The 115,343-nt window shown below is 65.5% G+C and carries 103 protein-coding genes, 1 tRNA gene and 4 pseudogenes (2 of these 108 running past the window's edge); 59 read left to right on the top strand and 49 right to left on the bottom strand.

Annotation, left to right across the window (positions count from 1 at the left end):
• From HN018_RS08990 to HN018_RS09005, 4 genes are all read right to left on the bottom strand, one after another.
• Positions 1-147 carry the beginning of an ABC transporter ATP-binding protein gene (locus HN018_RS08990; protein WP_171835884.1) on the bottom strand. 501 nt of this gene lie to the left of the window's left edge, so 147 of the gene's 648 nt are visible here — the first part of the coding sequence; it begins with the start codon at positions 145-147; its stop codon lies off the left edge, out of view.
• A complete protein-coding gene (locus HN018_RS08995; protein ID WP_171835883.1) occupies positions 144-932 on the bottom strand; it encodes an ABC transporter permease in 789 nt (262 codons plus the stop codon). The genes HN018_RS08990 and HN018_RS08995 overlap by 4 nt, the downstream gene beginning before the upstream one ends.
• A gap of 6 nt (positions 933-938) precedes the next feature.
• Complete coding sequence (locus HN018_RS09000) at positions 939-2,147, bottom strand: capsule biosynthesis protein (protein WP_239479160.1); 1,209 nt, start codon at positions 2,145-2,147, stop codon at positions 939-941.
• Between the two features lie 193 nt (positions 2,148-2,340).
• Positions 2,341-3,531, bottom strand: a complete 1,191-nt coding sequence (locus HN018_RS09005) for a hypothetical protein (RefSeq protein ID WP_171835882.1) — start codon at positions 3,529-3,531, stop codon at positions 2,341-2,343.
• Positions 3,532-3,714: 183 nt separating this feature from the next.
• Between HN018_RS09005 and HN018_RS09010 the strand changes: the two genes are divergently transcribed.
• Entirely contained in the window at positions 3,715-4,392 is a 678-nt protein-coding gene (locus HN018_RS09010) for a GDP-mannose 4,6-dehydratase (RefSeq protein WP_456307015.1), read from the top strand.
• 203 nt (positions 4,393-4,595) lie between these two features.
• Here HN018_RS09010 and HN018_RS09015 read toward each other — a convergent pair whose 3' ends face one another.
• The 4 genes from HN018_RS09015 to HN018_RS09030 form a co-directional block, all read right to left on the bottom strand.
• A complete protein-coding gene (locus HN018_RS09015; RefSeq protein ID WP_171835881.1) occupies positions 4,596-6,053 on the bottom strand; it encodes a DUF4214 domain-containing protein in 1,458 nt (485 codons plus the stop codon).
• A gap of 738 nt (positions 6,054-6,791) precedes the next feature.
• On the bottom strand, positions 6,792-8,087 hold the full coding sequence (locus tag HN018_RS09020; RefSeq protein WP_171835880.1) for a glycosyltransferase family 4 protein: 1,296 nt from the start codon (positions 8,085-8,087) through the stop codon (positions 6,792-6,794).
• Positions 8,084-9,448: a capsule biosynthesis protein gene (locus HN018_RS09025; RefSeq protein ID WP_171835879.1), complete on the bottom strand. Its 1,365-nt coding sequence runs from the start codon at positions 9,446-9,448 to the stop codon at positions 8,084-8,086. The genes HN018_RS09020 and HN018_RS09025 overlap by 4 nt, the downstream gene beginning before the upstream one ends.
• Positions 9,441-10,967, bottom strand: a complete 1,527-nt coding sequence (locus HN018_RS09030; protein WP_239479161.1) for a capsular polysaccharide export protein, LipB/KpsS family — start codon at positions 10,965-10,967, stop codon at positions 9,441-9,443. The genes HN018_RS09025 and HN018_RS09030 overlap by 8 nt, the downstream gene beginning before the upstream one ends.
• Positions 10,968-11,447: 480 nt before the next feature.
• On the opposite strand from HN018_RS09030, the gene HN018_RS09035 reads away from it, so the two are divergent.
• Positions 11,448-12,893, top strand: coding sequence for an LTA synthase family protein (locus HN018_RS09035; RefSeq protein ID WP_171835877.1), 1,446 nt, complete (start codon positions 11,448-11,450; stop codon positions 12,891-12,893).
• 29 nt (positions 12,894-12,922) lie between these two features.
• Here the strand turns inward: HN018_RS09035 and HN018_RS09040 are convergent, their stop codons facing one another.
• Both HN018_RS09040 and HN018_RS09045 read right to left on the bottom strand, forming a co-directional pair.
• Positions 12,923-13,174 carry a hypothetical protein gene (locus HN018_RS09040; RefSeq protein WP_171835876.1) on the bottom strand — a complete coding sequence of 84 codons (252 nt, stop codon included), beginning with the start codon at positions 13,172-13,174 and terminating at the stop codon, positions 12,923-12,925.
• Positions 13,175-13,180: 6 nt separating this feature from the next.
• Positions 13,181-14,749, bottom strand: coding sequence for an amino acid permease (locus HN018_RS09045; protein ID WP_171835875.1), 1,569 nt, complete (start codon positions 14,747-14,749; stop codon positions 13,181-13,183).
• A gap of 168 nt (positions 14,750-14,917) precedes the next feature.
• Between HN018_RS09045 and HN018_RS09050 the strand changes: the two genes are divergently transcribed.
• Both HN018_RS09050 and HN018_RS09055 read left to right on the top strand, forming a co-directional pair.
• Positions 14,918-15,790 carry a glycosyltransferase family 2 protein gene (locus HN018_RS09050; protein WP_171835874.1) on the top strand — a complete coding sequence of 291 codons (873 nt, stop codon included), beginning with the start codon at positions 14,918-14,920 and terminating at the stop codon, positions 15,788-15,790.
• Between the two features lie 71 nt (positions 15,791-15,861).
• Entirely contained in the window at positions 15,862-16,176 is a 315-nt protein-coding gene (locus HN018_RS09055) for a hypothetical protein (protein ID WP_171835873.1), read from the top strand.
• A gap of 7 nt (positions 16,177-16,183) precedes the next feature.
• Here the strand turns inward: HN018_RS09055 and HN018_RS09060 are convergent, their stop codons facing one another.
• From HN018_RS09060 to HN018_RS09085, 6 genes are all read right to left on the bottom strand, one after another.
• Positions 16,184-16,624 (bottom strand): DUF2934 domain-containing protein, encoded by a 441-nt coding sequence (locus HN018_RS09060; protein ID WP_171835872.1) that lies wholly within the window; start codon positions 16,622-16,624, stop codon positions 16,184-16,186.
• 262 nt (positions 16,625-16,886) lie between these two features.
• Positions 16,887-18,230, bottom strand: a complete 1,344-nt coding sequence (locus HN018_RS09065) for an ABC transporter ATP-binding protein (RefSeq protein WP_408886771.1) — start codon at positions 18,228-18,230, stop codon at positions 16,887-16,889.
• A 10-nt stretch (positions 18,231-18,240) separates the two neighbouring features.
• The gene (locus tag HN018_RS09070) at positions 18,241-19,971 is read right to left on the bottom strand and encodes an ABC transporter permease (RefSeq protein WP_408886791.1); all 1,731 of its coding nucleotides are present in this window, start codon (positions 19,969-19,971) and stop codon (positions 18,241-18,243) included.
• 91 nt (positions 19,972-20,062) lie between these two features.
• On the bottom strand, positions 20,063-20,542 hold the full coding sequence (gene dut / locus HN018_RS09075) for a dUTP diphosphatase (RefSeq protein ID WP_171835870.1): 480 nt from the start codon (positions 20,540-20,542) through the stop codon (positions 20,063-20,065).
• Complete coding sequence (coaBC, locus tag HN018_RS09080; protein ID WP_239479162.1) at positions 20,539-21,807, bottom strand: bifunctional phosphopantothenoylcysteine decarboxylase/phosphopantothenate--cysteine ligase CoaBC; 1,269 nt, start codon at positions 21,805-21,807, stop codon at positions 20,539-20,541. The genes dut and coaBC overlap by 4 nt, the downstream gene beginning before the upstream one ends.
• A complete protein-coding gene (locus HN018_RS09085; RefSeq protein WP_171835869.1) occupies positions 21,804-22,574 on the bottom strand; it encodes a class I SAM-dependent methyltransferase in 771 nt (256 codons plus the stop codon). The genes coaBC and HN018_RS09085 overlap by 4 nt, the downstream gene beginning before the upstream one ends.
• A 29-nt stretch (positions 22,575-22,603) precedes the next feature.
• Here HN018_RS09085 and mutM point away from each other — a divergent pair, with 29 nt between their 5' ends.
• The 20 genes from mutM (at position 22,604) to HN018_RS09185 (ending at position 43,366) form a co-directional block, all read left to right on the top strand.
• Complete coding sequence (gene mutM, locus HN018_RS09090; protein WP_171835868.1) at positions 22,604-23,452, top strand: bifunctional DNA-formamidopyrimidine glycosylase/DNA-(apurinic or apyrimidinic site) lyase; 849 nt, start codon at positions 22,604-22,606, stop codon at positions 23,450-23,452.
• Between the two features lie 162 nt (positions 23,453-23,614).
• Positions 23,615-23,887 (top strand): 30S ribosomal protein S20, encoded by a 273-nt coding sequence (rpsT, locus tag HN018_RS09095; RefSeq protein WP_171835867.1) that lies wholly within the window; start codon positions 23,615-23,617, stop codon positions 23,885-23,887.
• 462 nt (positions 23,888-24,349) lie between these two features.
• On the top strand, positions 24,350-25,828 hold the full coding sequence (gene dnaA / locus HN018_RS09100) for a chromosomal replication initiator protein DnaA (protein WP_171836024.1): 1,479 nt from the start codon (positions 24,350-24,352) through the stop codon (positions 25,826-25,828).
• A 114-nt stretch (positions 25,829-25,942) separates the two neighbouring features.
• Positions 25,943-27,067 (top strand): DNA polymerase III subunit beta, encoded by a 1,125-nt coding sequence (dnaN, locus tag HN018_RS09105; protein ID WP_171835866.1) that lies wholly within the window; start codon positions 25,943-25,945, stop codon positions 27,065-27,067.
• Between the two features lie 9 nt (positions 27,068-27,076).
• Positions 27,077-28,261, top strand: a complete 1,185-nt coding sequence (recF, locus tag HN018_RS09110; RefSeq protein WP_171836023.1) for a DNA replication/repair protein RecF — start codon at positions 27,077-27,079, stop codon at positions 28,259-28,261.
• Positions 28,262-28,304: 43 nt separating this feature from the next.
• Positions 28,305-30,788, top strand: coding sequence for a DNA topoisomerase (ATP-hydrolyzing) subunit B (gyrB, locus tag HN018_RS09115; protein ID WP_171835865.1), 2,484 nt, complete (start codon positions 28,305-28,307; stop codon positions 30,786-30,788).
• A 46-nt stretch (positions 30,789-30,834) separates the two neighbouring features.
• Complete coding sequence (locus HN018_RS09120; protein ID WP_204259710.1) at positions 30,835-31,773, top strand: DMT family transporter; 939 nt, start codon at positions 30,835-30,837, stop codon at positions 31,771-31,773.
• A gap of 13 nt (positions 31,774-31,786) precedes the next feature.
• The gene (locus tag HN018_RS09125; RefSeq protein ID WP_204259711.1) at positions 31,787-33,247 is read left to right on the top strand and encodes an LLM class flavin-dependent oxidoreductase; all 1,461 of its coding nucleotides are present in this window, start codon (positions 31,787-31,789) and stop codon (positions 33,245-33,247) included.
• 61 nt (positions 33,248-33,308) lie between these two features.
• Positions 33,309-33,548, top strand: a complete 240-nt coding sequence (locus HN018_RS09130) for a transcriptional regulator (protein ID WP_171835863.1) — start codon at positions 33,309-33,311, stop codon at positions 33,546-33,548.
• Positions 33,545-33,871, top strand: coding sequence for an NIPSNAP family protein (locus HN018_RS09135; RefSeq protein ID WP_171835862.1), 327 nt, complete (start codon positions 33,545-33,547; stop codon positions 33,869-33,871). Before HN018_RS09130 ends, HN018_RS09135 begins: the two co-directional genes overlap by 4 nt.
• A 4-nt stretch (positions 33,872-33,875) precedes the next feature.
• Positions 33,876-34,061, top strand: a complete 186-nt coding sequence (locus HN018_RS09140; RefSeq protein ID WP_171835861.1) for a hypothetical protein — start codon at positions 33,876-33,878, stop codon at positions 34,059-34,061.
• On the top strand, positions 34,042-36,192 hold the full coding sequence (locus HN018_RS09145) for an ATP-dependent helicase (protein ID WP_171835860.1): 2,151 nt from the start codon (positions 34,042-34,044) through the stop codon (positions 36,190-36,192). The genes HN018_RS09140 and HN018_RS09145 overlap by 20 nt, the downstream gene beginning before the upstream one ends.
• Positions 36,193-36,212: 20 nt before the next feature.
• Positions 36,213-36,713 (top strand): CinA family protein, encoded by a 501-nt coding sequence (locus HN018_RS09150; protein WP_171835859.1) that lies wholly within the window; start codon positions 36,213-36,215, stop codon positions 36,711-36,713.
• 2 nt (positions 36,714-36,715) lie between these two features.
• On the top strand, positions 36,716-37,375 hold the full coding sequence (locus tag HN018_RS09155) for a sulfite oxidase-like oxidoreductase (RefSeq protein WP_171835858.1): 660 nt from the start codon (positions 36,716-36,718) through the stop codon (positions 37,373-37,375).
• Between the two features lie 144 nt (positions 37,376-37,519).
• On the top strand, positions 37,520-38,584 hold the full coding sequence (locus HN018_RS09160) for an ABC transporter substrate-binding protein (protein WP_204259712.1): 1,065 nt from the start codon (positions 37,520-37,522) through the stop codon (positions 38,582-38,584).
• 10 nt (positions 38,585-38,594) lie between these two features.
• Complete coding sequence (locus HN018_RS09165) at positions 38,595-40,136, top strand: sugar ABC transporter ATP-binding protein (RefSeq protein ID WP_171837085.1); 1,542 nt, start codon at positions 38,595-38,597, stop codon at positions 40,134-40,136.
• Positions 40,133-41,092, top strand: coding sequence for an ABC transporter permease (locus HN018_RS09170; protein ID WP_171834127.1), 960 nt, complete (start codon positions 40,133-40,135; stop codon positions 41,090-41,092). The genes HN018_RS09165 and HN018_RS09170 overlap by 4 nt, the downstream gene beginning before the upstream one ends.
• Positions 41,089-42,072 (top strand): ABC transporter permease, encoded by a 984-nt coding sequence (locus tag HN018_RS09175; RefSeq protein WP_171834126.1) that lies wholly within the window; start codon positions 41,089-41,091, stop codon positions 42,070-42,072. Before HN018_RS09170 ends, HN018_RS09175 begins: the two co-directional genes overlap by 4 nt.
• Before the next feature lie 48 nt (positions 42,073-42,120).
• A complete protein-coding gene (locus tag HN018_RS09180) occupies positions 42,121-42,756 on the top strand; it encodes a class I SAM-dependent methyltransferase (protein WP_171834125.1) in 636 nt (211 codons plus the stop codon).
• Positions 42,757-42,808: 52 nt separating this feature from the next.
• A complete protein-coding gene (locus tag HN018_RS09185; RefSeq protein WP_204259713.1) occupies positions 42,809-43,366 on the top strand; it encodes an NADPH-dependent FMN reductase in 558 nt (185 codons plus the stop codon).
• 25 nt (positions 43,367-43,391) lie between these two features.
• Here the strand turns inward: HN018_RS09185 and HN018_RS09190 are convergent, their stop codons facing one another.
• The 3 genes from HN018_RS09190 to HN018_RS09200 form a co-directional block, all read right to left on the bottom strand.
• A complete protein-coding gene (locus HN018_RS09190; protein ID WP_171834123.1) occupies positions 43,392-44,156 on the bottom strand; it encodes an SDR family NAD(P)-dependent oxidoreductase in 765 nt (254 codons plus the stop codon).
• 103 nt (positions 44,157-44,259) lie between these two features.
• The gene (locus tag HN018_RS09195) at positions 44,260-45,159 is read right to left on the bottom strand and encodes a LysR family transcriptional regulator (protein WP_171834122.1); all 900 of its coding nucleotides are present in this window, start codon (positions 45,157-45,159) and stop codon (positions 44,260-44,262) included.
• Between the two features lie 298 nt (positions 45,160-45,457).
• Positions 45,458-46,009 carry a TetR/AcrR family transcriptional regulator gene (locus HN018_RS09200; protein ID WP_171834121.1) on the bottom strand — a complete coding sequence of 184 codons (552 nt, stop codon included), beginning with the start codon at positions 46,007-46,009 and terminating at the stop codon, positions 45,458-45,460.
• A gap of 86 nt (positions 46,010-46,095) precedes the next feature.
• On the opposite strand from HN018_RS09200, the gene HN018_RS09205 reads away from it, so the two are divergent.
• Entirely contained in the window at positions 46,096-46,560 is a 465-nt protein-coding gene (locus HN018_RS09205) for a monooxygenase family protein (protein WP_239479164.1), read from the top strand.
• A 382-nt stretch (positions 46,561-46,942) separates the two neighbouring features.
• Positions 46,943-48,082, top strand: a complete 1,140-nt coding sequence (locus HN018_RS09210; RefSeq protein ID WP_171834119.1) for an FAD-binding domain-containing protein — start codon at positions 46,943-46,945, stop codon at positions 48,080-48,082.
• Positions 48,083-48,108: 26 nt separating this feature from the next.
• Here the strand turns inward: HN018_RS09210 and HN018_RS09215 are convergent, their stop codons facing one another.
• The 6 genes from HN018_RS09215 to HN018_RS09240 all read right to left on the bottom strand — a co-directional run bounded on the left by HN018_RS09215 (position 48,109) and on the right by HN018_RS09240 (position 57,889).
• Positions 48,109-49,011, bottom strand: coding sequence for a class I SAM-dependent methyltransferase (locus tag HN018_RS09215; RefSeq protein WP_171834118.1), 903 nt, complete (start codon positions 49,009-49,011; stop codon positions 48,109-48,111).
• Positions 49,012-49,054: 43 nt separating this feature from the next.
• The gene (locus HN018_RS09220) at positions 49,055-51,364 is read right to left on the bottom strand and encodes a DNA topoisomerase (protein WP_171834117.1); all 2,310 of its coding nucleotides are present in this window, start codon (positions 51,362-51,364) and stop codon (positions 49,055-49,057) included.
• A 92-nt stretch (positions 51,365-51,456) separates the two neighbouring features.
• Entirely contained in the window at positions 51,457-52,653 is a 1,197-nt protein-coding gene (locus HN018_RS09225; RefSeq protein ID WP_171834116.1) for a potassium channel family protein, read from the bottom strand.
• Positions 52,654-52,673: 20 nt separating this feature from the next.
• Positions 52,674-53,228 (bottom strand): SIS domain-containing protein, encoded by a 555-nt coding sequence (locus tag HN018_RS09230; protein ID WP_171834115.1) that lies wholly within the window; start codon positions 53,226-53,228, stop codon positions 52,674-52,676.
• A gap of 49 nt (positions 53,229-53,277) precedes the next feature.
• Complete coding sequence (locus HN018_RS09235; RefSeq protein ID WP_171834114.1) at positions 53,278-54,615, bottom strand: nucleotide disphospho-sugar-binding domain-containing protein; 1,338 nt, start codon at positions 54,613-54,615, stop codon at positions 53,278-53,280.
• Positions 54,616-54,661: 46 nt separating this feature from the next.
• A complete protein-coding gene (locus HN018_RS09240) occupies positions 54,662-57,889 on the bottom strand; it encodes a DEAD/DEAH box helicase (protein ID WP_171834113.1) in 3,228 nt (1,075 codons plus the stop codon).
• 227 nt (positions 57,890-58,116) lie between these two features.
• Here HN018_RS09240 and HN018_RS09245 point away from each other — a divergent pair, with 227 nt between their 5' ends.
• Positions 58,117-59,148, top strand: coding sequence for an LLM class flavin-dependent oxidoreductase (locus tag HN018_RS09245; protein ID WP_171834112.1), 1,032 nt, complete (start codon positions 58,117-58,119; stop codon positions 59,146-59,148).
• A gap of 129 nt (positions 59,149-59,277) precedes the next feature.
• On the opposite strand, the gene HN018_RS09250 is transcribed toward HN018_RS09245, so the two are convergent.
• Positions 59,278-60,273 (bottom strand): zinc-dependent alcohol dehydrogenase family protein, encoded by a 996-nt coding sequence (locus tag HN018_RS09250; RefSeq protein ID WP_239479166.1) that lies wholly within the window; start codon positions 60,271-60,273, stop codon positions 59,278-59,280.
• Between the two features lie 141 nt (positions 60,274-60,414).
• Between HN018_RS09250 and HN018_RS09255 the strand changes: the two genes are divergently transcribed.
• Both HN018_RS09255 and HN018_RS28635 read left to right on the top strand, forming a co-directional pair.
• Complete coding sequence (locus HN018_RS09255; protein ID WP_171834110.1) at positions 60,415-61,329, top strand: LysR family transcriptional regulator; 915 nt, start codon at positions 60,415-60,417, stop codon at positions 61,327-61,329.
• A 570-nt stretch (positions 61,330-61,899) separates the two neighbouring features.
• Complete coding sequence (locus tag HN018_RS28635; RefSeq protein WP_239479167.1) at positions 61,900-62,265, top strand: hypothetical protein; 366 nt, start codon at positions 61,900-61,902, stop codon at positions 62,263-62,265.
• Positions 62,266-62,268: 3 nt separating this feature from the next.
• On the opposite strand, the pseudogene HN018_RS09265 reads toward HN018_RS28635, so the two are convergent.
• The 3 genes and pseudogenes from HN018_RS09265 to metE all read right to left on the bottom strand — a co-directional run.
• Positions 62,269-62,540 (bottom strand): annotated as a pseudogene (locus tag HN018_RS09265) (transposase domain-containing protein); the annotation flags it as partial.
• A 225-nt stretch (positions 62,541-62,765) separates the two neighbouring features.
• The gene (locus HN018_RS09270) at positions 62,766-64,346 is read right to left on the bottom strand and encodes a S10 family peptidase (protein ID WP_171834160.1); all 1,581 of its coding nucleotides are present in this window, start codon (positions 64,344-64,346) and stop codon (positions 62,766-62,768) included.
• A 412-nt stretch (positions 64,347-64,758) separates the two neighbouring features.
• Positions 64,759-66,017, bottom strand: a pseudogene (gene metE, locus HN018_RS09275) (5-methyltetrahydropteroyltriglutamate--homocysteine S-methyltransferase); the annotation flags it as partial.
• 74 nt (positions 66,018-66,091) lie between these two features.
• Between metE and HN018_RS09280 the strand changes: the two are divergent.
• From HN018_RS09280 to HN018_RS09300, 5 genes are all read left to right on the top strand, one after another.
• Positions 66,092-66,583, top strand: a complete 492-nt coding sequence (locus HN018_RS09280) for a cupin domain-containing protein (RefSeq protein WP_239479169.1) — start codon at positions 66,092-66,094, stop codon at positions 66,581-66,583.
• Between the two features lie 25 nt (positions 66,584-66,608).
• On the top strand, positions 66,609-67,592 hold the full coding sequence (locus HN018_RS09285; RefSeq protein ID WP_171834108.1) for an SMP-30/gluconolactonase/LRE family protein: 984 nt from the start codon (positions 66,609-66,611) through the stop codon (positions 67,590-67,592).
• 207 nt (positions 67,593-67,799) lie between these two features.
• A complete protein-coding gene (locus HN018_RS09290) occupies positions 67,800-68,915 on the top strand; it encodes a sugar ABC transporter substrate-binding protein (RefSeq protein ID WP_171834107.1) in 1,116 nt (371 codons plus the stop codon).
• 5 nt (positions 68,916-68,920) lie between these two features.
• Positions 68,921-69,931, top strand: a complete 1,011-nt coding sequence (locus HN018_RS09295) for an ABC transporter permease (protein ID WP_171834106.1) — start codon at positions 68,921-68,923, stop codon at positions 69,929-69,931.
• Positions 69,931-70,719: an ATP-binding cassette domain-containing protein gene (locus HN018_RS09300; RefSeq protein WP_171834105.1), complete on the top strand. Its 789-nt coding sequence runs from the start codon at positions 69,931-69,933 to the stop codon at positions 70,717-70,719. Before HN018_RS09295 ends, HN018_RS09300 begins: the two co-directional genes overlap by 1 nt.
• A 115-nt stretch (positions 70,720-70,834) precedes the next feature.
• On the opposite strand, the gene HN018_RS09305 is transcribed toward HN018_RS09300, so the two are convergent.
• Positions 70,835-72,121, bottom strand: coding sequence for a sugar MFS transporter (locus HN018_RS09305; RefSeq protein ID WP_171834104.1), 1,287 nt, complete (start codon positions 72,119-72,121; stop codon positions 70,835-70,837).
• Positions 72,122-72,573: 452 nt separating this feature from the next.
• On the opposite strand from HN018_RS09305, the gene nagB reads away from it, so the two are divergent.
• The 3 genes from nagB to HN018_RS09325 all read left to right on the top strand — a co-directional run bounded on the left by nagB (position 72,574) and on the right by HN018_RS09325 (position 76,184).
• Positions 72,574-73,365, top strand: a complete 792-nt coding sequence (gene nagB / locus HN018_RS09310; protein WP_171834103.1) for a glucosamine-6-phosphate deaminase — start codon at positions 72,574-72,576, stop codon at positions 73,363-73,365.
• Positions 73,366-74,492: 1,127 nt separating this feature from the next.
• Positions 74,493-75,281, top strand: a complete 789-nt coding sequence (locus tag HN018_RS09320; protein WP_171834102.1) for a hypothetical protein — start codon at positions 74,493-74,495, stop codon at positions 75,279-75,281.
• A gap of 72 nt (positions 75,282-75,353) precedes the next feature.
• Complete coding sequence (locus tag HN018_RS09325) at positions 75,354-76,184, top strand: hypothetical protein (RefSeq protein WP_171834101.1); 831 nt, start codon at positions 75,354-75,356, stop codon at positions 76,182-76,184.
• A 352-nt stretch (positions 76,185-76,536) separates the two neighbouring features.
• Here HN018_RS09325 and HN018_RS09330 read toward each other — a convergent pair whose 3' ends face one another.
• Entirely contained in the window at positions 76,537-76,944 is a 408-nt protein-coding gene (locus HN018_RS09330; protein WP_171834100.1) for a winged helix-turn-helix transcriptional regulator, read from the bottom strand.
• Positions 76,945-77,006: 62 nt separating this feature from the next.
• Between HN018_RS09330 and HN018_RS09335 the strand changes: the two genes are divergently transcribed.
• The gene (locus HN018_RS09335) at positions 77,007-77,738 is read left to right on the top strand and encodes an SDR family NAD(P)-dependent oxidoreductase (protein WP_171834099.1); all 732 of its coding nucleotides are present in this window, start codon (positions 77,007-77,009) and stop codon (positions 77,736-77,738) included.
• 17 nt (positions 77,739-77,755) lie between these two features.
• On the opposite strand, the gene HN018_RS09340 is transcribed toward HN018_RS09335, so the two are convergent.
• Positions 77,756-78,520, bottom strand: coding sequence for a copper homeostasis protein CutC (locus HN018_RS09340; protein WP_171834098.1), 765 nt, complete (start codon positions 78,518-78,520; stop codon positions 77,756-77,758).
• A gap of 78 nt (positions 78,521-78,598) precedes the next feature.
• Here HN018_RS09340 and msrA point away from each other — a divergent pair, with 78 nt between their 5' ends.
• Both msrA and HN018_RS09350 read left to right on the top strand, forming a co-directional pair.
• Complete coding sequence (gene msrA / locus HN018_RS09345) at positions 78,599-79,111, top strand: peptide-methionine (S)-S-oxide reductase MsrA (protein ID WP_171834097.1); 513 nt, start codon at positions 78,599-78,601, stop codon at positions 79,109-79,111.
• Positions 79,112-79,156: 45 nt separating this feature from the next.
• Positions 79,157-80,023 carry a hypothetical protein gene (locus HN018_RS09350; protein ID WP_171834096.1) on the top strand — a complete coding sequence of 289 codons (867 nt, stop codon included), beginning with the start codon at positions 79,157-79,159 and terminating at the stop codon, positions 80,021-80,023.
• A 43-nt stretch (positions 80,024-80,066) separates the two neighbouring features.
• Here the strand turns inward: HN018_RS09350 and HN018_RS09355 are convergent, their stop codons facing one another.
• The 9 genes from HN018_RS09355 to HN018_RS09395 all read right to left on the bottom strand — a co-directional run bounded on the left by HN018_RS09355 (position 80,067) and on the right by HN018_RS09395 (position 87,553).
• Positions 80,067-80,918 (bottom strand): acyltransferase family protein, encoded by an 852-nt coding sequence (locus HN018_RS09355; protein WP_171834095.1) that lies wholly within the window; start codon positions 80,916-80,918, stop codon positions 80,067-80,069.
• A 334-nt stretch (positions 80,919-81,252) separates the two neighbouring features.
• The gene (locus HN018_RS09360; protein WP_171834094.1) at positions 81,253-82,305 is read right to left on the bottom strand and encodes a sulfotransferase family protein; all 1,053 of its coding nucleotides are present in this window, start codon (positions 82,303-82,305) and stop codon (positions 81,253-81,255) included.
• A 215-nt stretch (positions 82,306-82,520) separates the two neighbouring features.
• Positions 82,521-83,690, bottom strand: coding sequence for a DUF1501 domain-containing protein (locus tag HN018_RS09365; protein WP_171834093.1), 1,170 nt, complete (start codon positions 83,688-83,690; stop codon positions 82,521-82,523).
• 7 nt (positions 83,691-83,697) lie between these two features.
• Complete coding sequence (locus HN018_RS09370; RefSeq protein WP_204259714.1) at positions 83,698-85,137, bottom strand: DUF1800 domain-containing protein; 1,440 nt, start codon at positions 85,135-85,137, stop codon at positions 83,698-83,700.
• Positions 85,138-85,325: 188 nt separating this feature from the next.
• Positions 85,326-85,577: a hypothetical protein gene (locus tag HN018_RS09375; protein WP_171834092.1), complete on the bottom strand. Its 252-nt coding sequence runs from the start codon at positions 85,575-85,577 to the stop codon at positions 85,326-85,328.
• A gap of 42 nt (positions 85,578-85,619) precedes the next feature.
• Positions 85,620-85,955 (bottom strand): hypothetical protein, encoded by a 336-nt coding sequence (locus tag HN018_RS09380; RefSeq protein ID WP_171834091.1) that lies wholly within the window; start codon positions 85,953-85,955, stop codon positions 85,620-85,622.
• A gap of 94 nt (positions 85,956-86,049) precedes the next feature.
• On the bottom strand, positions 86,050-86,529 hold the full coding sequence (locus HN018_RS09385) for a periplasmic heavy metal sensor (protein WP_171834090.1): 480 nt from the start codon (positions 86,527-86,529) through the stop codon (positions 86,050-86,052).
• A complete protein-coding gene (locus tag HN018_RS09390; RefSeq protein ID WP_171834089.1) occupies positions 86,526-86,960 on the bottom strand; it encodes a hypothetical protein in 435 nt (144 codons plus the stop codon). The genes HN018_RS09385 and HN018_RS09390 overlap by 4 nt, the downstream gene beginning before the upstream one ends.
• Positions 86,957-87,553 carry an RNA polymerase sigma factor gene (locus tag HN018_RS09395; protein WP_171834088.1) on the bottom strand — a complete coding sequence of 199 codons (597 nt, stop codon included), beginning with the start codon at positions 87,551-87,553 and terminating at the stop codon, positions 86,957-86,959. Before HN018_RS09395 ends, HN018_RS09390 begins: the two co-directional genes overlap by 4 nt.
• A 701-nt stretch (positions 87,554-88,254) precedes the next feature.
• Here HN018_RS09395 and HN018_RS09400 point away from each other — a divergent pair.
• Positions 88,255-89,298 carry a SphA family protein gene (locus HN018_RS09400; RefSeq protein ID WP_171834087.1) on the top strand — a complete coding sequence of 348 codons (1,044 nt, stop codon included), beginning with the start codon at positions 88,255-88,257 and terminating at the stop codon, positions 89,296-89,298.
• A 74-nt stretch (positions 89,299-89,372) separates the two neighbouring features.
• On the opposite strand, the gene HN018_RS09405 is transcribed toward HN018_RS09400, so the two are convergent.
• Positions 89,373-90,068: a TetR/AcrR family transcriptional regulator gene (locus tag HN018_RS09405; protein ID WP_171834086.1), complete on the bottom strand. Its 696-nt coding sequence runs from the start codon at positions 90,066-90,068 to the stop codon at positions 89,373-89,375.
• Between HN018_RS09405 and HN018_RS09410 the strand changes: the two genes are divergently transcribed.
• Genes HN018_RS09410 through HN018_RS09435 form a run of 7 tightly spaced genes read left to right on the top strand, consistent with a single transcriptional unit; the run spans position 90,067 to position 96,103 of the window.
• On the top strand, positions 90,067-90,864 hold the full coding sequence (locus tag HN018_RS09410) for an SDR family NAD(P)-dependent oxidoreductase (RefSeq protein WP_204259715.1): 798 nt from the start codon (positions 90,067-90,069) through the stop codon (positions 90,862-90,864). The genes HN018_RS09405 and HN018_RS09410 overlap by 2 nt on opposite strands.
• Before the next feature lie 16 nt (positions 90,865-90,880).
• Positions 90,881-91,243: an AMP-binding protein gene (locus tag HN018_RS28445; RefSeq protein WP_275434287.1), complete on the top strand. Its 363-nt coding sequence runs from the start codon at positions 90,881-90,883 to the stop codon at positions 91,241-91,243.
• A gap of 3 nt (positions 91,244-91,246) precedes the next feature.
• Positions 91,247-92,521, top strand: a complete 1,275-nt coding sequence (locus HN018_RS09415) for a (2,3-dihydroxybenzoyl)adenylate synthase (RefSeq protein ID WP_204259717.1) — start codon at positions 91,247-91,249, stop codon at positions 92,519-92,521.
• Positions 92,518-93,264: an enoyl-CoA hydratase gene (locus HN018_RS09420; RefSeq protein ID WP_171834085.1), complete on the top strand. Its 747-nt coding sequence runs from the start codon at positions 92,518-92,520 to the stop codon at positions 93,262-93,264. The genes HN018_RS09415 and HN018_RS09420 overlap by 4 nt, the downstream gene beginning before the upstream one ends.
• Positions 93,261-94,061 (top strand): enoyl-CoA hydratase-related protein, encoded by an 801-nt coding sequence (locus tag HN018_RS09425; protein ID WP_171834084.1) that lies wholly within the window; start codon positions 93,261-93,263, stop codon positions 94,059-94,061. Before HN018_RS09420 ends, HN018_RS09425 begins: the two co-directional genes overlap by 4 nt.
• Positions 94,062-94,079: 18 nt before the next feature.
• Positions 94,080-94,922: an amidohydrolase family protein gene (locus tag HN018_RS09430; RefSeq protein WP_171834083.1), complete on the top strand. Its 843-nt coding sequence runs from the start codon at positions 94,080-94,082 to the stop codon at positions 94,920-94,922.
• A 2-nt stretch (positions 94,923-94,924) separates the two neighbouring features.
• A complete protein-coding gene (locus HN018_RS09435) occupies positions 94,925-96,103 on the top strand; it encodes an acetyl-CoA C-acyltransferase (protein WP_171834082.1) in 1,179 nt (392 codons plus the stop codon).
• Between the two features lie 236 nt (positions 96,104-96,339).
• Here HN018_RS09435 and HN018_RS09440 read toward each other — a convergent pair whose 3' ends face one another.
• Positions 96,340-97,737, bottom strand: coding sequence for an MFS transporter (locus tag HN018_RS09440; protein ID WP_172443470.1), 1,398 nt, complete (start codon positions 97,735-97,737; stop codon positions 96,340-96,342).
• A gap of 117 nt (positions 97,738-97,854) precedes the next feature.
• Positions 97,855-98,808 carry a dihydrodipicolinate synthase family protein gene (locus HN018_RS09445; protein WP_204259718.1) on the bottom strand — a complete coding sequence of 318 codons (954 nt, stop codon included), beginning with the start codon at positions 98,806-98,808 and terminating at the stop codon, positions 97,855-97,857.
• Between the two features lie 334 nt (positions 98,809-99,142).
• On the opposite strand from HN018_RS09445, the pseudogene HN018_RS28640 reads away from it, so the two are divergent.
• Positions 99,143-99,710, top strand: a pseudogene (locus HN018_RS28640) (IS481 family transposase); the annotation flags it as partial.
• Between the two features lie 61 nt (positions 99,711-99,771).
• On the opposite strand, the pseudogene HN018_RS09455 reads toward HN018_RS28640, so the two are convergent.
• Positions 99,772-99,909 (bottom strand): annotated as a pseudogene (locus HN018_RS09455) (IS256 family transposase); the annotation flags it as partial.
• 408 nt (positions 99,910-100,317) lie between these two features.
• On the opposite strand from HN018_RS09455, the gene HN018_RS09460 reads away from it, so the two are divergent.
• Positions 100,318-101,469 carry a rhomboid family protein gene (locus HN018_RS09460; RefSeq protein WP_171834079.1) on the top strand — a complete coding sequence of 384 codons (1,152 nt, stop codon included), beginning with the start codon at positions 100,318-100,320 and terminating at the stop codon, positions 101,467-101,469.
• Between the two features lie 280 nt (positions 101,470-101,749).
• Here the strand turns inward: HN018_RS09460 and HN018_RS09465 are convergent, their stop codons facing one another.
• Together HN018_RS09465 and HN018_RS09470 are read right to left on the bottom strand one after the other, a co-directional pair.
• Positions 101,750-103,237: a M81 family metallopeptidase gene (locus tag HN018_RS09465; RefSeq protein ID WP_239479171.1), complete on the bottom strand. Its 1,488-nt coding sequence runs from the start codon at positions 103,235-103,237 to the stop codon at positions 101,750-101,752.
• Entirely contained in the window at positions 103,234-104,367 is a 1,134-nt protein-coding gene (locus HN018_RS09470; protein ID WP_171834078.1) for an ROK family transcriptional regulator, read from the bottom strand. Before HN018_RS09470 ends, HN018_RS09465 begins: the two co-directional genes overlap by 4 nt.
• A gap of 64 nt (positions 104,368-104,431) precedes the next feature.
• Between HN018_RS09470 and HN018_RS09475 the strand changes: the two genes are divergently transcribed.
• From HN018_RS09475 to HN018_RS09490, 4 genes are read left to right on the top strand one after another with little or no spacing between them, the layout of a single operon-like run.
• Positions 104,432-105,949, top strand: coding sequence for an ABC transporter substrate-binding protein (locus HN018_RS09475; protein WP_171834077.1), 1,518 nt, complete (start codon positions 104,432-104,434; stop codon positions 105,947-105,949).
• Positions 105,949-106,875, top strand: coding sequence for an ABC transporter permease (locus HN018_RS09480; RefSeq protein ID WP_171834076.1), 927 nt, complete (start codon positions 105,949-105,951; stop codon positions 106,873-106,875). The genes HN018_RS09475 and HN018_RS09480 overlap by 1 nt, the downstream gene beginning before the upstream one ends.
• Entirely contained in the window at positions 106,872-107,714 is an 843-nt protein-coding gene (locus HN018_RS09485) for an ABC transporter permease (protein ID WP_171834075.1), read from the top strand. The genes HN018_RS09480 and HN018_RS09485 overlap by 4 nt, the downstream gene beginning before the upstream one ends.
• Complete coding sequence (locus tag HN018_RS09490; RefSeq protein ID WP_204259720.1) at positions 107,711-108,628, top strand: ROK family protein; 918 nt, start codon at positions 107,711-107,713, stop codon at positions 108,626-108,628. Before HN018_RS09485 ends, HN018_RS09490 begins: the two co-directional genes overlap by 4 nt.
• Positions 108,629-108,646: 18 nt before the next feature.
• Here HN018_RS09490 and HN018_RS09495 read toward each other — a convergent pair whose 3' ends face one another.
• Complete coding sequence (locus HN018_RS09495) at positions 108,647-108,856, bottom strand: hypothetical protein (RefSeq protein ID WP_171834074.1); 210 nt, start codon at positions 108,854-108,856, stop codon at positions 108,647-108,649.
• Between the two features lie 294 nt (positions 108,857-109,150).
• Here HN018_RS09495 and HN018_RS09500 point away from each other — a divergent pair, with 294 nt between their 5' ends.
• Complete coding sequence (locus HN018_RS09500) at positions 109,151-109,579, top strand: DUF2231 domain-containing protein (protein WP_171834073.1); 429 nt, start codon at positions 109,151-109,153, stop codon at positions 109,577-109,579.
• Positions 109,576-110,937, top strand: a complete 1,362-nt coding sequence (locus HN018_RS09505; RefSeq protein ID WP_171834072.1) for a PQQ-dependent sugar dehydrogenase — start codon at positions 109,576-109,578, stop codon at positions 110,935-110,937. The genes HN018_RS09500 and HN018_RS09505 overlap by 4 nt, the downstream gene beginning before the upstream one ends.
• Positions 110,938-111,111: 174 nt before the next feature.
• Here the strand turns inward: HN018_RS09505 and HN018_RS09510 are convergent.
• Positions 111,112-111,185: transfer RNA gene (locus HN018_RS09510), tRNA-Gln, on the bottom strand.
• Between the two features lie 156 nt (positions 111,186-111,341).
• On the opposite strand from HN018_RS09510, the gene HN018_RS09515 reads away from it, so the two are divergent.
• The 3 genes from HN018_RS09515 to HN018_RS09525 all read left to right on the top strand — a co-directional run.
• A complete protein-coding gene (locus HN018_RS09515) occupies positions 111,342-112,601 on the top strand; it encodes a Ppx/GppA phosphatase family protein (protein WP_171834154.1) in 1,260 nt (419 codons plus the stop codon).
• Complete coding sequence (locus tag HN018_RS09520; RefSeq protein ID WP_171834071.1) at positions 112,601-113,440, top strand: RlmE family RNA methyltransferase; 840 nt, start codon at positions 112,601-112,603, stop codon at positions 113,438-113,440. Before HN018_RS09515 ends, HN018_RS09520 begins: the two co-directional genes overlap by 1 nt.
• 76 nt (positions 113,441-113,516) lie before the next feature.
• Positions 113,517-115,343, top strand: the 5' portion of a protein-coding gene (locus tag HN018_RS09525; RefSeq protein WP_204259721.1) for an MGH1-like glycoside hydrolase domain-containing protein. It continues 765 nt past the right edge of the window; only the first 1,827 of its 2,592 coding nucleotides appear in the window; its start codon is at positions 113,517-113,519; its stop codon lies off the right edge, out of view.

Consider the following 115,343-nt stretch of genomic DNA (forward strand, 5'->3'; position numbering starts at 1 on the left):
CTTGATAAGCGTCGACTTCCCAGCGCCGTTCTGCCCTAACACACCAAGTTTCTGACCTCGCTCTAATTGAAAATTGACCCGATCAAGGACCCGACGTCTGCCTTTGGCAACGTGGTAATCCTTTACGATATCGATACAACGTATCATTGGATCGCTATGTATTTGCGGACCCTCAGGGTCAAAGACAGGCCAATCAGGATCATCAAAAGTGTGATCCACGCGTCATACACAACGTCGAAGTGAGCATGGACGCCATAGCCGAACCAGCCACCGCGTATCATTTCGATGTTATTGACACTCGGCGACCATAGGAGGATCCAGCGAAAGTGCGGCGGAAGCCAATCGACCATGGTAAAGGCGCCTGTGAAAGGCAACGCCAGGTAAGACAACACCCCTACTGACTTCTCTACCAGTTCAGACAACTCACTCAGGGCAGCGATCAATAACGCGCTGCCAAGGGAGAAAAACATCTGAAATACCAGACCAAAATACAGCAGGCCATAATCTTCTGGCGGTGCCATGAAGCCAAGCACCATCGCGCCTGCCGCCACAAGTACTCCAGCAATCAGGGTCCCTGCCACCTCCAGTAATACACGCGCCAGAATTATATCCAACGGCGTGACCTGTCGATGAAATAGAAGGCTTCCATTGGACTCGAATGCTTTGACTGCACGCATAATACAATGTCGCCACATCGTGAGCGGTACATACCCGGTGACGACAATCGCCGTCATCGGTAAGCCATGCTCATGTGCCGGCCGTATCGCAGTCCATAGTATGGCTACCCCAGCGCAGAAAAGGATAGGCTCGCCAACTACCCAGAGAAATCCGATGTTTTCGCGGCCGTAGCGCGTATGCAACTCCCGAATGATGAGCGCGCCAATAACACGCAGCTGAACTCGTATTAGGGTGAGAAGAGATACGACTGGCATCGCCTGCTAAACCAACTGATGCTCACGTGCGCCATTTATCAGCAAGCGGCCCATGAGATACAAGCCCAGGAAGCTTGCGAACACAACGAGGACCGACACCGTGCTCCGTGGATAAGACGCGTAGTCTGGCCGGTTTGGCTGTGAAATCTCGTCGAGATACATGAGTTGGCGGTCAGCTTGCGTCTTGGCGGTCTGCATGGCCGTCGCAGCGACCAGCAGTTCTTTCTCAGCAAGTTCGCGCTGAACCGTCAGGTCCTCATACGCCGTGATCTTCGGAACCAGCGATGTATCAGAACCGGTAATCCCACCGCTGGCGTTCGCTATCTGCGCCAGAAGCGCCGACATCCGACGCTTGTAGACTGCAATCATCGGGCTGTTGGGCGTCGACACTTCCAACTGCGCTAACTGGACCTGCGTCGAGGTAACCATCGCCTGCAAGTCGGTGATCGCCTTTAACATCGGCTCCGACTGCTTTAAGGGATCCAGCAGCGCTTCGCGATTTCTATACTCTGCCATTTGCGCAGAAATTGACCTCAAGTGACTCTCGGCAAGGGAAACTTCGCGCACTGAGGCACTGATTGTGTTCTCACGTTGCCGGTCATTCATTCGATTGATCAACTGCTCGGCGGCTTTCAATTCCGCAACCGCCACACGCTGAGAGTCCTGCGCACGAAATGTCCGAACCGTTAAAGTCGAAATAGACGTGGTGCTATCGAGCTCCGCAATGATGTGCTTCTGATAGAAGCGGAAGAAGCTTTCGAAAGTTTGAGACCGGAAAACTCCAGGAAAGCGGCTGAGCGGATCAGCTTCGGGACGATCGAAAACTGCCCGAAGATCTTGTTGTTGCAGCATCTCTTGCGCCGCGTCGCGAGACATTATGAAATTCTGGACCGCGTACGTATCCTCGCTCGCAGAACTCCCACCGCCGACCGTCAGGAGACTAGACAGCATGCCAGGAGACTGGTTTCCCTGCCCCCGGACAACGAATTGCGCCTGCGACACATACTGTGGGGCTGCGAAAAGCCCGAAATAGACGGCAGCAACGAGAGTCGGAAGAACGACGAACACCAGAAACGATACTCTCCGCGCGCGGCTAGAGCCTGACGAAAAGCCGTGACGATCTTGCTGCCGCTGGAGTAAAGCACCAGCAGCAACGCCCGGAAGATCAAATCCATCCATGTTGACAGTATAACACGGAGCAACCGCGCCGTTCAAGATTTGTGGTTCCTCGCGTAATCGTGAGCGCACCGACCTTGAAAAAGGTGGAACTTAGAGCGAATAGCACAAATAAGCGATCGGTGGATCGAGGAATTGCCCTTCAACGGCAGTCGTTCGCAGCAGCTTTAAACAAGTCCCACCTCTCCCATCTATCGTGCGTACACCAGTCACGATTTGATGCACGAGAACGTCACCTCGGTGTCAGCGACGGCCAGGAAACGATCCCTCGGCTTTCGGGTGGCTGCGGCGCGCTTTTGACTGGAGATGGCGCATAGACCTGCGGAACTATTCCAATCGCAACCGTCGACGGATATCTCGGGGCATTCAAGTAATATACGCGAGCTTGCCCATGAGAAAAATTTACGAACGCTGCATCAAAAACGAAATTGGTTGCGGCGGTGCCGTCCGTGTCATCAATTAAATACTTGTCGATAAAGTCGGCTTTAAGCAGCCCTGCGCTGATTTGGGTCTGCCATCCATCTTCTTTGATTGCAGATGCGGCTGGGATCTGAGCCGGGGTTGTGACCGAAGGATCTTGTCCTTGGTATGAGAAAAAATCCAGTCGTATGGACCCTTCATCAAAATACGATGGGCTGGTGACTGACCATATTCCCCACTTGCATGCTTCGAACTTCGCAAGACCGATGTGGATCATCGTCGCGGACCCGCCGGGGACCTTACATGAGTTGTTGATACATGGTCCTTCGCCGGGAGTCGTGATCAGCTTGAGCCCGCTGCGGGCTGCATAGGTGAAAAGGTTAGCCGCCTGCAAATCATCTTCACGGCCAAGTATGAACGTGTCGAGATGAGAGATCTGATAAGATAGGATTTGGGGGGATTGGGACCACCAAGGCCAGTTTCTGGCATTGTCAATTACCGATCCATCAAAGTTCTTGTCTGCGTAGATTTCGTTGTCGAAGAACTGGCCGAAGAAATCGCGTACTATCGTCCGACCAGCAGTATGAATCCTAATGCCCAGTGTGCAGTTCATGCACATGATACGCTGGATAGTGATGCCGCCTCCAATGCGCTCCACGTCGAAGAGGTAGCCATATTCACGCGGCTTCCAGTCACTCGCGGTGACCGGTTGATCCTCGTAAGCCGCGATGTCACTCCAAATAGAACCACTCGAGGAATTACCGATGATCTGGATCACAGGTTTGTTCAGGAATGTCACATGTAACACGGTACCGGAGGCGATCTTCCCTCCAGCCGGCTCCTGCCACCCGGCTCCAGTGACATTGACATGGCAATCGGCCAGGAGGATCTGTGAATCAAGTCGATAGATACGCGAAGACAAATGGACTGCCTGCTGTGTGGCGCAAGCGGCAGCGATAGCCCGATTTACGCTGGGTGCATCATCTGTCCCATCTGACGTCATTCGGTAATCCTCCGGATAGATACCAAATCGCGACACCGGTACAATGTCGGCTACATGGGCTTCACTATGGTCAGACTTAGGTCCATCTGTACGTCCGGTCGCTATGCTAGGGATGAAGCACAAACATAAACCCATATACCGGAGCGTCCTCAGCATGAGCATGATCTCGATGTGCTTCCTTGATTGGCTCCGCGTGCCGACCTGTCCAGCCTGATACGCATCGTCAACTTGGTCGAGCCAGACGAAGTCTACAACCCGGCCGCTCGGAGGTTCGTCGCCGCCTCCTGGCAGCAGCCGCTGCTGACCGGCCTGGCGACCGGCATCGGCGCTGCCAACCTGCTCGAAGCCGTGCGGATCGCCCGGCCCCAGGCCCGCTTCTACCAGGCCTCCTCGTCGGAGATGTATGGCCTGATCCAGGAAAAGGTGCAGAGCGAGCGCACGCCGTTCTATCCGCGCTCGCCCTATGCCGTCGCCAAGCTCCACGCGCACGGGATGATTGTGAACTACCGCGAGAGCTCCGGCCTGCACGCCTCGTCGGGCATCCTGTTCAACCATGAGAGCCCGCTGCGCGGCATCGAGTTCGTGACCCGCAAGGTCACCGACGGCGTGGCACGCATCAAGCTCGGGCTGGCCACGCAGTTGCCGCTCGGCAACCTCGATGCCATCCGCGACTGGCGCCATGCGCGCGACACCTTGGAAGCCATGTGGCTGATGCTGCAGCAGGACGTCGCCGACGACTACGTGGTCGCCACCGGCCGCACCACCTCGATCCGGCCGGCGGAAGTGGACGTGCTGCTGGGCGATGCCTCTAAGGCCAAGGAAAAGTTCGGCTGGCAGGCACCACCACCCTGCGAGAAATGATCGCCGTGATGGTCGAGGTGGGTCTTGCCGTCACCGGGAGCGCAGGGGTGCGCCCACGCTGCCCAGGCTAGCAGAAAGCGCATCGGCGCTCTGAACGAATGGCCGTTGCCGCGGTGGTGTCTACCTCGCCTAGGTTTAGACAAGATAAAAAAGGACCTGTTCGTGCACCGTTGATCGCGAACAGGTCCCCGTCGATCTTTCAGCTACTTCGCAATGAACACCGATGCATCGTGGGTCGCAACCGATGTGCGTAGCTTGCTTTCCATGCTATCCGAGATGCCGAGTGCCACAACAGAACGGTCGGTTCCGGCGTTCAGCGTGTTGACCCAGCTCTGCAGCCCGGCACTATCCGGAGTCCTGCCAAGTCCATGCTGGTAGAGACCCGTTACAAAAGCCGCATTACTCAACTGTCCAAAATCACTCTTGAACTCGGCTGAGTTGATGAACTCGCTTGCCATAGTCTGCAACGAAGTCCCCGACTGCGCTTCGGTGATGAATTGCGACGCTCCGCCCACATCTGGCGCGCGACCAAGCGTAGTCTCATACAGACGATAGACCTCCCCGTAGGTGGCATCTCCGCTGTAGCCGAGCGTGCTGATGACGTTGTTGGCACTTTCAGCGAACTGCATCGCGATGGTGCCCCGGCTTGCCCCCGAATCCAGGGCCGAAATCGCGCCATTGTCCAGTGCGGTCGCTGCGGTGTTGCCGGTGTTCTGTGCCAGAATGCCGACGAACTGCGTGTTGGTCAGCGTTCCGTGTGCCGCGGTGAACTCGGCCGAATTGATGAACATGTTCCCGGCGGAGGCAAGCGGTACCGTTCCAGTGTTGACCAGATTGCTCATCTGCTTAAGTCCCCCGAGGTCGGGCGCGCGGCCGAGGACAGCCTGGTAGAGATGCGCCAGCGTCTCAGAATTCCCGGACGGATCGACAATGGAAACGCCGTCTGTGAAGCCGATCGCCTGGCCATTCTGAACAGTATTCGTTCCGTCGCGCCCGGAAATGGTATCCTTCACGACGTTCGTCGTGGTTCCGCTCGCTGCAATACGGTAATTGCTGCTTGATCCGCTTAACCGCCGGCTCACCGCGCCAAGATTGTCGCCAACTGCAAACCCGCCGAAACCGTCGGCCGCCACTTTCAGCGTGCCGGCGCCAAATGAGCCCGATACTGCCTGCGATGCCACCATCGTCGCGCCATTCATGACCCGAAGGACGCCATCGATATAGGTCACCGACGTAGCTGCACCAACACTACGGAAGTCGATCGTGTCGCTACCGCTGAAGCCAGTGACGGCACCGGTAACGATTGACCCGAGTTGGCTGAATCCTAATGTGCCGTTTGGGCCACTGAACGTGACCGGCGCTGTTATGTTGATCGGTAGATCGGAGGAAAGGTTGAACGTCCCCGAAGGACCGATCGTTAGCGATGACAAAGCCTCGGCAGAGATCGGGCTCACCAGGTTTAGGGTCGCACCGTTCTGCACGGTAAACGCCGATTGAACACTGACCAGAAGCCCACCGAGGGTAACGACCACCGGGTCACCCGCAGGGGTTCCCGAATCCCGGGTCACCAGCACCATCGATGCCAAACTGGCTGAGGCAAGGTCCACTGTTTGTGAGCTGTCCATTGTCTGCGACTGCAAAACGGCTAACGTCTTTACCATTTGTTCTACTCCCAGCGGAGCTTTCCTTCTGACAGGTTAAACTCGCACTCTGATGTGTATGACGACTCTTTCTGTAAACCTAACTGATTCTTCATAGTCCACGTTTTAAACTGTTCCCGAAATTTGAAGCACTATTCCGGATTTCGATGACTCTCTTGTTTTGTTCGAGACTGTCAGGTTAGGTCATGATAGTCCCGACTTGAAAGATAAAGCCCGGTAAGACATCGATGCTACTAAACTCCGAGCCACAGGCTGCCAAATACTTCCAATTCCAGGCAGACTTAATCCGCTGGGAGCCGGCTTTCCGCGGCCGCGATCCATCACATACAATCTCCATGCGTGATCGAAGAGCCGTCCAAAGCCTGTCCAGAAGTAAATTCTTGGCATCGCCCGCCGCTCTGGGCAATATAGGCTTCAGCTAAATGCAGTAACACGCCTTGTATGCCTATCAAAAGCTGCGTTTTAGAATGGTTTGACCGAGCTGATGGGCCGGAGCCGTAACGAATCCACGGAGCCATTCCCGGTTCAAAAGCAACCGATGAATCCTGTCACCTGGCAGAAAACGTTATAACAAAGTCGAAACTTCTATGCCTTGGCGCGGCTAAAGACAAACACACCTTGTCTCGCCCAGTCTCGCCCGTTGGCCTCGAGCGAAAGGCCAGGTCCCGGATGGCAGAGCCGATCCAGGCGAAGAACCGCCTTGGAGAGCTGTCAATCGTCCCATCTCAGGATCGATCGTCAATCACCTGATCCCGCCGACACGGCGACCGTCGCATTGCTCGCGTAACCATCGATCAATTGCATGGCCGACCGGACACTGTCATCCCAGCCGGGAACCGGCAGATCTCGCAGCGACGCGCGTTGCGCCTCACGATCCGTATCGTTACCGGTAAAAGCCTCGACCTTGCGTTTCCAGGCCATCGTGTCGAGCGGGTCGAGCATGTAAGGCCGTCCGCCGCCTACTTCTCGAAACACCGGGATGTCGGAGCATATCGCCGGCACCCCCAGCGAAAGCGCCTCCGCCAGCGGTAATCCATAGCCCTCGGCAAAAGACGGGAACAGCAGGGCCCGGGCGCCTTTCAGAAGACGCACCACCTCCTCGTCTGGGAGGGCGTTGTGTTCCTTCACCACGCCCTTGAGTGCCGGGCAGCGCTCGATCATGTCGAGCACCTGCTCGTTTTCCCAGCCCCGCTTGCCGATCAGGACCAGATGCGGCGCCTGCTCGCCATGCTCCTCCACCAGCCGACGCCACAGATTGAGCAGGAGCAGGTGGTTCTTGCGGGCCTCGATCGTTCCGAGGCAGATGAAATACGGATGCGGCACCGGTCCGGTCGCGGCGTCCGGTCCGATGCGAGCGTTCGGCAGCGCACGCAGATGCACGCCATGCGGGATAACCCACACCGGCACGTGCGGACGACCGGCTCGCTCGAGATACGGCAGCAACGAGCCACGCACCGCTTCCGACGGCACCAGAACCGCATCCGCCTGCCGGACCACCGTGTCGATCCGGGACGCATGCCGGGCCGGCTCGCGCTCCCGGGAATACTCGGGAAACTCCAGCGGGATCAGGTCGTGCACCATCGGCACGAAGGCGGCACCGCGCTTCGCGATCGCCTGCGCCACCACCGCCGGACGGGTCAGGTGATGATGCGACAACAGCAGATACACACGCCGCCGCAGATCGCCGGACGCCGGGCGGTGCGGGTTGCGGTCGCTCCGCGGCAGCATCAGCCCGTGCAGCAGACGACGGCCGAGCCGCACTGCGGTGGTGTCATCGACGACTCCCGCATCCCATCGCGCCGCGAGCGCCTCGACGAAGCGAGCCGTCGCATCGAACGGCAGGCTGCCGAAGCGGCCCAGCGGATGCAGCGCCACGAACTCGACGCGCTCCGGCGCATGCGACAGCAGATACACGGCATAGGCCAACTCGACCCGGTCGATACCGGTCGGCACATCCGCGCCGGCGCGTGACAGCAGCCGGGACAAGTCGAGTGTCACGAATGGCGCGATCTGCGCACGGCCCAACACATTCATGCCGTCGGGCCGTGGGACCTGACAAGCCCGGGTGAGGGACGGCGGTCCCGGCTACGCTCGACCAGCAGGGCCTGCCTGTTGGCCTGCGCCGCGCGCGAGCCCTCCGCGAAATGGATCGGGCTATGCGCCTTCAGCCGTGCAATCGCACCGGCCACCAGCTTGTCGATTGCGGGCTCCGAGAAAAACCCGCCGGCAATCAGGCAGCGCTCGATCAGGACGCGTCGATATGCGTCGAACGTCGGTTCGTCCGGCCGCCCGGGATTGCTCCAGAACGCATCGAGCGTGCCCTGGAAGGTGATGTCGCGAATATCATACACCGCCTGTCCCAGGGTGATCACCGGAACGCCGCAGGCAAGTGCGAGCGTACCGGTGGTGCTGTTGATGGTGACGAGCCCTTCGGCCGCCTCGACCAGCAGCGCGATATCGCCACGCTCCAGGTAATGCACCCGCTCGCCGACCCCGTGCGCCGCCGCCTGCATGGCAACCTCGCTGCGCCAGTCACGCACGCCGTTATCGAGCGGGTGTTCCTTGATGATCAGGCTCACCTCGCCCGGCGCATTGCCGGCGAACGAGGCGATCACGTGGCGGATCGCATCCGCCATGCTGCTGAACGAGGAGTGCAGCCGAACCTGCGCATCGGCGTCGAGCTGAAGCGGAAACAGCATGTAGGGAGTGCCGCTGTTCATCAGCAGCGACAGCGTCTGTTCCGTACGCACCGATGCCGCAGTCCGACGGGACAGCTTGCGCAACCAGCCAACGCCCTCCGTCAGCGGATGCCATGGACGGTAATTGTCCCAATGCGGAAAACGCCAGCGGGTGAGGAGATCCGCGGTGTTGTAGGCGACACCTTGCAACGCCCGCGTTCGGAACGATGACGGCACCACATGATGGGGCGGGGCGGGGGAAAGCCGGGCGGCCTGGTCGCGGTAATAGTCCGGGTCGCGCGGCAGGCTCGAATGACCGTTGACGCCGCCGAGTTCGAGCGTGACCCAGTCCGGCCGCAGATAGCCCTCTTCGAACACGTGCACGGGAATGTGCAGGCGGGCACAGACGGCGATCGCGGCCCGGTGCAGCGGCCGGCAGTCGCCGAACAGCAGCACGTCCGTGACGCCGCGCTCGACCAGGATGGTCTGCAGCGTGGCCGGCCAGTCGGCCATCTTTCCGGTGAAGTCGATGCCACCCGGGAGGCGCCAGTACAGCCGGTCACCCCCATTGAAGTTGACCTTGAACACGCGGTAGCCCTCGTGGCGCAGTGCCTGTCCGATGCGCTGGAAGAACGGGCCCATCAGCCCTTGCAGCAGCAGGATGGTCCTGGCCGGCCCTGCCGGTGGCGCGATATCGAGGGTAGGGATCTCAGGCATCGGCCGCACCGTCGATCGCGCTGCCTGAAGGCCGGACATGAACGGTTCGCAGGTGGCGGCGCATCCGGCCCTGCAACCGGCGCAGGCGCATCAGGGCGGTCGGTCGCCAAAGTGCGGAATTGGCGAGGCTGTCGATCAGCACTTCCGGTCCGCAGGGAAGCCTTGTCCGCAGGTCGATGTAGCGCGGATAGAGGATCAGCGTCGCCGCGACCAGCTCCTCGATCGCCAGCAGGCGGCCCCTGCGCGGGATCGGCGCGCGATCCTCGGTCAGGCCCCAGCCCGCATAGAAGGGCTGTCCGTAGGTCACCACCAGCCGTCCGCGCAGCAGCGCCTCGAAGCCGGCCAGGGAGGTCAGCGTGTGCACTTCGTCGACCGACCCGATGAGCGGCGCGATCGCGCCGCCGCGGCTGATGTGGTCGGCAAAATGCAGGACCGTGGCGTCGGCCAGGGCGCCGGGACGGTGTCCGGCCACGACATCCGGGTGAGGGCGATACACGATGAACGCGTCGGGTACCGTTGCACGGACCTGTTGCAACAGCGCCAGATTGTCCCGGATCGCGCCGCCTCCGAGCCTGACCGAGAGGTCGTCCGCAACCTGGCCCGGCACCAGCACGATCGGCCGGCCGGGGGGCGCGCCCAGGGCGGGAGCGCTCCCGCCGGCCGCGTATTTCGAGATGTTCGCAGCGACAAGCTGCTCGATGAGCCTGCGGGCGCGGTCCCGGATCGCATCGTCGAAGCTGTGGGTTGCAAGAATCGTCTCCAGGTCGCTGGGACCTGACGGATCGAAATAGACGCCGGTGCGGTCGACGATGACCGAGGCCGGCGGCAGCAGATCGCTTCCGAGCCCAAGAGACCGAATGAAGCCATCCTCTACGCGTGCCACTGGAACGCCAGCCGATGCGGCCTCCGCCACGAGGCCGTCCGGAACGCGGGTGGACCACACGGCGATACTACCGGTTGCCTGGCCATCCCGACTCTGCGCCGCTCGCACCGCGGACTTTGCCCGCCTGTGGAACGGGGGACTGCCGGTTGCGTCGGCGCGTGCAAACAGCTGGGCGATGCGCCGGCGTTTCCAGAGCGACATGCCGACGCACGCCGCGATATCGCGGTTCGCCATCATGATGCGGCGCCACTCGGCAAGCAGCGCGATCGCAGCCTCGGCCGTCATCGGGGCGCCGGAGAATGGGTCGGTATAGCGTGTCGCCGACAGGAGCAGCGCCAACGCGCGCGCCGGATCCTCCCGTATCCGATGTCCCGACGCATGAAGCCGCGACACCGGCAACTCGCGGAGCAGGGCAAGCGCCGAGAGCGTATCGACGGCGCCGACCTGAACCGCCGCCGCCCGATCCAGCAACGCATGCGGATCGACATCGGCAGCCACGAGCTGGGCACCGCTATGCCTCGCCTCGTCCAGGAGCGGACGAAGTCGGGCATCTGCATGGCGTCGGCGCGGCAGCACCAACACCAGGCGAGCCGCCTCCTGCGTCTGGACGGCATCTCGCCAGAGCCTGGTGGCCACGTGTAGATCGCTTGGAATACAGACCAGGGTGACCTCGAATCCCGCTCGTAATGCAGGCGGTCTCGAATTCCAGAATTGGCCGCCAACTCCTGCGCGATGCATCGCAGTGACGACCGGATGACCAGCAATTCCGTCCGAACCGACCGGCTTGGCTACGATATCAACCCACGGACAGGATACCTGTCCAATTAAAGGAACGCGTCGTTGAAACGGAGGGGTCAGCAACAGAAAAGGAGCACGGTCAGGAAGCGTCAGCAGCGTTCAATCTCCGATAGACACTTCTCGAAGCCAGAGCACCACACGCATGTAAGAGTTCCTGCCGACCCAGGGCTTTTCTGATCACCTGCATCATCACAGCCAGACCGAGTACCGAAACTTGCAAAACGTCGCGTTTTTAAATCAAGACGGTTTCCGTCTGTCTCCCTGCTCGGTACGCAGAACTTGAGCAGGGACGCGACCATTTGGGCTATCGAGATCGCCATGCTGGTATTGGCCGTCGAGCTGCTCGATCCGATCGCGCTCCCCCGCCGCATCAACCGTATGGCCTGGTCGCCGCGCAGCCTGATCGCGCTGCCGTTCCGCCTGTGCCCGGTGGTATCGTTCGCCGGTTTGATGCTGTGTCTTACCGGCCGGCCGCTGACGGCCGTTGCCGTTACGATCATCCTGGTGACTGGTTTCGCCGTCGGGTCGAACGTCAAGCGCCGCGTCCTCGGCGAGCCCCTGATCTTCACCGATTTCGCCATCGTCGGAGAGATGGTGCGTCATCCGGGCTTTTATCTCGGAGCCATCCCCACGCTTGCCCGGGTGGCACTCATTGTCGTCCTTGCCGTGATGGCCTGGCTGTTGATCGCCAACTGGACGGGCGACCTGGTGTCGCGCGGCATCGGTCTCGGGCTCGCCCTGTCATGCTGGGCGCTGCTGTTCCGGCTGAAAGACCTCCGGCCCTGGCGCGATCTCATGGTGCACCCGGCGATGGATGCGGACGTTGCCCGGCATGGCCTGATCGCCACGCTTTCGCTCTACTGGCTCCGATGGCGGAAGGAACCGGACCCGGCTCCCTTGCCAGGTCTCGCCGCAGACGGTGGCGTCCGCCCGGTCGAGCTCCTCGTCGTGGTGCAATGCGAGTCCTTCGCCGATCCCGCAACGCTGGGGGAGGCGATCGCCACCCGGATCCCGGAGCTGCCGGGCCTTGCCCGCGCCCGCGCCCGCGCCAGCCGCTGGGGCAAGCTCGCGGTCAGCGGCTTCGGTGCCTACACGATGCGCACCGAATACGGCGTGCTGTTCGGCCGAGAGGAAGACAGAATCGGTTTCCGCCGCTTCGACCCGTTCCTGACCGCGGCTCGGGATCGTTCGGCTGCCCTGCCGATGCGGCTCCGCAACCGGATCGGGGACGCCCTGTTCGTGCATCCGCATGATCTGAGCTTCTACGGCCGCGACGCCCTCATGCCCGCCATCGGCTTCACCGGCCTGTTCGGCCATGCCGCCTTCCAGGGCGTGCTCGATCGGGGGCCGCATGTGAGCGACGCCGCGCTCGGTGATCGCGTGGAGGCGCTGATCGCAACCAGTGTGACGCCGACCCTGATCTACGCGGTCACCATCGAGAATCACGGACCGTGGAAGCCCGGCCGGCTTGCTGCGGGCGGCACCGCGCTCGATGCCTACCTGGACCATCTGGCCTCCGGCGATGCGCTGCTGGACAGGCTGATCGACGTGCTCGATGCGGATGGACGACGCGCGACCCTGGTGTTTTTCGGCGACCACCGTCCGTCCATCCCCGGCGTTGTCGAGCCGGATACCGAGCGGGATACGCCGTTCGTCCTGATCGACTTCAACCCCGACGGGCCGATCGCTCAGCCGGTCGAACCGGAACGCCTGACACCCGCCGGACTTCACCACGCCATACTGGACGCGATGTCAGCGCCCTAGGGACATGGCCTTGGCCGGGACCCCCCGGGTCAGATCGTGCGATCCTCGTCGTCGATATCGTCCATCGGCCGGGCGACGCGCGTATGGGACAGGAGGCGGAAGCCACCGACGATCATCAGCACGCCGATCAGGATCGGCAGGCGCGCCATGATCCAGGGCGAAGTCCAGGCCGAAACGTTCGCGGAGTTCATGTTGAACGCCAGCGACCACACGCTGACCGACGCGACGATGAAGCCGCCCAGCATCAGGGCGGCAATCAGATACACGCGCTTGAGCAACATGGATGACTAACTTTCGAGGCTGCGGGCCGCCGCGGTCTCCTTGGCTAGCCGGGAGTGACGGTAGCCATAGCCGGCGTAGCAGATCGCGCCCAGCGCGATGTAGGACAACAGCAGTAACGCCGGCACCGGATTGTGGTTCAGGAGCGCCCGCGTCATGTCGATCAGCAGCGGTCCCGCCATGACGAAGCTGAACAGGATGCCGAGCGACGGCACGATGCCGATCCACAGGCCGCGTATGCGGATGGCACCGAGCGGCACCGGGAAGGGCGGCTTCAGGTCTGGGATCGCGTTGCGCTGCCAGATCACCGTGAAGCAGACGATGCCGAACGCGACCGTGGTGCCGAGGCTGACCAGGTCGCTGATGATGTCGATCGGCAGCGTCGCGGTCGCGGTCGCGACGCCGATGCCGAGCAGGATGGTTCCGAGCCAGGGGGTCCGGAAACGCGGGTGCAGCACGCAGAAGATCCGCGGCAGCAGGCCGTCGCGGGCGATGGTGAAGAAGATCCGGCTCTGGCCGTACTGGAGCACCAGCATCACCGAGCAGAGTCCGGTCACCGCACCGATCTTGACGAACAAGGCGAGCCAGGGCTGGCCCATCGCATCCACCGCGATCGCCAGCGGATCGGCGACGCCGAGCTGCTTGTACGGAACGACCCCGGTCATCACCGCGGCGACGCAGATATAGACGACCGTGCAGACCGCCAGCGAGCTGATGATCCCGATCGGCACGTCGCGCCTGGGGTTCTTCGCCTCGGCGCTGGCGCAGGACACCGCCTCGAAGCCGACATAGGCAAAGAAGATGACCGAAGCGGCCCGGAAAATGCCGGGGACGCCGTAGCGGAAGCCGCCCTCGTTGGCTGGAATGAACGGCATCCAGTTGGCAGGGTGGATCGCCTTGATGCCGAGGGCCACGAACACCAGCAGCACACTGACCTTCAGCACCACGATGACGCTGTTGACGGTGGCCGATTCGGAAACGCCGATCACCAGCAGCACGGTGACGATGACCGAGGCGAACGCGCCGACCAGGTTGAGCCCGTGGCCGATGTCGAGCGTCATGGTGCCGTTCGCAGCCGGGATCGTCTGGATGAAGGAGGTCGAGCACCATGCAGGCAGGTTGACGCCGAAATCGTGCAGCAGGCTGGTCGCGTAGCCCGAGAAACCCGCAGCCACACCCGCGCAGGATATCCCGTATTCCAGCAGCAGCAGCCAGCCGACTACCCAGGCGGCCAACTCGCCCATGGAAGCATAGGCATAGGTGTAGGCGGAGCCGCTCACCGGCATGGTCGAGGCCAGCTCGCCATAGGAGAGGGCGGTAAAGACGCAGGCGAGGCCGGCGACCAGGAACGAGAGCAGGATGGCAGGGCCGGCATAGTTGGCCGCCGCAGTCCCGGTCATGACGTAGATACCCGCACCGATCGTCGAGCCGATGCCCAGCATGGTGAGGTTGAGGGGGCCGAGGCTCCGCTTCAGCCCGTGCGAGTCGGTTTCGGCCTCGATCTGTGCCAGCGACTTGCGGAGCCGGAAGCGTCCGGCCCGAGGCCCGGTGGCGCGGGAACCGGTCGTAATGCTCATGCCGGGTGTGCTCCAGGCACGCCTGTCTGCGGATACGGTGCGTGCCCATGCATGGTTGCCATGCAGCGATCGTATGGAGGACAGGGGCGAACGGTTCAAGTGTCTGCCGGACCGCCTGGACCGGCAGGCGATTACCTGCCGCGTTCGTTTCACTATACCATCGTTTCGATGAAAGCGCCGCTCGCCGCCGTAACCATGGTCTTCAATGAGGAGACCTTCCTGCCGGTCTGGCTGCGCCATTATGGCGACCAGATCGGGCCGGAAAACTGCTTCGTGCTGGATCACGGATCGACCGACGGCAGCACCCGGCCGCCGTCGGTGCAGGGCGCCAGCGTCGTGCGCATCCCGCGCTCACCGCAGGACGACACGCTCAGATGCGGCTTCGTCTCGGACTTCTGCGCGTCGTTGCTGAGCTGGTACGACGCGGTGATCTATACCGACGTCGACGAACTGCTTGTACCCGATCCGGCCGTGCACGGGTCGTTGCTGGCCTACGCCGCCGGCGTCGGCGAAGGCGACGTCGTGACGGCGCTCGGCTTCGACGTGGTGCAGGTGCCGGACCTGGAGCCGGCTCTCGACTGGACCGGCAGACTGGCGCTGCAACGCGACTGGATCCGGTTCAGCAGCGCCATGTGCAAGCCGGTTCTGATCCGCAGGCGCGTCGCATGGGCTCCGGGCTTCCACTGCATCGATGCAGGCCCCGCATTCAGCGACCTGTTCCTGTTCCACCTGCGCTATGCCGACCTGGCATCCGGGCTGGCGCGGCTGCATCGCACCCGTAACCAGGCCTGGGTGACGCCCGAAGCCGGGTCCCACCAGCGAATGCCGGACGGACAGTGGGAAGGCATGCTGCGCGGCATGGCCGGGCTGCCGGGACGGACGGACATCACCCTGCTGCCCGACGACCCGGTGCTGGCATACTGGCGGGACCAGGTGCTGGACAGCGCCTCCATCCGCCTCGATGCGCTCTACCGGATCGATCTGCACCTCAGCGGCGACGCGTTATGGCGCTTGCCAGACCGGTTCCGCGACCGGTTCTAAAGCTCGTGCCGGTCGCGGAACCGGTCCGCGGACCGGCCGTTCGCCAGGGTTAGCAGGACAGGAGCAGAACCTTGGTTTTCGATCGCAACCCCCCGCGGGCCCATCGTCGCCTGGCGAGCCTCGCACTGCTGGTGGCGGCGATGGCACCGGCGGCGAACGGGCACGCGCTTGCCCAGATCGCCGCGTCGCCGTCTGTCCGGGCCGCTCCGGCCCAGACCGAGCAGCCCGGGCACCGGGTGATTCCATCGACCGGCGTCATCGTCCCCCGGGCGACGGTCGATCCCGGGATGAAGGTGAAGGCGCCGAGGATGCCGGCACAGAGCACGCCGGTCATCCACCCCGACCAGACGCCGCCGCGCGACGGAAGCGTGGTCGTCCCGCGCTAGGACCGGGTCAGCTCTTGGCCGTCGGCTTGCGCGCCCGGCTGGCCCGCGCCGGCTTGGCCGCAGGAGCATTGGCCGGCGCATCGGCCGCGAGGCCAGCCGCGCCGGTCTCGTGATCCTCGGCAAGCTTCGCACGCGCTTCCGGCCGGGACATCGGCGTGGGCTGGGCTTCGCCCTGATCGGCGAAACGCCCGGGAAACTCGCCGAGATTTTCCTGCAGGAACGCCTCCTCGACCGGCTCGGTACGGTTCGGATCGGCACCCGGCAGCGTGGCGGGATTGGGCAACTGCCCGAACCCGGCACTGCCTTCCATGCCGATCAATTCGCTAGCGCGTTCCCAGTATTCGGCATGGCGTCCGTGCGGGCTGCCGTCGGCTTCCCAGAGGTGGTACGCGCGCTCCTTGATCCGTGCGTCCCGTGCGGGGTCGTTCTCGAGCGGGTTGTCGGACATTCGATCTTTCCTCCGAAAAAGCGGCTCACGCCGGGGCCTTAGCGTCTTATAACCGAGACGGTTTCGCCTGCATCGCTTGTTGAGGATAGCGGGCCCCACGGCAATAGGGTCATTGGACTTTACAATGACCCCGGCGCGTTCCGCCTCCGACCGATCCAGGCAGGCCTGGACCGGGGAGCGCGCCCAGGATCGGACGTCCTGCAGTCAATCGACCGGCCGGCTGGACAAGCCGCCAACCCGGTCGCGCTCGCCGATGCAGACCTCAGTCGTCGTCCTCATCCAGGAAGAACTGGTCCGCTTCCTCGTCGAAATCGAACAGCTCGGCATAGCGGCCCCAGCTGATCACCGTCTGCAGTGTCTGCCGGGCATAATCCGGCGACATGTGGTCCTCGAGTTCATCGCGGAACCGCTCTGCGCGGGCCCGGTGGTTCCAGCGCTCGTCCAGCACCTGGCGGATCGCCGTCACCACCGGCAGGTTCTTCATCAGGCTGGTGCCGAGGATCTGCTTGCGCTCGTCGAGGTCGCCCTGGACGAAGCGCAACCCGTCCGGGGTCATGCGGATGTCGCCCTCCTCGAGCTCGGCGAATTTCAGCATCTGCAGGCTCTCGCCGAGCGGCAGAAGCTCGTCCAGTTCGAGTTGCAGCGCGCCGGCCAGCAGCGGCAGGTCGGCGCGCCCGCGATAGGGCTGCTCGGCCAGCGTCTCCATCAGTCCCGCCATCAGGTTCATCGGCAGGTCGGGCAGGGACTGGCTGAACGGCGCCGCGGTCGCCTTCGCATCGGCGGCAAGGTTCACCGGTGGCGGCGTCTCGCGCCGGGTCATCAACCCATAGATGCGATCGACGAACTGCCGGAACGCCGGGTCGTGGCGGTTGCGCGGATGCGGGAACGGCACCATCAGCTCGTGCGCGACACGGCCCGGGTTGGACGAGAACACCAGGATGCGGTCGCACATGAGGACGCTCTCCTCGATATTGTGCGTGACGATCAGCATCGCCTTCACCGGCAGCTTCTTCTCGGACCAGAGCTCGATCAGGTCGGTCCGCAGGTTCTCGGCGGTCAGTACGTCGAGTGCCGAGAACGGCTCGTCCATCAGCAGCAGGTCGGGGTGCACCACGAGTGCGCGGGCCAGGCCGACGCGCTGGCGCATGCCGCCGGACAGCTCCTTGGGATAGGCGTTCTCGTAGCCGCCGAGCCCGATCAGGTCGATCGCCTCCTCGGCCAGCCGTTCCCGCTCGGCACGGTGCACGCCCTTGGCCTCGAGACCGAGCTCGACGTTCGCCTGCACGGTCAGCCACGGGAACAAGGCAAAGCTCTGGAACACCATGGCGACGCCGGGTGCCGGTCCGCGCAAGGGCCGGCCGCGCCAGAGCACCTCGCCGGAGGTGGGGGTCAGCAGGCCCGACACGATCCGCAGCAGCGTCGACTTGCCCGACCCGGATCGGCCGAGCAGTCCGACGATCTCGCCCGAGGTGAGGGTGAGGTCGACATCCTCCAGCACCACCAGGTCGGCGCTGCTTTCCTTGTGGTACGCCTGCCGGCAGTGACGCACGCTGATCAGTTGTTCGTTCATCGCCGCAACCGGCGTGACAGGCGCGATCGTATCCATCGGCGGATCCTCAGGAGAAGGTGAGGCGTCGGTTGGCGAACGAATACATCGGGCGCCACACCAGCCGGTTGAACAGGATCACGAAGAACGCCATCGCCACCATGCCGAGCCCGACCTTGGCAGTGGCACCGGCCGCTGTCGCCTGAAAGATGTAGCTGCCGAGACCCGATGCGGTCAGCGTCGTGTTGCCCCAGGTGGCGACCTCCGAGGCGATCGCCGCGTTCCAGGCGCCGCCCGAGGCAGTCAATGCGCCGGTGACGTAATAGGGGAAGATGCCGGGCAGCATCACCCGCACCCACCAGCGCCAGCCGCCGATCTGGAAGTTGCGGGCCGCTTCGAGCAGGTCGCCGGGGAAGGCGGCGGTGCCGGCGATCACGTTGAACAGGATGTACCACTGGGTGCCCAGGATCATCAGCGGGGTCAGCCAGATGTTGCTGCTGAGATGGTAGTGGACGATCGCCACGACGAAGATCGGGTAGAACAGGTTCGCCGGGAACGCCGCCATGAACTGCGCCACCGGCTGCGCACGCGCCGCCCAGACCGGGCGCAGCCCGAGCCAGACGCCGATCGGAACCCAAACGATGGTCGCTAGCAGGATCATCGTGACGACCCGGATCATGGTGTAGATGCCGAGCAGCATGACATGGCCGATCTCCGGCCAGCTCAGGTTGGCGTAGGCATAGATCCCGACCTGCCAGGCGGCGACCACGGCGACGAAGCCGAGCAGGCTGAACCACAGGCTGTCCCCGATCCGCCGCGAGACCAGGCGGCGCTTGATCGCCGACGGGCGCCGGCCGAGCGGCAGCCCGCCGACCGAGGTCAGCATGTCGCTGAACAGCCGGCTGGTCTGGTTCAGCAGGCGGGTCCGGCGCAGCAGGCGCAGCACCCACGGATCGCCGGCCACGGCGCCGGGGGTGGTTTCGAGGCGGAAGCGCGCGGACCACGCGACCAGTGGCCGGAACAGCAACTGGTCGTAGAGCAGGATCACCACGAGCATGGTCAAGATCGCCTCGAACACCGCGACGATGTTGCGATGCGCGACCGCGCTGGCGATGAACGAGCCGATGCCGGGGAGGGCGACGCTGGTGTTGCCGACCGAGAACGCCTCGGAGGCCACGATAAAGAACCACCCGCCGGACATCGACATCATGGTGTTCCAGACCAGCCCTGGCATCGCATAGGGCACTTCGAGCCGCCAGAAGCGCTGCCATGCCGACAATCCGAAGCCGCGCGACACTTCCTCGAGGTCGGCGGGAACGGTCTTCAGCGACTGGTACATGCTGAACGCCATGTTCCAGGCCTGGCTGGTGAAGATCGTGAAGATGACGGCGAGCTCCGCGCCGAGCACCCGGCCCGGAAACAGGCTCATGAAGAACACGTAGGTAAAGGTCAGGAAGCCGAGGATCGGCACCGACTGCAGGATGTCCAGGATCGGCACCAGCAGCGCGCCGGCGCGCCGGCTCTTGGCGGCCCAGACCGGGTAGGTGAAGGTGAACAGCAGCGATGCGACCAGGGCGGCGAACATCCGCAGCGTGGTGCGAACCGCGTAGCCCGGCAGGTACGCCGCATTCAGGTGGATGGTGCTGGCGTCCGGCGCGGGCAGCGGCCCGAGCGTATGGCGGGCCACGCTGCCGATCGCCGTCGCCAGGCCGAGCATCACCAGGATGGCGACGAAATCGAACAGGTTGGGCTTGGTTTCGATGGAGGCGTTGGCGGGAACCCGCATCGCGGCGAAGCGCATCGGCAACATCGGGGGGCTCCGCCTCAGTCCATCATGCCCGGGCCTTTAGCGCACCTCGAAAGCCGCCGCCAGACGGCTGGCCCGTGACACTTCACGATGCCGACGCAGGGGCCGCCTTGTGCCCGGTGCTGCCGAAGCCGCCGGCGCCGCGATCGGTATCGTCCAGCGTCGCGACCTCGTTCCATTCGGCCCGCAGCACCGGCGCCAGCACCGCCTGGGCGATCCGCATGCCGCGCTCGATCAGGAACGGCTCGGTGCCGCCGTTCATGACGATGACCTGCAGCTCGCCGCGATAATCCTCGTCGATCGTGCCGGGGGCATTCGGCAGCAGGATGCCATGCTTCAGCGCAAGCCCCGACCTCGGCCGGATCTGCAGCTCGTGGCCGGGTGGCAGCGCGATGGCGAGACCGGTGGGCACCAGCACCCGTGCCCCGGGCGCAAGCGTGATCGCCTCCGCCACCGCGGCAAGCAGGTCCATGCCTGCGGCACCCGCGGTCGCGTAGGCCGGCAGTGGCAGGCCTTCCGAATGAGGCAGGCGCCGGACCTGGACGGAGCGGACGGGTGCGGTCATGGACTGTTCCGGATCAGACTGTGGGGGGCGAGATGGGCTGCAATGCGGGCTGCCAACCGGTCGGCGACCTCCCGCTTGTCCAGGCTGGGCCAGGCTTCCGTGCCGTCCGCGGTGACCAGATGCACCTGGTTGCGATCGCCGCCCATCACCCCGGGCGACCCGTCGCCCGGAAGCGACACGTCGTTGGCGACGATCCAGTCGCAGCCCTTGCGCCGGCGCTTGTCGGCGGCATTGGCGAGCAGGTCCTCGGTCTCGGCGGCGAACCCGATGACCAGGGCGGGCCGCCTCGGGCCCGGCGCGGACAGGCTGGCCAGGATGTCGGGATTGACGGTGAGGGAGAGAGGCGCGGCCGGCTGGCCGGGCCGCTTCTTGAGCTTGGCCGTACCCGGGTGGGTGACGCGCCAGTCACCGACGGCGGCGGCCAGCACCGCGATATCGGCGGGCAGGGCGGCCTCGCAGGCGGCCAGCATGTCGGAAGCGGTCTCGACCGGCACGAGCGCCACGCCCGGCGGCGCCGGCAGCGAGACCGGACCGCTCACCAGCGTCACCCCGGCACCCCGCGCGGAGAGGGCGGCCGCGATCGCGTAGCCCTGGCGGCCCGAACTGCGGTTGGCGATGTAGCGCACCGGGTCGATCGGTTCGTGCGTGGGGCCGGCCGTGACCAGCGCGTGCCGGCCTGCAAGATCCTGGGGAACCGGTTCGCGCGCCAGCAGGGAAGCGATCGTCGCGAGGATCACCGGAGGCTCGGCGAGCCGGCCGGGGCCGAACTCGTTGCAGGCCATGATCCCGTCATCCGGCCCGACCACGTGGATGCCGCGATCGCGCAGCGTCGCCATGTTGGCGCGCGTCGCCGCATGCTGCCACATCCGCACGTTCATCGCGGGCGCCACCAGCACCGGCGTGTCGGTGGCCAGCAGCAGCGTGGTGGCGATGTCGGAGGCCAGCCCCTGTGCCATCCGCGCGAGAATATCGGCCGATGCCGGACAGACCACGACGAGGTCGGCGGACCGCGACAAGGCGATATGGCCCATCTCGCTCTCGTCGGTGAGCGACCACAGGGTGGTATGGACCGGCTCGCCGCTGAGCGCCTGCAGGCTGAGCGGCGTCACGAACTGCGCGCCGCCTTCGGTCAGGACGCAGCGGACGCCGCAACCGGCCTGGGTCAGCAGCCGGATCAGCTCCAGCGACTTGTAGGCAGCGATGCCGCCACTGACGATCAGCAGGACCCGCTTGCCGTGCAGCGTGGCGAGGTCCGTTCGCGTCAAAGCCGCCAGCCGGAGTGGATGGCGGCAATGCCTCCCGACAGGTTCCGCACGGCCACGCGGCGCAAACCGGCATCGCGCATCATCTGGGCCAGGGTTTCCTGGTCCGGGAACTGCCGGATGCTCTCGGCCAGGTACTGGTAGCTGGCGGAGTCGCCGGCGATCGCCTGGCCCAGGCGCGGCAGCACCCCGAACGACCAGGCATCGTAGATCGGCGCCAGCGCGGCGACCTGCACGCGCGAGAACTCCAGGCACAGGAAGCGGCCGCCCGGCTTCAGCACCCGCCTTGCCTCCGACAGTACCGCCGCCTTGTCGGTGCAGTTGCGCAGCCCGAAGGCGATCGAAACGCGTTCGACGCTGCGGTCGGGCAGGGGCAGGTGCTCGGCGTCGGCGACCAGGAACCGCAGCCGGTTGACCAGCGCACGGTCGATCGCGCGGGTGTGTCCGACGGCGAGCATGCTGGCGTTGATGTCCGACAGGATCGCCGGACCGCCGCCGGCGCGCAGCCAGCCGAAGCTGATGTCGCCGGTGCCGCCGGCGAGGTCGAGCAGCGACAGATGCGGGCGCGGGCCCAGCGCCTGGATGAAATTTCGCTTCCAGACGCGATGGATGCCGAGCGACATCACGTCGTTCATGATGTCGTATCTCGGCGCCACGCTATCGAACACGGCGCGGACCATCGGCTTCTTCTCGGCGAGGCCGACGCTGCGGAACCCGAAATCGGTGGTTCGCGGAGAGGATGCGGGGTCGCTGCTCATATTGTCGCTCATGGGGTGTGGCTATAGCCTGTTCGGCACCCATGCCGGAACTCCCAGAAGTCGAAACCGTGATGCGCGGGATGCGTGCGCATCTCGAAGGTCACACCATCATCCGGGCAGAGATGCACCGGCCGGATCTGCGCTGGCCGATGCCCGCCGGGCTGGCCGCACGGCTGCGCGGTGCGCGGGTCGAGAGCTTCAGGCGCCGCGCGAAATACATCCTGATGCGGCTGGATGGCGGCGACAGCATGCTGCTGCATCTCGGCATGTCCGGACGGGTCAACCTCACCAGGCTCGATCCGGCATTGCCGGTGACGGTCGGCCGGCATGAGCATGTCGTGATCGAAACCGACGAGGGTTGCCGGTTCGGACTGGTCGATCCACGCCGGTTCGGGGCGATCGACCTGGTGCGGACCACGGCCGAGGATGCGCACCGGCTGCTGGCCGGGCTGGGACCGGAACCGCTCGACCGGACCTTCACGTCGAAGGTGCTGCAGCAGGCGCTGGCTGGGCGGCGCACGCCCCTCAAGACCGCCCTGCTCGACCAGCGGCTCGTCGCCGGACTCGGCAACATCTATGTGTGCGAGGCCCTGTACCGGTCCCGGCTGTCGCCGGTGCGGGAGGCCGGGACGGTCACGCCGGCCGAGGCGGGCCGGCTGGTGAAGGCGATCAAGGCCGTCCTGTCGGAAGCGATCGCGGCAGGCGGTTCCAGCCTGCGCGACTACGTCCAGCCGGATGGCGAGCTCGGCTATTTCCAGCATGCCTGGCGGGTCTATGGCCGGGAGGGGGAGCCTTGCCCTGACTGTCCGGGCGAGCCGGACTGCAACGGGATCCAGCGCATCGTCCAGGCCGGCCGGAGCAGCTTCTTCTGTCCCATACTTCAAAATTGAGACGTACTCTCGTTTCGTGCTCCCCCTGGTGCGGCCACGGTTACTTGACTTCTTTGGAGATCGTGGCCTAGAAAGCCGACCCTTCGCCGGGTTGTTCTTCCGGGGCCCCTGCCTCGAATGCGCATTCCCGGCTCACAGACGCGACGAACTGAACAGAGATCCATGGCGAACACCGCATCGGCGCGTAAGCGCATCCGTCAGAACGTAGTCCGCAGCGCGCGCAACGCGGCCCGCAAGTCGCGGATGCGCACCTTCGTCAAGAAGGTCGAGACTGCGATCTCGTCCGGCGACAAGGAGCAGGCAGTCGCTGCCCTTCGCGCAGCGCAGCCCGAAATGCAGCGCGCGGTCGGCAAGGGTGTGGCCCACGCCAACACCATCAGCCGCAAGATCTCGCGCCTGTCCGCTCGCATCAAGTCGATCGCGACAGCAGCCTGAGTTTTATTGTCGGAACCGTTCGGTAGCGCGCTTCCACACGAGTTCCCGACAATATTCGATTTTTACGGGCCGGCCGCGAAAGCGTCCGGCCCGTATTCGTTGCAGCACCTTTCAGCGACGCACCGGATAGTGATGGATTTGGCAAGCCTGTTTTCTTGACCAAGCAGAGTTTTTTTGACCGGCATTTTTAAATCAGATTCCCGTTGCCACCCTCCGCGGTGCGAGCCTAATGTAAATTACGGTCAGCGATCCTGATCACCCGCTGCAGCAGACGGCAATCCCTCGTAGCTTTGCGTTCGAAATCACCGCGCCCGCGGCTGGGATCGTATTGTCTGCAGTTTCGAGGCTGGTTGTTGCAGACAGGGGTGTTCGCGATTGTCGACGGAGACGGGGTGGGTGAGCGTGACGTCCAGTAGCTATGATCGAAGTGCTCCGGAAGCGCAGGCGTTGACCGAAACGATGATGGAGACGGCCGTTAACGTTCCCTACCTGACAGCCTCGTCGGAAGCCTCCTCGGACGGTGATCAGCGGCACCCGCTATCCGACAATTGGGCGCGTATTTGCGGGCGCCTGCAGACCGAGGTGGGCGAGGTCGAATATCGCACCTGGCTACGCCAGATGACCCTCGGCCCGGTCGATCACGACGAGATCACCCTCTATCTGCCGACCCGGTTCCTGCGTGACTGGGTGCGCAGCCAGTACGGCGATCGCCTCGGCACCATGTGGAACGGCGAGATCGCCGAGATCCGGCGGGTCGAGCTGATGCTGGCGCCGGACGCCCGTGCCAACCCGCCGATGCCGGTCGCCCCCGCGATGTCTCCTGTCCTCGGCGCCCCGGTGGCGCCCGTGGCCGCCATGCGTGCCGTGGCCGCTGCAGCCCCGGCGGTGGCCGAGCCGCGCGGCGACCTGGCGGCCCCGCTCGACCCGCGTTTCTCGTTCGAGGCGTTCGTGGTCGGCAAGCCGAACGAGTTCGCCTACGCCTGCGCACGCCGCGTGGCCGAGCGTCCATCCAGCCCCGGGTTCAACCCGCTGTTCCTGTATGGCGGCGTCGGCCTCGGCAAGACGCACCTGATGCATGCGATCGGCCTCGAACTGACCCGTCCGGCACGGCCGCAAGGCGCGGTCTCGGTCGCCTACATGTCGGCCGAGAAGTTCATGTATCGCTTCATCGCCGCGATCCGCTCGCAATCCACGATGGAGTTCAAGGAGCAGCTCCGCTCGGTCGACGTGCTGATGATCGACGACCTGCAGTTCCTGATCGGCAAGGACAACACCCAGGAAGAGTTCTTCCACACCTTCAATGCGCTGGTGGATGCCGGCAAGCAGATCGTGGTGTCGGCCGACAAGTCGCCGTCGGACCTGTCGGGCCTCGAGGACAGGCTGCGCACGCGGCTCGGCTGCGGCATGGTGGCCGACCTGCACGCGACCACGTTCGAGCTGCGCATCTCGATCCTGGAGGCCAAGGCCCTGGCATCCGGCGTCGCCGTGCCGCCGAAGGTGCTGGAATTCCTGGCGCACAAGATCACCACCAACGTTCGCGAACTCGAGGGCGCGCTGAACCGGATGATCGCCCACGCCAACCTGTTCGGCCGCTCGGTAACGCTCGATGCGACCCAGGAAGTGCTGCACGACATCCTGAAGGCGCATGACCGGCGCGTCACCATCGAGGAAATCCAGCGCAAGGTTTCCGAGCATTGGAACATCCGGCTGACCGACATGTCCTCGGCCCGGCGGGCGCGGGCAGTGGCGCGGCCGAGGCAGGTGGCCATGTACCTGGCCAAGCAGCTGACCAGCCGGTCGCTGCCGGAAATCGGCCGGAAATTCGGCAATCGCGATCATACCACCGTCATGCATGCGGTCAGCCGGGTGACCGAGCTGATGGAACGCGACACCGCCTTCGCCGAGGATGTCGAGCTGCTGCGTCGCATGCTGGAGAGCTGAGAAGCCGAACCGCCTCGCGGTGGCTGCCCAGGCTGGCACTCCGCGGATTGGACTGCTAGACCCGTTGTCCGTTTGCGATCCCGCTTTGACGCTTTATCCGGCGAGACCAGTCCCATGAAGTTCAAGGCCGATCGTGCGACGCTGCTGAAGGCACTCGCCCACATCCAGAGTGTGGCGGAGAAGCGAAACACCATCCCGATCCTGGCGAACGTGCTGATCGCGGTGCAGGGCGGGAAGCTCACCCTGACCGCGACCGACATGGAGATCGCCATCGTCGAGGAGGTGGCCGCCACCTCCAGCCGGGACGGATCCACCACCGCACCGGCGTCGGTTCTGTTCGAGATCGTACGCAAGCTGCCGGACGGTGCCGAGGTCGAGCTCGACCAGGCAGGCGGCGATGCGCCGTTGGCACTCCGGGCCGGGCGCTACGCCACCAGCCTGAACGTGCTGGGGGTGGATGATTTCCCCTCGATGACCGCCGGCACCCTGCCGCACCGCTTCATGATCGGTTCCGGCGTGCTGCGCGGCCTGATCGACCGCAGCCGTTTCGCGATCAGCACCGAGGAAACGCGCTACTACCTGAACGGCATCTACCTGCATCCGGCCAAGGGCGACACCGGCGACATGCTGCGCGCGGTAGCGACGGACGGCCATCGCCTGGCACGGGTCGAAACCGAGCTGCCGGCAGGGGCTGCCGGGATGCCCGGCGTGATCGTGCCGCGCAAGACCGTCGGCGAAGTGCGCAAGCTGCTCGACGAAGCCGGCGAGCAGGTCGAGATCGCGCTGTCCGACACCCGCATCCAGTTCACCATCGGCACCGTCATGCTGACCAGCAAGCTGATCGACGGCACCTTCCCGGAATACGAGCGGGTGATCCCGCGCGACAACGACAAGATCCTGCGCGTCGGCAAGAAGGATTTCTCCGATGCGGTCGCACGCGTCTCGGCGATCAGCCAGGAGCGCTCGCGCCCGGTGAAGCTCACCCTCGAGCGGCACCTGCTGACGCTCTCCGCTGCCAGTGCCGACCAGGGCACCGCCAAGGAGGAGCTCGACGAGGGCCGCGTCAGCTACGATTCCGGCCCGATCGAAATCGGCTTCCAGGCGCGCTACCTGAACGACATCACCGACCAGATCGAGAAGGACGTCGAGTTCGCCTTCTCGGACAGTGCGGCGCCGACCGTGGTGCGTGACGTGGATAGCCCGTCGGCGCTCTACGTGCTGATGCCGATGCGGGTCTAGGACCGAACCATCGAGGCAGATACGGACGCCGGGCCGCAGGACGCGTCGCGCCTGGTCCGGCTGGTCCTGACCGATTTCAGGAACTACGAGAGCCTGGCCTGGACCGTCGAGGGCCGGATCAGCCTGATCACCGGCCCGAACGGCAGCGGCAAGACCAACCTGCTGGAAGCGATCTCCCTGCTGGTGCCCGGGCGCGGCTTGCGCGGCGCCAGGATGGCCGATCTGCCCCGGCATGGGGCGGTGCATTGGGCAGTGGCCGCCAAACTCCATTCCGCCGGCGAAGCGCTCGAGATCGGCACCGGAACCGTGCCCGACAGCCAGGCCGGCCGGCGCGTATTCCGCCTGGACGGACAGCCCGTCCGGAACCGCAACGAGATCGCCCAGCGGCTTTCGGCGGTCTGGCTCACCCCGCAGATGGACCGGTTGTTCATCGAGGGCGCCTCGGGGCGCCGCCGCTTCCTCGACCGGCTGGTGCTGGCCCTGGAGCCGGGGCACGCCCGCGAGGTGGCGGCCCATGACGAGGCGATGCAGGGACGCAACCGGCTGCTGTCGTCCGGTCGCGCCGATGCGAGCTGGATCGGCGGGCTCGAACTGTCGATGGCGCGCCATGCCGTGGCCGCCGCGGCGGCCCGGCGCGCGCTGGTCGGGCGGCTGAACGCCCGGGCCGCGGGCCGGGAGGGCGATCCTGGCGGCAACGGATTTCCGGCGGCGCGGCTGATGCTGGCCTGCCCGATCGCCGAGCGGCTGGCACATGAGCCCGCGCTGGCCGTGGAGGATTGGCTGCGCATGACGCTTGCGGCCGCGAGGAGCGCCGACGCGCGCACCGGCGGCGCGTCGCTGGGCGCCCACAAGGCGGATCTGCTGCTGTCGGACATCGAGACCGGGCAGCAGGCCAGCACGGCCAGCACCGGGCAGCAGAAGGCGCTGCTGCTGGGCGTGGTGCTGGCACATGCGGCACTGATCGGCAGCCTGCGCGGCGACGCCCCGCTGCTGCTGCTCGACGAGCCGCTGGTGCATTTGGACGCGACCCGCCGGAACGCGCTGTTCGAGGCCCTCGCCGGCCTCTCGTCGCACGTGCTGATGACCGGGACCGATCTGGAACCGTTCCGTCCGCTGGAGGGCCTCGCCAGCCCTGTCGGCGCGCTGCAGGGACGCCTGCTGAACGCTGGTTCCGAGGCCTGGAAAAGCCTATAGTCGGTACACAAGATTCCCGACCGTTCTGGAGAACCCAACCGGCATGTCCGAAAACGCCGTTCCCGCCAATGTGCCTGATTCCGACACGCCGATTGCCGATCAGGCTACCCATGAGCTTCCTCCGGGCGGTGATTACGATGCAGCCTCGATCTCGGTTCTGAAAGGCCTGGACGCGGTCCGTAAACGTCCGGGAATGTATATCGGCGATACCGACGACGGATCCGGCCTGCATCACATGGCATTCGAGATCATCGACAACGCCGTCGACGAGGCCCAGGCCGGTCACGCCACGATCTGCAGCGTCGTGCTGAACGGCGACGGCAGCGTCACCGTGCGGGACAATGGGCGCGGCATCCCGACCGACATGCACATCGAGGAAGGCATCAGCGCCGCGGAAGTGGTGCTGACCCGGCTGCATGCCGGCGGCAAGTTCAACCAGAACAGCTACAAGGTCTCCGGCGGCCTGCACGGCGTCGGCGCGGCGGTGGTGAACGCCCTGTCCGAGACCATGGAAGTGCGGATCTGGCGCCAGGGGCTGGAGCACGTGATCCGGTTCCGGCACGGCGATGCGGTCGAGCCGCTGTCGATCGTCGGGCCGAGCGACGAGCCGCGTGGCACCCAGGTCACCTTCAAGCCGAGCGCCAAGACCTTCGCCCGCACCGACTTCGAGTTCCCGATCCTCGAGCGGCGCCTGCGCGAGCTCGCGTTCCTGAACTCCGGCCTCGAGATCAACCTGCGCGACGAGCGCCATGCGCCGGTGCAGGAACAGCATTTCCGCTACGAGGGCGGCCTGATCGCGTTCGTCCAGTGGCTGGACCGCGGCAAGATCGCCGTCGTTCCGGACCCGATCACCGCCGACGGCGCCGATGACGCGAACGGCGTGAAGGTCGAGTTCGCGCTGACATGGAACGACAGTTTCCATGAAACCATGCTGTGCTTCACCAACAATATCCCGCAGCGCGACGGCGGCTCGCACCTGGCCGGTTTCCGGCAGGCGCTGACGCGCGTGGTCGGCAAATATGCCGAGAGCATCGGCAAGAAGGACGCGCTGGCCTTGTCCGGCGAGGACATGCGCGAGGGCCTGACGGCGGTGCTGTCGGTCAAGGTGCCGGATCCGAAATTCTCCAGCCAGACCAAGGACAAGCTGGTCAGCTCGGAAGTCCAGCCGGTCGTGCACGCGGCGGTGGCCGATGCGATCTCGCATTGGTTCGAGACCCACCCGAAGGAAGCCCGCAGCATCGTCGCCAAGGTGATGGATGCGGCGGCGGCCCGCGAGGCGGCCCGACGGGCCCGCGAACTGACCCGTCGCAAGGGCGTGCTGGATATCTCGTCGCTGCCGGGGAAGCTCGCCGACTGCCAGGAGCGCGATGCAGCCAAGGCGGAAATATTCCTGGTCGAGGGAGATTCCGCCGGCGGCACCGCCAAGCAGGGTCGCGACCGGAAGTTCCAGGCGATCCTGCCCCTGAAAGGCAAGATCCTGAACGTCGAGCGGGCCCGCTTCGATCGCATGCTGGGTTCTGCCGAAATCGGCACGCTGATCACCGCACTCGGGACCGGTATCGGGCGCGGCGAGCCGGAGCAGGGCGGCTTCGCGATCAACAAGCTGCGCTACCATCGCATCGTCATCATGACGGACGCCGATGTGGATGGATCGCACATTCGCACGCTGCTGCTGACGTTCTTTTTCCGGCAGATGCCGGAGCTGATCGATCGCGGGCATCTGTATATCGCGCAGCCGCCGCTCTATCGCGCCAAGCGCGGCAACGACGAGCGGTATCTCAAAGACGACGCCGCACTCGAGCAGTATCTGCTCGACAAGGCGCTCAACAATGCGCAGCTGACCTATGCCGACGGCCGCAAGCTGGCCGGCAGCGATCTCGCGGCGGAAACGGTCTGGCTGCGCGAGGCGACGCGGGCGCTGCGCCGGCTGAGCGTGAAGGCGCCGGTCTGGATCCTCGAGCAGGCGGCGATCTCCGGCGCGCTGACCGGCGACGTGGCACGTTCGCAGTCGCGGGCCCAGGCCCTGGCCGCACGCCTCGACGCGGCATCGCCGGTGTCCGAGCGCGGCTGGAAAGTCTCGGCCGACCAGGACGGGCTGCAGTTCGGCCGCACCGTGCGCGGCGTGGGCGAGCTCTACCGGCTCGACCCGGTGACGCTGCGCAGTGCCGACGTGCTGTGGGCGGCCGAGCATGCCGAACTGCTGGAGAAGGATTTCGGCACCGAGGCGACGCTGACGCTCGACGGGAACATGCATGCGATGCCGGGTCCGGCGTCCGCCTACGAGCGCATCCTGACCCAGGGCCGCAAGGGCCTGGCGATCAACCGGTTCAAGGGCCTCGGCGAGATGAACGCCGATCAGCTCTGGACCACGACGCTCGACCCCGCCGTACGCACGCTGCTGCAGGTGCGGGTGGGCGACATCGAGAATGCGGCCCAAGTGTTCTCGACGCTGATGGGCGACGTGGTCGAGCCACGCCGCGACTTCATCGTCGGCAACGCGCTGAAAGTGGCCAACCTCGACGTCTGATCGCTGCCGACACGGTTTCCTCTGGTTCCATCGCAAGGCAGTCGGCATGGATGTTTCGGGCAGTACGGCAGGCGCTTCCCTCGATCCATCAAGCCGGGTGGCGCGTGGAGTGCTGCTGGCGTTCATCGCATTCGTTGCCTACTCGCTCAGCGACGCCTCGGTGAAGCTGCTCGCCGGATCGATCCCGGCGTTCGAACTGGTGTTCCTCGGCGCGGCGCTCGGGCTGCTGGCCGTGCCGATGGTCAAGGGCGCCGACGAACGCTGGAGCGACCTGCTCCGCTGCAGGAGCCGCCTGATGTGGTGCCTGCGCGCGGTGGCGGCCGTTGCCGGTTCGGTATTCTCCGTCATCGCCTTCACCATGCTCTCGATGGCCGAGGCGATGGCGCTGCTGTTCCTGATGCCGGCGTTCGTGACGATCCTGTCGGTGATCTTCCTCAAGGAGCCGGTCGGCTGGCGGCGCTGGTCTGCCGTTCTGGTCGGCTTCCTCGGCGTGCTGATCGTGCTTCGCCCGGGCCTGCAGCCGTTCACCATGGGTCATCTCGCCGCTATCCTCGGCGCACTGGCGGGGGCGGTCACCATCGTCATCCTGCGGGCACTCGGACCGACCGAGAAGCGCATCTCGCTGTATGGCGCCGGACTGATCGGGCCGATCGTCGCGAGCTTCCTGTTCGCGGCGCCGCATCTGGTCATGCCGACACCGCGCCAATGGATCTTCGTGCTCGGCTACGGGCTGCTCGCGGCGGCGGGAAACATTCTGCTGCAGCTCGCATCCGAGCATGCTCCGGCGAGCCAGGTGGCGCCCGCGCAATACAGCCAGATGCTATGGGCGGTGGCGCTCGATGCCCTGCTGTTCGGCATCGGCATCGACCTGCCGATGATCCTCGGTTCCATCGTGATCATCGGCGCCGGGCTGTTCACCTTCGAGCGCGAGCGGATCCGCAAACCTCGCTGGTGGAACCGCCACCCACTCATCCGCGCGCGCTAGATCCGGCCCGGGCATGCACATCATGCGCAAGCTGCTGCACGTCAACCTGTTCGAGATGAACTGCGTCAGCCACATCATGCACGGGATGTGGGTGCATCCCGACAATAACCGGCACCGGTTCAACGACCTCGATTTCTGGACCGAGACCGCGCAGATCGCCGAACACGGCACGCTGGATGCGGTTTTCCTCGCCGACGTCATCGGCACCTACGACCGCTTCCGCGACGGTCCGGAAACCGCCCTGCGCGAAGCGATGCAGATCCCGTCGAACGATCCGCTGCTGGTGATCCCGGCGATGGCGGCGGTGACGTGCCATCTCGGTTTCGGCGCCACCTTTTCCACCACCTACGAACCGCCGTTCGCGTTCGCGCGGCGCATGTCGACGCTCGACCACCTCACCAAGGGGCGGGTGGGGTGGAACATCGTCACGTCCTATCTGCCCAACGCGGCCCGCAATTTCGGGCATCCGGACGAGGTGCCGCACGATCATCGCTACGAGATCGCCGACGAATATCTCGACGTGCTCTACAAGCTCTGGGAAGGCTCCTGGGACGACGATGCGGTCGTCCAGGATCGCGAGCGTCGCATCTACACCGACCCGTCCAAGGTTCGCTACATCGACCATGTCGGGGAGCATTACCAGGTCGCCGGCCCGCATCTGTGCCAGCCGTCGCCGCAGCGGACGCCGTTGCTGTTCCAGGCCTCCGGGTCCCCGGCCGGGCTCGAGTTCGCGGCGCGCCATGCCGAGGTGCTGTTCATCGGCGGCCATACCCAGGACGATGTCCGCCGCAACATCGCCCGCGTTCGCGAGCGGGTGGTGGCGCACGGGCGCAAGCCGGACGCGGTCAGGTTCCTGGTCATGGCCGGGATCATCGTCGGCCGTACCGACGTGGAGGTAGCGACCAAACTGGAGAGCTATCGCCGCCTGGTCAGCGCCGAGGGCGCACTGGCGCACTCGCTGGCCGCGGTCGACCTGCCCTCGTTTCCGCATCACCTGCTGATCGGCACGCTGATCGACCAGGGCGTGCCATTGGCGGACACGTTGCTGCGCCGGTTCCGTCGCGAACAGACGGTGGGCGAGGCCCTGGCGCAGATGGCCAGCCTGCACGAGGACCGGTTCTTCGTCGCGGGCACGCCGGATGTGATCGCCGACCGGATCGAGATCTGGCTCGACCAGGACGGCATCGACGGCATCAACCTGCGCCAGTACCTGTCGTTCGAGACGATGCGGGATTTCGTCGAGCTGGTGGTTCCGGAACTGCGCCGTCGCGGCCGGTACCGCACCTCGTACACCGACGGCGAGACGCTGCGCGAGCGCATGTTCGGGACCGGGCAGCCGCGCCTGCCGGCGGAGCATTTTGGTGCCCGCTACCGGGACCCCGGCCTGCTCCAGGCTCCCGCCGACCGGTTGCGTTTTGCAGGCCCGGCGACGGCTGATCGGGCAAAACAGCTTGGCACATCCAGTCCCCCATGATAGGGGCGATATCATCTGATTGGATTATCGATCTGCTTTGTTGGATGACGGGACGAGCATCATGACGGCGGGCCAACTCAGGGCGGCCCGCGCGCTCATAAGGTGGACGGCACAGGAATTGGCCGACGCGTCGAGCGTCGGCGTCGCCACAATTCGGCGTGCGGAGCTGAAGGACGGACCAATCGGAATGACAGCTCCGAATATCGCGGCTATTAAACGTGCGTTCGGCGAGATGAATGTCGAATTCACCGCCGAGAATGGCCGTGGTGCCGGTGTTCGCCTCGGAAAGACCAATTCATGATCTACGAACAGCGCATCTACCACGCCATGCCGGGCCGCCTGCCGGATATTCTGGCACGCTTCAAGGACGTGACGCTGCCGATCTGGGAGCGCTATGAAATCCGCCAGGCCGGGTTCTGGACCGTGCTGGTGGGCGAAGACAACCATGACCTCATCTACCTGTTGGCCTGGGAATCGATGGCGGAGCGGGAACAGAAATGGACCGTTTTCTCGACCGATCCGGAATGGCTGCAAAAGCGTGCGGACTTCGACCGGAACGGCCCTATCATCAGTTCGGTCAGCAATACATTCCTGCAACCTACCTCGTTTTCTTCGGTGATCTAGACACATGAACTACCGGCAAGCGGCTCGCCTCATGATCAACAAGCACGGCCGCAAAGCGAGAAGCTGGGCCCTCAAGCGTGCAGCCGAACTTCGCGCCATAGACGATGCGGCCACCGCCGCCGTCTGGGTGAAGGTCAGCGACGAAGTCGGGGCCCAGCAGGCCGCCCTGGATGCCGGCCACACCGACTAGCGCGGAGCTCCATCCGGGGCAGGGTGATGATGCCGCGATCCGCCGCGGCGTCCCGGTGACGCGCGACCATCTGGCCTCGCTGAACGACGACCAGCGCCGCGCCGCCACCGCACCCGCGCCGCAACTGCTGCTGGCCGGAGCCGGCACCGGCAAGACCGAGACGCTGGCCCGCCGGGTGGCGGACCTGATCCTGAACGGCGGTGAGCAGCCCGACCGGTTGCTGTGCATCACCTTCACCGCGAAGGCGGCCGGCGAGATGCGCCTGCGTCTGGCGAGCGTCCTGGCACCGGACCAGATGCCGCGCTGGGTCGGCACCTTCCATGCGGCCATGGCGCGATTGCTGATGGAGGATGGCGCCGGCCTGCCCTGCCTGGCCCGCGGCTTCTCGATCCTGTCGCCGGGCGATGCGCGCAGCCTGCTGATGCAGGTGGCCGGCGTGACTGACATCAAGGATGGCAGCCAGCTGCAGGAAGCGGTCTCCCTGCTCCGCAACGCCCTCGCCACGACGGAGGGCAAGCGCCCGCGGTCCGCTGCACTGCTCGGATGCGATCCCGAAATACTCGAGCGGGCGACCGCGCTGGTCCCGGCCTACCGTGCGGCCCTTGCGGATCGCGAGGTCGTCGATTTCGACGACCTGATCGTGCTGCCGGTGCTGGGCATGCGGGCCGATCCGGCGCTTGCCGATCGTTGGTCCGGGCGCTGGTCGGAGATCCTGGTGGACGAATACCAGGATACCAACCTGGCCCAGCATGCCCTGGTCAGGCTGCTGGCCGGCGACCGCCGCCGGGTGTTCGCGGTCGGCGACGACCTGCAGGCGATCTATGGATGGCGCGGCGCCGACGTCGCGCACATCCGCAACTTCGCCAGTGACTACCGTATGCCGGGAGACCCGCTGCGGCTGGAAATCAACTACCGCTCCTCGCCCACCATCCTTCGCGCCGCCAATGCGGTGGGAGCGAACGATCGCGAGGCGATGCGCAAGACGCTGCGGCCGGCAGACCCGGCTCGCCCGGCTGGCGTCTCGATCGCAATCCGTGAGGTGGCAACCGCGGAGCAGGAGGGGCGCGGCGCCGTCGGCTGGGTGCAGGCGCTGCGCAAGGCGCAGGCGGATCTGGCCTGGCGGGACTGCGCGATCCTGGTGCGGGCGGGGTTCGTGTCCGAGCCGATCGTCAAGGCCCTGCAGGAAGCCGGTATCCCGGTCCGGCTGGTCAGCGAGCGTCAGCCGGACGCGCCGAAGGAAGTGCTGGCGGTGATCGCCTGGCTGCGGCTCGCGATGAGCCGGAGCATTGGCGAGGGCGAAACCCAGGAGCAATGGCAGGCGGTCGCCGACGACGCGTTCCGCCGATGCTGCGCCTTTCCCGCCCGCGGCATCGGCGGCAGCCTGTTTCGCCGGCTGCGCGACCATGCGACCGATCGCGGTATCGCCCTGGCCGCGTCGGTCGGTAGCGTCGAGGCGAGCGACGCCGAACGGGACCGGCTGCTCGCCGTGCTGGCGATCGCCCGCCGCATCGGCGACGCCATCGCCGGGAAGCGGCTCGGTGTCCCGGCGTCGCTGCGACTGGCCGCAGAGTACAGCGGAATACAGGATCGGCTGCGGGATGACGGCCAGGGCCGGCTGACCCAGGCCTGGACGGCGTGCCTGCAGGCGGCTGCCGGCGCCGGCAGCGTCCGCTCCTATTGCGACAGCGCCGGGCTGGACGATGTGCCGGGCGAAACCGAGGTGCCGGATGCGGTGCAGGTGATGACGCTGCATCGCGCCAAGGGGCTCGAATTCGACCATGTGCTGCTGGCCGGGCTCGAGGAGGGTGTGTGGCCGAACTGGCAGGCGGAGAAGCGGGACGCGGTGCCGGAAGAGCGCCGGCTGTTCTATGTCGGCATCACCCGCGCCCGCCATTCGCTGCGGCTGAGCTGGGTGCGCCAGCGCCGGAGCTGGGATGCCAAGCCGTCACGCTTCCTGGACGAAATTCCGCGTAGTCTGCTCGAAAGTGCGGCGCCGGCCTTCGCGTCGTCGAAACGTGCGGATCATGGCGCGCCGGCCCGGATGGCGGCGCCACCGACCCAGGCGGAAACGGACCGCCTGGTCGCCGCTTTCATGGCACGCCGCACGGCCGCATCCGCCGGGCCGCAATAACCGAACAGGAACCAGAGGCAATGAGCGACCGGGTGCAGATCGACCATGCGTGCGTCAGCCGGATCGCCGAACGCCTGGTCGAACGACGGCAGACGCTCGCCGTCGCGGAGTCGTCGGCAGGCGGGCTGATCTCCGCGTCCCTGCTGTCGGTGCCGGGCGCATCGGCATACTTCCTGGGCGGCGGCATCATCTACACCCGCCAGGCCCGCGAGACCCTGCTCGGCATCACCCCGGGCGCGCTGGGTACCGTGCAGTCGGCAACCGAGGCGATGGCGGTGCTGCAGGCACGAACCATCCGGGACCGGCTCGGCGCGGACTGGGGCCTGGCGGAAACCGGGGCGAGCGGTCCGGGCGGCAACCGCTACGGCGATGCGGCCGGCCATTGCTGCGTCGGTGTGGTCGGCCCGCGCGAGGCCAGCCGCATCCTGGAAACCGGCTCGCCCGACCGGGCCGCGAACATGACGCGGTTCGCCAACGCCGCGCTGGCGCTGCTTGACGAGATGCTCGGCGGGACGCCATGACGATGGACGACGACGAGCCCCTTCCCGAGACCAGCAAGCTGACCCGCTCCAAGCAGCGCTGGGCCGGCGAGGGCAAGTTCCTGACCGGGCAGCCGGCACGCGCGGCCGGCGAGCGCCTGCCGCCGGGGCAACATCTGGTCCGGGACTGGCCGGTGCTCGATCTCGGCCGCCAGCCCGACATCTCGGCGTCACGATGGCGGCTGACGATCGGCGGCATGGTGGAACGACCGGTCGAGCTCGACCTGCCGGGTTTGATGGCGCTCCGGCAGGTCGACATCCGGTTCGACATCCACTGCGTCACCACATGGTCGCGATACGACAACGCATGGCAGGGCGTCGATACCGCGGCACTGCTCGATCTGGTGCAGCCGCGCGACGAAGCGCGTTTCCTGATGCTGCACGGTTACGACGGTTATACGACGAACGTTCCGCTTGCGGATTTTGCAGTTCCGCAAGCGCTGTTCGCACATAGTTGGAACGGCAAGCCGCTCACGCGCGAGCATGGTGGTCCGGTACGGCTGGTGATCCCACATTTGTATTTCTGGAAAAGTGCAAAGTGGATCAACAGGATCGACTTCATGGGTGCCGACAAGCCCGGCTACTGGGAAGAGAATGGTTATCATCGGCGCGGCGATCCCTGGGCGGAGGAACGCTATTCCTGATCCGGTTCACGCCGGTTCCCACTCCTGCCGTCAGGGTCTCGATCGCCGCCTATTGTCAGACAAGATGCATGTTCCTAGGCTGACCGCCGTCACGTGACGATGCGTGCACGAACGGGCCACGAGAGTCCGTCCAGGGAGGTCATCATGTCTCGACAGGACAACCAACTTTCGAACCGTCGCGCACGTCGTGCCGGAAGCGTAGCGCTTGCCGTGACGGCTGCCATTTTTGCCGCGCCGATGGCCATGGCCGACGACGCGCCGGGAAGTGCCGTCGTGCAGAACCAGTCGAGTGCGAGCTGCACCAACGCCAGCCCCAGCCGTGCGACGCTGAAGGGCATGGTCGTCGGGTTCTCGCAGTCGGAGAACGAACAGAACCCGTTCCGTGCAGCGGAAACCGCTTCGGTGAAAGCCGCCGCAAAGCAGGCGGGTGTCGCGCGGCTGCTCTACACCAACGCCAACGACAGCCAGGCCAAGCAGGTCGCGGACGTCCAGAGCATGATCTCCCAGGGTGCCAAGGCGATCATCGTGGCGCCGCTGAATGCCACCGGGCTGCAGCCCGCCCTCGAGCAGGCGGCCGAAAAGAACATCCCGGTGGTGACGATCGATCGCGCCACCGCGGGTACGCCGTGCCGCGACTTCATCACCTTCCTCGGATCCGATTTCACCGTGCAGGGCCAGCGCTCCGCCGATGCGATGAACGTGGCGACCGGCGGCAAGGCCAAGATCGTCGAGATCCAGGGTGCCTATGGCAACTCCGTCGAGACCCAGCGCACCCAGGGCTTCGCCGACCAGCTCAAGAAATACCCGGGCATGGTCCTGGTCGCGGCGCAGACCGGCAACTGGTCGGCGACCGACGCGCAGAAGGTCATGGAGCAGCTCCTGCTCGCTCATCCCGACATCGACGCGCTCTATTCGCACGCCGACGTCATGACGCTGGGCGCCATGCGGGCGATCCAGCAGGCCGGCAAGAAGCCGGGAACGGACGTCCGGATCGTGTCGATCGACGGCACCAGGTCGCTGGTGCAGGCGATCGCCGGCGGCAGCGCGCAGGCGGATGTCGAGACCAATCCGCGGTTCGGACCGCAGGCGTTCGGTACGCTGAAGGCCTGGTTCAACGGCGACAAGGTGGCCCAGGCGATCACCATGAAGGACACGCTCTACACCAAGGACAACGCATCCGCGGCCCTGTCGAGCGGCTCGACCTACTGAGAGCGGCGGCATGCTGCTCGAGACGCGAGGCCTGACCAAGTCATTCGGAGCGGTCCGGGCCTTGCGCGATGTCTCGTTCAGCCTGCGCACAGGCGAAATCCATGGGCTGATGGGTGAGAACGGCGCCGGCAAGTCGACGCTGATCAAGCTGCTGACCGGCCTGAACCGGCCGGACAGCGGCAGCATCCTGCTCGATGACCAGCCGGTGACGTTCGACAGCCCGCGCGCGGCCCAGCTTGCCGGGGTCGCGGCGGTCTACCAGGAGATCAACCTGATCCCCGAGCGGAGCGTCGCCGACAATCTGTTCCTCGGCCGCGAACCGCGACGGTTCGGCGTTCTCGTAGACCGCGCCCGCATGATCGACGAGGCCCGTGCGCTGCTGCTGCGCTACCACCTGGATATCGATCCGCGCCGGACGCTGCGCACGCTCGGCCTCGGCCTGCAGCAACTGGTGTCGATCGCCCGCGTGGTATCGCTCGGCGCCCGCGCCATCATCCTCGACGAGCCGACCTCGGCCCTGTCGGCCGCCGAAGTCGACCTGCTCTACAGCGTCGTCGAGCAGCTTCGCCGCGACGGCATCGGCCTGATATACGTCAGTCACCGGCTGTCCGAATGCTACCGGCTGTGCGACCGGCTGACCGTGCTCCGCGATGGTGCGGTGGTGGCGAGTGCGGCGACCGCCGACCTTCCGCGTGGCCAACTGGTCGCCGCCATGCTGGGCCGCGAACAATCGGCCGGACCGGGCCGGACCGGCGGATCGGAAGCCGGAAGGAAGGCGGGCCAGGCCGAGGCACCGGCACTCGATGTCGGCGCGCTGTCCTGGCGAAACCGGGTGCGCGACGTCTCGCTGACCGTCGGGCGCGGCGAGATCGTCGGGCTGGCCGGCCTGCTCGGCTCGGGACGGACCGAGACCTTCAAGGCGATCTACGGCGCCGAGAAACCGGACGCCGGCTCGGTCGCGGTCGATGGCAGGCGCGTGGCACGCTCGCGCCCGTCGGAGAGCATCCGGCGGGGATTGGCGTTCCTGTCCGAGGATCGCCGCTCGGAGGGCGTGTTCGCGCAATTGTCGGTGGCCGAGAACCTGACCGCCGCGGTGCTGCCGCGCATATCCCGCTGGGGCATCATTTCCCGGCGGCGGCGCGACGCGCTGGTGGCGCGCTACGTCCGCGAGCTCGGCATCAAGACCGACGGCTTCGACGTCCCGATCACGTCGCTGTCCGGCGGCAACCAGCAGAAGGTCCTGATCGCGCGGGCTTTGTGCACCGATCCGCGGATGGTGATGCTCGACGACCCGACCCGCGGCATCGATGTCGGCGCCAAGGCGGAAGTGCACCGTGTCGTGCGCGGCCTGGCGGCCGAAGGGCTCGGCGTACTGATGACGTCGTCGGAGCTCGAGGAAGTGGTCGAACTGTCGGACCGGCTCGTGGTGCTGGACGAGGGCAGGGTGACCGGCGAGCTCGAGACCGCCGGCCGGGACAGCGACGATGTGCTGGCGCTGCTCGCCGGTGGCGCGGCTCCAGCCGAAACACCGGCTTCCGGGCACGCTCCATGACGGTGCCGGCGACACTGGCCGAGCCCCGGCGCTCGTTCGCATTCGGCGACCTGCGCGCGCTGAGCGTCTACATCGCCTTCGCGGCACTCGTGGGCTTCGACCTGCTCGTCACCCCCGGCTTCCGCAATCCGACCGTGGTGCGCTCGCTGCTGTTCGAGGCCGCGCCGCTGATCCTGATCGCGCTCGGCCAGTCGCTGGCGATCGGCACGCGCGGCATCGACCTGTCCGTTGGCTCGGTGATGGCGCTGTCGTCCGCGGTGATCGGCCTCACCATCGGCCTCGGCCAGGGCGTGGCGATCGCCGCCGGGATCGCGGCCGGCCTGCTGTGCGGCATCTTCAACGGATCGCTGGTGGCGCTGCTCCGGATCGCGCCGCTCATCTCCTCGCTGGCGCTGCTGGTGGCGGCGCGTGGACTGGCGCAGGCGCTGCTCGGCGGTGCGCGCCTCGACCTGCCGTTCGACGGGCCGCTCGCGTCGATCGGCCAGGTGGCGGTGCTCGGGATCCCGGGTGTGGCGATCGTGTCGCTGGCGATCGCCGGCCTGTTCGCGTTCGTAGTCCGCAGCACCATGCCGGGGCGCTACGCACTGTTCGTCGGCTCCAGCAGGACCGCGTCGCTGCTCGCCGGCCATCCGGTGCGGGCGACGCTGGCGTTCGTCTATGGGCTGTCCGGATTGCTCGCCGGCCTCGCCGGGGTATTCGCGACGGCGCGGCTGGGTGCGGCGGACGCCAACTATATCGGCGTGCAGTTCGAGCTCGACGCGATCGCGGCGGCGGTGATCGGCGGCACGCCCCTGTCGGGCGGCCGCATCTCGACGCTGGGCACCGTGTTCGGGGTGCTGCTGCTGGTGGTGCTGGATGCGTCCTTCATCATGAACAACGTCAATGCGAACTACGCACAGATCCTGAAGGCGGCGTTCATCGTCGCGGCACTCTATTTGCGTCGGGGGACGGCATGAGCGGCGTGGTGGTGGCACCGGCCCGTAACCCGGGCGAGACGCGGCAGCGCATGGTGGCGCTGGTCCAGTCGCGCGGCGCGATCGTGGTGCTGGTCGTGGCGGCCCTGGCGGCCGGGCTGGCGTTTCCCAGCTTCCTGCGCCCCGGCAACGTCAACGACATCATCATCGCCGCGAGCTTCCTGGGGCTGGTGGCGATCGGCCAGACCCTGGTGGTGATCATGGGCGGCTTCGACCTTTCGGTCGGCTCGATGGTCGGCCTCGGAACCGTGCTCGCCGCCTATGCGGCACCCTATGGGGTGGTGGCCGCGTTCGCGGCGCCGATGGCGGCCGGCCTCCTGGTCGGGCTGATCGACGGCCTGCTGATCGTGAAGGCCCGCATGGCGCCGTTCATCGTGACGCTGGCCGCCCTGCTGGCGCTCAAGGGCCTGGCGGTCATGCTGGCCGGCGAGAGCCTGGTCATCGCCGATCCCGGCTGGTTCGGGCGCATCGCCAACGGCCAGTGGCTGGGCGTCGGCAACCTGATGGCGATCCTGTTCGTGGCCTACGGCATCGCGGCCCTGGTGCTGAACCGCACGCGGTTCGGCGCGGCGGTGTTCGCCATCGGCGGCAACGAGGAAGCCGCGCGGATGCTCGGGGTGCGGGTCGAGCGGGTCAAGATCGCCACCTATTGCGTGTCGGGCACGCTGGCCGGGCTGGCCGGCGCCTTGCTGGCGGCGCGGCTATCCTCGGGCCTGTCCTCGGCCGGAACCGGCTACGAGCTGCAATCCATCGCGGCCGCGGTGATCGGCGGCGTGCTGCTGACCGGCGGGGTCGGCACGATGCTGGGCGCGCTGTCGGGCGTGCTGCTGCTCGGCGTGATCGAGAACGTGATCAACCAGATCGGCTCGCTCAGCGCCGCCTACCAGGGACTGGCCAGCGGCGCCTTCCTGCTGCTGGCGGTGATCGTGCAGTCCGGCCTGACCCGGCAGCGTGCGGGCTGAACCCGGCGCCCGGTTGGAATGAGGCGGGACCGGCACATCTTCTAGACCATGAACGATCTCGCCGGCTTCCCGCCCCGTGCCTTCGACAAGGCCGACCCTTCGCCCGATCCGCTCTTCTACAGGCAGCCCCGGCTGGTGACGCATATCGACGACGAGGCGATCGCCGCCGTCACCGAGCTGTATCGCCGGTTCCTGCCGGCCGGCGGAACCGTGCTGGACCTGATGAGCAGCTGGGTCAGCCACCTGCCGCACGACATCGCCTACGCACGGATCGTCGGGCACGGCATGAACGCGGACGAGCTGGCCGCCAATCCACGCCTGGACGAACGCTTCGTCAGCGACCTGAACGCCGATCCGGTCCTGTCCCTGCCGGACGCGCATTTCGATGCCGCTTGCATGTGCGTATCGGTCCAGTACCTGCAGCGGCCGATCGAGGTGTTTCGGGAGGTGGCGCGGGTGCTGCGTCCCGGGGCCCCGTTCGTGGTGACGTTCTCCAATCGCTGCTTCCCGACCAAGGCGGTGGCGATCTGGCAGGCGCTGACCGGACCGGACCAGCAGCAGCTGGTGGCACTGTACATGCAGCGGGCCGGGTTCGGCTCGATCGACGCCAGCGAGGTGGTGCCCGATCATGGCGACCCGATCTGGGCGGTGATCGGTTACGCGGACGGTGCCGAAACAGGCTAGACTGCCGTCTGGAACGTCAGGGGTCAGGGCGATGGGCTTGCGGATACCGGTCTTGCTGGGAAGCGTGCGAAGCGATCGCGTCGGCATACGGGCCGCTCGCTACATCATCGACGCGCTGACCAGGAAGGGCCACGAGCCGGTCCTGGTCGACCCGATGGAGTTGCAACTGCCGCTTCTCGACCGGATGTACAAGGAACATCCGAAAGGCGAGGCGCCGGCCAACCTCGAACGTCTAGCAACACTCTATCGCGAGGCGGACGGCTTCATGATCGTCAGCGGCGAATACAACAACGGCATCCCGCCGGCGCTCAAGAACCTGCTCGACTATTTCCTCGAGGAATATTTCTGGCGGCCGTCCGCAATCCTTTGCTACTCGGCCGGCCAGTTCGGCGGCGTCCGGGCTGCCATGCAGCTCCGGATGACACTCGCCGAACTCGGCATGCCGAGCATCCCGAGCCTGCTGCCGATACCGCGCATCCAGCAGGTTCTCGACGAGGACGGACACGCCACCGCCGAGTGGATCGACAAGAGCGCGGGGCGGTTCATCTCGGAGTTCGAGTGGTACGCAGGCGCGTTGCAGACCCAACGCGCCGGCGGCACTCCGTACTAGAGGATCGATCCCGACAAAGCTTCGATCAGGACGGCAACACGATGCTCTTGCCGCCATCGGCCATCGTGATCGACCCCACCATGAAGCTGGCCTCCTCGGACGCGAGGAACGCAATCACCCGGGCGATCTCTTCCGGCTGAGCCGCCCGCCCGATCGGCGCGTTCTTGCCATACGCGGCAAGCGCCGAGGGACCATCCTCGTGGATATGGTTGAGGATGTTCGTGACAGTATCCCCGGACCCGACGGCGTTCACCCGGATCCCGTGCCCGATCGCCTCGACTGCGAGCGTCCTGGTGAATTGCGCGAGCGCGCCTTTCGACGCCGCATAGGCGGCGATCGACGGAAAGGTCTGGAAACAGGCGTAGGAACCGACATTGACGATCGCCCCCCGGCCGTTGGGGATCATCGCGCGCAGCGCCTCGCGCGAATGCAGAAACACGCCCCTGATATTGACCGCAAAAATGCGGTCCCACTCCTCGACCGTCATGTCCACGACCAGCTTGTTGATGATGATGCCTGCGTTGTTCACGAGAACATCCAGCCGGCCGAACTGTTCGATGGCGGCTGCCACGGCCTGCCGCGCCGCCCCGTCTTCCGCCACATCCGCGACCAGCGGAAATACGCCGGGACGAGCCATCGCGCGGACCTCCGGATCACGATCCTCGGCAACGACCGACGCGCCGCGTGCATGAAGCAGCTCCACGGTTGCCCGGCCGATCCCACTCGCCGCCCCGGTCACGATGGCAACTTTTCCGTCGAATTCCCCGGCTGGGATAGATGCGATGTTCATGGTGAGGCTCCTCGTGATGATGCTTCATCAGGTAGGGCCACAAACGGCCTGCTTTAATACCGGCACTTCCGCATGCCTTGTTCGGAAATGAGGGCACAATACCCTACCGCCTGGCGGCGTCGCGGATCGCCCCGATCAGCGTCGTCACGGCTGCCGATCGATGGCGATGCCGGGGATAGTAGAGCGCGAAGCCGGGAAAAACCTCGGAGTAGGCCGTTAGCAGGGGGACGAGACGACCGGAATCGATATGGGGTTTCACCTCGCTCTCGACCCAGAACGCGATGCCCGCCCCTGCAATCGCCGCATCGAGTGCCGCCCGCTGGTCATTGAAGGTCAGGGGGCCGGAAACCGGGACGGAAAACCATGCTCCGTTCTCGTAGAACTCCCAGTTGTAGAGCGCGGCATGGCCCGGCCACCTGAACACGAGACAAAGATGGTGGCACAGCTCGCGAGGATGATCGGGAACGCCATGCCGATCCAGATAGGCCGGGGCGGCCACGGCGATCTGGCATATGGGAGGCTGAAGCGCGAACGCGATGACATCCTGCTCCAGCAACTCCCCGAGCCTTATCCCGAGATCGAAGCGCTCCGACACGATATCCACGCCGGCATCGTCGATCTGAACTTCCACGCTGATCCTGGGAAAGTCGCGAACAAAGCCGGGCAACAGGGACTGCAGGAACAGCTGGTAGCCCAGGCGTTGCGCATGAACCCGAATTGGTCCCGCGACATCGCCGCTGGTTGCATTCGCCTCCCTCAGCGCCGCGTCGATTTCCTCGAATGCTGAACTTGATCGCATTGCCAGCCGCTCGCCGGCAGGCGTGGGGCTGACGCTGCGCGTCGTCCGGTTCAGGAGCTGAATACCGACACGATCCTCAAGCCTGCGGATCGTCTCGCTGAGTGCGGAGCGCGATACCCGAAGCTCTCTCGCGGCGGCAACGAAACTTCCCCGGTCGATGATGCAGCGCAGGGCGCGAAGGTCCTGATAGTCTTTCTCTGCCATGGCCTTCACTAGCATAGACCGGACCCGGTCCGGACGGTCGACGCCGCTATGCCGGTCATCAAGACGGCAACGGTCGCTTCGGGAGTCGCGGAGCGCGCTGCGGGTCGATAACCTGCACGCCATCATGTCGTGTATGAAGGCTGCGGACAGCTCGAACGAGTGCTACCTGACCCGCCCCGCTACAGGGGTTCCGGTCTCCTTCTCGATGACGATAGAGACGGGGCCTCCGATGATCCCGATCTCGGGCGGCCCTCCGAATTTCCCGCGGGACCGTCCACCGACAGAAGAACCATCGTGATCAGGGTGCGTGGGAATTCCCGACAAGCCCCATGATGACCAGCGTGAGGGCATCGCGTTCACGGGGCGAGCCATTGGGGGGGAGGCTGCCATCGAGCGCTAGGGTGGCCATGCCGTGGACAGCCGCCCAGCAGGCAAGCGTCGCCGTCTCGAGATCTGCCGGAGCAAGTTGCCGCACCCTCCGGACCATCACGCCATAGGCATTGTCTTCGACCGGTGGAGGGCCGCCGTCGTGATCGGAGAACATCAGCCTGAACAGCGCGGGGTGGCTCCGGGCGAAGGCCAGGTAGGCTTCCCCCTGCGCCACGAGCGCGAGACACGCGTCCGCCTGATCATCTGCCGCCAGCAGCACCGTCCGTAGGTCGTCGAAGCCGTGCATGGCCACCGCTGCGAGCAACGCGGCCTTGTCGCGGAAATGGCGGTAGGGCGCCATCGCCGAAACCCCCGCATCACGCGCGATCGCACGCAACCCGATCTCGTCGCCCCGCTCGAGCCTGGTCAGGGCAGCAGCGATCAGGCGTCCGTGAAGATCCGATAAGATTTCATCGACCATGTTTACAGTGTATACCCAGCTCTGATACGTTTACACTGTAAACAATGGGAAGCCGGGTTATGCAAGCAACAACGATCCGGAGGTCGGTGGACCTCTCGCAGTATCCCGATCTGGTGATGATCATGCTCGGTTTCCGGTTGCGAGGGTGGCGCGGCCTGCGTGCAATGCGCCGGATCGGTCCGGGGATGGCGAAGATCATGCGCGACCGACCGGACGGCCTGCTCGCCCATGAAGGCATGAAGTTCAGCCTGCTTCACTTCGGCTTCCGCCAGTATTGGCGTGATCTCGACACGCTAGAGCGGTTTACACGCAGCGAACCGCATGCCGGTTGGTGGCGAAGCGTCCGCGAACTGTCGGCAGACGCAGGATTCTGGCATGAGACCTACCACGCGCGAGGTGGCATCGAGGCGCTTTACGTCGCGATGCCGGAACCTGTGGGCCTGCAACTTTTCGCCCCCGAGCGGCAGCCTGTCGGCCCGTTCATGTCGGCGCGAGCGCGGATACAGGGTGGGGCAGTAGAGCCACGAGCGGCACCCCAGGCGGTCGATTGAGTGGGTGGCGGACAAGTCCGTCCCAGGGTTGGCCCGGATGCGCAGAGGCTGGCGGCGGGTGGTCCCCGGATCATCCACGTCTCGGACGGCCACGTTCACGCGGCTCGTCGAGGGCAATGGAGTCTCTGCGGCTGCCGAGCCGGCGTGTCCGGTTGTTGTGAACTGGACTCCGGTGTTGGCCAGGACGGGCGGATCTTGCAGGACGCGGCCCTGTTGAACGCGTGGAAGACGTCACCGGCGATCTGTCTGGTTGATGGCTCGCGCGGCGGCTCGCAGGACGCTTCGGCTGAACCATCGGATCCAGTCGTGGCCGACGTTGTCGTGAACATCGGTGATCAGCCGGCTGCATGGTAGCTCGCGGGCAGGGCTCCATATAGGAGTGATGAACCGTCCTATCGTCCTGACCCGCGGCGCTGCACTCGACCGTCTGACCGAAGCCGTCCCGCGCTTCGGCCCCGTCTACGCCGCCAACCGGAATACCGACGCAGGGCCCCTGGGAAGAGCGACCACAAGCGAACTCTCGCCCTACCTGCGCCGCCGGCTGCTGCTGGAGCAGGAGGTCGTCGGGGCCGCGCTGGCCGAGCATGGTCCCAAGGCTGCGCAGAAGTTCATCGACGAGGTGTTCTGGCGCTCCTACTTCAAGGGAAACCTCGAGGCCCATCCTGCAGCCTGGACAAGCTACCTCGACGACGTTGCGGCGGAGCGGGAGCGCCTGGCAGCGAACTCCGGTCTGCGACGCGCCTACCAGGACGCCGTGTCCGGGCGTACCGGCATCGACGGCTTCGACGACTGGGCGCGCGAACTGGTCGAGCATGGCTGGCTGCACAACCACGCACGGATGTGGTTCGCCTCGATCTGGGTGTTCACCCTCCGCCTGCCCTGGGTGCTCGGCGCGGATTTCTTCCTGCAGAACCTGCTTGATGGAGATCCGGCCAGCAACACCCTGTCGTGGCGCTGGGTCGCCGGGCTGCATACACAGGGGAAGGCCTATGCCGCGCGGGCGGAAAACATCCGCCGCTTCACCGACGGCCGTTTTTCCCCGACCGGCCTGAACGAGAGCCCGGAGCCGTTGCAGGAGATCGACCCTCCCAGCCTGGTTCCGCTGCCGTCCGCGGACCCGGTGCCGACGGGTGACGTCGCACTGCTCCTGCATCTCGATGACCTGAACCCGGAGACCCTGAAGCTGGGCTGCCGGGTCACCCGTGTCGGCGGACTGGTCGCGCATGCGCCCAATGCTTCGGAACAGGTCCGGCAGGCCGACCGGGAAGCGATGGCCGACGCGTTGGATCGCGCCGGGCAGTGGTTCGGATGCGCCGCCGCCATCGCTGTGCCCGGTTGGGAGGATGGCCTGCCGGTCGTCGCGGCGTGGGCGCCGGTGGGTCCATCGGCCGATGCCTTGCCACCCGGTTGCCTGCGGGTGCGTCGACAGTGGGACGAGCTGACCTGGCCACATGCCACGCGCGGCTACTTCCAGGTGAAGAGCGCCACCCCGGCAATCCTTCGCGCGATGTCTCCCGGCTAGGGCATCATCCGATCGAGCGCCAGCCGTCAGGTTCCACGCCGTCGTATGATCGTCGCCTCGGCAATGCGGGCATAACCGGGAACATGCCCGTGCGGCACGCCATCGCTATCCATCAGATATCGCGTCTCCAGCTCATGGTTCGTCACGAGTGCCGTGAGCTCGAAGTTCCGTTGCGCAAGAAAGCGTCGCAGATTCCGGTCCTCGATTCCGAACGATAACGGCCGCCCAGACTGGTCCATGAACGCGCGGAACTCCTCGCCGCCGTAATAGGCGACCGAGCCGTCGATCATCGATCGCGGCACGTAGTCGAAGACGATGCCACTGTCCGGCACGCTATGCTGGCTGACGAAGTCCAGCACGGCGTCCACATCGTCTTCGGTCATATCGACCGAGCGACCTTCCCAGATGAAGAACGTCGGTTCCGAAGAATCGTAGCCGGGCGCATCGGCGATGTCCGCAAGCGCGTCCGCCTCGAAATCGCTCGCAACATAATGGATGTTTCTCGCGCCGGAACCCGGCAGGTGCTCAAGCGCCGCCTTCTTCTCACGCTGGATCTCCCCGAAATCGACCTCGAAGAACCGGACATCGTGTTCCGCACCGGCAAGACGGTGTGCTCTCGTATCGAAGCCTGCTCCGAGCAAGACCACCAGCCTGAAGCCACCATCTATCGCCCGGCGCAAGCAGGCGTCGAGATGGAATGTCCGGGCATTCTGCAAATAATACGCTCCGGGCAGCACGGCTTCCAGGTTCGTCCGGAACTTCCCGACCTGCTCGGGCTCATCCGGATCGGGCCGTTCACCCGGATCAAGAAACTCCCGAGCCAGGGTATCGGGGTTGCGTATTTTCCGATCGGGCTCGAGTGCGGCAAAGGCTCGTGCCCTGGCATCGCCCAGGGCGGCTGCCCGGAGCGTTTCCACGTGATCCGTCATAGTGCAAAGCCTCTGTGTCGTAACCGCTGCCCGCACTGCGCGGTCACAGCCAACCCTTGTCGCGAAAGCCGGAAAGATCGAGGCCGGCCAATACATACCAGGCGCCGTCGCGGTATCGCGCGCCCAGCTTCTGGGCGGCATCCTTGTTCCCGTATGGAATGTTGAGCCGGATCTCGGTTCCCCCCGCAGCCGGTCCGGATGCAACCGGCGCCTTGGCGGCTCGCGCCTTCCCACCGGTCCGTTTCTTCGCACCCGGGGTGGCGGCTGCCCGCGCTTTCGCCGGAGCCGCGCGCCTGCGTGGCGTCACTGGCTTGGAACTCTCCGGCGCCTGGGCCGACACCTGTTTCGATGCCGCATGCTTGTCCAGGAAGGCGCGGCAGACGGCGCCGGAACTTGCATATCCGCGCGGCGGCTTGATGGTCTTCTGCTTCGCCAGACTCTCGACATAGGCTTTCATCGCCGGCGTGGGCGGCCCGGATCGTCCCGCCGCTCCCGGCTTCCCGGGCGGTCCTGCCGCCGCGATCACCAGCGGCGCCGCACCGCTGGAAGCGTGCTCGGTCAGGCGGCCGATGATGCGGGAGGCCTGCGCGCACACGGCGTCGATCGCGCTCATCATCTCGGTGCGGCCGACCAGCACGTCATCCAGCAGCCGTTCGAGCTGGGCGGTCACACCCGGATCGACCAGCGCCGGATCGGCCTTCTGCAGCACGTCGAACAGGGCCAGCCCACGATCGGTCGGCACGATGTTCTTGCCGTCGATGACCAGGAACTCCTGCGTCTTGAGGCCGCGAATGATCTCGGCGCGGGTCGCCGGCGTGCCGATGCCCTTCGCCTCCTTCAGCCGCTCGCGCAACGCCTCGTCCGGCACGAAGCGCCAGGCATTCTGCATCGCGTCGATCAGCGTGCCCTCGTTGTAGCGCGGTGGCGGGCGGGTTTCCTTGTCCTCGACCTTCGGTTCGGACAGCAACGCGGTTTCGCCCGACCGGAGCGCCGGCAACAGCTGCGCCTCGTCGCCTTTTTCCTCCGCCGGCTGCCACTCGGGAAACGCCGCCCGCCAACCCATCTCGATCGGCTGGCGACCCGCGGCCCGAAACACGTAGCCCTGCACATCCAGCAGCGCCGTCGTCTGCCGGTAGCGGAAATCCGGCATCATCGCCGCGAGGTAGGACCGCGCGATCACGTCGAACAACCGCCGCTCGTCCGCGCTGAGCCGGGGCCAGACCGCGCGCAAATTATCGACGGTATTGTGGTTGGGGATGACCGCATGATGGCTCGCGCCCGCCAGCCCCTTGTCGCTGAAGGTGCCGCTCATGCCGCGCCGGACCAGCGGTGGATCGAGCACCGGGATCGCCGCGAAGCTTTGGCCGACCCTGAGCGCCTCGACGATGCGCGGCACCTGCGGGATCAGGCTTTCGGGCAAATAGCGGGTTTCGGCACGAGGGTAGGTGATGATCTTCTTGCCCGAGCCGTCGTAGAGCTCCTGCGCCACCTCCAGCGTGCGCGCCGCCGACCAGCCGAACCGCGAGGCGCAGAGTTTCTGCAGCGACGGCAGGTCGTGCAGCCGGGGTGGTGCCTGCCGCTTGTCCTCGACCTTGACCGAGAGCGGGCCGTCGGCGCCGTCCGCCAGCACCGCGATCGCCTCGGCCGTGGCGCGATCCGGTATCCGCTCCTTGGGCGCGAACCGCATCCGGAACTGCCCCGTCGCCACCGTGGCCGTCGCCACGATCTCGAAATACGGCTGGACCACGAACTCGCGGATTTCCAGCTCCCGCCGGCAGACGATAGCGAGCGTCGGCGTCTTGACCCGGCCCACGCCGATCACCGTGCGGGCGCCACGGGCGAGGGTGACGGTCGCAGTGCGGGTCAGCGAGAGATTGTAGATCTGGTCCGCCTGCCGCCGTGCGACGGCCGCCTGGTAGAGCGCCGCGTGCTCGCCGTTCGGCCGCGCATTGGTGAAGGCGTCGCGGATGGTGACGGCATCCTGGGCGGTGAACATCACCCGCCGGACCTCGCCGCGATATTTGTAGTGCTCGAGGATTTCCTGGCCGATCAGCTGGCCCTCGCGGTCGCAGTCGGTCGCGAGCCACACCCGCTTCGCCGAAACCAGCGCCTCGCGGATCGCCTTGAGCTTTGACGCCTTGTTGCCGCCGGTGGCCGGACGGGTGCCATACAGACCCTCGGGACGCAGCAGCACCGGCGTCCAGCGCTTCCAGCTTGGTTCGACTTCCTCCGGCTCGAGCAGATCGAACAGATGGCCCTCGGCCGGCAGGATGGTCCCGTAGCGACTGCCGACCGCATCGCGGATGTCCTTGGCCTGGCTGGACTTCTCGGTGATGACGATCTGCTCGACCATGCGTTCATGATAGGTTCTTCAACCCGCGCCGACCAGACCCGGCGCGTCGCGTCGGCATCCGCTTTCGCGTCCTGCCGATCGACGGGCGCGGTCTACTTCCGCTGCAGCCGCCGGCGAAGGCGCGAAGCGAACCGCCCGGACGACGGTTCGGGCGTGACGCCCTGGCGACCGGGGCCCGAGAGTTGTTCGACCAGCCGCTTGGCGATCAGGCCACGGTGCCCGCCATGCCAGTGGCCCGCCGCACCATCGGGCGGGAGCCATGGCGGCAGTTGCAGCGACAGGCGCCTGCTCAACCCGTCGAGCAGCGGCTCGTAGGTGGACCGAAGCGCATGGAGCACGTCCTCCGCATCAGCGCTTCCGGTCCAGTTCACTCCGGCATTCCCGAAAGCCTCTTCCATCGCCAGGTAGGTCTCGTGCGACAGCCGGTCGTTTCCCTCGAAAGGCGACGGGCCGATCCCGAGGGCCCGGGACATCTCGACGATCACCTGGCGCGTCATGGTGAAGGTCATCCGCGCCTGGAGCGGCTGCATGTCCTCCATCCCGACCAGGACCAGGGCGCTGGTATCCATCACCGCCGCCATCGCCGCGAGCCAGGACTGGTTGTCATGTTGCGAGCGGTAATAGACCAGCATCGGATAGGAGAGATGGCTCTCGAGCAGTTCCGCGCCCCAGGTTTCCCATTCCCGCAGCATCTCGTCGAGTTTCGCGAGACCGCCGGGCTCCGCATGAAGAACGATCATGGTGGTCGCGGTGGGCGGCGAGCCGGCGCGGGCATCGAGCTGGATGACATGCGCCTCGCGCCGCGCGAACAACTGGTAGAGTACCGGCAGGTAGCCGATCACGACGGCGATGAAGCCGAGCCCGAGGCCTGCTTCGACAACGGCCAGTATGCGGTTCAGCGCGGTGTGGGGTGCGATATCCCCATAGCCCACCGTGAAGAACGTCACCCCGCTCATATAGACCTGTTCGCTCAGCGCCGATGGGGGCCGGGAATGACCCTGCAGCGCCCATTGCAGCAGGCCGAAGCCGATGATGAACAACGCCGCCCAGAGCGAGAACAGGATCACCAGCGAGAGCGGGCCGAACACGCCGAGGAAGCGTATCTTGCGGTCGCCCGCGAACCATCGGTCCGCCACCCAGATCCACGCCGACCAGGCCGACCGGAAATACAGCCGCGCCAGCCTGACGCGCCGGTACACCCGCCGCGGCAGCAACATGACCTCGAACGCGTCCTGTGCCGTCACCGCGAGCAGGACCAGCGCCAGGACGATCGCCAGGACAACCAGCATCGGTCGGCCGGCCGCGCAGGCTATTCGAGGTTCGTGTGGCGGTGCCGCATGTCGTCGGGACCGATCTTCAGCCGCTCGCAGAGCTTCAGCACCATCACCTCGAACAGGATGAACAGGCCGCCTTCGTAGAGCGAGCCCATCGGCAATGTGGACGACTTCGCCTCGCCCTGGTCGTCCGCCATCGTCTGTGCCGGCAGGACCAGGACCTGATCGGCGTACGCCGCACTCCGGCCTTCCGGTTGCGCGGTGATGAACAGGATCCTGGCGCCGGCGCGCCTGGCGATCTCGAGCAGTGCCGATGCCGTGGACAGCTCGCCCGGTCCGGCGGTGACCACGAACAGGTCGCCACCCCCGACCGGCGGCGTCGTCATGTCGCCGACCACCGAGACCGCAAGCCCCATATGGAACAGGCGCATCGCAAGCCCGCGTATCTGCAGCCCCTCGCGCCCACATCCGAACACCACGATCTTGCGTGCCTCGGCGATCATGGTCACCGCGCGATCGACCGCGCCGTCGTCGATCCTCGAGAACACGTCCTGCAGTTCGTCGATCGCTTCTCGGTAGAGGCTGCTCATCGTGTACTCCCGTTTCCGCCCCGTGCTGCGGCATTCAGCCACCCCATCGTCAGCTCATCTCCAGCACGATCGGTCGAGGATCGGGGTGGGGGGAGACATGGTTCGCGATCGCCGCCTCGAACAGCCGGAGCACCGTGTTCTCGCTGTCGACATCCAGGAAGCGCTGCGCCATGAGTTCGGCCGCCTCGCGATACCGGTCCTCGCCCAACACCCGCTCGATCGCCTTCCGCAGCGCGACCGGCCGGGGCGTGTCTGTCTGCAGGCCGATCCCGACTCCGCTCCACGACACCCGCGCGCCGACCTCCGCCTTGTCCTCGTTGGTGCCGGCCACCACCAGGGGCACGCCCTGGCTCAACGCGAAATTGACCGTGCCATAGCCGCCATTGGTGACCACGAGATCGACCTGCGGCATCAGCCAGTCGTAAGGCAGGAATTCCGCCACCCGCGCATTATCCGGAATTTCCCCCGGAATTGTCTCGATCGACCGGCCGCCGGTCGCGACCACCACCAGGATGTCCGGCCGGTCCTTCAGCGCCGCCAGGGTCGGCGCCACCACCTCGCCGAGATCGTGATTCGCCAAAGTCCCTTGCGTGACCAGAACGACCGTCGTGGCGCGCGAGACATCGCCGGCCCAGTCGGGCAGCGGGGTCTCGATGGCGGGCAGCGGCAGCGCGCCGATGAAGTGCAGCGATGCAGGCGGCGATCGCCTGGGATATTCGAAGGCATCGACGGTCGGCTGGAAGAACAGGTCCGGGAGGATGACGCTGGCATCGTTCAGCTTGGTCGCCAGCGGGCCGATACCGATCGATGCCAGGACCCGATCGATCTCCTGCTGCATCGGTCCGAAGAACACCGGATCGATCATGTCCCGCATCATCCGGTAGTCGGCGATCGTGGCATCGTCGCTCGCCGGTGGCAGCCCTGGACCGTGCGGTGCACCGTCGTCGCGGGTGGTGAACAGCGGCGTCACGCCGAAATGCGCGATCGCCGGGCGCTGGTCGCGCGGACCCAGGAGAAGCGGGAACGTCCCCAGGAACAGATTGTCGGTCAGGACCAGGTCGGCCGGGAAGCGACCCAGGAGTGCCCTGAGCGACGCATCCTGGGCAACCAGCCGCCCGATGAACACGCGCTTGAACAGGAACATCAGCTTTTCCGGCCCGGAGGCCAGGGATTTCAGCTCGGGATAGACCTGGTCGAGATCGCTGAGATCCTGGTCGATGACGTCGTCGAACGGCTGGAACGACGCACCGGCCGCCTGGAAACGATGCCGGTGCGCGCTTGCGGTATGCCCGACGACCTCATGGCCGCCGGCCACCAGGATCCTGCCGATGGAAAGCAGCGGGTTGAGATGCCCGATCATCGGGGTTCCGGCCAGGATGATCTTCACGGGGCGCCGCCTTCGATGAGCAGGGATAGATTCGGCACTGCAATAATCACGCCGTCTCCGACATCTCGGCTGCAACCGGCTCCGGTTGCATGGAACTGCCGAACAGGAACTCCACATCGTCGACATCGACGCCGCTGAACTCCTCGTCCTCGCTCAGCGCGATGTTGGCGAGGTTGGCTTTCCGGCGCTGCAGTTCGACGATCCGGTCCTCGACCGTGTCCGCCGCGATGAGCTTGTACACGAAAACCGGCTTGGTCTGGCCGATCCGATGCGCCCGGTCCGAAGCCTGATCCTCCGCCGCGGGATTCCACCACGGATCATAATGGATGACCGTATCCGCCGAGGTCAGGTTCAGCCCGCGGCCGCCTGCCTTGAGGCTGATCAGGAACAGCGAGACCGCGCCGCTCTCGAACGTGCGTACCGGCTCCGCACGATCGCGCGTATCGCCACGCAGCTCTGCGAATTCGATACCGGCTTCGACCAGGCGCGGCTTGATGAGATCGAGCATGGTGGTGAACTGCGAGAATAGCAGGATGCGGCGTCCCTCGGGGATCATCTCGGTGATCATTTCCAGCAGTTCGTCGAGCTTGCTGGAACTCTCGATCAGCCGCGCCGACGGAAGCTTCACCAGCCTCGGATCGCAACAGACCTGGCGCAGCTTCAGCAACGCATCGAGCATGACGATCCGGCTCTGCGACGTGGTGAGTTCGGCCACCTGCTTGCGCACCTTGTCGTACAGCGTGCCGCGGATGGTGTCGTACAGCTCGCGCTGGTCGGCTGCGAGATCGATGCGACGCAGGATGGTGTGCTTCGGCGGCAGGTCGGTCGCCACCTCGGCCTTGGTGCGGCGCATCAGGAACGGCTTGATGCGGCGGATAAGCTGCGCGCGCCGCTGCGGGTCGTTGTCCTTTTCGATTGGGCGGCGGAAGCGCTTGGCAAACCCCTTCCGATCGCCCAGCAGCCCCGGCATCAGGAACGCGAACTCCGACCACAATTCCTGCAGGTTGTTCTCGATCGGCGTGCCCGACAGGCACAGCCGATGCCGTGTGGTCAGCTGGCAGACCGCCTTGGTGGACATCGCATCCGGGCTCTTGATGACCTGCGCCTCGTCGAGCACGGCCAGGTGCCAGGGCAGCTGCTTCATCGCCTCGATGTCGCGGGTCAGCACCGTATAGGTGGTGACGACCACATGGATGCCGGTCAGGTCGGCGCGCCGCTCGTGACGGTTCACCCCATGCAGCACCACGACGCCGAGATGCGGCGCGAACTTCGCCAGCTCGGCGGTCCAGTTGGCCACCAGGCTGGTCGGCACCACGATCAGCACCGGCTGGTCGAGCCTGCCCTCGGCCTCCTCGATGACGATATGGGCGATGGTCTGCGCGGTCTTGCCGAGACCCATGTCGTCGGCGAGGAAGCCGTTCAGCCCGACCGAGCGCAGGTGCTGCAGCCAGTTGACGCCCTGCTGCTGGTACGGACGCAGCGTGGCGGTGAAGCTGGCCGGGACCGCCACCGTCGGCAGCGTCATGTCGTGCCGGAAATGCTCGGCATACGCCTCGATCGCGGTGGCATTTTCCCAGCGCGTGGTGAGCAGATCCTCGAGACCGAGCACCGTCTCGGCCTCGCCGTCGGACAGCAGCAGCCGGTCCTCGCCCAGGCGCGACGCAGACTCGATCAGGTCCGACATCACCGCCAGCAAACGACGGATGCGTTCGGCCGGCAGCTTCAGGATGCGCCCGTCATCGAGACTGGTGATCACTTCGTCATCGACGATCTTCGCCGCCTCGATGCCGCCGCGCTCGAGCAGGCGGGACAGGATCGGCAGCAACGGGATACGGGTGCCGTCCACTTCGACGCCGAAATCCAGCGAGAACTTGCCGGCCTCGGCATCGGTCACCCGCACATCGTAATCGCCCAGCGCCGCGACCGCCCTCGGCAGGAACACCCGCTCGATCTTGTTCTGCCAGCCTTCCGCCTCGAGTGCCGGCACCTGGTCGAGCACGAAGGTCTGCCACCGGTCGGTGGCATCGCCGGTGCGATAGACGAACACCATCTGGCCCTTGACGTTGGTCGGGTCGGCGACGCGCATCTGGGTGAGGCCGTGCTGCCGCAGCACGTCGAGCGCCCCGGCCTCGGCGGCCGTGTTGCGGCGAACGAAGCTCGGATGCCCCGGCAGGTCTCCCGGGCGATGCACCCGCAGGAACTGCCGGTCGTCGTGGCTGGCGACCAGGATGCCGTCATAATCGAATTCGACGGTCAGGGCGTCGACCATCTTCAGGTGACCGGACTCGTCCGGGCACTCGGTCCGGCGCAGCCGCAGGACCGGCGCCGGCGGATGTTCTCGGATGACCGGGTCGATGGTGGTGGTGACCTTCCGTCCGGACTGGCCGCCACGCGAGGTGGCGGGCCGGCTCGGCGTGAAGCGGGACCGGTCCGGCGGACGCGGGCCGGTGCCGTATGGCCTGACGATCGGACGCGCCGGCGACGGTAGCACCGGGGCCGCCCGGGGTACGACCGGGGCCTGGCGCAGCCGCACCCGGCCAAGCGCGCCGGTTTCCGCATCGACGTACCACGGGCCGGCGTCACCCAGGATGATCGCCGAGTGCTCGGGCATCTCCGGGGCGACGTCGGCCTGGAACGCGCGCTCCTCGCCGCGGACCAGCGTCTTCTGCGTCGCCTGCCAGCGTGCGCGGCCGAGGCGCGACAACAGGCCGAGCACCGGGGTCACCGATGCCGGCGCCACCGGGTTGCGGCTGGTCTCGCCGCTGCCCAGCAGCCGCGCCATGATCCGGCTGCTCTCGGTGCTGGACCGGTCGGCCAGGATGCGGGCCGGGGTGGTCGCGACGGCCACGCCGGTCCGCTCCCCCACCATCAGGGTCTCGACATAGCAGGCGTGCGGCGGCTCGCTCGGCGAGAGCTCGAACAGCAGGCGATGGCGCTCCTCGCCGACCGGATCGGCATCTGCGCCCGGCGGTAGCTTGCGCTCCGGCTTGCGCAGCGCCGGATAGCGATCGAGTGCCGCAAGGGCACCAGCCGCGATGTGCAGGCAGGCCGACTGGCCGCAGCTGCACCGGCTGGGGAACACCACCTTGTCGCCGCGCGGCGACGGCGCGACCGTGGCGGTATGGCGCGCCTCGAGGTGATCCACGGCGACGGAGATGGAGCCGTCCTCGAGCGTGGCGGTCACCGATCCGAGCAGGATCAGGGAGCGTCCGCGCCGCAATACGCTCGCGTCAAAGAACCGGCTGAGATCGTCCGGGGAGAAAGGTGTCGGCATCCAGGAAGAAGAACCTTCGGGTCAAGAGGCACTGCTTCCCGTTACGGCAAGCTGGCAGTTTGAGGGCAGCGGCGGGGTGAATCGCTGCCGACTTCGGACCGGGCACTCTACGGGACAATGGCCGCCACGTCGAACCATTCGAGCGCATCCCTCGTGCCGGTCTGGTTTGCGTCGGCAATCGGCGCCCTCTATGCGTCGAACCGCGCAACAGCGGGAACGGGTACCGGATGCCACAGCACCTTGAGATGGGGCTCGACACCTTCGGCGACGTCACCGCCGGCCCGGACGGGCGGCTTCTGCCGCATGCGCAGGTCATCAGGAACGTCATCGCCGAGGGGGTGCTGGCCGATCGGGTCGGGATCGACTTCATCGGCATCGGCGAGCATCACCGCGCCGATTTCGCGGTCTCGGCCCCGGAGATCGTGCTGGCCGCCATCGCCGCCCTGACCGGGCGCATCCGGCTGGGCTCGGCGGTGACGGTGCTGAGCTCGGACGACCCGATCCGGGTGTTCCAGCGCTTCACCACCCTGGACGCGGCATCGAACGGCCGGGCCGAGGTCATCCTCGGGCGCGGCTCGTTCACCGAATCCTTCCCGCTGTTCGGCCATGCGCTGTCCGATTACGAGGCCCTGTTCGAGGAAAAGCTCGACCTGTTCGCAGCCCTGGTCCGGCAGAACCCGGTGAACTGGAAGGGTGCCAGCCGACCGCCCCTGGTCGCCCAGAGCGTGTTCCCACAGACCGAGACCAGGCCCCTCACCACCTGGATCGGGGTCGGCGGCAGCCCCGAATCGGTGGTCCGGGCAGCCCGCTACGACATGCCGCTGATGCTGGCGATCATCGGCGGCGAGCCGCGTCGGTTCGGCCGCCATGTGGACCTGTATCGGCGAGCGTTCGCGCAACTGGGCAGGCCGGTGCAGCCGATCGGGGTCCATTCGCCAGGCCATGTCGCTGATACCGACGAGCAGGCGCGCGCCCAGCTCTGGCCCGACTACAAGACCATGCGCGACCTGATCGGCGCCGAGCGCGGCTGGCCGCCGATGGGACGCGCCGAGTTCGACCAGGAGGCCGACCACGGCTCGCTGTATGTCGGTTCGCCCGAGACCGTGGCCCGCAAGATCGCCGCCACCGCCAAGGTCCTCGGCCTCTCGCGCTTCGACCTCAAATACAGCGCCGGCCCGATGCCGCACGAGACGATCATGCGCAGCATCGAGCTCTACGGCACCCGCGTCATCCCGATGGTGCGCGAACTGCTCGCCTGATCCGGCCGGCGCTCAAGTGCATCTGTCCCGCGCATGATGGCCTCTACCTGTTGGCGCCTGTCTCTGATCGATACCGGAATGTTGCATCCAGGGCGGAAGCATTCATCAACACGCCCCACGCCGTCACCATCACGACACGCCGATGACTATCTTGCCGAAAGGGCCGCGGCTCAAATGGTCGAGCGCTTCGGGCAGGTCGTCTATCGAGTAGCGTGTGTCGATCACAGGTTTCAGGCCGGTCCGGTCCACCATTCGGACGAGGTCTTCCAGGGCGCGGCGATGACCCGTACCGATGCCTTGGATGACCACATCCTTGAACAGCAAAGGAGCCACGGGAGCGCTCACCTCGAAGCCTCCGAGCGCACCGATCAAGGAGATGCGCCCACCCACAGCCACGACCTCCGCCGCCTGGCCGAGGTGGGTGCCGCCAACGATCTCAAGCACGTGGTCGACACCTCGGCCATCCGTGATGTCGAGCACAATATTCCCCCACTTCTCCAGGCGTCGATCAATGGCGTGGTGCGCGCCCAGCGCCCTGACGCGGTCGAGCTTGTCCGAACCTGCCGACACGATCACCGTGGCTCCGTGCGCCATCGCAATCTGCAACCCAAACAGGCCGACGCCCCCCGTACCCTCGATCAGCACCGTTTGCCCAGGCTGTAACCTGCCGCGCTCGATCAGGGCGAACCATGCCGTCAGGGCAGCACAGGGCAAGGTGCTGGCGTCCGCCGACTGCAACGTCGTGGGGGCGTAGACGAACCAATCCTGGGGAAACACAACGTACTCCGCCAACACTCCGGGATAGTGTCCGCCGAGCGTCCGGTAAGATGGGGTGCGAGCGGTGCCGGGTCGTGCCCCTTCGATCCAATCGGGTGTGATTGTGGAGATCACATTGTCACCCACCGCGAAGCGTGACGCCTCCCTGCCAAGCCCCACCACCCGGCCCGCAAGGTCCGAGCCGGGCGTGAACGGGAACGCGATCGGCAGGCCCCGACCGGTCTCGACCACCATCTTGTCCCGATGGTTCAGCGCAACGGCCTTCACCTTCACCAACAACTCGTGCTGCCCCGGTTGCGGGATCGGGACACGCCGCAGTGTTAGCTGATCCCTGCCGATCGCACCCATCTCCCACCGCCTCATCGTGTCTTCCATAAGCGCACGCTCCTAGCCGCGCGGCTGCCCGGCTTACCGGCCAAGTATCTGCTGCCTGCCGCTGTGCCGGGAATACGGTATGATCGGCATAGGTTATTGCGCTGGAGAGCAACAATGCGGGGAGGCGAGTTCGCGGAGCTGGCGGCATTCGTGCAGGTCGCGAGGGAGCGCAGCTTCCGGCGCGCTTCACAGCAGCTTGGATTGTCGCCATCGACGCTGAGCCGCACGATCCGGAGCCTGGAGGAGCGGCTCGGCACGCGGCTTCTCAACCGTACTACGCGCAGCGTCGCACCGACTGAAGCGGGCGATGTCCTGCTTAAGCGCATGCACGGGGCCATGGCGGAGATGGACGGTGCCGTCCGTGAAGCTGCGGCGCATCAGGTACGGCCGAGGGGGTTGGTCCGCTTGAACCTGCCACACGTCGCGGCGCGAGTGGTGATCGCCCCCATCCTGGCCGGGTTCTCTCAGGCATATCCCGACATCCGGCTCGACCTCGTGCTCGACGACGGCATGACTGACGTCGTGGGGGCGGGGTTCGATGCCGGAATCCGGTCTGGAGCACTCGTTCAGCGCGATATGGTCGCAGTCCCACTGACACCCGACCTGCGGATGGCCGTCGTCGGCTCACCGGCCTACTTTGCAAGCCGGCAGCTGCCTTCCTTGCCGGAGCACATCCGAAACCATGCTTGCATCACCTACCGCTGGCATGGGACGGGCGCCCTGTTCCGCTGGTCCTTCGATGGTCCGGACGGGCATGTGGACGTTGCCGTGGACAGCGTCGTCACCGCCAACGACACCGACCTCCTTCTCACGGCCGCGTTGGCTGGCGTCGGGCTCGCTTTTCTGCCGGAATGCATGGTGACGGAGCACATCAGGCGCGGCGTGTTGGTGCGCGTGCTGGAGGATTGGTGTCAGCCGTTCTCCGGGTTCCACCTTTATTACCCCAGCCGTCCTTACATGCCTCCGGCACTGCAGGCCTTTGTCGACTTCGTCAGGCGGCCGGAGGCGCAGATCCCGGCTGGAGCTTGAACCATTACAGATCCAGGCAGCCTTCGCAGTCGACGGGCCAAGTGCGTCTCTGTTCGCTTCGAGGTCGTCGAGGGCGGTCGTTCCGACATCGATCAGAGACAGGCGCTTACAGCGTTAGCCTTTCAGGCCGCGGTCCAACTGCTGCCAGTCCTCGCCCTCAACCTGCGGCTGACCCCCACCTTTCGCCCGCGCCGTCGCCAGGCAGTAAGCCTCCGGTCATGTCGAGGCATGACCATCCGGGCTTTAACGATAGACCTTGGTCGCGCATGATGGGTTATGGCAAACGCGTCTGATGATCGAGTTCTTCTGCTGCACGGTATCGCATCCGGAGCACGGTCAATGCGACGACTTGAACGAGCGATAATCGCGGCAGGTTATGATACGCTGAACCTTGCCTATCCATCGTGCACGATGTGCCTTGTCGATTTGGTCGAAAAGGTGCGTCTACAATCCGCTTGGATAGAGCGAAAGGGTACAGGTGTTACGCATTTTGTTACATATTCTATGGGCGGCCTTCTGGCACGAGCTTACATTGAACGATACCGCCCAATCCGCTTAGGACGTGTCGTCATGCTGGCACCTCCGAATGGTGGCAGTGAGATTGCCGATCTACTCGTAAACAATCAATTCTATCGAAAAATCTTTGGACCTATGGGCGCCGAGTTGACGACATCGCCATCGTCGTCGCTCGAGCAACTGCTAGGAAAGGTTGATTATCCTCTTGGAATTGTAGCTGGCAACAGATTTGTCGATCCTTTGGGATGGCTCCTCATTCCAGGTCCTAATGACGGGCGTGTATCGGTTGAGCATACAATGGTTCCGGGAATGGCAGATCATATAACGATTCCGGCAACCCATTTTGCCATGATGCGGAACCAAAACGCTATCCGACACGTAGTCGCGTTTTTAGTAAATGGACACTTTGTCCGCGACTGAATATCAAGCAGGGCCACCTGCGCCACGGCCGCTAATAGTCCATGGCAGAAGTTCGTCGATGCGGTTGACGGGGTGGTCTGCGATGCGGCTGATGACGTGTGGCAGGTAGGCTCATGGATCGAGACCGTTCAACCTGGCTATACCGATCAGGCTATAGATCGCCGCCGCCCGCTCTCCGCCCCCATCCGATCCAGCGAACAACCAGTTCTTTCTGCCAGTGCCACGGGACGCATAGCGCGTTCTACCGGATTGTTGTCCATGGCGGCTGCACCATCGGGAACCGGCGCGTCCGGATCAAGGCCGATCAGGTAGGCGACCGACGTCTCCAGCACGTCCGCCAGTCTGGACAGGCGCCGGCCGCGTGGCAGTGGCAGTTCGTCTTCGAGAAGTCCCCGCACCAGGCCGGCGGGAAGCCCGGCCGCATGAGCCGCCTGTTCCGGTGACAGCTCGAGCCTGCCCTGGAGCCGCGCCGCGATGCTCATGAACCGGGCTCCCTGACCCTACTTCCGCGCCACCGGCTGTGCCGGCTGGTTGTCGGTGCGGCGGATGAAGTCGGCAGCATTGTCGTGCAGCTGCTTCAGTGCGTCCTCGTGCGCGTACACCATGTGTCCAGACTGGTACTGGTTGATCTCGACGTTCCCCGCCAGGCTCTTCGGGATCGGCAGATGGCGCATCTCGTACACGCCCTCGAAATACGGCGTGCCCAGATCGAAATAGCCCTGGTTGAGCTGCACCTTCAGCTTCGGATTGTATTTCATCGCCGCCGCCAGGTCGGGCAGCACGTTCGGCACGCCGCGCACCGGGCGCATCGCACCCGGCGGTTGATGGGTGAAGGACCAGTCGCGGATATTGTTGGCGCTCTGCTTGTAGTCCATCCAGCCGTCATCGCCCGGGCCGCCGTCGCCGTAATGCAGCACCTTGCGGGAGTAGTCGTTGAACGCGGCGATATAGGCCGCCGACATCGCCGCACCTTGCGGGTCGTAGTCGGGCCGCTGGGCGAGCGGGTCCATCGCCGGTCCCGAGAAGCGGCTGTCGAGGCGGCCGGTATCCATCTCGTCCTTGCCCAGCAGCGTCTGCTCGAACTCGCCGCCATTCACCCGCAGGTTGGCCTTCTTGATATAATCGACCGGCAACCCGGTATAGTCATGCAGCTTCTGCGCGATCCGGTCGCGTTCAGCGTCGGGCAGGGCCGTGCCTTGCTGCAGGGCGCTGTTGTAGTCGGTCAGGGCGAAATGCTCGACCTCGTCGAGGAACTTGCGCAGATCCGGCGGCTGGGTATCCAGCTTGTGGTGATAGAATGCGGTCGCGGCGAAACTTGGCAGCGCGAGCATGTAGGGTTGGTCGAAACTCGGGTTGAATTGCGGCGAGTCGATGCTGTTGTCATAGTTGAGGATCTGCGACAGGAGCATGACCCCGTTCAGGTCGATGCTTTTCTCTTCCTGCAGCTCATGCGCCAGGATCGCCGAGCGGGTGGTGCCATAGCTCTCGCCGAACAGGTATTTGGGCGAGTTGAAGCGACCGAAGCGGCCGAGGAACTGCGCGATGAAGCTGGTGAAGGCGTAGGCGTCCGGGTCGGTGCCGTAGAACGCCTTCTCCTTGTCCTTGCCGGCAATGCGGCCAAAGCCGGTGCCGGGCGCATCGATGAACACGAGGTCGGATGCATCGAGCAGGCTATCGTCGTTGTTGACCACCTGGTAGGGCGCCGCATCGGTATGGGTATCGTCCGCGGTCACGACCCGCTTTGGCCCGAACGCGCCCATGTGCAGCCAGACCGTCGCCGAGCCGGGGCCGCCATTATAGACGAAGGTGATCGGCCGGTTCTCCGGACGCACGCCTTTCTTGAAATACGCGACATAGAACATCGACGCTTCGGCGGTCGGGTTCTTGTCGTCCTTCTTCTCGTCCTTGCCGCGATCGAAAGCGTCGGCATCGTCCCAGCCCTTGGGATGCACGACCAGGGTGCCAGCCACTGCCTGGTAGTCGATCTTCTGGCCGCGCACGGTCACCGAGCCGTCGGAAATCTTCTGCTGCGGCATGAAGCGCGGGCCGGTGTCCGACGTGCCCTGGCCGTCCGCGTGCATCGTGATGGTCGACCCGTCGCCGGCGGCGAGCGCCGGTCGGATCGGAGTCGAACCCAGGATGAGGACCGGCAGGACGGCGAGGGTGGCGGCATGACAAAGCAGTTGACGACGCAACACGGCGTTACTCCAGGGCAGGGGCCTGCATGGCCCGTCCTGAACTCCTGGACTGCCCGCGTCTCCGTTACAACACCTTCCGACGCGTCTGACCTTCCTGTGATGCGGCGAGCAATTCTGCAATCCAAACCCTGAAACCCGTCGATCTCGACAGATTTCGATCCAGTTGCTTGGCCCGATTGAAATCCCGGAGACCGGCGCGTCTTCGGTCTATCGGGCCGATCCAATATCCGCCACGCCCGCTCCCATCCGAAGACCCACGCCGACGGACGAGCCGCCGGCGTGGACCACCCTCGGCTCAGGCTTCGAGGCGAAGTCGTGCCACTGCCTCAACAAGGTTTCGCAACGCAGGTTCGACCTCCGCCCATGACCGCGTCTTCAGCCCGCAGTCCGGATTGACCCAGATCTGCCAATCATCCAGGCGCTGCCGGGCCAGTCGCAACAATCCCAGCATCTCGTCGGCATTGGGAACACGGGGCGAGTGAATGTCCCAGATGCCCGGCCCGATTTCCGCCGGATACCCCGCGCCATCGACCGCGAACGCATCCAGCAGTCCCATCCGGCTGCGGGTCGTCTCGATGCTGATCGCGTCGGCATCCATCGCGGCGATCGACGGCATGATGTCGTTGAACTCGCTGTAGCACATGTGGGTATGGATGCGCGTCGCGTCGGCCACCGCCGAAGTCGCCAGCCGGAAACAGCCGACCGCCCATTCGAGATACCGTTGCTGGGCATGGCGTCGCAGCGGAAGACCCTCGCGAAACGCCGGTTCGTCCACCTGGATGATGGCGATCCCGCTCTGCTCCAGATCGGCCACCTCGTCGCGCAGTGCCAGCGCGATCTGGCGGCACACGGTCTCCCGCGGCAGATCGTCGCGCACGAACGACCATTGCATCATCGTGACCGGCCCGGTCAGCATCCCCTTCATCGGGCGTGATGTCCGCGACTGCGCGTGCGTGGTCCAGCGCACGGTCATCGGGGCCGGTCGCGAGACGTCGCCCCAGATGACCGGCGGCGACACGCAGCGGCTGCCGTACGCCATGTCGGGTGAAGGCGTAGCCGGCGAGCCGTTCGGGGAAATACTTCACCATGTCATTGCGTTCGAACTCGCCATGCACGAACACGTCGAGCCCGATTTCCTCCTGCCGCCGGATCGCGTCGTCGATCCATCCGGCAATCAGCGCGTCGTAGCCTGCCTGGTCCAGCGTTCCGCTTGCGTGTGCGGCGCGTGCCGCCCGAACCTCCCGGGTCTGCGGAAACGAGCCGATCGTCGTGGTGGGAAAGCGGGCGAGCGGCAGCCGTGCCTGCTGCGCCACCCGTCGCTCGCCGAACGGCGTCCGGCGCCGGCTGTCGACGTCGCCGATCGCGCCGAGACGCGCCGCCACCGCTGCGTAATGGACCTGGCGGGAATCACGGCGGACCCTGATCGCCGCCTGGTTCCGCGCCAGTGCGCCGTAGATCGCCTCGTCTCCCTCGCAGGCTCCGAGCCGACAGCAGCGCCACCTCGTCCAGTTTCTGCCGCGCAAACGCCAGGCAGGACCGCAGGCGCGGATCGAGGGCGACCATCTCCCGGCGAACCTTTGTGCTGCAAGGTGGTTGCTCATCATCATCGTCAGCACGGGGAAGACATCATGCGCAACCCGATCGAAATGATCACCGGCAGTCAACCCCGGCCCGACGACAAGAGCGGCCCGAAGCCCAGCGTCCCGTATTGGCATCTCTGGACCGACGATACCGGCATCAGCCACCAGGCCCAGTGCGCGCTTACCGATTACCAGCTCAAGGGCGTCGGCGCCGCAGACCCGCAATGGAACAACAAGCTGCAGACAGCCTCCTCGACCGTGGTGTTCACCGTGCAGCCGGTCGGCTGGGTCGGCGACTGGCACGAAAACCCCGCGCCGCAATGGATCGTCGTGCTGTCCGGCCGCTGGTGGATCGAGAGCATGGACGGCACCCGGATCGAGCAGGGCCCTGGCGAGTTCTCGTTCGGCGAGGACCAGGGCTGCACCGAGACCGACGGCAAGAAGGGCCACCGCTCCGGCACCATCGGCCACGAGCCCGCCGTGCTGATGACGGTCCAGCTGCATGTCGACCCGCGCCACCAGCCTTGCCACATCACCTGACCGGTCACCCAGGCGGATACACATCATGATCGACGACCCATCGCTCCTCCCGGGCAAGCTGTTGCGCAGACCGGGCCCGCCGCAAACCGCTCCGGCATTTCGCGGCGTCCAGATCGACGATCCGCGCCTGGCCGAAGTGCTGTCTCCGGACGCGCCGCTGCTGGTGCTTTACGAGGGCAGCCTGCATGCCGAGGGACCGGTCTGGGTCCCGGCCGCCAACCGGCTGTTCTGGTCCGACGTCCCCAACCGGCGCCTGCTGGAACTGCATCCGGACGGTCAGGTCACCGCCGCCCTCGACGACACCTATTTCATGAACGGCAACGCGCTCGATGTCGAAGGCCGCCTGGTGCATTGCGAGCATGGCCGCCGCTGCATCAGCCGCTCCAACGACAACGGCGAGGTCGAGCCGATCGTCACCCATTACCAGGGCCGGCGCCTCAACTCGCCGAACGACGTCACCGTCGCCGCCGACGGCACGATCTGGTTCACCGACCCGACCTTCGGCCTGCTGATGCCGAACCAGGGCAGCCTCGCCGAGCCTGAACTCGATCATCGCAGCGTCTATCGTTTCGACCCGCGCACCGGCGACCTGCGTCGCATGGCCGATTTCGAGGAACCGAACGGCCTGGCATTCTCGCCCGACGGCCGCACCCTCTACGTCTCCGACACCGCCATCTCGCTTGCCGAAGTGCCCGGCGACCTGAGCGGCACCACCCACGAGATCCTGGCATTCGACGTCGCCGGGGACGGCACTTTGTCGAACCGGCGCTTCTTCTATCACACCGACCACGGCTACCCGGACGGGTTCACCGTCGACAGGCGTGGCTGGGTCTGGACCAGTGCCGCCGACGGCATCCACGTCATTGCCGCCGACCGCACGGCGCTCGGCTATATCCCGACCGGCTCGGTATGCTCCAACTGCACCTTCGGCGGCCCGGACATGAGCCGCCTGTTCATCGCCGCGACCGACACCCTGCTGGCCATCGACCTCCGGCTGCCTGCCGCATAGTCCGGCCGGAGGCGCCGGAACGTTACTTGGGCGATCGATCGGGCGGCCAATACGACGTGGTCGATCATTTCGGGCGAGGACGGCGTTACCACCAATTTATTTTATCAGTCTTGACTCCGGAGAGACGCGGATGCCTGACTTCGGTGGCAACGAGGCGCTGCGATAACTGAAACTTGTCGCTGACGATCTCGACCATTGGAGGAAGTCATGTCCGGACCGGATGATGTCTCGCAAACCGATTTGGCCGCCACGGATTCACCGAACGACACCCTTATCCTGCATCCAGGTCGTCGCGGCCTTCTGCAAGGCGCCGCCCTTGGAGGGACGCTTGCGATGCTCGGTGGCATGCGAAATGCCATGGCCGCGCCCGACGGCCCATTTCCCGCCCATCCGAAGTGGCGCTTCGTGTTCGTCAACCATGTAACCACCAACCCATTCTTCACGCCCACGCAGTACGGCATGCAGGATGCCGCCGCGCTGCTCGGCTGCGGCACGCAATGGACCGGTTCGGTGACCTCCGATGTCGGCCAGATGGTCAGCTCGATGAATTCGGCGATCGCCGCCAAAGCCAGCGCCATCGCGGTGTCCATCATCGATCCGCACGCGTTCAACGATCCCGTACAGCGCGCGCTGGAGGCCGGGATCCCGGTGTTCTCCTATAACGCCGACGCGCCGACCGGCAGCGGCAACAAGCGGTTGGCGTATATCGGGCAGGATCTTTATCAGGCCGGCGTCAAGATGGGCGAGCGCATCGTCAGCATGATCGATAGCGGCCCGGTTGCGCTGTTCATCGCCACGCCCGGCCAGCTCAACATCCAGCCACGGCTGGATGGCGCGTCCGACGTGATCAAGAAGTCCGGCAAGGCAATCACGATCGATGTCGTGGCAACCGGCGCCACCGTCAACGAGGAGATCTCCAAGGTTAAGTCATATTACCTCGGCCACCAGCACGTGAAGGGAATGTTCGCCGTCGATGGCGGTACCACCGAGGGCATCGCCGAGACGATGGACCAGTATGATCTCGCCTCCAAGGGCGTGCATGGCGGCGGCTTCGACCTGCTTCCCCGCACGCTGGAGCTCATCAAGAAGGGCGCGATGGATTTTACCATCGACCAGCAGCCGTACATCCAGGGATTCTATACGGTGGTGGAGATGTTCACCTTCCTGGCCTCGGGCGGTCTCGTCGGTCCGGCCGACGTCAACACAGGCCTGAAGTTCGTCACCAAGGAAAATGTCGACCCATACTTGACCACGTCGACGCGCTACGAAGGCAAGTCCAGTCAGGCGCAGATCGTGCCGCATAGCGGGCTCATCGCAGGATAGGGGGGATGAGCGCCGAGAACGGCATCAAGCCAGCCTCAGCCCGCCCGGTGCGCTCCCGCGCATCGGTGCTGGATGCGATCCTGCGCTGGCGAGAGGCCAGCATCTTCATCGTCGCCATCCTGCTCATCGCCTACTTCGAGACTGCCAACAGGGACTTCCTGCTCTCCCAGGCAAGCCTGCAGAACCTGACGCAGTTCATAGCACCCGCCGCGATCATCTCGCTTGGCGAAATCATGCTGATGATCGGCGGCGAGATCGACCTGTCCGCCGGCATGATCTTCGCCTTCGCACCGTTCATCATGCACTTCGCCGTGGTCGCCGGGCTGCCGCCGTTCATCGGCATCCTGCTCGGCCTGTCGGCAAGTGCCGTTGTCGGCATGGTCAATGGCGCCCTGACGCTGCTGCTCCGGGTGCCCAGTTTCGTCGCCACCCTCGGCACGATGTTCCTGCTCAACGGCCTGACGCTCACCCTGTCGGCGGGAACACCGGTCGATACCCCGAACAGCCCGACGCTGGCGGCGATCTTCGGACATTGGGGCTACAGCGAAATTCTCTGGGCGCTGCTGATCGGTGCGATCATGCACCTGCTGCTGCGCAACACCCGCTGGGGACTGCATACCGTGGCGTCCGGCGGCAACCCGGTTGGTGCGAGCGAGGCCGGGATCAACGTCACCCGGCTGAAGATCGGCAATTTCATCATCAGCGCCGTGCTGTCGGGCTTCGTCGGCATCCTCGAGGATTTCCGTATTTCCTCGATCGACCCGCAGGCGGGCGGCAGCGGCATCATGTTCCTGGCCGTCGCCGCCGGGGTGATCGGCGGAACCTCGCTTGCGGGAGGTTCCGGTACCATTATCGGCGGGCTGATCGGCGCGACCGTGCTGGGCGTGCTCAATGACGGTTTTACCCTAATCGGGATCAACGCGTTCACCTTCAACATCATCCTCGGCGCGGCAATCCTCCTGGCAATGGTGTTCAACATCCAGGTGGCCCGTCTTCGGCGCAGTGGAGCAGTCTGATGAGTGGCATCGAGATCGAGCCCGCCGGATCCGTGCAGACCTTGCGCGCCGAGAACATCGTGAAGCGCTTCGGCGCGGTGACCGCCCTGCGCGGCGTCTCGCTGCATCTGCAACAAGGCGAAATACTGGGCATTCTCGGCGACAATGGCGCCGGGAAATCGACCCTGATGAAGATCCTCACCGGATACCAGTCCCAGACCGAGGGAGCCTTGTTCGTGCACGGGCAGGAGGTGGCGCTCCGCTCGGTGGACCATGCCCGCTCGCTCGGCATCGAGTGCGTCTACCAGGATCTGGCTCTCGCCAACGGACTATCGATCTACCACAACATGTTCCTGAACCGGGAGATCGTCTATCCCGGGCCGATCAAGTTGCTCAACAACCGTGCAATGCGGCGGCGCACCGCCGAGCTGCTCGATGAAATCGGGGTCAACGTACCATCGGTCGACCTGGCCGTGGAGCGTCTGTCGGGCGGCCAGCGCCAGGCGATCGCCGTCGCGCGCGCGGTCAACTCCAACGCGCGGATCCTGCTGCTCGACGAGCCGCTGGCGGCCATGGGCGCGCGCGAGGCCGGCCTCATCATCGACCTGATCCTGCGGCTGAAATCCAAGGGCAACCTGTCGATCGTCATGATCATGCACAATTACGCGCAGACGCTCGAGATCGCCGACCGCATCATGCTGATGCAGCGGGGCACGATCACCTACGAGAACGACGCAGCCTCGACCTCGGTCATCGAATTGATGGACATCGTGCGTCGCGAATACCGTTCCGCCCGGGCCGAACCCTGAGGCCGGCCGCTCCCGACACGCAGGGGCGCGGGGTCTCGATCATCCGGTAGTCCAGGCGCCGGCACGGCTGCTGCCCGCCGACGCCCGCCCGCCCTACCCATCGCCCGGCCGCCTGTCAGGCGTGCGCGGCTCTCGTTGCCAGGATGCTGCGTGCGCCGATCAGCCCGTAGAACAGGATGTATCCATAGATCGGCGCCATCACGCACCAGAACACGATCTGGAAATCGAAATGCTGTTTCAGATGCACGAAGATCTGCGGAATCACCGCGCCGCCGCAAATCCCCATGATCAGCAGTGCCGACCCGGTTTCCGTCGCCACGCCCAGCCCGCGGATCGCCAGCGGAAAGATCGCCGGCCACATCATCGCATTGGCAAACCCCAGTGCTGCGACGCACAGCACCGAGACATACCCGTGGGTCAATGCGGCACACGTCGTCAGCACGATCCCCAACGCCGCAGACCCGGCCAGGTATCGTTCTTGGCTCACGAAACGCGGCGTCAGCAGGAACCCGACCACATAACCGACCACCATCGCCGCCAGCGTGAACGAGGTAAAGAACTTGGTCTGGTCGAGCGGCAGGTGGAACCCGCGCCCGTAGGTGCCGATCGCGTCGCCGGCCATGACTTCGGCGCCGACATACAGGAACAGGCACAGGATCCCGAACCATAAATTCGGCGCCGTCGGCCAGCGCGTGGCCGAACCGGCGTTGCCGCCTGCATTGCTCTTCCCGGGGTCGATATCCGGCAGCGACGACAGCGCGATCCCCGCCGCCGCCAGCACCAGCAGCGCCGACATGCCGAGATAGGGCAGGAACACCGAGTGTGCGAACCCGGCCAGCACCGCGTCCCGCGCCTCCGGGCTGGCGGCATTCGCCACCCGGTCGGCGATCCCGCCCATGTCGCGGAGCACCAGTGCGCCCAGCACGATCGGCGCCAGCAGCCCGGCGAACTTGTTGCAGATCCCCATCAGCGCGATCCGCCGTGCAGCACCCTCGATCGGCCCGATCATACTGATATAGGGATTGATCGCGGTCTGCAGCAGCGACAGTCCGGCGCCCAGGACGAACAGCCCGAACAGCGCGCCGGCATAGATGCGCAGCGAGACGAACTGCCCGAACAGATATGTCCCCACCGCCATCACCAGCAGCGCCAGCACCAGCCCCTTCTTCATCCCGATCCGCCGCAGGATCGCCGACGCCGGCAGCGCCAGCACCAGGTAGGAGATGTAGAACACCATCGGCACCAGGAACGCATTCACCTCGTTCAGGGTGAACGCCAGCTGCACGAACGAAATCAGCGGCCCGTTCAGCCACGTCACGAACCCGATGATAAAGAACAACAGCCCGATCGTTGCGATCGGCCTCCACTGCTCGCCCGTCGGCTTCACTGCATCCACAGCCATCGTCTTCCCCTACGAATTATTATTTTATCGTTGCCGCCGCCATACGATGCACCCGTTTCGCCGCCGCGACGAGCGCACCGTCCGGCGTTACCACCGGCGTTGGTCGGTCGACACCCGCGCGCTCGTCCAAGGATCTGGTCAAGTCGCCTCAGCCGCTATCGGCAACGACCGGCGTGGTATCGCCGCGTCCTGACGCCTTCCATGGCAACGCGATCATGATCCTCTCCGGTGATGGGCCGGTCCCGGTCAGCCCATCGCTGGACCCCGCGTGTGCCGTCCTCGTAGGATCGTTGCTTCCCGCGTCGGATAGAGCCAAACCACATCATGCAATCCGCCCATCCGACCCGCATACGGCAATCAGTTCGACCCGCCCCGTCCGGCCCGTCGCGGCCGTGTGGCTGGAGAGCATCCTTGCATCAGCGGATCTTCCTTCCCAGCAGGCCCGTCCACCGATGAAGATCGTCGTCCGCCCCGATGCCGCCGCGATCGCCGAGCTCGTCGCGCGCTTGATCGCCGACCAGCTTCGCGCCCGGCCGCGCACCACCCTCGGCCTCGCCACCGGCCGTACGATGGAGCGCATCTATATCCGGCTCGCCGCCCTGCATCGGTTGGAACGGCTCGACTTCAGCCAGGTCGCCAGTTTCAATCTCGATGAATATATCGGTCTCCCGGCCAGCGACCCGCGCTCCTACCGCAAATACATGGACCGGTTCCTGTTCGACCATGTCGACATCCTTCCCGAACGCACCCACGTGCCCGACGGCATGGCCCCCGACCACGCGGCCGAGGGCCTGCGCTACGAAAGCGCAATCCACGATGCCGGCGGTATCGACCTGCAACTGCTCGGCATCGGCGAGACCGGCCATATCGGTTTCAACGAACCCCTGTCGGCATTCGCCTCGCGCACCCGCGCCGTCACCCTGGCGCCGCACACCCGCACGCAGAACGCCGCGATGTTCGGCAACGACGACAACGCCGTCCCTCCACGCGCGATGACCATGGGCATCGCCACCATCCTGGACGCACGACAGATCCTGCTGGTCGCAACCGGCATCCGCAAGGCGCGGATGCTGGCCCTCACCGTGGAGGGCCCGATGACGGCGATGATCAGCGGCACCGCCCTGCAATCGCACCCGAATTGCCTGGTCCTCGCCGACGAGCCCGCTGCATCCCAACTCACCGAGCGCGCCTACTACGATCACGTGGCCCGATACGACCCCGAGATCCTGGCGTTGCCCGGCTAGGGGGTCCAACTGGCTCGTAACGTCGCAAACTGCATAGGGCTTGCGCTGTGAGGCATCCGTCCGAGGTTCGGCCTGATCTTTTGCCTTTATAGCAGCTTCGGGACCCGCGGCGGCCCGGGCCACGACCTGTCCAAGACGCAGCGCCAGAAGTACCAAGGCCAGATTGCCGAGGCCAAGACGGACCCAATGCATTGGCATAGCGCCGGTGATCCCGGCGATAAGGCCCGCATGGGCGAAGTTGCCGACGTAAACTGTTGCTCATGGTCTCGACGATGGTCTGCATGCCCGGACAGAACCGCCCGACGAGCAGTCCCATCGGCAGCAAGGCGACCAGGACCACGCCCACGGCTGCCGCAAGCAGTAGCGGCGGACCGCGCACGCACGCGGCGTTATACGAATGGTCGGGCGCGATCGAGCGGGCTGGCTGTGTCACCTCGCCTGCTATCGGGGTGCGGGAGCGGGTTGGTCGAACGTCACGCCGGAATGAGACGATCGGCGGATCGGTCCTCGAACAGCCGGGACCGACGAAACCGCATTCGGTTCAGCCATCAGCTCGTCGCGGTCGCCAGAACGCCTAGCCCATAGATCGTGCTGCGCCGGAAAGTGATGGAAAACGCTTCGGCAAATCATTTCGTGGGACACGAGATCTCACCGACCGAGAAACCGGAATGCACCGCCTGAACGAGCATCTCGTTGTCGAAGACGAGATCGCCCGAGCAGGCCGGTAACGCCGCGCGCTCCAGCACCTTCCGGCTCCAGGCTCGGTAGCCGATGTGGTATTCGCTCGGTTTTTGCGAGATCAGGACATTCTCGACTGCAGTAAGCAGGTAGTTGAACAGTCGTAATGACCGGACACGATCATCGAGGCCATCGCGGTCACCAGACGTGGAGTATACATGTCGCGACTTGCGTCGTCGGCACGGATGATATCATCGACGATACCACGCGGGGTCTCGGCCACCGTGCGTGCTGATGCCTGTCCCGCGTCATAAGCCGGTAGAACGACCGTTACCCGTTGACCCTCGAGCATGCCGACGTGCGACATCCGAAAATAACGCCATCTCCGGTCTGGAACCGGCCTGGTGACGTGGTTCGTAGGCGACCAGGGCCGCGTGTGATAGAGACTGATGCATCCCGCTACCAGGACTTTTATCGATATGGCAGTTCACTCCTGGCGCGGCGTTTGGATCTCGACGGTCCTGTTCGAAAGAATCCGTCCGGTCTATCGCATCATGATCGTCATCGTTTCTGTCTTGATGATTGGCCTGCTCAGGTTTTCGGTGGCATCCCAGGTAGAGCGCAACTCTGACGATGCCAACAATTTCCTTGCCGGCCTGGATATGGCCCATGGCAACCTGAACCTGCACGGATGGGTCTTGGCCCCCGACAACTATGTACCCACGGATGTGCTCGGGGCCGCAGTCCTGAGCCTGATCTTCGGGCCGCGTCCTGTGCTGATGCAAGTGGCTGAAGCCCTGATATGGGCAGGAATTATCATGGTCGCCATGACCCTGGCGATGCGCGGCTTGCGCGCGCGTCCGGCATTAATCGCCGCCATGGTACCGCTGACGTTGCTGGCTCTCACCGTGCAGCGGGACAATACCGCGATGGTGTTCCTCACCAATGTCGCCTCGCATGGATTTACGATCCTGTTGGCGCTATGCGGTTTCTGGCTCGTTGTATCGATTGTGGAAGAAACGATAAAGCCTGTTTGGCCACGTCTGTTGATCCTTGGCATCGTCATTGCCACCGGAAGTTTCGCCGACCCGATATTTCTCGTGATCGGTTGCGGGCCTGTCATCGTCAGCTGTTTTCTCAGGCTTCAGAGGCATGGGAGCAACCGGCCACTCCTCTTGATAGGCGGCGTTACGTTTGCAGCTATGATCTTGGAAGGCCAGCTCCTGCAAACCATCTAGCTGCAAGGCGGCTTCAGCCTCGTCCAGCTGGACATCAAGTTTTCCACCTTCGATGAGATACCGGGACATATCTTGTTTGCAGCGCAGAGCTTTATGCGACTGATGGGCGCGGACTTTTCCGGTCAGGCGCTGGAGGGAACGCTGTCCACTGGACCCTACATCTTCATGCTTCGGTTCCCCTTTCTACTGGTTCTTCTCTTCGTCGTTCTGGAAGTCGCCATGCAGATGATCCGCCAGCTACGGGTCTGGCCTAACCGGGCGACCGAAAGTCGGCTGTTGACATGTCTCGATCAGGTGTTATGGACTGGCTTGATCCTCTGCACGACAAGTTCGATCGTGACGGCCGTGATCGCGGATCCGGGTTGTGTCCGCTTCTTTCTGCCGGCCACTGTGTTCGGTACGATCCTGATGGCACGACGCTATGCCCGCGTTCCGGTATTTGCGCTCTATGTGACAATAGCCTTCATTGGTTCCACCGCATCGGAGGCGACCTCGATTGCCCACGCGCCCTTGCGGCCGACGATCGGTTCAACTGCGGCCTGGCGTCTGGTCGAGTCACTTGAAGCGCACGATCTGAAGCACGGCTATGGTGGCTATTGGGAAAGTTCGATCACCACCGTGCTCTCGCATGGAAATATCAAGACGTTGGCCCTGATCGATGATGGATTGCATCATCTCTATCCGTTCAGGTGGTTCACCAACCTCGACCTGTACAGGGAGGCGAGCGAGAATTGGACCGGAAGAACATTCTTCCTGGCGAAGGATCAACCGTCGGCTCTGACGATGTCGCAGGCGACGATTCTCGCCACATTCGGTAAGCCAGCCGAGACCTGGCGCATCGATGATCAGGTTATCGACGTGTATAACTTCAAGCCCCATGCACTCGCTGGGCTGGCACCTTAGAGCGGGTTGGTGGCAGCTCGAACTGCAGCACGGGGTTCAGCGCGTACGCTGCGGGCGTGATCGCAGGATCTGCATGACCGGGTAATCGACACCGGCGCAAGCGGCTGCAAGCCGGCAAACCGCGGCCGGGCTGCTCGGGGTGGAGCCGCCCATTACCCTAAGCCCCGATACCCGCATGATCCATCACTGTTATCCCACCCGGAGACCAACCCCGGCTAAACGCTGCAGTCGCCGATATTAACGTCGCACCGGACCTCGGACCTGAGATCGCACGCACCATAATTAGCCCGGCTTGTATCCAGACGACGCAGGCCGAATACGGTTCAGGAGCCTGCCCGAACCGCCCGTCCGCTCAGCCGGCCTCTTTCGCACGATCATAGGCAAGCTGCGCGTCCTCGAGCTCGCCGGCATGCACCAGCGCCCAGCCGCAAAGCTGCTCGAACGGCTGACGCAACGAACTCCCAAGCGGCGTGATCGCGTATTCGACGCCCACCGGCTGGGTCGGCAACACGGTGCGCGTCACCAGCCCGTTGCGTTCCAGCCGCTTGAGCGCATCCGCGAGCGCCTTGTGGGTAATCCCACCCAGCCGATGCTTGATCTGGTTGAAGCGGGACGGTTTGGGACATAGCACCGTCAGGATCAGGACCGTCCATTTGTCGGCGATCTTGTCCAGCACCGGGCGAGCGCGAGCCAGGTCGGCCAGCGCCTGTCCGACCGCACCGCCGCGACAGGTATCCTCGATGATATCTACGCTATGCATGGTGCGTTATTGATACCAGATCTCCACGGTATATCTAGGGCCTCGTACAACGGAGACCCTCGATGGCGAACATGACGAACAAGGTGGCCCTGGTGATCGGTGGCGCCAGCGGCATCGGCCTGGCCATCGCCAGCCGGCTGGCAAGCGAAGGGGCACTCGTGTCCCTGACCGGACGTCGCCAGGCCGACCTCGATGTCGCCGCCGCCACGATCGGGCACGGCGCCAGACCCATCGTCGCCGATGCAGCCGACCCCGCCGACATCGAGCGCGCGATCGCCGCAGTCGTTACCGAGCACGGCCGGATCGACGCCCTGGTCCTGAACGCCGCCATCGCGGAACCGGAAGCCCTCCTGTCTAGTACTGCGCAACTCTTCGACCGGCATTTCGTCCTGAACGTGCGCGGCCCGCTTCTCGCCATGCGAGCCGCTGTCCCGCACATGCGAGCGGGCAGTGCGGTCGTCGTCGTCGGGTCGACCGCGAGCGAGTTGGGCAATCCGCCCTACGGCACATACGCCGCGACCAAGGCAGCCTTGCGTTCCTATGTACGGACCTGGACCCTGGAGCTGGCGCCGCTCGGCATCCGCGTGAACGTCCTCAGCCCCGGTCCGACCGAGACGCCGATGCTGGCGGACGTGTCCGATGACATTCGCGCCATCATACTCGCAAGGGTTCCGCTCGGCCGGCTGGCCCGGCCGGAGGAGATCGCGGCGGCGGCACTGTTCCTGATAAGCGACGAGTCCAGCTACATGGCCGGTTCGGACCTGCAGGTCGACGGAGGCATGGGGCAAGTTTAGGCGGGGAGGCGCGCCCGTCATTCGCCCACCCTATCTGCTTCCGGAGCATATCCTCCGGGAGCAGGCTGCGGGCAGTCGGCCAGCCGCGCCAGCATCGCCCGCACCACCGCGCCATCGGTCGCAACCCCCGGCCCGCCGAAGCCGAACCGTGCCAGCCGTTCATCCGCCGGCACCGCGCTCCGGCACGACGCGTGCACCGCCCGCACGCCGCATGCCGCCACCAGCCCGTCCACGTTGTCCGGCGTGATCCCGGACCCCGCCATGATCTCGATCCGCCCCGCCGCCGCCCGCACCAGTCGTGCCAGCACCACCGCGCCATCCACCGCGCGCGGCGCCCCGCCCGACGTCAGCACCCGCTCGAACCCGAGCCCGATCGCCGTCTCCAGCGCCGCCAGCGGATCGGGCGCCAGGTCGAACGCCCGGTGCAGCGTCCGCCCGAGCCCATTTGCCGCCATCGACAGCCGCGCCAGCATCGCCTCGTCCAGCGTCCCGTCCGCCCGCGACGCCCCCAGCACCACCCCGGCCAGCCCGGCCATCCGCACGAACCGGATCTCCGCCAGCATCGCCGCTTCGTCCGCCGGCGAGAACACGAAATCCCCATCGCGCGGCCGGATCATCGCATAGACCGGCACCGTGGAGCCCCGCGCCGCCTCGACCAGCCCCACCGGCGGCGTCGTCCCGCCGACCGCCAGCGGCCCGCACAACTCGATCCGCGCCACACCCGCCGCCACCGCCTGCCGGAGCCCGTCGATCGTATCGACGCACACTTCCAGTCCGATCATCGCCTATGCTCTCCGCTGCCGACCCCATGGACGATCGCCGCCAATGCCCCATATCTGCACAAGATGGAGGACCTACACATGACCGAAGAACGTGCCGTTCTGGCAGGTGGCTGTTTCTGGGGCGTACAGGATCTGGTTCGCCGGCAGCCCGGCGTGATCCGCACCCGAGTCGGCTACGCCGGCGGCGAGGTGCCGAACGCGACCTATCGCAACCATGGCAACCACGCTGAATCCATCGAGATCATCTTCGATCCGGCCAAGACCGACTTCCGCACGCTGCTGGAGTTCTTCTTCCAGATCCACGACCCGACCACGCTCAACCGCCAGGGCAACGATCGCGGTCCCGGCTACCGGTCGGCGATCTTCTACACCAGCGACGAGCAGCGCCGCGTCGCCGAGGACACCATCGCCGACGTCGAGGCGTCCGGCCTGTGGCCCGGCAAGGTCGTGACCGAGATCGCCCCCGCCGGCCCGTTCTGGCAGGCCGAGCCCGAGCACCAGGATTATCTCGAGCGCCTGCCGAACGGCTACACCTGCCACTTCGTCAGGCCGGGCTGGAAGCTGCCGCACCGCGCGACGGCCGCCGCCTAGGCTACCCGCAGGGAACCCACGCGAGACAATCGCAGTTTAGCGTGGATGCGCCCTAACGAAGCCCTGCCGATGCTCGCCACCGTCGCCCGGACGTACCGGCTTCTGTGGCGGCACCGGATCCTGCATGCCAAGGCGATCTGGCCGCCGATCGTTTTCCTGGTCACGGCCGAGTTTCTCTATCACCGGGTGATCGGAACCGCCCACGGCATGATGGACCGGCTGCAGGCGGTGCTGGCTGCCCCGTGGTACGTCATCGCCGGTGGGGCACTGGCCTGGCTGCTCGGCTTGAAGTTCCTGCTCTCGTTCAGCATCTCGTGGCGCCGCCATCTGCTGCTGCGCGAGACATTCGACCCGTTCTTCTTCAAGCGCCCATTCTGGAAATATCTCGGGCTTCTTCTGCTCACCTACCTATGGGCAATCCCGGTCCTGGCGATCTCGTCGCTGCCGGAACTGCTGCTCGTCCTCCGGCCCGCCACCAAGAGCGCCGGCGCATCACACCTGCTGCTGATCCTGCCTGCTGTCGTGAGCCTGGTCATCCTGTGGGCGATCATCCGCCAGGTTCCGTACTTCACCATCCTCGCTATCGGCAGGCGCCGGCCCGGCTGGCGCGGCAGCATCATCGCGATGCGCGGTTTCGCACTGCGCTACGCAGCGATCTGGCTCATGGTCATGCTCCCGGTCGCTGCGCTGAATATCCTGCTCGATTTCGGCCTGCATCTCGCGCACGCCGACCCGCACCAGGTTGCCGTGGCGCTTGGCGAGGCCACGTTCCGCCAGGCGATGCTGTTCCTGCACTTCTCGCTCGGCGCTTCGCTCGGCGCACTGACCTATGTCGCGACGCTCCCCGACGAGCCGCATCCTCTTCCAGCCTCGCAACCGATCGCGCCCGACCTGAAGGCGCTCGGCGCCTGAGCCTGCAGACACCGCGACAGCCTGTCCCGGTATCGCGGTGGTGTCAGTTCGCGTTGACGCTGACCAATTCAGACCGGACGACGGCAATCCGCCTGCGGAGCCGGCCGGTAAACTCACGGCCGAAGCGGTGCGACGGCTTTTCGACCACGACGTTCAACGCCCAGGCGATCATCAGGAAGCTCGCAATCATCGCGCCGAATGCCAGGTAGCGCACCGGCACCGAGACCGTCTCCAGTGCAGGCTCGAACGCCCACAGGAAGATCCGGAACAGCGTCTCCTGCACCATGTAGAACGAGAACGAGATCGCGCCGAGCCACATGAACAGGCGAGTGCGCAAGAGCCAGTCCACCGGGCCCGCCTTTTGAACCAGTCCGACGATCAGGATGAGAAACGCGAACGGCTCCAGCGTCGCGAACCTCGGCACCAGCAGCGTGATCGCGATGAATGCGATCGCGCCGATCGTCATCATGGTGCCGACCCGGGGGCCAATCGATTTGCCGGTCTCGATCGCACGATGCGCTAGCATGCCCGCGGTAAAGCAGAAGATCATCCGCACCGCCCCGAAGATGCCGGTCGGGTTATTGTTGGCATGGTGTCCCGCTATCATCGCCGCCGTCAGGGCCACCAGGCACAATCCTGCACCCACGTTGAGCAGCAGCGCGCTCTTCTGCCGCAACAGCACGAAGGCCATCAGCGGGAACATCAGGTAGCCCAGCAGTTCGGCGCTGAGCGACCACGAGGGCCCGTTCCATTCGCCCAGCTTGGCCAACGTGAACGTCTGCACCAGCAGGAAACTCTGCACGAAGCCTGGCCAGGACAGGTTGTGCATCTTGTAGGCATCCCCTGGTCCGACAAACGCCCGCGAGAACGCCACATAGCCCGGTGCCAGCAGCACGAACGCGTCAAGAAGCTGCCTGGGTCATGTCAGTCGTGCTGGTGGAGGCCTGTCTTTGCGGCGCACCCGAGCAACGTCAGACATGTCACCTTGCAGATGAGAGCCGGGCCGGCCGTGTCCGGGTTCGTAATCCGACCATGCCGGCCAAGGAGGTCGGGACAATCACGGCTGGACAGGAAGATGAAGATGTCAGGCCAACATCAGGAAAGCACCATCAAGTCCGTGGCATCGTGATGTTTTCGAAAACCATTGGTGCGCTATCAAGGGAGGGCAGGTGCAGGCCCGCTATCGACCGTCGACAGCCGGCCCCAGGTTATTGTTCGCCCGGGCAGCCCTAACCAGGGTACCGAGCGGCAACCAGAGCATAAAGCTTCCGGTCCCAGTCGCATCCGCTCGCGACCGTCGGTGCCGCTTCGTCGAACTCGGCCAGTGCCTCTGTTGATGCGCCGGTATCGAGCACGTTCCTGAAACCCAGGGTATTCGACGGAGCGGCAATTGCCAGCATGTCCGCAAGATCCTGCGCGAAGGCATCGACCTGCCCAACGGTACGGAACAGGCACCGCTTGTCGGCAAGAGCCCGTTCGCCGTTTTGAAACACTTCCTCGTCCATCTCGGCGCTGTAGCCACGTGCGAAGTCGAACCCCAGCATCAGCAACTGCTGCCTGAGCTCCATGTGTCCGTCCCGTGTTTCGAGGAACTGCCTGAGCGGCAGGTCTCGCATGGCCTGCATGACCGGCGAGAAGGTCGACGGGTCCTCGGCCTGGCGTCTGCTATGCATGAACGCCGAGCGAAACCGCAGCACCGGGTCACGGACAATCCCGACCAGACGATCGTCCGGCCCGGCATGGGCGGCCAGGAGCGGCAAGGGCACATGGCCACCGACAAGATCATATTCGCCCGGCCGTGGCGGATTGGCGAGAAAGCTCTCGAACGTTTCGTAGTAGATACTGGCGACGACCCTGTTGCTCAGGAACTCCCAGATCGAGGTTCCGGCGGTCTTCGGAATATGGCAGAAAAACACCGTGTTCCTGATTCTCTTCCGGAAGGACGAGTGCAGATATTCATGAAGCGTGCAGGCATGCCGATCCTCGATGATCGGTTGCGGCTTCGGAATCTCGAGATGCTCTTTCCGGAAGCAGACGAACACCTCGTTGGCGTACAGGAACCGCCATGTCCGCATGATCCCGCGCAAGGTCTTCTTGTCGAGGCAGGCCAGGTTAGCCTTGTGCAGTATCAGTACGTTCGCCCTGCCGATCCTGATCTCGTTCTTGTAGGTGCGCGTCGCCACGGATGGCGGCCAATCCCCGGGCGGCAGAAGCATCAGGTCGCTTTCACGAAGATGCGGACTTACCGCTGCCCAGGTCGCCTCCCAGAGAGGATCTTTCATGGTCCGGGCCCGACAGATGTCATGAAATCATAACATGGTGAGCTTCGGCCCTTCAGGGCAAGGGTCTTCCAGTGTCTTCCCTGGCAATCGGCTCAGTACGAACGCCCCTCCGAACTACGCGACGTCCGAACAAGTGCGCGGCGACACGCATGTGCAGTGCCATGCCCAGCTAGGAGACACTCGGCAGAGTCCTGCGATCGATCGATCCAGCAGCCTCAGATCCTGACGAGACCAAGCACCGGGCTGCCGGTGGAATGGCCCTGGCCCGTCATGCGGAACAGCTCCTGCCGCACCCGCGACGGATCGAGGCCAAGATGCTCGCCGACGACACCCGCGATCACCGCATCGAGCCCCAGGGTGGGTCGCAGGTCGCGATCCTGGTAGAGCGACGCGGGAGCCAGCCCGGGCCAGTCGGCCAGCACCCGGCCGCCCTTGATCGCGCCGCCCGCCAGCATCGCCACCGTCCCGGTACCATGATCGGTGCCGCCGGTGCCGTTGACCGCGGCCGTCCTGCCGAACTCGGTCGCCACCAACACGACCGTCCGCGACCATTCGGCGCCGAGGCCGCGCTGCAACGCCGCGAGCAGCGTATCCAGCCCCGCAAGACGGGCATGCAGCCGTGGCGCCTGGGCGCTGTGGGTATCCCAGCCCGCTGTCTCGATCATCGCGATGCGCGGACCCTCGGGCGTGGTCAGGAACCGGGCCGCAAGTGCTCCGAGACTGGCCGGATCCTGGCCGGGCATCGCGCCGCCCGCCAGCCCCTTCGCATCCAGCGCCGCGGACCAGAGCGCATGCAGTTGCGGGTCGGCGTCGTAGAGCCTCGAGACCCGCGCCATCAGGTCGTCCGAAACCGGCGGCAGTCCCGACGGCTCGTACGAGGTGACGGGAGCGGCGCCGCGCAGCGCCATCGGCACTGTCGCCGCCAGCGCGATTGCCGCCGGTGCGGTGGAACCGGGGCCGGGCAGGAGCCCCGCCAGTCGGTTCAGCCAGCCATCCTTGACCTGGTACGGCAGGGTGCCTCCGGTCTCGAGCACGTTCTGGCCGTCGAAATGCGAGCGGTCGCGATACGGCGAGGCCAGCGCATGCACGAACAGCGCCTGTTGCTGCGCATACATCCGGCCGAGCTCGACCATGGCCGGGTGCAGCGCGAACATGCCATCGAGCCGGATCGAAGCCGACGGATCGCCGACGAGCTTGCCGCGCAGGGCGGCATAGGCCGGATCGCCGACCGGCCGCACCATGTCGAGCCCATCGGCCGCCCCGCGCTGGATGATGAAGACGAAACGCCGGTCGGTCGCCACCGAAGCGAGCGCCATGTACGGGCTGATCCACAGGGCGCCACCGCCGGTCGCGGCGAAGGAGAGGAACCGGCGGCGATACAGCATGGTGGCGTCACCTTCTCAGGAAATCCGGCGAAACGAGCAGCAGGGCGAGTGCGGCGGTCGGGCTTTCGGCGCGAGTGATCTCGGTCGCGGTTTCCGGCGACAGCGCACCCGGCAACAGGCGCGGCGCCAGGGTCCGGGCGTCGAGCCGTTGCCCGATCGGCGCGGCGAAACGGCCGGCAAGCTCGACCCGCTGCAGCAGCGAGGCGGGTGCCGCCCAGGTCGCGTCGGTGTCGTCCCATCCGGCCGGCGAACCCGGTTTCCAGACCGGCTGGCCGAGCTTCGCCAGCAGGGGCGCGACCTGGAACGCGTTCGCATTGTCCGCCCCGAACCCGCGCAGCGCCGACACGGTCCAGTCCCATGGGCTCTTGAACCTGAGCGCGACCGGTGCCCACGGCTCGGGCGAGTCGATCAGGGTGCGGTAGAGGCTGGGCAGGTCGCCCCTGGTCGCGTTGAACGTCGCGGCGAGGCGTCCGACGAGTGCGGGTGGCGGCACGTCGCCGGTGAAATGCCTCGCGAGCGCTGTCGAGATGTGGCTCGCGGTCGCCGGATGCCTGGCGAAATCCCGCAGCGCAGCCTCCGCCTGTCCCGCACCGGGCTCGTCGTACTCGATCCCCATGATGGTCCGCACGCCGGGTTCGTGACGCGCGGGACGGAAGACGAAGGCGTCCGGGTCGGCGCCACCGGGGTCGATCGTCCATCCGGTGAGCGCGCGGGCGAACTCGGTGACGTCGGCCTGGGTGTAGCCGGATCGCACGCCCATCGTGTGCAACTCCATGATCTCGCGCCCGAGATTCTCGTTCAGGCCGGGGCGGCGGGCATGGTCGCGTTGCTCGACGTGCAGGGCCGCCTTGCTGTCCGGCCCGATCGATCCACGCTGGTTCAGGTAGATCAGCATCGCCGGGTGCTGCTCCACGGCAAGCAGCATGTCGGAGAAGCGCCCAAGCACATGCGGTCTGATCGCGTCGCGCTCGAAGGCGCCGGCAAGGGCGGCAACCGGCGGGTTGTCCGCCGACACACAGAAATGGTTGGACCAGAACACAACCATCCGTTCGATGAATGGGGCACGGTTGACCAGCATGGTCTGCATCCGCGCCTGAACCGCGTCGTGATACAAAGCGTGCGCATCATGGGTGAATTGTTGTCGCGCAGCCTTTTGCACTGCTGCCGGATCTCCTGCGCCACCGGCATCCATCGCCGCACGGTCCGCCTTCCGATGCAGGTCGTACCGTTGCAGGATGGATCCCGCATCGGGCAGCGTTGCAAACGATGCCTGCTGCGGCATGAAGCGATCGAACTGGCCGAGCAGCCACCCGCGAGGATCGACCGGCAGCGTCTCGTCGGATCGGGCACCGAGACCGAACCGGTTCAGCGCGATCGCGATCGGCGATATCTGCGTGTTCATCGCGGACTGCGCGATCAGCGGCAGCGATACGGATGGTAGGCACACCAGCCGCCGCCTGGTCGCCACGGTTCGACGATGCAACCGGACAACGAGCCGCCGAGTATCGCCAGCATGCAGGCAACGCGAATCCGATGCTTGATAGTGCGAAAATCCATGGATGCATTTCCATTGTGCCAGAGTTCACGACCGTTACGAGCGGGCAGGGATGTCGCCCGATCGTCTGTCAGTCGAGTTCACTCGGCAGGCTGCGAATGGCGGTGCGCTCTCCGGAACGCGTGGATGTCCTCCAGCTTGCCGGCCTGTGCCTGTACTTCCGTAAGATGTCCGTCGCCGGTGGTGTTGGCTGCAGCGAAGCGTTCACGCAGCCGGTGCGTGGGATGGGGCGAAGCGGGTGCTTCGATAGAGGGTGAAGCCTGCGCCAGCGCCAGCTGCGGCAGGGACGCAGATGCCAGCATTGCCGCGACAACAAAGGATGCAATACGCATGGATGAACCTCCGGACGCTCACCGATAAAATCGCGATGACAATCAGCGCGGCATGACGCCAGGCTGCGCGATATCGTTGTGCTTGTCGGCATGGATGCGCTTCGAGAGCGCGTTTTCCCGCCCGTTCAGTCGACGGGTTTCCCCGTTGGTGAGGTGCCCGCCATGAGCGGCCAGATCGGCGCGACGCGATGCATTGATGTGTGCTTCGCGGCTTTCGAGAGTGCCGGCGCCGCCGGCGGTGATCTGGCCGCTTCCGATACCCTGCGAGATGCGTCCCTGCTGGTTCGCTTCCCGATTGCGCACCTCCTGCGCGCCGGCGGCGATCGGAACGAGGATGGCGAGCACAGCTGTCAGTGCGCGAACCTTGGACGACGTCATCGTGTTTCTCCGATCCGGACTGATCCTGTTCATGCCTTTTGAACGGGGGATGAACGGGATTCCGTCGACAGAAACCTACGATTTCGGCGAACGGTTATTTCGGCGCTGCGACCGGGTGTTTCGGATGATGCAGCGGTCCGCCATGCGCGAGGCCGGCGGCCAGCAGCGCGCGTTCGTCGAGCGGCAACGTCGCCGCAAAATTTACCGCCTCGGTCTCCAGGCGGGTGCGCAGCGCCAGATCGGCGTCCCGTGCGCGGGCCAGGGCGGCATTCACCGCAACGGCGTCGAAATCCGGCTGCATGAACAACGCCGCCGCCGCCTGGCGATTTTCGCGCGCAATCCGCGGCAGCTCCCGATTGTCGCGCACCGTCTGGCGCATGATGTGCGCGAAACGGCCGCGATCCGGAGCCGGCAGCGTCGCGCCCGCCTCGGTGATCGGGCGATGCGCCGGGTCGATGCGATGCCCAATGCCCTGGTGCGACAGCATGAGCAGGCCGCCGCCGATCACACCGGCGGCGAACACGTTGAGGATTGCCGATGCGCCAAGCAACCGGGTGAGGCGGCGGTCCGTCACGATCTGTTCTCTGTCGGTTGATGTTCGCCGAGTTCGAGCGGCGCGCCCAGGACATCCACCTGGTAGAGCGATGCGCCGGCCTGGTCGTCGGACGGCGCCCAAAGCGCAATCACGCCGGCGCCGGTGGCAAGCCCGCCGACCAGGGTGGCGGCCGTGCCCAGCCCGGACAGCCAGACCTGCAGCCAGCGGCGGCGCGCCTTCGCCCGCGTTGCCGCAGCCATGATCCGGCCGGTAAGGGCGGCGCCGGGACCCGGACGAGGCAGCGTCCAGCTCTCCAGCCTGGTGTCCAGCCAGGCTGCCTCCGCCAGCACCGCCCGTGCCTCCGGCCGCGAGGCGAGATGGTGGCGCGCCGCGTCCCGCTCGGCGTCGGGCCAGCGTTCGATCTTGCTGCCGTAGGCGTCGGCCAAGGCAGCGAACCGTGCCGGTGTCATAACCCACTCCCCTCGATCCCGATCTCCAGGAGTGACGACCGCAGGGCTCGCCTGGCCCGTGACAGCAGGCTCTCCAGCGCTTCGACACTGATATGGAGGATGCGGGCGATCTCGATGTTCGACATGTCTTGGTAGGTGTGCAGCACAATCGCCTCCCGCTGCCGTGGCGGCAGCCTGGCGAGCGCCGCCTGCACCTGCTGCGTCATCTCCTGGCTCTCGATCCGCCGGTCCGCGCCTGGCACCGGATCGACCTGTTCCGGCGGTTCCGCAACCGAGATCTCGCGCCGCCTGCGCAACCGGTCCGTGCAGAGGTTGAGCACCACCCGGTGCAGCCAGGTATCGAACCGTGCCGGCCCCGGCCGCCACTTCCGGGCCTGGCGCCAGACGCGCAGGAACGCGTCCTGGGCAATGTCGTCGGCCTCGGCGTTACGGCCCAGTTGCCGCAACGCGAGCGCGTGGATCCGCGGCAGCTTGGCCGCAACCAGGATCCGCATCGCTGCCTCCTCTCCCTGCGCCACCCGCGCCAGCAGTGCCGCATCCGGGTCTTCCAGCGGCCCGGCCTGTGCGCCGGTCGACGGCGGTGCGGTCGACATCCGTTCCTCATCCCAGCGCGTGTGTCGTCGCTACCGGCTTCCACGCAGCCGCCCGCCAAATCCGTCGCGACCCGAAGCAGAAAATGTTGCGACAGGGCCGGGCGTCGCGGCCCTGGTCTCCCAGTGCGGTCGCCGTTGCGCTGATTGGTCCGATTGGCATTCCGCTCGCCTGGCGCTGCCTGCTCCGGGAGATCCTGAGGGTGCCGGATGTAGCTGCTGTGGCATGATGAAGAGGATACTGCGCAATCAGGGCAGCTGCTCGATCCGTGCGACACCGCCGAAATCAGCCACTTGGCGCTCAGCCGCTCAGCTTCGAGGACGCGAACTTCTAGGCCCGGAGCACCAATCAGCCATGTGCTTTATGAAGCGGAACGCTTCACAGCCGCGATGTGTCAGCCACCGAGCACCACTGTCGAGGACTACCTCGTTGAGTGCAGTCGTACAACCAGACCGCCATCAGACCCACCCCTTGCTCTGTAAAAAGCGTCACGGTCGCTCGGTCATGAGCGTGTCCAGGTTTTGTTCAACAACGTGGGCCTACGGTGTCTTGTTTAGCCCGCGCAACTCAGGAGCCGAGGGCCCAGAGCAGCAGCTTGCCCATCTGCGTAGTTCTCAGCTACGAATGAACATGTTCGGTATTGTAACCTGATCATCATTGCGGAGCATAACGGACAAACCAAGTCGAGCCGCAGCAAGCGGCCATGGCGTATTGGGAGGAAGACATGGTGGCGAGCACGTATCGTGCAGGCGCAGCCGAGCGTATGCGCAGGTTTCGTCGATCGATCGACGTCCCGATGAGGTCGCGATCTCCCCGGGGCGCCTTTTTTGCGATCCTTTTCGCCCTTGCGATCCAGCTTCCTTGGGCGACGTGTGCACAGGCCCGGGAACGTGGCCAAGGCGCCCTGTACAACCCAGGAGTTTCGATCGGCCTACCCACGGGAATGAACCCGCCGGAGGGGTTTTTGGCGACCAGTTCGCTCAACTTTTACTCTGCCGACAATACACTGGCAGTGCCTAATTCCCGCGCCCCGTCGACCAGCATCAACGTCACATCCGAAGCGCCGCGCTTCTTTTGGACCATGCCTTGGAAAGTATTTGGCGCGACCGAGATGATGTGGATGGCCCAGCCCTATGTCTGGCTGTCAGTCAAGTCGCCTTCCGGAACAACAAAAGTGTCCGGGTTCGGCAATACATTGCTGGAACCAATTAACCTATCGTGGAACCTGCACCACCATCTACATGGTTCTATTGAGCTCGGCGTGTACGTGCCTGACGGCGACTTCCCAAAAGGCGCGGCTGCCCACATCGGCAACGACTTCTACACGTTCCAGCAGGAAGCTTCTCTCACCTATCTCGCCAATAGCTACAGCGCCACCGCACACTTCCTTTACAACACCAATACAGCGAGTGCGGGAACGCATTACAGATCCGGTGATCAAGCCTTCCTGGAGTTGTACGCCACCAAGACCTTCAATCGATTCTCGATCGGGCCAGTCGCTTACATGTCCAAGCAGGTCACCGCCGACAATCAGTTCGACAAGATCGTGGCAAGCGCCAGTAAGCCACAACAGATCGCTGTCGGCGGGATCGCCGCCTACAATTTCGGCAGAGTTTCGCTGCAGGTCTACGTCACCCAGGACGTGGAAGCTCGCTATGGCGGCAGCACAGGGACCCGCGTCTGGACCCGTCTGGCAATACCTTTCTCCTCTCACAACAGGTCGGCAACACGCTACACAGCTCCGTGATCCCTGCACTCGATCGAACCATGAGCGCCGTTGCCCGGCGCTCCTCCAAGCTGTCGGCAGCTGCATGCGCCAGACTAGCGGAGGCCGTCGATAACCACTTTCAGAAGACGTTCCAGCCCCTCTGCGCCCGCCTCGGCCGACACCTCTTCCTCGCCTAGCCATCGACGAACTTCAGCGGCGAAAATGTAGAAAATGATCTGTGCCGCCATGGCGTCGCCCGCCACCGAGTTTATTTCGCCCCGCTTCCGCGCCTGCCGGATCAGGCGTTCAATTTCACCCACGGTCGCCGCGCGGATCGCCTGGAAGCGCACGCTCTGTTGACCATGGGTGTAAAAAGTAAGCTCGCGCAGGAGATCGCGGTAGAGGCGGCGATTTTCGCCATATAAGACGAAGAAGTGCCGGAAGGCTGATGCCAGTTGATCAGCAAGCTCCGCTTCGTCATCCAACCCGAAGAAGGCGCGCTCCGTAAGCGCGGCAAGATCATCGTTGCAAGCCAAGAACAACAGATCACGCTTGTCTCGGGCATAAAGAAACAGCGTCGCCAACCCGACGTGCGCCGCCACCGAAATCTCTCGCGTCGTCGTGAGATCGAAGCCCTGCTCGCCGAAAAGTTTGCGCGCCGCCGCGCGTATCCTTTGCAGCTTATCTTGCTTGTTCTCTTCTCGAAGCGTCGGGATCCCCATCGCCGAACTTGAGCAGCTAACGAAAAGAGAGGCAAGCGTCGAACCGACCTCACCGGCCTTGACAGCTCCAAACCCGAAAGCGATCATGTTCGGAACAGAACAAGCTCATATGGGTGGGGAAATGCAGCGCAAGGTCGCCCTGGTTACTGGAGCTGCGAAGGGTATCGGACGGGCCATTGCCGTAGCGCTAGCGGCTAACGGCTTCGATCTCGCCGTCAATTACAGCCGTAGCGAAGACGCCGCCGCAGCAACAGCGAAGCTTTGCGAAGCCGCAGGCGCCGCGGTCGTCCTTGTGCGTGCGGACGTCAGCCAGGAAGCCGAAGTGGCAGAGATGATCGGCCAGGTGGAGGCGCGCTATGGCGGCCATCTCGACCTGCTGGTCAACAATGCCGGCACAACCAGCGACGTGCCGCCGAAGGCATTCGACACGATGGACGTTGATGACTTCGATCGCGTGTTCGCCGTCAATGTCAGGGGCCTGTTTTTAGTCATCAAGCATGCGTCGAGGCTGCTCAAGGCCATGCCACAGGCGGACGTGATCAACGTCGCCAGCATCGTAGGCCTGCGCCCCGGTCCCCAGCCGCTCCCGTACTCCGCCAGCAAGGCGGCGATCATCTCCATGACCCAAACCCTGGCAGGTGCGCTTGGGCCATCGATCCGCGTCAACGCTCTGGCCCCTGGCTGGCTAGAGGGTGAATGGATGGAGCGGACGCTTGCGGAAAACTATCAGACGCTGATGGCGCGCCGCGCCAAGGCGACGCCGCTGAAGCGCTGCGCCACGGTCGAGGACGTTGGCGAGGCGGCTGTAGCCCTGGCCACCACGCTCCGCTTCACCACCGGCCAGACGATCGTCATAGACGGCGGCTTCAGCGCTGTAACTTGAGCGGAAAGGAAAAGCTATGCAGGGAGTCGTACCCTTTCCACCCGACGTCGCCGAGCGCTACAGGGCGTTGGGCTACTGGCGAGACCGACCGCTAAGGGCGGCCTTTTCGGAATGGTGCGCACAATATGCCGAACGGGTTGCGGTGCGCGACGCCGAGCGTGCGCTGACCTATGCAGAGCTTGACGCAAAGGCGCAAAATCTGGCGCTGAACCTGCTGGACCTCGGCCTTGAGCCCCGCGACCGGGTGCTGGTTCAGTTGCCCAATGTCATCGAGTTCGCGGTTCTGCATTTCGCCTTGCAGAAGATCGGGGTGATCCCGGTCATGGCCCTGCCTCCCCATCGTTACCGCGAGATGAGCTTCTTCGCGGATATCAGCTAGGCCGTGGCAAGCTTCACCCCGGGCGTGGTGCGTGACTTTAGCTATGTTGAAATGATCGGGCGCATTCAGACGGCGACCCCATCGCTGAAACTCGGCATCGTTCTGGGCGAGGCGGCTCCCGGCTTCGTTTCGCTTACCGAACTGATAGAGCGCCCTGCCAGTCGCAATCCGGCCGACCTGCAGGCGGTCCGCATTGAGCCGACCGATCCAGCCCTGTTCCTGCTCTCGGGCGGCACGACCGGCATCCCCAAGCTGATCCCGCGCACCCACAACGACTATGAGTTCAACTCTCGGCTCGCCGCTTCCGTATGCGGCATCCGCCAGGGCAGCGTGCTGCTGGACGTTCTGCCCATCGCCCACAACCTGCCGCTGGCCTGTCCAGGACTGCAAGGCTTCCTCATGCACGGCTGCGAAGTGGTGTTGCACACCTCGGCGGCGGCCGAGGAGGTCTTTCCCCTGATCGAGCGGTATCGAGTAACCCATATCCATGCGGTGCCAGCGCTGCTGATCCGCTGGACCGAAAGCGCCGAGCAGACCGCCTACGATCTCAGCTCGGTCAGGGTGATCCAGAGCGGCGGCCAGCGACTGCAGCCAGAAGTGCGCCGCCGCACGGCGCGCACCTTCGCCAACTGTACGGTGCAGGAGAATTTCGGCATGGCCGAGGGCCTGTTGATGTTCGTGCGCCTGGATGATCCCCTGGAGGTCCGGATGGAAACTGTCGGCCGTCCCATCTGTCCCGAAGACGAAGTGATGCTGCTGGGCGAGGACGACCAGCCCGTGTCGGACGGCGAGGTGGGGGAGCTCTGCTGCCGCGGCCCCTACACGCTTCACGGCTATTACCGCGCCGAGGAGCATAATCGCCGCGCCTTCACTCCTGACGGCTTCTATCGCAGCGGCGACCTGATGCGTCGCCACCCAACCGGCAACTATCTGGTGGAGGGTCGCAAGAAGGACCTGATCAACAGGGGCGCCGAGAAGATCAGCGCCGAGGAGATCGAAGAGTTGATCCTGCGCCACCCGGCCGTCGAGAACGTGGCCTGCGTCGCCATGCCCGACCCGGTCATGGGGGAGAAGACCTGCGCCTGTGTGGTTTTGCGTAACGACGCGCGCCTGAACCTAGCCGAGTTGGTAGATTTCCTGCAGCAGTTCGAGTTGGCCAAGTACAAGCTGCCAGAGCGGCTGGAAGTCTTTTCTCAGCTCCCGCTTAGCAACTTCGGCAAGGTGTCAAAGAAGGACCTCGTCGTCGACGTCGTGGAACGCATGAAGGCCGTTGCATGAGCGTGCTGTCCGTCGAAGTCCGCTCGGGCGTCGCGGTCCTCACGCTCAGCGACCCTGACCGTCGCAACATCCTCTCCGCCGCCATGTGCATGGCCCTCAGCGCTGCGGTTGCGGAGGCTGCCAACGACCCTCACGTGAACGCCCTGCTGATCACGGGCGCCGGCTCCGCCTTCTGCGCTGGGGCCGATCTCGCTGCCCTGGAGGCCGCGTCAAAGGGCGATGATCGGGAGGTGCTGGCCGTCTACAAGGCCTTCATGGACGTGGCCGATAGCGTCTTGCCGACCGTGGCCGTGGTGAACGGCCCGGCGGTGGGGGCCGGCTTCAATCTGGCGCTTGCTTGCGATTGGCGGATCGCCGGCGCCCGGGCCCGGTTCGACACCCGTTTCTTGAAGCTCGGGCTGCATCCCGGCGGCGGGCACGGCTGGATGCTGATCCGCGCCATCGGGTGGGCGGCGGCCTCGCGGCTTCTCCTCGGCGGCGGCTCCGCGGATGCTGTCGAGGCGCTGCGCATCGGTCTGGTTGAGACTGTAGCGCCCGACGATCAGTTGTTGGAAACAGCCCTGGCGAGTCTCGGTGATCTAGGGCGTACGCCACGGGAGCTCTTGCTACGCACCAAGGCCAGCATGCGGCAGGCGACGAAGACGACTCATGCCGAGGCCTTCATCCACGAAACCATCGAGCAGCGTTGGTCGCTCGGTGAGCCCGCCTTTGCCGCCATGGTGGCGCGGGCTGCCGCTCGATGAGCGGCGCGCCGCCCGTACTGATCGTGCAAGACGGCGCTGTTGCGCGCTTGACGATCAATCGGCCCCTGGCACTCAACGCCATGGATTCTCACGCCCATCTGGCGCTGAGCAACGCCCTGACAGCGTGCGAGGGCGACGACACGATCCGCGTTATCGTGCTGTCCGGGGCAGGCGAGAAGGCTTTCTCCGCCGGCCGCGACCTCAAGGAGATCGCCGCCGAGCGCGGCCTCGATCCCGCCGGACGCGCCGAGCTGGCAGCGCGCTGGAGCGCCGTGCGCCGTCTGACGGATCGCCAGGATATCACCAAGCCGATCCTGGCCCGGGTGCGCGGAATCGCCTTCGGCGGCGGCTTCGAGATCGCGCTCGCGTGCGACCTGATCATCGCCGCCGAGGACGCGCGCTTCGCTCTCCCGGAGCCCAGGCGAGGGCTGATCCCAACTGCCGGCGGCGTCCACCGCCTGCCGCGTCAGCTGCCCATGAAGGCGGCCATGGGGCTCCTGCTCACCGGCCGCGAGTTGGACGCCGCGGGCGCCCATGCGCTGGGCCTGGTCAACGCCGTCGTCCCGGTCGCCGAGCTGGATGCGGAGGTCGATCGGTGGATCGCCGATATCCTGGCCTGCGCGCCCCTGTCGCTACGCGCTATCAAGCAGTGCGTGGCCGAAGGGCTGGGCCGGCCGCTGTCGGCGGCGCTGGCCGCCCATTATCCCTTGGAGGCGGTCCGCCAGGGGAGTGACGACGCCCGCGAAGGTCCACGCGCCTTCGCCGCGAAACGTGCGCCGGTCTGGACCGGGCGCTGATCATCAAAGGTTGAAACTGTGCGTGTCATCGATCTGCACTGCTATCCAAACACGAAGGTTTGGATCGACTGCCAGGGTCCTTATGTCGACGCGCTGGCCAAGTACTGGAAGCGCGACTGGACCTGGAAGACGGAGGAGGAGGTCGCCGCCGAATTCCGCGAGTTCGGCATTGAAGCCTGTCTGGTGGCGCTGGATCTCTCGACCACCATCGCCACGCCCCCCTGCTCCAACGACTATGTGGCCGGGATGCGGGATCGCTACAGCGACTGCATGATTGGCGCTTGGGGGGCGGTTGAGCCGTCCACCGGAGAGCTGGCCATCCGCGAGGCGCGCCATGCGGTGCAGGACCTCAAGATGATCGGCTTCCACTTTCACCCGATCATGCAGCGCTTCAGCGTAGACGACGCGCGCTACTACCCGCTGTTTGAGGAGATCGCGGGTCTGGGCGTTCCAGTGATGATCGACGTCGGCATGACCGGCATGGGGGCCGGCATGCCGGGCGGCATGGGCGCCAAGACCCGCCACGCCCACCCCTCCGCCATAGACAGCCTGGCCGCCGACTTCCCCGACCTGACCATTATCATGGCCCACCCCGGCTATCCCTGGATCGAGGAGACCACGGTGGTGGCGCTGCACAAGGCCAATGTCTTCTGGGAGATGTCCGGCTGGGGGCCCAAATACCTGCCCGAAGGCATCATCCGCGACATGCGCGGGCGGCTGCGCGACAAGATGATGTTCGGCAGCGACTATCCCTCCATCCCCTATGCTCGCCTGCTGAAGGAGTGGAACGAGTTGGGCTTCACCGACGCCTTCCTGGAGGGTTTCTTCCACGGAACCGCCGAGCGCGTCCTGGGGCTTTGAACATGAGGGAAGCCGTTGTCGTCTCGACCGCGCGCACGCCGATCGGGCGCGCCTATCGCGGCGCCTTCAACATTACCCATGGCGCAGATCTCGGCGGCCATGTCATCCGCCACGCCGTCGCGCGCGCAGGCATAGCCCGGGACGAAATTGAGGATGTCGTGCTGGGCTGCGGCCGGCCGGAGGGCGCGACCGGCGGCAATATCGCCCGCCAGTCCGCCCTCGCCGCCGGGCTGCCCGACGGGGTCCCCGGTCTGACTGTCAGTCGCATGTGCTCGTCGGGCCTGCAGGCGATCGCCATCGCCGCCCAGCGGATCCTGCAGGGCGAGGGCGATGTCTATGTGGCCGGCGGGCTGGAAAGCATCTCGCTGGTCCAGAACGAGCACACCAACACTTGGCGCGCCCGGTCCCAGACCTTGCTGGACCATCGGCCAGACATCTACATGCCCATGCTGGAGACCGCCGAGCTGGTGGCGCAGCGCTACGGGATCGGCCGCGAGGTCCAGGACGCCTACGCCCTGGAAAGCCAGGTTCGGACCGCTGCAGCCCATGCCGCCGGCCGCTTTGACGCCGAGATCGTAACGCTGGACACCATCAAACAGGTCCACGCGAACGAAGAGGTCCGCGAAGAGCCGGCGCGGCTTACCCGAGACGAAGGCGCCCGCCCGGAGACCACCGCTGCGGGGCTCGCCATGCTCAAGCCGGCGCTGCGGCCGGATGGAACGGTCACCGCCGGCAACGCCAGCCAGCTTTCGGACGGCGCCTCCGCCTGCGTGTTGATGGAGCGGGCCTTAGCGGAGAAGCGGGGGCTGGAGATTCTCGGGGTATTTCGCAGCTTCGCTATTGTGGGCTGCGCCCCTGACGAGATGGGCATCGGGCCTGTTCTGGCGGTACCCAAGCTCCTGCAGCGTGCGGGCCTGCAGGTCGCGGACATCGACCTTTGGGAGTTGAACGAGGCTTTCGCTGTGCAGACGGTCTACTGCCGCGATCGGCTGAGGATCGATCCCCAGCGGTTCAACGTGAATGGCGGCGCCGTCTCGATCGGTCACCCCTACGGTATGTCGGGTGCGCGCATGACGGGCCACGCCCTGCTTGAGGGCGCCAGACGCGGCGCCAAGCGGGCCGTGGTCACCATGTGCATTGGCGGCGGCATGGGTGCGGCTGCACTTTTCGAGCTCGCCTGAGCCGCCGAGGCACGGCCGCAAACCTTGATCTAAGTCACGGTTCACGAGGAGAACGGGGCGATAACTTGCCAACTTCCGCATATGAGGATGTGGTATAGACCTCATGCGCGAGAGATGCGTGCGTGAGCGGCCCAGCCGCGTCGCATCGCGTTCAAAGCACCTAAAGTGTGCGGAATGTTCGCGCTATACGAGCGGAGGGCGCGCCGGGTGCCCTCCTCTAAGCCGCGCCGACGACGTTAAGCCGCGAGTTCCTCCAGCCGTCGGCCTCGCGTCTCGACGAAGAAGGCCGCGACGGTCGCCGCCCCGACCAGCGACGCGCCCGCGAAGAACCCGAACACGCTCGGCAGGCCGACGTGCGACAGCAGCAGGCCGACGATGAGCGGCCCTACAATTGAGGCGATGCGCATCCAAGCCGTCGCCACGCCCGTGCCGAGTGCCCGCATTCGGGTCGGATAAATTTCCGGCGCATAAACATAGATTCCGCTGAGCAGAAGCGTCAGGAAGAACATCGACACGGCCGATAGCAGCATGACGTCATGGGCGGGAAGTCGCATCCCCACCAGGATCAGCAGCGGCGCGGCGCCCCCGAGGAAGCCCATCAGGAAGCAGGGTTTGCGCCCGATCCGCTCTACCGCCCAGGCGCCGAAGAGCGCGCCGGCTATGCCTGCCGCATTGGGAACCAGCGCGTAGGCGAGGCTCAGCTTCAACGGCAGCTTATAGACGCTGACATAGAGCGTCGGCATCCAGGCCAGGAGACCATAGCCTGTGACCGACAAGCAGAAGGCGATCAGCCACACGGACAGGGAGCGGCTGCGATACCCCTTGCCCAGCAGGTCGCGGAGCCCGGCCGCCTGGGTCTTGATTGGAGGAACCAGGGAGACCTCGACGATCGGCAGGGTGCGCCCGGAAGCTACGATCTGCGCTTCTATGCGGGTGACCAGGGCGTTGGCCTCGCTCGCGCGTCCCACGGTCGCCAGCCAGCGCGGCGACTCCGGGACCAGCCAGGGAAGGAGGACGGCGAGGACCAGTGGCAGGCCGCCGATCACGAACATGACCCGCCACCCGTAATGGGGAATGATCTGGGTGGCGATGAAGGCGGTGGCCAGCGCGCCGCCCGCAAACAGCGCCTGAAGGATAAAGACGATGCGCCCGCGCAGCCGGGTGGGGCAGAGTTCGTTCAGGAAGCTGGCGGCGATCGGCACCTCGCCGCCCAGGCCCACGCCCTGGACGAAACGCAGCACCAGCAGCACCGGATAGCTCGGCGCCGCCGCGCAGCCGAGCGACAGGAGCGAGACGATGAACAGTGCCGCCATCAGCGCCGGACGTCGCCCGAACCGCTCGGCCAACCCGCTCATGCCAACGGCGCCGATCAACTGGCCGCAATAGCCGACCGCCAGAAGAAGCCCGATCTGCATGGCGTGGATATGCCAGGCACCGATCAGCGCCGGCAGCACAAAGGCGATGGTTAGGGAGTCGAAAGCGTCGAACAGATGCGCCAGCCCCACGACCGCCAGGGTGAGGACGTGGAAGGCCGAGAAGGGCAGCCGGTCGAGGCGTGCAGGTATCATAAAATCAGGGTCGAGCGCCTCGATCTTGTTGGCCAGCTTCATCGTTTCCTCCGCGGCCGCGGCCATCCCCGCGAGCCGACTTCCCCGTGCCGACCGGCGCGTTGTTATCGCGCCGCCGGCAATTATGTCGCTCGCCCATTGTGTTCGGCTTCGAAATGGCCGGGCGTCGCGACGGTGCGTGTTCTAGGCGGCGATCTTCAAAGCATCGCGCTCGATCACCGGAATGCCGGCGCCCTGAAGGAGACGATAGAGGGTTTCGATTTCCTGCTGCCGCGGCCTGGGCATGGGCGCGCGCATGAACGGGCTGGGGATCAGGCCCGCCAGCCAGGCAGCGGTCTTGTAGCGGATATGCAACCGGCCCATGTCGGCAACGTACTCGTGCAATTCGACCAGCCCGCTCTGCCAGACCGTCTTGGCGGCCGGGAAGTCGCCCCGGTCCCAGGCGTCGAGGTGGTCGAGCATCGGGTCCTTGGCGTAGTTCCAGAAACCGCTCAGCGTACCGTCAAATAGGTCATTGGCGCGATACTCGTGGAAGCGGGACGCCAGGGCGCCCATAACTGACACGTGCCGGTCGAGCTTGCGTAAGGCTTTGGCAATGATCTTATAGCCGTCGTACATGTAGGTCATCTTCCAGCCGACGATGTTGGGTATTTCGCGGCAGAGATTGACGGTGGCCTTCACGGGCAGGCCAGGGAAGAAGGGGAAGTCCGAACCCGAAACAGGGTGGGTGATGATGGGCAGGTCCACAGCGCGATCCTGAGCCTTGATGGTGTCGCCCCAAATCTCCGGATATTCGTCGGCGTCCCAGCAGGAGGTAACGTCCTGAGCACCGCCGGGCGGCGTCACGAAGATGCCGTCCACGCCCAGCGCCTTACAGTCCTTGGCGGTCTCGACCATCTCATCAGTGGTGAGCGCCCATGTGCCGGCGATGATCGGCAGCTTGCCGTGCGCCTCTTCCATAGCGATCTCTAACACACGACGCTTTTCCTCCCGCGTCATGTAGAAGATTTCACCCGCCTCCGGGTTGATGCACAAGCCGCCAAGCTTAGTGAAGCGGGGGTCGTCGGCGAAATGCCGGACGAACTTTCGCAAAGCCGGCTCGTCGATCTTAAAGTCGCTGGTCCAGGGCAGCAGCAACGCTACGTATCTTGTATCACCTACCGTCCGCATCTCGTTTCCTTCCTCTTACGGAAAACCGAACATGTTCATATGTGCGCGCAATCAATCGGCGGTCAAGGGTCGAACGGATGTCGCTCCGCACTGTCGGCCACTGTTGAAGACGCGCGGACGTTTGCCCGGCTCTAACGCACACGAGGCATGTTCGAGGCGCTGACGGATGTTGACCTTGCCCCCCGTAATTCCCTCGTTCTGAACTCACGTCCGTCACCAGGAGACGGAAGATGAAGCGGTCTAGGAGTTTCGTCCCAAGTTTTAATGGTGCATTCTTATCCGGTAGATGGAAGGAAGCATTATCGGCCAGGTTCTGCATGGCTGCGCCACAACGACTGCGGCGATCCGTTGAGCGACACAACTTGAGGTGAGAGAGTCTGAGGGGCTCTCGCCGGGCGCTATGGCATCAACCAGAAAACCGTTGCCAAGTGGAAGCGGCGGACCTCGGTGACGGACCAGCCGACCGGTCCAAAAGACCTGAAATCGACCGTGTTGTCGCTTGAGCACGAGGCGATCATCGTGGCCTTCCATCGCTATTCACTGCTGCCACTCGACGACTGCCTCTACGCTCTGTGGGCCACCATCCCGCATCGGCTCCACTCGTCACTGCACCGCTGCCTCCAGCGCCACGGTTCGACGGTCTCTTGCCGCCAAACCCGTTTGCCCGACGTCAGTGGCGATAAGATCGATAGAAAAACTCCAACGAATATCCACTCGGCTATTTTCACGTGGATATCGCCGAAGTCGGCATCGAGCAGGGCAAGCTCTACCTTCTGGTCGCCATCGACCGGACTTCGAGGTTCGCCTTCACCGAGCTGCATGAGAAAGCCACCAGGCAGGTCGCCGGCGACTTCCTCCGCCCTCTCATCAAAGATCGTGTCCCACCGCGTGGTGTAGGAGCGGTGTATCTGTGCAGCGTTGGCTGCGTGATCAGGCGGCCAGTGATGGCAGGCTGACGGCGAGATCATCGCTCAGCGGCGCGATGGTTTCCAGGGTCATGTAGCGAGCACGCTGCACGGCCCACTCGTCATTCTGCTTCAGCAGCAGGGCGCCGATCAGTTGTATCACTCTTTTGCGTCCGCGCGTGGGCGGTTTGGGTAACGGCGGTTGGATACGCTCCCATTCCTCGTTCGTCAGGTCAGTCAGATAACGCCTGGGCCTGCATGCGATGTCGGCCATCCGGCCGCGGTTCTCTTGGGTCCAAGTCCCAAGCTTGAATCATACCAGACCAAGCCGCCGCGAGCATTCTCAAACGGTTTCTGAGGTCCCGAGCGATTGCCGGCTCTCTTGTTCGGGTCCGGGTCTCGCCCACCGCGACGTCGCCAACGCCCTGCAGATCGCTTCCAGGAGCAAGATGCCGGTCTCCCGGCTCCGGTAACCCCGACTTTCGTGCCTCGGACGCGTCGAACAGGACAAATAAGCGAACGCCCAGCCTTTCCTTAACCAAGGGTTAACGTGGGCAAGAGAAAGTTCCTGATGCGCACCAGCTCAGGCGGTACCCTCTCCTATTCCCGGATGCCCAGGAACGCCTCGGAAGCCGGCGTCGTCACGCGGTGGCCAGTCTCGACACTTCTGCTGCTCGCGATCCTCGTCGCGGTCTTTGCAGTCGAGGTTCACCTGGCCCCGCCCGGTGAAGATAAAGGGTTGAGCCCGTATACGCAGATCATGGTCGGTGGCCTGACCGGAAGCCTGGCGCATGCCGGGCAGTGGTATCGGCTACTTTCGTCCGCTTTCCTGCATGCCAATCCCCGGCACCTGTTCATGAACGCGTTCGCCCTGGGGCTGGCGGGTTATGCCCTCGAGCGGATCGTGGGACACGCCTGGGTCGTCTGCATCTTTGCGATGGGCGCCGTATGCGGAGGGTTGGCTTCAGTCCTCATGCTGCCGTCTTCCACGGTCACGGTGGGTGCCTCGGGCGGCATCATGGCGCTGCTGGGAGCCCTGTACATGACCAGCTTTCGGGTTCCCAGAAGTCCTGCCCGGTGGCGCATCCAGTCGAAGGCCATATACTTCGGAGTTCCCGGCCTTATCCCACATCACGCAGTGGGCTCCCTGCAGACCAACTATGCTGCGCATTTCGGGGGCGCCATTTTCGGGATCCTGATCGGCGGTCTCCTCCTCGCCGGCTGGGAAAGCTTTTCGACGCGACCGCCTCACGCGCATGGCGCAACGGTTCTGGCCACCGTCGCCCTCCTGGCAGCCGGTTTTTCCGCCTATGGCGTGTCGAGCACTTACGGCGCCCAGCCGCACTTAAATCGGTTCATCCCGCCCGCGAGCATCCCGAAGAAGGATGTCGACATGGTCGCCCATGGTGACGCGCTCGCCATCGCGTTTCCGGACGATGCGAGAGCGCACGTCTTTGCCGGCATGGCTCATTTGTCGCGCATGGACAGGATGGGGGCGGAAGGCGAGTTAGAGACGGCGCTTCGTCTGGATGCAAGCGAACCAGGGCTCTATTCCCGAACCTTCATGAACACCGTTCATGTTCTTCTGGCGACTTTATTTTCCAAGGACGGTCGACCGATCGAAGCAGTCGCCATGGCTCAGCCGTTCTGCCGGCAACCGAACTGGACGCAACAGTCGCCTCGGCTGGTAGCTCTCGTTCGTGCCGGGCATTTATGCTCTTGACGTGTCCAGCCGTCTGACTTCCCGGCGAAATTTTCGCGTAGCCCGCAAAAGGCCTGCAGGACTCGATCACGATCCTCCATTACCCATAAAACTGGTCACAATGTCTTCGGCCAGTTTCCTAAAACCTGATGCCGGCTTTCCACTGAGGTCAGCAATTCAGCCGCTCGACCTGACCAGGAAAGCAGGTCATCAAGACGGTGCACCGGCTACTCGTTGACCATCATCGTCAGGCTGTCGCGCAGCCACGCGTATCGCTCAATACCGTCAAGCCTACTGCGTATCAGGGCACCCCGGCCCAAGCCGCCGCCCGCGCCGAGACCGACGCCTCCGGAACCCAGTCGAAATCCTTATCAAACGGAAACGTCGCACGCATCTTCCGGAGCCGTGGCAGCCGCGCGACGTCCTGGTCCACCGACCCGGGCGACAGCGCCATCAGCGACAAAGCTGCCAACGGTGCAAGCTCCGGCGACAGATATCCCGATTTCACCACCAGGATACCGCACCCGGACAAACCGAGCCCCAGCCGCTCGAAATCCGCGATGGCGTGATACGGCCGCCTCCGTGCCGCCAGCACCAGCCGGAACCCGCCCGCCACTCCGTCGAGGTCCAGCACCGCCTCCCGGTCACGCCCATCCACCGCCGGTGCCAGCATCGTCACCGTGCCGGACACCGGCACCGGCTTGCTCCCGCCCGTATCCAGCGTCCCCCCGACCGACAGCGACACCGCCGCTCCGACCCCCGCCGCGTACGCCGTGTCCGTCGCCGATCGGTCCGCGATCGATGCCAGGATCACCCCGCCCGCGCCCTGCGCCAATAACTCCCGCAGTACGTCCGCCCGGTCCCCGACGCCACCGCCGGTCGGATTGTCGCCTGAGTCCGCTAGGATCGTCAGCGCCCCGGCATGTGATCGCGCCAGCGCTACGCACTCCGCGATCGTGCCGGTCCTGCTCCCGAACGCGAACGTCTCCCGTGCGCCCCAGTAGCGCGCCGCCAACGCGTTGCTCGCTTCCCTGAGCGCGCCGGCGTCCGTCCCGGTCATGATCGCGGCCGCCGTCGCACGCGGTTCGTCCGCCCAGACATACCCCACCATCAACGAGGCGTCCCAGATGCCGTCTGCCAGCTCGGACTCGGCGAGCCCTGCATATAATCCTCGCGCCGGCTCATCCACCGTGCTGGTCCGTTCGCCCGGCAGTACCACCGGCACCGGTGTCCACACCACGAATGGCCGCACCCCGGTCTCGATCGAGCGCACCAGCATCGACACCGACCGGCGCATCGTCTGCTCGACATCGATATGCGGCGCCGTACGATACGTCGAGAACATGTCGATGCAGTCCATGATCTTCTGCGTGACGTTCCCGTGTAAATCATAACTCACCGCGATCGGGCAATCCGGCCCGACCACTGCGCGAGCCCGCGTGATCCAGTCGCCCTCTGCATCTTCCATGCCGGTCACGAACATCGCCCCGTGCATCGCGAGGTATAGCCCGTCCACCGGCCCATGCGCCCGCAGCCGGTCCAGGAACTCGTTCACCAGCGCGGTATACGCTGCCGCCGTTACCGGCCCGCCCGGTATCGCGCGCGCATGCAGCGTCGGCAGGAACGTCGCCGGGTAATCGTGCAAGAATCCGAACGTCGACGATGCGAACTGCGACGTACCGCGTTCCACACGGAATACGTCGTAACCGGTCTCGACCGGATTGTACGTGCTGCACTCTATGTGAATACCGCCGACCGCGATCCGCATGGTGCCTGTGCTCCCTGTCATTCGTCCGCGCCCCAGAGGTAGCGATGCAGCGCGACCCCGGCTGCACCTTCCGCCCAGGCCGACGGCGCGATCGTCACGAACCCGACCGGCTCGCCCGTCGCCGAACCGGCAAAACCATCCAGCACGTTCGCCGCGATCGCCCGGCAGACGGTTGCGCCGTACACCCCGGTCGCCAGCGCCGGATCAACCCCGATCAGCACCTTGCCCGGATCGAGGCACTGGATCATCTGCGCGATCGCCAATCCCAGCGCCAAGCCGCCATCCTGCAGCAACCGTACCGCCGCGCCGAACCCCGCATCCGCCTGGCGCTGCAACGCCGCCGGATTGCCCGCCATCCTGCTGACACGCGCCACATCCGCCAGCGCCCGCAGCGACGACAGCGTGTCGAGGCACCCGCGCTTGCCGCACCGGCAGGGCAGGCCGCCCGGTCGCAACGTCACATGCGCGATCTCGCCCGCGCCCCCATGCCGCCCGCGCAACAATCGCCCATCGACGATGTGACCGCAGCCAATCCCCTGATCCACCGAGACCAGGCTGAAATTCAACATCCGGCTCGACATCTGCATTCCGCGCGCCAGCGCATGCGCATCGTTCTCCAGCCGCACCGGCACTCCGAGCCGCTCCTGCAGCAAGGCAGCCAGCGGCACGTCGACCCATCCCAGCCGCGTCGACTGCCGGCAGCGCTTGCCGGCCAAATCCACGAACCCCGGCACCGCCACCCCGACGCCGGACGGACGGATAGCGTGTCCCGCCAGCAGATCCGGTATCGCCGCCGCGATCGCCTCGACCAGCGTCTCCGGCGTCCATCCGCCGGACCGCGCAGCGGCCGATACCGTCAACTGCCCGAGCGTCCTTCCCACCAAGTCCGACAGCACCACCATCGCGTCCCGCTCCGCCAGCGACACCCCGACGAAGCACGCCGCATCGCCCCGCAGCGCCATCGGCCGCGACGCGCCCTTCGACCCAGGCGGCCTAGCGGCTTCCTCGACGAACCCGAGCCCGACCAGTTCGCGCATCACGACGGTGATCGCCGGCTTGCTGAGCCCGCTGCCTTCCGCGAGCATCGTCCGGCTCATCGGCCCGGAGCGGCCGAGCAGCCGAAGCATCTGCGTTTGGGTCGTCGTCAACATCGATTTCAGTTCAGTTCCTGAACTCGCTTGACGTCAAGGGTTCAATCACTGAACAGTGTTTTCAATGGTATTTCCGACCTTCCGCAGCCTCGTCCTGCTGCTGGCCCTGACCGGCCAGGCCGGCGCCGCGACCCTGCGTATCATGCAGTCGGAACCACCTCGCAGCATGGACCCGGCCGACCAGACCGCGACCTTCACCGCCTCCGTGCTCGACCCGATGTACGAAGGCCTGGTCAGGATGCTTCCCGACGGCCGGATCGTCCCCCGGCTCGCCCTGAGCTGGACCACCAGCCCGGACGGCCTCGACTGGCGCTTCATCCTGCGCCCCGGCGTCCGCTTCCACGACGGCACGATCCTGACCCCGACGGTCGCCGCTCAGTCCTTCGCCCGCCTGCTCTCCGCCACCAGCGGCCTGGTCGGCGCCGGCCATTACGGAACGATCATCGCCAGCGTCCGCCCGGACGGTCCCGCCCTCCTGGTCCACCTTTCCAGGCCCTACGCGTTCCTGCTGCAACTCCTGGCCGGTGCTCAGGCCGACCTGGTCTCGCCCGCCGCCGCCCGCGCCGGCACGCTCGGCCGCATCCCCGTCGGCACCGGCCCGTACCGGTTCGTCACCTGGAAAAGCAGTGACTACGTCGAGGAAGAACGTAATCCGGACTATTGGGGACCGAGGCCCGCGATCGACCGGCTGCGCTGGAGCTGGTCGCCGGAAGCCTCGGTCATGAACATGGCTTTGCGCACAGGCGAGATCGACGTCGCCGTCCCGTTCCCGGCCTTGTTCGCCAGCCGCCTGGGCGACGCCCCATTCCTCCGGCTGCAGCAGCAGCCGGGCGCCGCGATCTATTTCGTCGCCCTGAACACGCGCCTCCCGCCGCTGAACGACCCACATGTCCGTCACGCGCTCAGCCTTGCCACCGATCGTCCAGCCCTGGTCGCAGCACTGCTGCACGGCTTCGGCGAACCGGATTGCGGTCCGCTCCCGCCCGCCACCCTCGGCTGCGGCCAGGCAACGCCGGCACTTCCACACGATCCCGCCCGCGCCCGCGCGCTGCTCGCCAAGGCGGGCCTGCCACACGGCTTTGCGCTGTCGGTGGCCGTACAGGAACCGGAGGAGCCGATCGCGGAGGCGCTGCAGGCGATGTGGGCCCAGGCCGGGATCCGTCTGTCGATCCGCCGCCTCGAAGCCGGCGTCTGGGTCGATGCCGCCTTCGCGGGGCCGGCCGCCAAGCAGCAGGCCCGGCTCGGCGCCGTCATCACCTCCTGGGCCGCCCCGTTCGTGCCGGACCTGCAGCTCCGCCCGCTCTTCGCCGGCCGCAGCGAGGCTCCCGCCGGCGCCAATCTGGGCTTCTTCTCCGATCCCGCGCTGGATCAGGCCATGGCTGACGCCGCCCGAACCCTGGACGCCACCGCCCGGGATGCCCTCTACCGCGACATCGCCCGCCGTCTCGACGCCGCCGCGGCGCATATTTCCCTCTACACCCCGTCCGACCTGGTCGCGCATGCGAGCCGCGTATCCGGCCTGGCGGTCCTGCCGGGAGGCGAGCTCCAGCTCGACCAGGCCATCATGACCGGTCCGCCCTGATGCTCCGCGTCCTAATGCGCCGGCTGTTCCTGCTGCCGCCTCTTTTGCTGGCCGTGTCGCTACTGATCTTCGCCGCCGTGCACGCCATGCCCGGCGACCCCGCACGGCTCATGGCCGGTCCGCAGGCAACCACCCAAGCCGTCGACGCCATGCGCACCCGCCTCGGCCTCGACCAGCCCCTCCCAGTCCAGTATCTCGCCTGTCTCGCGCATGCGGTGCACGGCGATTTCGGCCTATCCCTGGCCTCGAAACTTCCGGTCAGCCGCGAGATTGCCGACCACCTGCCGCCGACCCTGGCGCTGGCCACCTTCAGCGAGTTGCTGGCCGTGGCACTCGGCATCCCGCTCGGCATGCTGGCTGGCATCGGCCGCGGCAAGCTGTTCGATCGCGCCGTGGTCTTCCTCTCGGCGATCGGCGCCTCAGTCGCCAATTTCTGGCTCGCCCTGATGCTGATGGAGGTGTTCGCGGTCCGGCTGCACTGGTTGCCACTGCTCGGCGCCGGAGACTGGCGGCACTACGTCCTGCCGGCGATCGTGCTTGCCGTGCTTCCGGCGGCGCTCATCCTGCGCATGACCCGCGCCGGCATGATCGAGGTGTTGGCGCAGGATTACATCCGCACCGCGCACGCCAAGGGCCTGTCCCGCAGGGCGGTCTATTTGCGCCACGCGCTGCGCAATGTCCTGTCGCCGATCGTCACCGTGGTGGCGCTCAATCTCGGCAGCCTGATCGGCGGCGCGGTCATCACCGAGACGGTGTTCGACTGGCCCGGCCTGGGCCGGCTGCTGGTTGATGCGGTGCGCATGCGCGACTACCCGATCATCCAGGCGATGACCCTGCTCGCCGTGCTGGCGGTCGTGCTTGCCAACCTCGCCGGCGAGCTCGCGATCCTGCTGCTCAATCCGCAGCTGCGGGAGGCGCGGGCATGAACACCCTGTTCGCGTTCATCGAGCCGCTTCGCCGCCGCCCGAGCCTCGCCCTCGGGCTGGCGCTGGTCGGGCTGGTGTTCCTGCTTGCCATCGTCCCGGACACCTGGCTTTCGTCGAGCCCGTACGCCCAGGACCTCTACCACACGCTCCAGTCGCCCTCGCTCGGCCACCCGTTCGGCACCGACGCCTTCGGCCGCGACATCCTGTCCCGCGTCGCCTCCGGCGCCCGCCTGTCGCTGATCGAGATCGTCGCCAGCATCTCGATCACCTGCCTGGCCGGCATTCCCCTCGGCGTGGCCGCGGGCTTTGCCGGCGGCCTGCTGGATGGCGCCGCGATGTGGGTGATGGATGTGCTGTTCGCGTTCCCGGGCCTGATCCTGGCCATCCTGGCGGTCAGCGTGCTGGGGGAGGGACTGTTTAACACGATCCTTGCCATCTCGTTGTTTTCGCTGCCGGTCTATGCCCGTCTTAGCCGTAACCTCACCCTCGAATTGCGCGGGGTCGGCTACGTCCAGGCAGCCGGTGCGCTCGGCGCCGGACCGGTCCACATCCTCCTCCACCACATCCTGCCGGCGATCCTGCCGCCGCTGCTGCTGCAGGCGACCCTTACCGCCGGAACCGTCGTGCTGGCCGCCGCGAGCCTGTCCTTCCTGGGGCTGGGCGCGCAGCCGCCGCTGGCCGAATGGGGTGCCATGATGAGCGACGGCCGCAACTATGTCGGCGCCGATATCTATCCCGCATTGTTTCCCGGCCTCGCCATCGCCCTGACGGTGTTCGGGTTCGACCGGCTCGGCGAAGGCGTGCGCGACCTGCTCGATCCGAGGAGCCGACTGCCGTGACGCGAACCGCCACCCTCTGCGCCGATATCGGCGGATCGACGATCAAGATGGCGCTGCTTGACGGCGAGGGCGGCATCCTGGCCCGCGAGCGGCTGCCGACGCCGGCCGATGATTTCGCCGCCTTCGCGCAGGCGCTCGATGCATTCGCCCAACGCCATGACCCCGGCGGCCATCTGGCTTTCGGCCTGTCCCTGGCGGGCATCTTCGACCCGGCCAGCGGTCGCGCCACCTGCGCCAATATTCCCTGCCTCACCGGCCGCCCGCTGGCCACTGAGCTCGCCGCCTCGCTAGGCCGCCCGGTCGCCATCGCCAACGATGCCGACTGCTTCGCGATCGCCGAAGCGACCTGGGGCGCCGGGCGCGGCCATCGGATCGTGTTCGGGGTGATCCTCGGCTCGGGGGTCGGCGGCGGCCTGGTCGTGGATCAGCGCCTGGTGGTGGGCGAGGGCGGCTTCGGCGGCGAGTGGGGACATGCCCCGGTGGTGCCCGACCTGCCGGACCTTCCGGGACGGTTCCCGTGCTTCCCGTGCGGCTGCGGCCAGACCGGCTGCATCGATACCATAGGCGGTGCGCGCGGCCTGGAGCGCCTGCACGTCTTTCTCCACGGCCAGCCCGAGCGGAGCGAGCGTATCGTCATCGCGTGGATCGCCGGCGACGTCCAGGCAGGCCGGACCATCGCGCTCCATGTCGATCTGGTATCGCGCTACCTGGCCCTGGTCGCGAACACCGTGGGGGCCGGAATCATCCCGGTGGGCGGCGGCCTCGGCACCGTGGAGCCGCTGATCGCGCTGCTCGACCAGTCGGTCCGCACCCGTATCCTGCGCCGCACCGACCGCCCGCTGGTGGTGCCGGCCCAGCACCATACCGACGCCGCCCTGCTCGGTGCGGCACTGCTCATGGACCAGGCTGCGTAGGCTCGATCCGCACCGCCGCTACTTCTTCGTCCCGCGCTCACGTAGGAAGACCGTGGTCGCAATGGCGGTGTAGCCGACCGTGATGATCAGCGTGATCAGCGGCCACAACGGAAACGCGGCCGCCGAACCCGGCGCGGCGGCGCGGTAGACAACCAGGTCCTGGCCGAAGACCAGCGCATTGAGCGCCACCAGCGTCCCGCCGATCCAGATACCCCATGAACCGCGCATCCCTTGATCCCCTGCTTAGCGGACCACGTGCCGCAGTTCCGTGTTCTGATAACAGCTTGGCCTTGAGACAAGCTACGATCTGTCCGCGTCGCGTCGGAGCAGCGCCATCAATCAATCTGTGCCTCTGTCTAGCCGGGATGCCTGATCGAACTCGACTACGTCCCTGCGGCGTCGGGCACGCTCACCCGCCCGGCTCAGCCGAGGTTTCTGCATGATCGGGAACCAGGATGACATGCGCCCGTATGAGATCGTTGCCTGGGCGAGCCGGCGCTTTCTCTCGGAGTGGGCGATGCGATGAACGATGACCGTTTGATCGTGACCGAACATCGGGCAGGGCGGCCAATACTCCTTGCGCTGCTGTCCGTACCCGTCACCTGCTTTACGGGCACGCTCGCAACCGACATCACTTACGCATCGACCGCGAACATGATGTGGGCGAATTTCTCGGCGTGGCTGCTCGCGGCGGCGATGGTCGGCTCGGTGCTGGCCCTGATCGTCTGGGGTATCGGTCTGGTGATCGAACGGCGTGGTCGCAGGGCGCGACCGGCCTGGCCGGCCGTCGGGGGTGCCGTCGTCGTGCTGGTTCTCGGGTTCCTGGACAATCTGGTCCACAGCCGCGACGGCTGGACGTCTGTCGTGCCGGCCGGCCTGTCCCTGTCTGTCCTGACCGTCCTTGCGATGCTGGTCACGGGCTGGCTTGGTTCTGCGCCGGTGCGGTCATGAGGCGTGCAGCGTCCGGTCGCACCGTGCACTTGGCACGGGCCGCCATCTCGATCCTGACGCTTCTCGCTACAAGCGCTCACGCCAAGGAGTTCGACACAACCACGCAGATCGGCCCGCATCCCGTACTACCGGCGCCTCATCAATATCTGTTTCCGCCGATGCATCTGGCCGTGGTGACTCCATGGAAGACGGGTGAGACCCCGACGGTCCCTGCCGGCCTGCGCGTACAGGCGCTGGCCACGGGCCTGCAGCATCCGAGGTCGGTCTACACCCTGCCGAACGGCGATGTGCTGGTCGTTGAATCGCGCGGTCCTGGTTCCGAGCCGGTCACGCGACCCAAGAACATCATCATGGCCTGGATCAAGACGTTTGCGACCTCGAGCGGACCGGAGACCGGGAGCAACCGGATCACGCTGTTGCGGGACACGCACCATGACGGCAAGCCCGACGTGAGGACGGTGTTTCTGGACCACCTGCATTCGCCCTTCGGCGTGGCGCTGATCGGCAACGATCTCTACGTGGCCGACACCGATGCCATCCGGCATTATTCCTACGTCCCTGGCGAAACCAGCATCGCGGATCCCGGCACCATATTGACGCCGTTGCCAGGTGGTCCGATCGACCACCACTGGACGAAGAGCCTGGTTGGCAGCGAAGACGGCACCAAGCTTTATGTCGGCGTCGGTTCGAACAGCAACATCACCGAGAACGGGATGGCGGCGGAACTCGATCGTGCCGCGATCTGGGAGGTGGACCGGACCACCGGAGCGCACCGGATTTTTGCCAGCGGCCTTCGCAATCCGAACGGCCTGAGTTGGGAACCACAAACTCATGCACTCTGGGCGGTCGTGAACGAGCGTGACGAACTCGGTCCGAACCTGGTTCCGGACTACATGACGTCGGTCAAGGATGGCGCCTTCTACGGCTGGCCGTACAGCTATTACGGGCAGCATGTCGATCCGCGCGTCCGGCCGCAGCGGCCGGATCTGGTGGCGAAGGCGCTGATGCCCGACTATGCGCTGAGCTCGCATGTCGCACCTCTTGGAATGGTTTTCGACACAGGCGACGGATTGCCGGCCCGTTATGCCGGCGGCGCGTTCGTCGGCGAGCACGGCAGCTGGGATCGCCAGGTCCTGAACGGCTACAAGATCGTCTTCGTCCCGTTCGCCAATGGCCGCCCGAGCGGCATGGCACAGGACGTGGTCACCGGCTTCCTGGACAGTAAAGGCCATGCGCGCGGTCGGCCGGTTGGTCTGGCACTCGACGGGACCGGCGCGCTGCTGATTGCCGACGATGTGGGAAATACGGTGTGGCGCGTCGATGTCGACGCCCGACCTCAGACGGCTAGCGTGCGCTGACGGAATTGCCGATCTGCCCTTGATCGCCGGCTTCCCGTTTCGACCGGCTCAAGCCTAGAACGGACAGCTCGCCTCAGCGTGATGCGAACGCCTTGCTATACTACGACGCAAAAGAGGAGCCTACCCAGATGGGCAAACTCTCCAGAAGCAAGCAATTCATGATGTTCGTAAGGTTGGCTGGGGGACCTGGATTCGAACCAAGGCTGTCCGAGTCAGAGTCGGAAGTTCTACCGCTAAACTATCCCCCAAGCGGGCACGTTCGGTGCGGCCGAGGAGGTAGCACTCAGTCGGGGCGCTGGCAACCGCCATTGGCTTGATCCGGCGACCGGCCCGAATATGACTTGCTCCCTGTGCTGGGGCAGTCGAAGAATGACTCGGTCACAAGCGGCGGAGGGCACTTGGCGATGGTCGAGCATGCCGTTCCCCCGGAGCCGGTCGAGCATGACCACCGTCTGGAGACCCCGGACGCGCTGCTGGCGCGCAGCAACGGGCCGACCTATGCGGCCCTCGATCTCGGCACCAACAACTGCCGCCTGCTGATCGCCGCACCCACGCGACAGGGGTTCAGGGTGATCGACAGCTTCAGCCGCATCGTCAGGCTGGGCGAGGGGCTGCATAGCTCCGGACGCCTCAGCGATGAAGCCATGGACCGGACGATCGGCGCCCTTCATGCCTGCGCCAGCCGGCTCGGCCGCCGCCGGCTGCGCGGCATGCGCGCAGTCGCGACCGAGGCCTGCCGCCGTGCAGAGAACGGCCGCTCATTCCTCGATCGCGTCCGCCAGGAAACCGGCCTGTCGATCGACGTGATTTCAACGCGCGAGGAGGCTGAACTGGCGCTTGAGAGCTGCGCCGCCCTCCTGCAGGCCGACTTGCCCGATCGTGCCAACTCGCCGGCCAATGGCTTCGACCGGTCCGACCCATCCGAATGCTACCCGTTCGGCCTCCACCGGACCGACGAGGCCGACCGCGCCCGCAGCCGGGCCTTGCTGTTCGACATCGGCGGTGGCTCGACCGAGATCGCCTGGATCCGCGTCGGCGACTGCAGCGCCGTGGGCGGGGGCGCGGACAGGTCGAGACCCGAGCTGGTCGGCTACCAGAGCCTGCCGCTCGGCGTGATCACCCTGGCGGAGTTGTTCGGCGACGATGCCTTCACCCAGGGCGGCTACGAGGCGATGGTCGAACACGTGAGCGCCCAGCTCAAGCGCTTCGAGGCGGTGCACTGCATTGGCCGCGAGGTCCGGCGGGGCGCCGTCAGGCTGCTGGGCACCAGCGGAACCGTCACCACGCTTGCCAGCATGGCCCTGGGGCTGCGTCGCTACCGCCGCGCCTTGGTCGATGGCGTGGTCCTGTCGCGACAGGCGGCGCACGACGCGATCGCCCAGCTTCGTGCACTCGGCCCCGAGGGGCTGCGGATGCATGGCTGCGTCGGCAGTGAGCGGTCGACCTACGTGCTGCCCGGCTGTGCCATTTTCGATGCAATCCATCGGCTCTGGCCCACCGACAATGTGGTGGTGGCGGACCGCGGCCTCAGGGATGGTATGTTGCTGCGTATGATGCGAGACCGCAGTCCGATGGACAGATCCCAACCCTACCACGCACCCGAAGCAGTCGCTCCGGCTGCTGTCCGGCCGCCGTTAGGCTCAGTCTCTACGGCGCTGTCCTGATGGCGAAGCGTCCCGTCGGTAGTTCCGCGAAAGGCTCTGCCGGCGGTTCCGGCAATGCGCCGAGCGTTCCGGGACGGGGCCCGGGCAAGACCGGCGAGAACAGGCCCGGTGCTGCCACCACGAAGGGCGATGCGGCGACCGCACAGACCGCACGGTCCAAGGCCGTGTCGCTGCGGACGGCGCGTGGGCGTACCACCGCCCAGCAGCGCTGGCTGAGCCGGCAGCTCAACGATCCCTACGTCGTGGCTGCGCGTAAGCAGGGGTGGCGGTCGCGCGCCGCCTTCAAGCTCATCGAGCTGGACGACAAGTACAAGCTGATCCGGCCCGGTATGCGGGTGATCGACCTCGGCACGGCACCCGGTGGCTGGGCACAGGTCGCGGTCAAGCGCGGCGCCACGCATGTGGTTGGCGTTGACCTGCTGCCGGTCGAGCCGGTCCGCGGCGCCGAGATTATCCAGGGCGACTTCAACGATCCGGACCTGCCATCGAAGCTCCGGGACATGCTCGGTGGCCCGGCCGACATCGTGCTGTCCGACATGGCGCCGAACACCACCGGCCACTCGCCGACCGACCACATGCGCATCATCGATTTGGCTGAACTGGCGCTGTTCTTCGCGATGGAGGTCCTGGTCGAGGGCGGCAGCTTCATCGCCAAGGTGTTCCAGGGCGGCTCCGAGAAGCAGATGCTGATCCCGATGAAGCAGGCCTTCGCGGTCGTGCGCCATGCCAAGCCGCCGGCAAGCCGGAAAGAGTCCAGCGAGTTGTATGTCGTGGCGACCGGCTTCCGTCCGGATCGGGCGCAGGTCCTGCGCGACGCGTTCGCGGCGTCCCGGGAATAGAATGCCGTTCGTGAGGCCAGCCGATACGCATTCCCGTGATGCAGAGCGCCGGAGGCTCGAGGAACAGAGCTACGGGATGCGCAACTGGCGCCTCTGGGGCCCGTACCTCGGCGATCGACAGTGGGGCACGGTCCGCGAGGACTATAGCGAGAACGGCAACGCCTGGACTCATTTTCCGCATGAGCAGGCGCGGTCCGTCGCGTATCGCTGGGGCGAGGATGGTCTTGCCGGCATAAGCGACGAATGCCAGCGCCTGTGTCTGTCGCTCGCCTTGTGGAACGGCCAGGACGAGATCCTAAAGGAGCGGCTGTTCGGCCTGACTGGCCCTCAGGGAACCCACGGCGAGGACGTCAAGGAGCTGTACTGGCATCTCGACGCACTGCCGTCGCATGCCTACCTGCGCATGCTCTACAAATACCCGCAGGCGGCTTTTCCGTACGCCAGCCTGGTCGAGGAAAGCCGCAAGCGGTCGCGTGACGAGGGCGAGTTCGAACTGCTGGATACCGGCCTGTTCGAAGATGATCGCTATTTCGATGTGATGATCGAATACGCCAAGGCCGCCGAAGCCGACATCCTGATGCGCGTGACCGCTACAAATCGTAGCGCCGAGCCGGCGGAACTGCATCTGCTGCCGCAGCTGTTCTTCGCAAACCATTGGTCATGGCGCGAGAACCATCCTAAGCCATCGATGCGCAACCACGGCCCGAACCGCGTTGTCGCCGAACATCGTATGCTCGGTCACTACACGTTCCATCTCGAAGACGGCGCGGACGTGTTGTTCTGCGAGAACGAGACCAACCCGCGCACCCGGGGTCAGGACCCGGGCGAGGGTGTCTACAAGGACGGTTTCCACGACCGTATCGTGCACGGCCTTGAGCAGGCCGTCCGATCCGATGGCCCGGCGACGAAGTGCGCAGTCTGGCACAGGCGCATTCTGGAGCCGGGCGAGAGCTGGACGATCCGCGTTCGACTGGTGCGCGGCGAGCCGATCATTCCGCCGTTTGCCGGCTTCGACGCGATCGTGGACGCACGGCGCGGCGAGGCGGACCGGTTCTACTCGGCTCTGCAGAAAGACATTCCCGACGCCGACGTACGGCTGGTGCAGCGACAGGCGCTCGCCGGGATGATCTGGAACAAGCAGTTCTATGCGATCGACGTGTATCGCTGGCTGCGCGGTGATCCCGCGCTGCCGCCGCCGCCGACAAACCGCAAGCGGGGCCGCAACAGCGACTGGCGGCACATGAATGCCGCCGACATCATCTCGATGCCGGACAAGTGGGAATATCCCTGGTTCGCCGCTTGGGATCTCGCATTCCACTGCGTGACCTTCGCGATGATCGATAGCGCCTTCGCCAAGGACCAGCTGCTGCTGCTGTCCTCGGAGGCATACATGCACCCGAACGGCCAGATTCCGGCGTACGAATGGAATTTCGGCGATGCCAACCCGCCCGTGCAGGCTTGGGGCGCTTGGCGCGTCTACCAGATCGAGAAGGAACAGAACGGCGTCGGCGATCGCAGCTTCCTGGAGCAGATTTTCCACAAGCTGCTGCTGAACTTCGCCTGGTGGGTCAACCGCAAGGACAACCAGGGTCGCAACGTGTTCCAGGGCGGCTTCCTCGGGCTGGACAATATCGGTGTGTTCGACCGGTCACGGCCGCTGCCGATGGGCGGCTATCTCGACCAGACCGATGGCACCGCCTGGATGGCGATGTTCGCCCTGAACATGATGCGGATTTCACTCGAGCTCGCCCTCGAGGACAACGCGTTCGAGGATATTGCATCCAAATTCTTCGAGCATTTTCTCTATATCGCCCAGGCAATCAACGACATCGGCGAACGCGGTGTCGGCTTGTGGAGCGAGAGCGACAAGTTCTTCCACGACGTCCTGAATTTGCCCGATGGC

This window comes from Lichenicola cladoniae (genome assembly GCF_013201075.1).
Lineage (GTDB): Bacteria > Pseudomonadota > Alphaproteobacteria > Acetobacterales > Acetobacteraceae > Lichenicola > Lichenicola cladoniae.

Bases quoted from the DNA above. Each gene is read 5' to 3' on its own strand.
- HN018_RS09145 (WP_171835860.1), top strand. From the start codon at position 34,042: ATGCCGGCCACACCGACTAGCGCGGAGCTCCATCCGGGGCAGGGTGAT.
- HN018_RS09170 (WP_171834127.1), top strand. From the start codon at position 40,133: ATGACGGTGCCGGCGACACTGGCCGAGCCCCGGCGCTCGTTCGCATTC.
- HN018_RS09060 (WP_171835872.1), bottom strand. From the start codon at position 16,624: ATGTCCGACAACCCGCTCGAGAACGACCCCGCACGGGACGCACGGATC.
- HN018_RS09040 (WP_171835876.1), bottom strand. From the start codon at position 13,174: ATGTTGCTCAAGCGCGTGTATCTGATTGCCGCCCTGATGCTGGGCGGC.
- HN018_RS09190 (WP_171834123.1), bottom strand. From the start codon at position 44,156: ATGAACATCGCATCTATCCCAGCCGGGGAATTCGACGGAAAAGTTGCC.
- HN018_RS09390 (WP_171834089.1), bottom strand. From the start codon at position 86,960: ATGACACCGGCACGGTTCGCTGCCTTGGCCGACGCCTACGGCAGCAAG.
- HN018_RS09150 (WP_171835859.1), top strand. From the start codon at position 36,213: ATGAGCGACCGGGTGCAGATCGACCATGCGTGCGTCAGCCGGATCGCC.
- HN018_RS09140 (WP_171835861.1), top strand. From the start codon at position 33,876: ATGAACTACCGGCAAGCGGCTCGCCTCATGATCAACAAGCACGGCCGC.
- HN018_RS08995 (WP_171835883.1), bottom strand. From the start codon at position 932: ATGCCAGTCGTATCTCTTCTCACCCTAATACGAGTTCAGCTGCGTGTT.
- HN018_RS09210 (WP_171834119.1), top strand. From the start codon at position 46,943: ATGAACCGTCCTATCGTCCTGACCCGCGGCGCTGCACTCGACCGTCTG.
- HN018_RS09520 (WP_171834071.1), top strand. From the start codon at position 112,601: ATGGCGAAGCGTCCCGTCGGTAGTTCCGCGAAAGGCTCTGCCGGCGGT.
- HN018_RS09045 (WP_171835875.1), bottom strand. From the start codon at position 14,749: ATGAGCATTACGACCGGTTCCCGCGCCACCGGGCCTCGGGCCGGACGC.
- HN018_RS09085 (WP_171835869.1), bottom strand. From the start codon at position 22,574: ATGAGCGACAATATGAGCAGCGACCCCGCATCCTCTCCGCGAACCACC.
- HN018_RS09290 (WP_171834107.1), top strand. From the start codon at position 67,800: ATGTCCGGACCGGATGATGTCTCGCAAACCGATTTGGCCGCCACGGAT.
- HN018_RS09435 (WP_171834082.1), top strand. From the start codon at position 94,925: ATGAGGGAAGCCGTTGTCGTCTCGACCGCGCGCACGCCGATCGGGCGC.
- dnaA (WP_171836024.1), top strand. From the start codon at position 24,350: ATGGAGACGGCCGTTAACGTTCCCTACCTGACAGCCTCGTCGGAAGCC.
- HN018_RS09405 (WP_171834086.1), bottom strand. From the start codon at position 90,068: ATGATCGCTTTCGGGTTTGGAGCTGTCAAGGCCGGTGAGGTCGGTTCG.
- HN018_RS09005 (WP_171835882.1), bottom strand. From the start codon at position 3,531: ATGACGTCAGATGGGACAGATGATGCACCCAGCGTAAATCGGGCTATC.
- msrA (WP_171834097.1), top strand. From the start codon at position 78,599: ATGACCGAAGAACGTGCCGTTCTGGCAGGTGGCTGTTTCTGGGGCGTA.
- HN018_RS09280 (WP_239479169.1), top strand. From the start codon at position 66,092: ATGCGCAACCCGATCGAAATGATCACCGGCAGTCAACCCCGGCCCGAC.
- HN018_RS09195 (WP_171834122.1), bottom strand. From the start codon at position 45,159: ATGGCAGAGAAAGACTATCAGGACCTTCGCGCCCTGCGCTGCATCATC.
- HN018_RS09120 (WP_204259710.1), top strand. From the start codon at position 30,835: ATGGATGTTTCGGGCAGTACGGCAGGCGCTTCCCTCGATCCATCAAGC.
- HN018_RS09380 (WP_171834091.1), bottom strand. From the start codon at position 85,955: ATGACGTCGTCCAAGGTTCGCGCACTGACAGCTGTGCTCGCCATCCTC.
- HN018_RS09175 (WP_171834126.1), top strand. From the start codon at position 41,089: ATGAGCGGCGTGGTGGTGGCACCGGCCCGTAACCCGGGCGAGACGCGG.
- HN018_RS09335 (WP_171834099.1), top strand. From the start codon at position 77,007: ATGGCGAACATGACGAACAAGGTGGCCCTGGTGATCGGTGGCGCCAGC.
- HN018_RS09135 (WP_171835862.1), top strand. From the start codon at position 33,545: ATGATCTACGAACAGCGCATCTACCACGCCATGCCGGGCCGCCTGCCG.
- HN018_RS09015 (WP_171835881.1), bottom strand. From the start codon at position 6,053: ATGGTAAAGACGTTAGCCGTTTTGCAGTCGCAGACAATGGACAGCTCA.
- rpsT (WP_171835867.1), top strand. From the start codon at position 23,615: ATGGCGAACACCGCATCGGCGCGTAAGCGCATCCGTCAGAACGTAGTC.
- HN018_RS09395 (WP_171834088.1), bottom strand. From the start codon at position 87,553: ATGTCGACCGCACCGCCGTCGACCGGCGCACAGGCCGGGCCGCTGGAA.
- HN018_RS09230 (WP_171834115.1), bottom strand. From the start codon at position 53,228: ATGAGCAGCCTCTACCGAGAAGCGATCGACGAACTGCAGGACGTGTTC.
- HN018_RS09070 (WP_408886791.1), bottom strand. From the start codon at position 19,971: ATGCGCTTCGCCGCGATGCGGGTTCCCGCCAACGCCTCCATCGAAACC.
- HN018_RS09475 (WP_171834077.1), top strand. From the start codon at position 104,432: ATGGTATTTCCGACCTTCCGCAGCCTCGTCCTGCTGCTGGCCCTGACC.
- HN018_RS09480 (WP_171834076.1), top strand. From the start codon at position 105,949: ATGCTCCGCGTCCTAATGCGCCGGCTGTTCCTGCTGCCGCCTCTTTTG.
- HN018_RS09295 (WP_171834106.1), top strand. From the start codon at position 68,921: ATGAGCGCCGAGAACGGCATCAAGCCAGCCTCAGCCCGCCCGGTGCGC.
- HN018_RS09200 (WP_171834121.1), bottom strand. From the start codon at position 46,009: ATGGTCGATGAAATCTTATCGGATCTTCACGGACGCCTGATCGCTGCT.
- HN018_RS09165 (WP_171837085.1), top strand. From the start codon at position 38,595: ATGCTGCTCGAGACGCGAGGCCTGACCAAGTCATTCGGAGCGGTCCGG.
- nagB (WP_171834103.1), top strand. From the start codon at position 72,574: ATGAAGATCGTCGTCCGCCCCGATGCCGCCGCGATCGCCGAGCTCGTC.
- HN018_RS09495 (WP_171834074.1), bottom strand. From the start codon at position 108,856: ATGCGCGGTTCATGGGGTATCTGGATCGGCGGGACGCTGGTGGCGCTC.
- HN018_RS09130 (WP_171835863.1), top strand. From the start codon at position 33,309: ATGACGGCGGGCCAACTCAGGGCGGCCCGCGCGCTCATAAGGTGGACG.
- HN018_RS09320 (WP_171834102.1), top strand. From the start codon at position 74,493: ATGCATCCCGCTACCAGGACTTTTATCGATATGGCAGTTCACTCCTGG.
- HN018_RS09440 (WP_172443470.1), bottom strand. From the start codon at position 97,737: ATGGCCGCGGCCGCGGAGGAAACGATGAAGCTGGCCAACAAGATCGAG.
- HN018_RS09460 (WP_171834079.1), top strand. From the start codon at position 100,318: ATGCGCACCAGCTCAGGCGGTACCCTCTCCTATTCCCGGATGCCCAGG.
- HN018_RS09410 (WP_204259715.1), top strand. From the start codon at position 90,067: ATGTTCGGAACAGAACAAGCTCATATGGGTGGGGAAATGCAGCGCAAG.
- HN018_RS09270 (WP_171834160.1), bottom strand. From the start codon at position 64,346: ATGCACGCGGACGGCCAGGGCACGTCGGACACCGGCCCGCGCTTCATG.
- HN018_RS09255 (WP_171834110.1), top strand. From the start codon at position 60,415: ATGCGGGGAGGCGAGTTCGCGGAGCTGGCGGCATTCGTGCAGGTCGCG.
- HN018_RS09360 (WP_171834094.1), bottom strand. From the start codon at position 82,305: ATGAAAGATCCTCTCTGGGAGGCGACCTGGGCAGCGGTAAGTCCGCAT.
- HN018_RS09285 (WP_171834108.1), top strand. From the start codon at position 66,609: ATGATCGACGACCCATCGCTCCTCCCGGGCAAGCTGTTGCGCAGACCG.
- HN018_RS09240 (WP_171834113.1), bottom strand. From the start codon at position 57,889: ATGCCGACACCTTTCTCCCCGGACGATCTCAGCCGGTTCTTTGACGCG.
- HN018_RS28635 (WP_239479167.1), top strand. From the start codon at position 61,900: ATGCTGGCACCTCCGAATGGTGGCAGTGAGATTGCCGATCTACTCGTA.
- gyrB (WP_171835865.1), top strand. From the start codon at position 28,305: ATGTCCGAAAACGCCGTTCCCGCCAATGTGCCTGATTCCGACACGCCG.
- dnaN (WP_171835866.1), top strand. From the start codon at position 25,943: ATGAAGTTCAAGGCCGATCGTGCGACGCTGCTGAAGGCACTCGCCCAC.
- HN018_RS09035 (WP_171835877.1), top strand. From the start codon at position 11,448: ATGCTGGTATTGGCCGTCGAGCTGCTCGATCCGATCGCGCTCCCCCGC.
- HN018_RS09245 (WP_171834112.1), top strand. From the start codon at position 58,117: ATGCCACAGCACCTTGAGATGGGGCTCGACACCTTCGGCGACGTCACC.
- HN018_RS09220 (WP_171834117.1), bottom strand. From the start codon at position 51,364: ATGGTCGAGCAGATCGTCATCACCGAGAAGTCCAGCCAGGCCAAGGAC.
- mutM (WP_171835868.1), top strand. From the start codon at position 22,604: ATGCCGGAACTCCCAGAAGTCGAAACCGTGATGCGCGGGATGCGTGCG.
- HN018_RS09340 (WP_171834098.1), bottom strand. From the start codon at position 78,520: ATGATCGGACTGGAAGTGTGCGTCGATACGATCGACGGGCTCCGGCAG.
- HN018_RS09465 (WP_239479171.1), bottom strand. From the start codon at position 103,237: ATGACAGGGAGCACAGGCACCATGCGGATCGCGGTCGGCGGTATTCAC.
- HN018_RS09470 (WP_171834078.1), bottom strand. From the start codon at position 104,367: ATGTTGACGACGACCCAAACGCAGATGCTTCGGCTGCTCGGCCGCTCC.
- HN018_RS09400 (WP_171834087.1), top strand. From the start codon at position 88,255: ATGGCGTATTGGGAGGAAGACATGGTGGCGAGCACGTATCGTGCAGGC.
- HN018_RS09155 (WP_171835858.1), top strand. From the start codon at position 36,716: ATGGACGACGACGAGCCCCTTCCCGAGACCAGCAAGCTGACCCGCTCC.
- HN018_RS09500 (WP_171834073.1), top strand. From the start codon at position 109,151: ATGAACGATGACCGTTTGATCGTGACCGAACATCGGGCAGGGCGGCCA.
- HN018_RS09330 (WP_171834100.1), bottom strand. From the start codon at position 76,944: ATGCATAGCGTAGATATCATCGAGGATACCTGTCGCGGCGGTGCGGTC.
- HN018_RS09065 (WP_408886771.1), bottom strand. From the start codon at position 18,230: ATGGATACGATCGCGCCTGTCACGCCGGTTGCGGCGATGAACGAACAA.
- HN018_RS09305 (WP_171834104.1), bottom strand. From the start codon at position 72,121: ATGGCTGTGGATGCAGTGAAGCCGACGGGCGAGCAGTGGAGGCCGATC.
- HN018_RS09515 (WP_171834154.1), top strand. From the start codon at position 111,342: ATGGTCGAGCATGCCGTTCCCCCGGAGCCGGTCGAGCATGACCACCGT.
- HN018_RS09425 (WP_171834084.1), top strand. From the start codon at position 93,261: ATGAGCGGCGCGCCGCCCGTACTGATCGTGCAAGACGGCGCTGTTGCG.
- HN018_RS09225 (WP_171834116.1), bottom strand. From the start codon at position 52,653: ATGCTGGTTGTCCTGGCGATCGTCCTGGCGCTGGTCCTGCTCGCGGTG.
- HN018_RS09505 (WP_171834072.1), top strand. From the start codon at position 109,576: ATGAGGCGTGCAGCGTCCGGTCGCACCGTGCACTTGGCACGGGCCGCC.
- HN018_RS09485 (WP_171834075.1), top strand. From the start codon at position 106,872: ATGAACACCCTGTTCGCGTTCATCGAGCCGCTTCGCCGCCGCCCGAGC.
- HN018_RS09420 (WP_171834085.1), top strand. From the start codon at position 92,518: ATGAGCGTGCTGTCCGTCGAAGTCCGCTCGGGCGTCGCGGTCCTCACG.
- dut (WP_171835870.1), bottom strand. From the start codon at position 20,542: ATGACCGCACCCGTCCGCTCCGTCCAGGTCCGGCGCCTGCCTCATTCG.
- HN018_RS09160 (WP_204259712.1), top strand. From the start codon at position 37,520: ATGTCTCGACAGGACAACCAACTTTCGAACCGTCGCGCACGTCGTGCC.
- HN018_RS09365 (WP_171834093.1), bottom strand. From the start codon at position 83,690: ATGCTGTATCGCCGCCGGTTCCTCTCCTTCGCCGCGACCGGCGGTGGC.
- HN018_RS09180 (WP_171834125.1), top strand. From the start codon at position 42,121: ATGAACGATCTCGCCGGCTTCCCGCCCCGTGCCTTCGACAAGGCCGAC.
- HN018_RS28445 (WP_275434287.1), top strand. From the start codon at position 90,881: ATGCAGGGAGTCGTACCCTTTCCACCCGACGTCGCCGAGCGCTACAGG.
- HN018_RS09020 (WP_171835880.1), bottom strand. From the start codon at position 8,087: ATGAATGTGTTGGGCCGTGCGCAGATCGCGCCATTCGTGACACTCGAC.
- HN018_RS09215 (WP_171834118.1), bottom strand. From the start codon at position 49,011: ATGACGGATCACGTGGAAACGCTCCGGGCAGCCGCCCTGGGCGATGCC.
- HN018_RS09125 (WP_204259711.1), top strand. From the start codon at position 31,787: ATGCACATCATGCGCAAGCTGCTGCACGTCAACCTGTTCGAGATGAAC.
- HN018_RS09375 (WP_171834092.1), bottom strand. From the start codon at position 85,577: ATGCGTATTGCATCCTTTGTTGTCGCGGCAATGCTGGCATCTGCGTCC.
- HN018_RS09250 (WP_239479166.1), bottom strand. From the start codon at position 60,273: ATGGGTGCGATCGGCAGGGATCAGCTAACACTGCGGCGTGTCCCGATC.
- HN018_RS09300 (WP_171834105.1), top strand. From the start codon at position 69,931: ATGAGTGGCATCGAGATCGAGCCCGCCGGATCCGTGCAGACCTTGCGC.
- HN018_RS09025 (WP_171835879.1), bottom strand. From the start codon at position 9,448: ATGCCTGAGATCCCTACCCTCGATATCGCGCCACCGGCAGGGCCGGCC.
- HN018_RS09050 (WP_171835874.1), top strand. From the start codon at position 14,918: ATGAAAGCGCCGCTCGCCGCCGTAACCATGGTCTTCAATGAGGAGACC.
- HN018_RS09350 (WP_171834096.1), top strand. From the start codon at position 79,157: ATGCGCCCTAACGAAGCCCTGCCGATGCTCGCCACCGTCGCCCGGACG.